Raw genomic sequence first — 115,343 nt, 5'->3', positions numbered from 1 at the left:
CTGGACAGCAAGTAGCGGCCGTCCTCTCGTCTTTGCCCAATCCGATCCGGATAGGCAAAGGCAAGCAGCAAGCCGCAGCTGTATTCGCCCAGCCCCCGCCCATCATCCGGCTTCTGCCGGTGATCTGGGAGGGAGGCCAGCAGCTGCCGGCTCTCCTGCAAGATGCGATGCTTCGCCGCATCTTGCGCCCCTGGTGCCCGCATTAGCGCCAGCTGCGGGCGAACGTCCCATCCCGCGGCACCTGCCATGCGGGATGAGCCCTCTGCAAGCAGCGCAGCGAGCAGGCTGGCCTCCTCGGCCAGCCCAAGCTCTGCCGCTTGCAGCAGCATGCTGCCGAGCCGCGGGTGGGTTCCCATACCCGCGATCTCACGACCTCGGCTCGTCATCGTGCCGAGGTCATTCAGACAGCCAAGCCTGCGCAGCAGCTGCTTGGCTTCATCGTAAGATGCTGGCGGCGGTGCATCCAGCCAGCTTAGCTCGCCTGGGTCAGTCACGCCCCAGGCCGAGAGCTCCAGCGTCAGCTGAGTCATATCCGCTGACAGTATTTCCGGCCGAGATGACTCCGGCCGGGCGTCCTGCTCCAGCTGGCTCCACAGACGATAGCATACTCCCGGCTTTACTCGTCCTGCACGTCCTTTACGCTGATCGCTCGATGCTTTGGATATGGGCCGTGTGACGAGTCTATTCATTCCTGTACGGGATGAATACAAGGACTCTTTGCGCAGTCCGCTGTCCACAACAACGGTAATCCCTTCAATGGTAAGACTGGATTCAGCTATTGTCGTAGCCAGGACCACTTTGCGTTTCCCCGGCGGAGCTGGCCGGATGGCAGCATCCTGTTCTCCGGCCGTCATTGAACCATACAGAGGACAGATATGTATAGAGCTCCCCAGGTTCATCTGCTGCAGCAAACGCTCCGTCTTGTGAATCTCTCGTGCCCCCGGCAAAAAGGCCAGGATATCCCCATCGTGCTTGGCCAGGCTCTGCTGAATGATCCGAGCCATATGAATCGCAAGCTCCGTGTTCATGGGCACAGGCACGTAGCTTGTCTCCACCGGGAAGGTTCGGCCTTCACAGGTAATCACTGGAGCACCGCCGAGTAGTCCTGATACAGGTTCAGCCTCCAGAGTTGCACTCATGACAAGAATCCGCAGATCATCTCGAAGGAGCAGTTTGCTCTCCAGCGCCAGCGCCAGCGACAGATCTCCATGTATATTACGTTCATGAAATTCATCGAAGATCAGCAGAGCTGTATCCTCCAGCCCTTGATCCTGCTGAAGCATCCGGGTCAGTACACCTTCTGTTACAACTTCAATCCGTGTATGGCGGCTTACCTTCGTATCATGGCGAACACGATACCCCACCGTTTGACCCACAGGTTCATCTAATGCCTTCGCCATTCTAATTGCTGCATTTCTGGCAGCAAGCCGCCGGGGCTCAAGCATAATCATTTTCTTATTGCTGAGCCAAGGTTCTTTATATAATTCCAGAGGGACGACCGTAGTTTTGCCTGCGCCTGGCTCAGCAATGAGTACAGCAGACGTATGATCAGTTAGTGTCCGCTTCAATTCAGGTATGATCTGAACGATAGGTAATGGATGTTCTTGACGATGCTCCTTATGCATTTACATTCAACTCTCCAATGATATTCATCTCTAAATAATGCAGATATCAATTATTCATCCACCAGCTTACTCCGAATTTTCTCTTCATAAGCTTGGAGGGAGGGGTTATGACTTATCCCCCTTTTTTCGAACATGATTCTGAGCTTGATTTGTTTCTCGGTCAGCTTCTCGATCATTTGCTCCTTATCCTCGGCAGCCTGACATGATTGAATCATCTGTTCAAGGCTGACACATTCCTGCTGCAGTTCAAGCTCTGGCGGAAGATATCCTGAATTCTTCAGTATCTTATAGGAAGCGCGAAGGTCTTCAGGAATATGAGACAGATCTTCGATTACAAGCGGCTTACCTGCTCCTGGCAAATGATCCAATTCTCCTCTTTCAATCGCCTCAGCAATCTTCTGCTCAGCGATCCGTGAAAATATACTCACCCGTTATACCTCCCTCAGATCAAAACCTATAATGAAGTGACGGCTCACTAATGCATACTAGCTATCTTGTTCGCGTACATTCGTGTCTAATAAAAATAACGAAAAAAACCGCTTCCTGCAAGGGAAACGGTCGTCTACTCCATACCTATCTTTATCATGATCAGCTTAACAGGGACTCAGCTCCATCAATGACAATCTGTGCTCCTGTAATATGCTTGGATTCATCCGATGCCAGAAATGCGACCAAGTCCGCAACCTCCTCCGGCTTACCTGGTCCATGAGCCAGCGGCTGACGTCCATCCGGAAACTCCATCTTAATAGACACTTCATTCAGTTCTTCTGACTTTTCTGTACTCTGATCAATGTTTGTCGAGATGGCTCCTGGGCAAATGACGTTCACTCTAATATTAAATTTGGCCAGCTCCAGTGCCGCCATTTTGGCGAAGGCTACCTGACCCGCTTTGGAAGTACTATATGCACTCATCCCTATATTCGAGAACGTGTAATTACCATTGATCGAGCTCGTAATAATAATGCTTCCTCCATCATCCTTCTTCATATGGGGAACAGCATACTTTACAGTAAAAAATGTACCGCCGAGATTCGTCGTTATGGTGTTCTGCCAATCCTCTACATCAATATCCTCAATGGGCGCAACCACACCGTTAATTCCTGCATTGGCAAATATAATATCGATGCCGCCAAGCTCACTTACCGTCTTCTCTATCGCATCGGCAACACGTGCTGCATCGGAAATATCAACATCATAGGCACGAACCTTTCCCATGCCCATTGCTTGAATCTCTTGTTCTGCTTCATGGGTACGTTTATCTATTAGATCCAATAAAGCGACATTCGCACCTTCCTGTGCCAGCTTGATGGCAACTGCCTTCCCGATTCCGGAACCGGCTCCTGTTACTAATGCGGTTTTCCCTTGAAAACGCAAACGTTGATTTGAAGACATTCTTCTTGGTCACTCCTTAGGCGATGGTATGTACAAGCACATGAGGCTCATACATAAGGATGCCCAGTACAAGAGAGTTTTAATATTTCAATTGAATGAATCAATTTCATAATACCTTTAGCTGCTTCAATCAAGATCTCATCCATTACGAGGTAAAGCTGATCTCAATAAATGCAGCATCATCCTCAAGACCACCCGTATGATGCGCATCAAGAAGCACTTGAATCTGCTCGTCCGGCAGATGCAATCCGATAGGGTCGAGCTCACCCATACCATCCGTATATAACCTCAGGACAATTTGCTCACTTGATTTGAAGCTTTTCTCATAGACATGCGGAGTTCCACCAATCGGTCCTTGTAGTGTTGACCAACGCTCCGATGTTGCCCTCGTTACTTCAAAGGATTGTTCAAGCTCTGTTCCGTTTTGAAACAAACGTATTCTCGAATCACCCTGCCAGGCAAGCTGAAGAGTGCTGCCTTTTTTTCCAGAGCCAAGCTGAATCCTACCGCAAATATACATAGACTGACTGCCATGCTTCTTCTTCGTCTCCAGCACTTCTCGCAGCATGATTGGAACCTTCTCGTGGTGAACAGCCTGGTATGTACTCAGCTCTCTGGAAGCAGGAATCGTAATATTCGTCAAATACTGCTGCAGACGGGAAACTGACCACTCCTTCGTCTCCAGCATCCATCCATGCAGTGCTTTCCCTAAATATCTTGCAGCAAAATCACCATAATAACTCATAGAGACTCCGTCGCAGAGAACAAATGTACAGACATCGCCTTCCACATGAATGGCAGCAAAGTCTTGACCATTATCCCCATAGGTTGCCGATTCTGCTGCCAGCCCGTAACCATAACGACATGTTAGCCGTCCTTTATAGGAGGTTAGGGGATGATCTGCTTGCTGTGAACTGACAAAGTGAAAATTCTCTTCCGGATGTGCTTTTTCATGACCAGGCATAGACATTCGCAAAGATTTCACTTTCTAACTCCCCCTTACCTGACAGGTGTTGCCGCTGACATTTGAAATCCGATGGACACAAGCTCTGCGCAAGTCCCAGGGAGCATCATTAATGAACCAGGGGCAAGCAGATAGTCCGCCTCGATAAGCATTTCCCTATAGCTCTCCGGAAGAGGCGATGACATCTTCTTCAATTTTTCTCCATGCTCATCTTTCAGTTCTGTATCCTGTGAAATACCGGTCCATCTTCTCGGTTCTGGTATCGGCGCACTCAGCAAATGATCCGAGATAAAAATATTCTCGATCAGCACATTCCCGTCAGGAACACTCATATTCATAATTCGTCTGGCAATCGGCTCCGGGTCCTCTCCCGTCGCTACTCCGTCCGTCATATGACATATCAATGGGGCAGGACAATCCTGCATAAAGGGAAGCTCCGCCTGCAGGATTTTCTCTGCCTGAAGAAATGCTTTGGCCGAATCCGAGAATCGCATCGGTGTTAAATCCGGAATTGAACCAATCGCTGCAATTTCGTCTATTCCCTTAACGCCACCGAGCAGATCATACACATCGTCACTGTACGCAAGAATTGCAATTCGATACCTTGGTGTCAATCTGCTCCCTTTGGTAGAACGGAACACCATTTGACGTATGGCAAGTGACAATGCTTCGTACACGATGTCCATCCTTCTGCGATTTTCCATCATCATATTCATGGATGCACTAATGTCAATCAAATAAATGATGAGGGCCGGCGTTCTCTGAGATGCTTGTATCGTATAGTTCATGACCGTTCATTCACCCCTAGTTTAAATATCAGGCAATTTATAGCTTCTATTTCTAATAAATTTATAGATATGTGACTTACGCTGTCCCACTTTCCCTACTCCAGCAAAATACTCAGCATCCTGGTTGTACAGATCCATAAAGTTATTTGCGTGTTCTCTCGCAGGTTCAATCTTGCGTCCTTGCTGTGCATTATAGGCAAGATTGTAATAGGCGATGAGCTGCTTGACGTTCTGAGCACGCTTCTGCTTGAGTGCCGCCTTCTCCTTCGCCGCTTTTTCTGCCGCTGCTTTTTGTGCTGCTTTTTCTGCAGCTGCTGCAGCTGCGGCCTTAGCTTGAGCCTGTTTGGTCGCTTCTGCCTTCGCGGCAGCCTCTTTCGCAGCTGCTGTATCCGCTTCAGCCTGGCGGGCTTTCTTCTCTTCAAGCTGGGCTAGATAAGCCTCATATTTGGCCTGCTTATCATACTTCGCCTGGAGCGCAGCCTTTTCCTTCGCCTTTTGCTTCGCTTCTACCTGAGCTAGATATGCCTCATACTTCGCCTGCTTCTCATATTTGGCCTGCAGTACAGCACGCTCTTTCTCTGCAGCTATACGGGCTTTCTCTTCCTCAGCTTGCTTCAAAGCGAGCTCAGCCTCTTGTTTTTTCTTATTTTCTTCAGCAAGCTTTGCCGCTTCCTCTGCTTTCTTGGCCTGCTCCTGCTTCTCAAGCTCTGCCTGACGCTGAGCCTCGAGCTGCTTCGTCTCCGCCTGTTCAGCCAGTGTATGCATTCCAGGAATTGCAATGATGCCGATTAAAAGTACTGCTGCACCAGCCATAACCGCTTTACGGCTTCGGAGTTTAGAGAAGCGTGAACTCTTCTTGGGCTCCTCCGTCCCTGTAGACAGAGCATCTTCAATCTGGTGAATCGCTGCTGCAATCTCAACATACAGAGCCGTTCCAGACTTCTCCAATCGCAGTGCTGTTTTATATAAGTCGAGAGCAGCATCCAGCTCTCCCTTGCTTTCTTTAACAGATGCATCCTGAAGCAATCGGTCCAGCTGCTCCTTGTCGGTCCTTGAATTTGCTGAATTAATGAGGGGTGGTTCGTCTGCAGGAGATAACTCGGCGCCGCTCCCATCCTCAGGCATTATGGTTGCGGCTGCAGCACCTATAGAGCTCGTATCTTCAATACCAGCGGATTGAACTTCATTACTGCTGTTTTGTACGGGTACTGCATTCAGGTCAATTGTAGATATGGCTACCAGCCATTCACCAAATGTAGGGCAGCTGCTTAAATCTTGGCTATGCCATGCTCTGCCGAACAGCTCTGCTACTTTGGGTCCAAATCTGGAGTCAAGTGATTGCTGGAGCCTGCGATACCGCTCACAGCTCGTTTGAAGCTCTCTTTGATCGAAGTAGCTCTCTCCATAAGTTCGGTTGACAATTTCCGGGTCACTGAAACCTAGCATTTCTGCTAAGATTACCGCTCCTGCAAACCTGTCAGCATAGCTGCTCCACAAGCCGCTATTCACGATCCGGTGAGCTGCATAGCCGGCTGAACCCGCGAGAAGTGCATCCGGCCGATCCATTTTTGGACTATACAACTGCTCTACGTCGACTAATTCAACTGCAGCAGCTCCTTCAGGCCGTTCTACTTCGGAAAAAAACGGAACCAAGACATTCGGTGCCGAGAGATCACAGTGTGCGATACCTCTCTGCTCCATCGCCGAACCTATACTTGCAAGCGACGAAGCTAGAATAACGCTCTCTTCTGTCGTCAGCTGCTTCTTATCACAGATGATATCAAACCAGCTGATGCCATCGACCCAAGGCATGAGCACTGAATAGAGCAGATCTCCATGCTCACTTATTAATCTTCCGTTTCTTTCAGGAGTGAGCACGTCTCGTTTACATACCTGCAGGCCTGATATTTCACTGTATTTCTCCATCTGCTCCGATTGGTATACCATAGCCGGAACACGGAATTTAGGAAAGAATACCTTCAGGGCTTTTGCCTCATATTCGTGTCCATTCTGCGGCACTAGTTTATACACCGTGCCCTGCCTTCCTGTTTGTGCGTATGCAATTCCTGGAGCTGCCGGATGTTGTCCTACCACATATTTCTCACCATGAATAAGGATCTCATCACCGGGTTTAGGTTGAAAAGACATGAACATCCCTCTCTTTTAACGTTGTGATGCAAGAAAACCGGAAGTTCGTGAAAACTCCCGGTTTCCTTAAGTAATATTAAGTACAGATAATTGCTATTAACGAGATTGGTCAACCTGACGGAATTTCGCAGCGATTGCTGTCAGTTCCTGGCTGATGCTATTCAAAGTTTGAACAAAGCTTTGCATTTGCTTGCTAGCCTCTTGGAATTCTTGGAAGAAACGTTGTTTCGTCATACCTTCCCATTGTCCTTCCATTCCATTGATGGATTGAGTCAAGCTGGAAACGATCTGTTGACTTTGTTCACCACTTTGTTTGAATTGGTTTGCTACTTGGTCTACCTGTTCTGGGGATATTAAAATACGTCCTGACATAGTAGGGCCTTCCTCCTTTTTCATCTGCAAATATTTAGGTAAAACACATGAAAATTGTACCAAACGACACAGGATGTGTCTAAAGTCATTGGTCCTATTTGTAATTCACCTAAAAATAAGCCTATGAAACTGCATTTAACATCAAGTTGACAAAAATTTTAACCAACCTTTGCTCCTAGAGAAGGGTCAGTAAACTTCCACCCTGCCGGGTTCAGCTCGGTAGCTAACCGCAGGGTCCCCATATCATTCAGCTGATCCTCCGGACTCCAGGATTGCTGAATGGCCATGACAGCAGACCTAGGATTAGACACCGAAAATACCAAAGGCTTGTCGCTCTTAACGGATTCCAGGTGCTGAGATTGCAGCATACGCATCGGTGAAACGTTGGTGTAATCAACATGAGCTAAAAACGAATGATAATCTTCGTCAGCTTGCTTGAAATGATTTGCCTTGCGAAGCAGTTCGGAGCTAAATCTCTCAAGTTCCAATTCAATATGTCCGGCGAGCTGCTTCGACCTCATCCATTCATACACAATTCCCTCATGAACGGCGGTATCGCCTTCTATTCTACCAAGGGCTTGTTCTAGACCAACAACAATTTGCTGAATTTGCTCCGCCGCATGCTGAAGCTGCCCGCTAAGCGTCCGAAGCACATCCGGTTCCACACGAATGCGCATATACATCACCTTTCTTCATGATCTGCTGGCTGTATCAGCCACTCTAGAAGCATATCTTTAAAGTCTCCTTGACCCATCGGCGTAGCGATAAGCCAATCGCCTTTACCTACTGTGCTCATACGAAAAAGCCAGTTCATAGAGCTGCTGGAGATAAAAGCAGCAGACTGTGAGTCCCACTTCTCTCCAGTCCATACAAGCAGCTGAAGCTCCCCTTCAGTCTCTTGATGGATAATTGCTCGAGCCAAAGCTGCTGCTCCCTGGGCATCGTAACATGCCTCGGACAAACGGCCGGTCAATGTTTCTTCATCAAGAAGAGAATCATTCACGATCTCAAAAAAACGCTTCTTCGAGAACATCAAAGCCGGAATATCGTTCTTTGTGTGCTCTGTGCCCCATTTAATCTTGCTCATAACCGATTTACAGGCCTGTTCAACATCGCCCAGGTCTGATAACTGGTAGGTATAAGGCTCCTCTTGTGTCGGGATCAATTCCACTACGCGTTCATTTGTACAGTGCAGATAACCCTTGTAATTCGCTCCTCGCTTCTTCTTTATTTCAAAACGACAAGCTCTGGAGGATAAGCCTGCAATAGCCACTCTTGAGAACACGGTTGGTGTCATGATGAGTTCACTGGAGTCTTGATCTCGGGTTAAATACCCTTTCGTTAATAACTCTTCTTTGGTATTCTCCCATTCCATTACGATATCCTCTGTCAGATATCCTATAAAGGGGTCCTCAATGCCAAGCAATCGATCAGAACCTATGATCCCTGCCAGAAAGAACAGTTCCTTCTGTTCCAGTGTTACTACTTTCTGTTTGGAATGATGAACCGTCAACATTATGAGCCACCTCCCTTCAAACTACAACATGCCATCGGTCGCGAATTTTTTCGATCCAATCGGCACGTTCCATATTGTTATTCCATGGCAGCGCTGCTTTAATCCTGGAAAATCTCCGTTTTATATAGTACCCCTGTCCTGCCGGCAGGACTTTCAGACCATTAGAACCTGTATTCGACTCTGAGAAAGGAATCCGGAAGAACGACAAATCGTTAGGGTCCAACGTCCCGAACAACAGTCCGCTTTGGGTCGCTTTAATATCCGTTACCCAGTCGGCTCCGAATGTCGGGAAATCAGCGGCAACTCCCGCGATAATTACATGCACGCCGCGATCTCTGCCTTGACGTACAATAGCAGCCAGTTGATCTTTCATCGTAAAATCATTCATCTGTTTCGCAAGTGTATCTGCATCATCTATAAACAATACAATCTCAGGACCACAGCGATCTGTTGTAAGCCTCATGACCATATCATATACTTCCTGTATTAACGGACCAAGCTCTTCATCCCTAGAAGCATTCTTACGTATATGAGGCAGATTGGACAGCCGGCTTAAGCCTTCTTCCCCATACCTCGTATCTATCGAATACATATGAAGTTCCTCAGGACTATAATGGTATGCTAAGGACAGCATCCATGTCAGCATAAAGCTGGTCTTCCCACTCTCAAGTGGACTTGCAACCATAAAATGCGGACCTTCACGAAGACTGATATTAAACACTTCCAGGTCATCTGTCATGAGTCCAACGGGCACATTATATATCTCTCTCTGTTCCTGACTCCGTGTATGCTGTGTATTCTCCAGCACTTCTGCAAGTGTAATGACTTCAGGAAGTGGATCTATCTTCTGAGGTATCGAGCCCGTGTACGTCTGATTAACGTTACCAATCATAGCTCTTAGCTGGTCCGCTCGCTCTGCCTCATCTGTACCTGTTACAGGCAGAACCGTTTGAAACTCAAGTGGAGGTACATGCCCTTTAACAAGACCACGACCCGGAGGATATCCGTTAGGGACACGTGCCGGTCTTCCAACCGCATAATAATAGTCGCTGGGATCTGCCATTTCAAAAGAAACCGCATTAGTTATGTTGCTTCTGATCTTCTCGAAAATGTCAGTTATACGATTGGCCGTGACTACAAAAGTAATGCCGAGGCTTACGCCTTCTCTCAAGAATAGCTCCAGCTGCTCATTCTCATCCGGGTATGAATTTCGGAAGGATAAGTATCCGTCAATCCATACGATAATTTGCGGTAAGGTTTGTCCTGTGCTTCGGCGATAGGAGGTAACCGTCTTGACCCCTGCTTCAGCAATTAATTCTCTTCTTTGCATGAAGACTTTGGCTAAATAACGAAACAGCCGCTTAATTCGATCATCATCCTCAGCAGACATCACACCTCCAATTTGCGGAAGCTGTCTAAAGTCACGCATCATTCTGCCCATATCAATAACATATCCATGCCAATTGCTGCAGCTTCTGGCAAGCGACATGATCATCGTCTGCACAAAGGTTGTTTTGCCAAGGCCAGGCATTCCGTATACAGCCAGATGACCTTGTCCTAAGTTAATGGACATGGGCACCTGCTTCTGGTTCGTCAGATCATCTACAATACCGACAACCGGTTCCAGCTCGTCGGTAAGAGCGGAGCCTGAGCTCTCTGAAACTGCCCCATCCATAACCAGCTCTTCCCATTGAATTAATTCTGGCAATGGAGGGAGCCACGGACCTTGTAATCTCTCAATACCCGCTTGCTCGGCTACCTCTGAGATGTGATCAATAAAGACTTGAAGCTGCTTAGAGGAGCCTTCCGACTGCATCATGGATACTCTCTCGCCCGTTAACAGAGGCTCTCGCTTACCATTTAATCTAACTTCCATAAGTGGAAGTGAAGAAGCACTGTCATCCGTATGTGAGGTATAAGGAGCTCCACTCCATGCAAATTGCATTTCTTCAAATACTTCGTCACTGCCGACCTGGAAATAACCACGGCCCGGCTTCGTGATCCAGGCAGCATTCGGAATCTTGATCATATCCCGGCTGTCTCCCTCGCTTTGAACACGTAAACATATTCTAAATCTGGAGTTACTCCAAATTTTATCGTCAACGACACCAGCAGGTTTTTGCGTGGCCAGAATCAAATGCACACCCAGCGTTCTGCCGATGGCAGCTATACTGATCAGTTCATCCATGAACTCCGGCTGCTCCCGTTTCAGCTGTGCGAACTCATCAATAATAATGACAAGATGCGGCAGCGGCTCGGCCTGGTGTGAACCCAGCCATTTATAATACTCATCAATATGCTGCAAATTTCCAGCATCATTCAGAATTTTCTGTCGACGTACCAGCTCAGCACGAAGTGATATTTTTGCTCTTTCCATTAGTGATTGGTCAAGGTTTGTAATCGTCCCGACGACATGAGGCAGCTTCTCAAATGTGTTGGACATCCCACCGCCCTTATAGTCGATCAACATAAATGCCAAGTCATGAGGGTGAAATTCGGAGGCTAGAGATGCAACGATCGATTGGATTACCTCACTCTTACCCGATCCTGTTGTTCCGGCAATCAGACCGTGCGGACCGTGCCCCTGACGCTCAATCTTGTCATGAAGATTAAGATACACTCTCTTGCCGCCAGCTCTGACTCCCATGGGTACCGGCAATGTGTTAGGAAATCTGTTCCGGGACCATCTGTCAGCTACATCAAGCTGTTCCACTCTGGATACTTCCATCATATCGAATAAAGGCAGCAGAGGAGGTATTTCGGAAGCAGAGGAGCGCTTCAATCGAAGCGGAGCCATATTTCGCGCACAAATTTCCGCCTCGGACCGTGTCATTCGATCGGGTACAAAAGTCTGATGAATGACATCCGCCTGTTCGGTCTTCTTGGAGTAGCTTCCTTCGTTCTTTCCAGCCTCCACAACGAGCTGACAATGCATCGGCAAATGCTCTTTGCGAGAAGCCAGTATAATCGTACAAGTTGTGATCGCTTCAGGATCTTCCAGGATTAGGGGCAGCAAAGGCTCTTCTTCAATAATGTCCCGCTCTGACATCAGAACAACATACACCGGAATGTCCGGCCCTTTCTTACCTCGCTCTTTCCTGGAATTTTTACGGCGGTTCAGTGTCGTGTATAGACTATCTGCCAGCTGATGCGCACCGCTGTGTCTGTCCGCCATAAACCGCTGTCCACGTTCATCATCCCAAATGTGAGGGATCCAGCGCATCCATTCAAATTCATCTGCTTCTTTTTCTTCATAGAAAGCAGCCAGCTTGACCTCATCCGGCGAATGTCTTGTCGTAATCTGTGTAATAATTACTCGCAGCATAGACAAGACGTCCTCACGATCGCCTACAACGCCTACAATTTTAGATTCGTAGATGGGCAGTGCAATGGATGCACCTTCAACATTAACAAAATCCTCAGCCAATTGATGTGCAGCCTCAATCAGAGGTTCCCGCTCATAACCATCGAATCTTGGAGGAGCAATTGTAATTCGAAAAGGTTCAGCACCGATACCGGCGCGTACAGCCAGAAAATCATCATCATCCGGTGAACGCTCCCACAAAGAGCTGTGTCTGTTCTTAACGATCTGACTGCACACTTCTGGATCGCCATGAATTTCATGGGTGATCTGCACCTGTCTTTCGGCTTCTTTCTCAAGCTCTTCACGATGCTTCGCAAGCTGAGACGTGTACATCTCTTCTCTCTCAGCGAGCCGCTTATGATATTCTTTCTTATTACTGAGGTATACAAAGAAAGGAATCGTATACGTTGCAAGCATTACCGTCATCATGACCATTTGAATGGTCATGTAACTACTGTTGCCCAATCGGCCGGTACGGCTCAAATAGAAATAAACTCCCACTGTAGCTAATGTCATGACGAGTGGTATGATTAATGAAATGATCGAGAAAGAAGGCTTACTTGGCTCCATCGGAGGACGCAGAATCTCTAATGTTTCCTTCTTGAGCACTTCCTTCATTCTTGGAGAACGCTGATATAACACGTTCAAGAAATTTCCTCCCTTCAAAAAGGCATAAACGCGCTTCACATTTGAATCTCGACTTATTACCCTAAATTTTTATTTTGAAACAGCAATCTTCTTCCATGTACGGGAGCTTCACTTTCCGTTGTCGAAAAAGCCTTTTGCAAACGAACGAAGTTCCCTTCCCTCAGTCCTGTTTCTGTTAATTGTTTTGCATCAGGCAGCGTAAACCAGTTGCCTTCCGGGAATTTAGCTTCCAATATATATTGAACGTTCTCTTGAGGAGGCTCGTTAAATATGCGCACAGAGAGTACAGATTTGAGATACTGGACAGTGCTCTCATCTGGAACTTCAATATCAATCCATTCTCCCTCTCGTCTTGACTGAACGACTGTTAGAATCATCCCATCACACCCTTTTTAGCTATGTCCATCGTCCTAAACCCTTTTATACACATTTTGGCGAATTGTTTTACTATTAATCTACCATATTTTCTTACAGAAGACCCTTTATTGCAATCTCAACAGTGCATTTTTAAAGCGAAATACCTATATAATCCAACAAACTCTATTACCATAGTCGCATCTAATCGTCACCTTATCATTTCAATAATATGAAAATTCGACAATTTTGCTGTCATCCCTCCATAATCTGATATATTACTGCTATCTATTTTGTTCAGGCTTTTGTATAAACGGATGTAATTGCAATTGTGAACAATTTTCAAACACTAATCATCTTTATGTTTCCATAAGCTAATTTTAAGGTAATTTTAAGCAACGATATTTAGAATTAGCAACATGAAACAACTCTAGTAATCTAGTTGAGGTGATTTCTAATGAAAACATTGATCTTTTTCCAAAACAAAAAAATTCCGGTTTATTTTAATGCTGAGAACAAGCAACCTGTACAAAAAACATTAAAGCTGCTAAGCAGCGCATTAGAAAATAAGATTAATAATGGTAAACGCGCTCTACAAAAATGTTTGCATACATTAATCAGTATTGAAATTATCGGAAGCGAGGCGATTCTCCACAGTATCAGAGAAGACGACACGCTGGCACTATCCCTTTACTAAAAGGGATAGTGTTTTTTTATATCCAGGTATGCCAAAGCCACAATACGCGAGAATCGTATTGTGGCTTGCTGGCACCCATATCATAAGTTAGGTCTGAATATTGCACATCATTTACTTGCGTTAATCAGCTCATTAACTTCCTTTGTAATTTCATCGCCGCCGAGCTTCTTCCAGTTGGCAACGAAATTATCAAATTCATCGATTGGCAGATTACCATATATAATTTTGAGGAAGGTTTCTGCTCTGAGCTTATCAAGTGTTGCTGATTTGGTGTTCATCGTTTTGGTTGGTGCATAGATGAACTCATTCATGACAATCAGATCGTTATCTCGATAGTACTTAATGACACCTTGCGAGCTCTCAGGTCCGAAGATCCGTTCCATATGCCATTTATCCAGGTTACCGGAACGATAATCCATAATATCATCATAGAACAGCTTCGCCTCAAGACCAAGTCCTGATGTATCCCCTGACTCCAGTGCCTTTTCAACCTCATCCTGAGCTTGCACGTTCTTGTTGGCAGGAAGATTTGATACGGTTGCATTCTGGAAGCCGAGTCCTGTCATACCATTTAGATAGTCCGCACGCTCTGTCTCCGCCGCTTCTCCAAACATTTTTTCGGCTTGGAAGTTCAGCAGCTTAATCAGTGCTTCTGGATGCTCATAGCCTTTACGTACAGCGAATATACCGCCGAGCGTCAGATGGTTCTGAGTCTTGGCCGGCTGATCATCAATGGATTGGACCGGATATGGAAGCCAATCCACATTAGGATCATTCTTAATCATCCCGCTGACTTGGAATGGCGCCCATTGCGGCAGGAAGAACATGCCTGACTTCCCTGCATTGACGTCCTCCATCATTTTCGCGAAATCCTTCACACCAAATTCGGGATCAATGACGCCATCCTTATACAACCTTTGGAGCTCTTGAAGACCTTCTTTGACTTCAGGCTGGATTGTACCATTCACAACTTGTCCGGATTCATCCTTAATCCATGTTTCAAGATATCCATGGTATCCAAGCAAGAATCCATTGATCGGCAGATCCTTGTTGAGTGCAATACCGAAAGTATCTTGTTTGCCGTTTCCATCAGGATCTTTAAAGGTGAAGGCCTCTGCAATTTCGATCACGTCCTGCATGGATTGTGGTGCATCAAGGCCTACATTCTTAAGCCAATCTTGACGAATCCAGATCATATCCGAGGAATCCAGGGAGCCTGGAAAGCTCACCATCGCATAGATCTTTCCATCCTTTGTTACAGGCTTCAGGCCTGCTCCGTCCTCCGCTGACAGAAACTCTTTAACGAGATCGGAAGCATATTTGTCATAGACCTCAGTTAAATCTTCCAGCATGCCCGCTTCATGCAATTGTTCAAATTGCACTGCGCTCACTTTCAGGACATCCGGCAAATCACCGCTGGCAAGCGTAACATTCATCTTGTCATTATAATTGGCATCCGCTACCACCCAGTCATAAGTAACCTCAATGCCGAGCTCATCCTTATATCCTCTAAGCCAAATATTATCCGTGTGACTGTCGCCTTCAGCTAATGTTTCTTTGCCTGTCTCGTTCATCGTGGATCTCAGCTTAATTGGCGGGTCATATTTAGTAAGCGGACCTCCTGCATCCTGCTGCGGTGTCGTTGGTGTTGATTCTGCTTCTGTACTTCCTGATCCGGATGAACAAGCAGCCAGCGCTGCTGAAAGTACGACAGACATTGATAACATCGTTATTCTCTTAAATGATATTCCCATGCTAATCCCCCTTTATTTCCTCCCCTGAGGTATATACACATCGTACTAAGAAAGCGCTGACATGAGCGAGTGGTACCTCTTTACATACGGTATCTTTTATTTACCATTTAGGGTTGGATCAGTTTTTTTGATCTCGATATTCTTGTGGGGTGCAGCCGATCGCCTTCTTGAAGAATCGATAAAAATAATGCTGGTCGCTAAATCCCACCTTGGCTGATATCTCGTGCATTTTATATGTTGACCCTAGAAGCAGCTCCTTGCTGCGCTCGACTCTTTTTTCATAGATATAGTCTGATATGCCTTTCCCCGTAATTCGCTTATACCACCTCGATAAGTATGAAGGGTTTAACGACACTTCCTGGGCAATCCGAGTAAGCGAGAGATCATCCTCCAGATGATTTTTAATATAAGCGTGGACAGCAATCAATATTTGAGATTGGTCTGTAATACGACTGTCACTTCTCTTGGAAACGATCCACTCGAATGCGGACTGGTAAAATCTCACGATATCCGGCCAGCGGGTCTGTATATTAAAATGGAGCATTTGAGACAGATCAATCTCTGTCAGGGCCACTTCATACAAGCCGAGCTCCTGCAGAACTTCCAGCAAGCAGCTTCCTGCAGCAGTGTATATTCTCAATCGAACAAACGGATCTTCAAGTCCCTCAGATGCTGTCTCTGTCCATTTGCGAAAGGATTCACTCCAATCCTTATCTCTCGTCGTCACCCTCTGTTTAATCTGCTCTAAATGAAGGGAGGCGACAGCCAGCTTGTTCATCAGCAGCGGCGTGTGATTGACTTCATTATGAATGTCAACACGAAGCAGCTTCTCCATGCCTTGACCCGGTCCCTCCATAGCGGATAATCGAAGCCGGGCGATGACCTGACTAAGCTTTACCCAGTTCACAGGCTGCTCACTGACCATGACCGATACAGAAATGTTAAGACAATTCGCAATAGACTGCTGTACGGTTTCGAGCGTTCCATGCACAAATCGCAGCGTTCGCATCCACTTTTCGTCCGGCATCGGCTTTAGCACGCTATCTTTCATTTGTACAAAACAGGCGATGACCTGATGATCCAGGTCAATGGCTCTCACACGGGTCTTGTCCTGTAAATATTCCTCAGCAATATTCGCCGCTGCATATCGAATCAAACTTCGATCTGAGCTTGTTTCATAGTTGTTCCATTCCTCCACACGAATAATAATGGGCAGCACCCATTCTGTAGAATCAAAAGGAAGCTGAATCGCATCAAACTCATCCTGTAAACTGCTGGAATCCAGATTCTCATCTCGCTGTATAATGTCAATTAATAATTGCCTATGGAGCTGGGGCAAAGCCCGCGGAAGCTTGTTACGAAACCAGCTGGTCTGGTAACGAAAGTCGTTCTCCTCCTCAATTTGCTGAATAGCCCGGTCTACTGCCTTGCGAATCTGACTCATTCCTTCTGTCTTTAGCAGGTAATCGACAACGCAAGGGTTGCGAATCGCTTGGTGAGCATATTCAAACTCATTGTGACCTGTCAGCAATATGATCTTACAGCGCGGCCAGCGCTCCATAATCTCTTGGATGAGAGCCATTCCATCCATTTCAGGCATACAAATATCGCTGAGCACAATATCAATCTTGACCATGTTCAGCCAGTCCATTGCTTCAACAGCAGAATATGCCTTAATGATCTCTAATTCGCTGATTTCTGCCTTCTGAAAATAGGTATACAACCCGTCCAAAATAAGAGGTTCATCATCTACAATAAGCATTCGCTGCATCATCTATCTTCTCCCTTGAATGGTAAGTTGAACGTAACTCGCAGACCTCCCATAGGGCTGCGGCTCACGCTAAGTCCGTAATCATTGCCGAATTGAATGCGTAATCTTTCGTGGACATTGATGAGTCCCGTTATTTCTTCACCATCATGCCGATGTGCTGCATGGGATAATTTCCCAGATAATGTGCTCAAGGTCTCATCTGTCAGAGCCTCTCCATTATCCTCAACGCAAATTTGTAGCTGGTTCTCATCATTCATATATGATATTTTCAGCACCCCTCCCTGGATCCGTTTAGACAAGGCGTGCTCGTATGCATTCTCGATTACAGGCTGGATTATGACTCTCGGGACCGTCACACTTCTAAATTGATGTTCGATATCAGAGATAATGGCCGTAACTCTCGAACCGAATCGGATATTTTGAATGGCCAGGTATACAAGCGCATGATCAATCTCTTCCCCCAGCGATACCTCCGGCTTGGAATCTCGCGTCATATAGCGGAAATACTGTCCCAAATAATCTGTAAATTCCTGAATCAGCTCAACGTTCTCGACCTCTGCCATTTGCTTGATATTAAAGAAGCTGTTATACAAAAAATGCGGCTTAATCTGCGACTGGAGGTGCTTGAGTTCCGCTTCACTCGTCCGAATTCGGGCAACATAGTTTTCTTCAATCAGAATATGTAAGCGTTTTAGCATATCATTAAATCGAGAATACAAATATCCAAATTCATCTCGCCTGGAATGTGGAATGTGAATACCCGTCTGCCCCTGCTCTGCCGTCTTAAATCCGCCGATCAGTACCGACAACGGCTTATGAATGGATTTATACACGGAGAAGGAGAAGATAAATATGATGACAATGGACAGTATCGTTAGAACCCACAGCCACAGCGTATATTTTTCCATAGGTGCTCTAAGAACTTGATGTGGAATGCTAGCTGTTAGAGTAAAGTAATGTTCACGATCAAACAGGGAGTAATGAAATGATTCCTCTGTATCATATCGTGTAACGTTCTGGGCAGGCTGTGATGCATCCAGGGTGTGTAAGCTCTGTTTAAGAGCAACCGGCTGATTCGAGGATGAGATGATCACCTGATTGCGCTGTCCGAAGGACAGTGTGATCTCACTTCCTCCAGTTTCGGAAAACTCTTGAAGCCGGCGTTTCAGTTCAGGGCTGGAGAGCCGAATGCCGAGTAAGAAATTGGGAGCTTCCTCACGATTCATGTTATAAGGATTGCTGCGAAGGAGGTATAGCTCCTCCCCAACATGAGATAAAGCGCCATGTAGATTCCCCATAGAATCGATGAGGTTCTTCCACTCCGCGTCCTCCACATTTCGAATGCCGTCGACTGCGCTGACTCTCTTATGCAGAGCCGGCACATAATAGACAACATCGCTGATATAAGGACTTGTTTCTTTGATTTGACTCAGCTTGTTATGGATATTATTCAGATTCGAGGTAACTTCATAACTGTTCATGATCGGTATACGTGTACTCAGGGTGGACATCGAGTCGTCAAAGGTATATTCGTTCACCAGCCCGGTCATCCGCTGCAGCTCAAACTCAAGATGACTATGGTAGAAATGGAGCTTGGACTCGTGTGCCCGCTCCACTTCAGCTTGCATTTGTGCAGAACTGGACATGGTAATCATGATGCTGATGAAATATAACGGTAAAAAAACGAGTACAAACGCACCCATCAGCTTCACCACGATTGATTTTGATTTCCACATTGCGAAAAACCTTCTCAAGGTAACATCTACTCCTCTCCTAACGCAAAAAAGAGCCGGAAAACGGCCCCTTTACTGCTAACTGCTGCTCCCTGATGGAATCTTACCCTTTTACGCTTCCTACAACAAGACCATGTACAAAATAACGCTGCAGGAACGGATAAATAAGCAGTATCGGAATGACGGACAAGAAGATTTGAGATGCTTGTGTTGTGCGGTCTGATATCTGATTCAGTAGTGCTGCATCTTCAAAGGTCATACTGTCTGTGGAGATCGTCTGTACTTGCTGAAGCATGGACTGAAGATATGTTGCAAGCGGATAATGATCCGGACTCTTCATATAGATCATACCGTCAAACCACGCATTCCAGTGACCAACCAGTGCAAACAGTGTTACTGTGGCGATGCTTGGCAAGGAGATCGGCAGATATACACTCCAGAGTGTCCGCAGATGACCCGCACCGTCCCTCCATGATGCTTCTTCCAACTCTTTGGGCAGTCCCCGGAAGAAATTCAGCATCAGCAATACGTTAAAGATCGGCACTGCTCCCGGGAGAATTAGAGCCCATATGGAATCCAGCAGACCCGCTTCTTTGACAATAAGGTATCCAGGAATTAATCCGCCGCTAAACAGCATGGTAAAAACGAATATCCAGGCGTATACCGTTCTTGAACGAAATTTATCTGCTTCCTTGGACAAGGGATAAGCTACAAGAATCGTACAGACGAGATTCACCAGAACCCCCAGCACGACTCGCAGCAGGCTTGTGCCGAAGGAGTTAAGAAACTGCTTGTGCTCCAATATATATTGATAGGAGGACAGTGTGAAATCAACAGGCCAGAAGGTCACGCTCCCTGCTTTTACCGCTTCGCTTGAGCTGAAGGAGATCGCCAGGATGTTTACAATCGGAAATAAACAGAGAAGAGCAAGAATGGTTAAGATGACGTAATTAAATATGATGAAACATCGATAGGCTTTGGTCGTATGATGCATGTTGTAAGCCTCCTTCCTAAAAAATCCGATAATTCGCAAACCGATAAGCCAAATAATATCCGAGTCCGATAAAGACGAACGAAACGACTGATTTGATAAGACCCAGTGCAGTAGATACTGAATACTGTGCGTCCTGAAGACCGATCCGGTAGATCATCGTATCCAGAATGTCTCCTGATTCATATACAAGTGGATTATACAAGTTGAAGACCTGATCAAAACCTCCGTTAAGAACATTTCCGAGGCTCAGTGTCACCATCAGAATGACAATCGGGCGAATCCCCGGAAGTGTAATGTGCCAGGTCTGCTTCCATCGTCCGGCACCGTCAATAACAGAAGCCTCGTATAAGGAATGATCTATGCTTGTTAATGCGGCCAAATAGATGATCGTTCCAAACCCGAATTCCTTCCATTGATCCGTAATAACTAATATGTATGGAAACCACTCATTACTAGCAAGAAATTGAATCGGGTCAATGCCGACGGCTTTAAGAGCCATGTTGACGATTCCGCTGCTGGGTGACAATACATCGACGATAATACTGGCCAGTATTACCCATGAGAAGAAATGCGGCATGTAGATGATGGTTTGAATGGTTCGTTTGAATCCAGTTCTTCTCACCTCATTTAGAAGCAAAGCTACAAGGACAGGGACAACAAGTCCTGCAACTATTTTCATGACCGAGATAAACACCGTATTCCATACCACTTGACCGAAGCCTGGCAAATCAAACAAATACCTGAAATTATCGAGACCCACCCAGTTCATATTTTTGAAGCCTGCGATTGGAGAGAAATTTTGAAATGCAATAACAAGCCCTGCCATCGGGATATAGCTAAAAACAAAGACAAGAATAAGTCCCGGCAGGATCATAAGATGAAGCGGGATGTTTCGAATAAATTGCTTGATGTTCATACGCATATGCCGTCTCCTCCTTCAAGTTGATTATAGGAGTATGCACTAGCGCTTTTATAGTGGAGGGTGTTGACATCAGGTATCTTTTGTTGACTTCCTACTATCTGAAGCACAAAAAAAAAGAACCCTCACTGAAGAAGGGTCCTTCGGATGACCAATCTAATCTAACTGATAAAAACAGACTTCCTGCGCTTCATTACTTCCTCAGTTCTGGCCGCCATTTCGATGCGTATCATGAATAACTCAAGCAAATGCTCTCTTGTGTTCTCTTCCTTACAGCTGTTTAATTTATGAAGGATAAAACGATCAATGGACGTTGACATAGGTAACAGCCTCCTATTCTTTATTCCTCAGTCCGGCTTGACTGTATCTCCCGCTATTGATCCGGTACACCAGAATTAACCATAAATTGTCATTTCAAAACAGCTGTAATCCCCTTTTTCACAAAATATTTTACTCATCCCCGTGTAGTTTACGAATGAGAACAAAGGCTGACAAATCCCGCCATTTTATTCATTTAAAACGCAGTAACTCATCGAGGTTATCCCATCCATATGCAATTTCGGTATAGTCTTCTCCTCCAATTTGAACGAGTTTATCTCCAGAAGGAATCCCGTGCCATTTCTCATAAAATGCTCGATATCGATTATCCTCAAGTGCCCATAGAAACATAGAACTATGCCCTTGTTCCCGCAAAAATAACGCGATAGATTGCAATAATAGCAATCCAATTCCCTGGCTGCGATGGCTGTCTAATATGTATATCGCGTATAATTCACCTTCATAGGGGAAACTAAGGGTTCGGCTCGGTCCCCCACTCGCAAATCCAACGATGTCCCCTTCCTTCGTCTCAGCTACATACACTGCTGTTTGATCAAGTGCGGGACCCAGCTGTCTCTGCCAATTCATCGTCCTCTGTTCCACGGATAACCCGGCTAGGACCTCTTCCTTGATAATTCCCTTATATGCTGTTCGCCAGCTGTCCACATGTACCCTAGCAATGGCCGCTGCGTCTTCGAATACAGCTTGTCTAATGATCATTTTTCATTCCTCCTGAACGAATTTCATGCTCAGGGTAGTCGCCATAGAGCGAATACCCTCTGTCACATCACCCTACGGTCTTATGGTCACTCTTGTGCCAACAGGAACTTTGCTCTCCAGATCAAGCACATCCTGATTGTACATTCTAATACATCCATGGGACACATTCTGTCCAATTGAGGAAGGGTTATTGGTCCCATGAATTCCATAATGAGCTTTGGACAAACCCATCCAAAAAGCCCCGAATGGCCCTCCCGGATTGGGCTGCTTGTTGACAATTGTAAATTCTCCAACCGGTGTCTGTGTAACCATTGCACCAATCGCAACGGGATAAGCTCGAACGACAACATCATGATCAAGCAGATACAGCTGATGATCAGACAGATCAACAATAATTCGATAATTTGGCATGTGCATTCCTCCTATTTCATCCTATGCACTGCCGAATGGATAAGCGCAGCCTTAATCTTCTATTTCTTTACTCCAGCCGCCTTTTTTGTCACGAGTCGTACTATGCTTCGCATTTCTAGTGCTCTTTTTTGCAGCTACAGCCTCTTTTTTGACTTGAAATTGAATTTCTCGCAGCATCTTGTGATAATTTTCCAGCCGCTTCGTCTCCAGCTCTCCGGTTTGAATTGCAACCCTCACGGCACAGCCGACCTCCTTTAGATGCTGACAATCAGTGAATCGACATTGCTGTGCGAGCTGTTCAATATCCTCAAAGGTACGGGAGATGCCCTCGCCATCATCCCAGATCGACAAGGCCCTCATACCCGGAGTATCAATCAGAATACCTCCTTGCGGGAGTCTAAACATTTCCCTGTGCGTCGTTGTGTGTCTTCCTCTGCTATCTTCCTCCCGGACCTCTTGAGTCATCTGATGACTTTCACCTGTAAGCCAGTTAATCATGGTTGATTTTCCACTGCCTGAGGAGCCGACCAGCGCAACCGTCTTACCGGAGCCTGTGTAGACTTCCAAGGCTTCTTTCCCTAATTCATAATGAGCGGATACAGGAATGACGGGTACGCCGGGAGCAATGGCTTCCGTTTCTGTCAGATAGGAAGAGAGATCCTCGCATAGATCACTTTTGCTCAGTACAATGACAGGATTAACCCCACTATTCCAAGCCATAATCAGATACCGCTCCAGCCTTCTTGAATTGTAATCTCCGTTAAGAGCACACACGATAAATAAGGTATCGACGTTGGCAGCAATAATTTGTTCTTTGGTTTCAAAGCCCGCGGCCTGTCTGGAGATCACGCTGTTTCGTTCAAGCACACCATGAATCAGAGCATCGTCATCATCACCATATGTTTTTACGATGACCCAATCACCCACACCTGGCTTACTCCCCTCGCTAAATAGGGCTCTAGCCTTTCCTGACAAGCTTCCGAACTTATTCCCTTCCGCTGTTAAGATGCCGTACTTCTGTCCGTAGTCTGTTGTAATTCGAGCAGGCCGGAGTGTTTCTTTCTCAGCATGATTGAATGTGCTCATCACGTCTTCCCACTTCTGGTCCCATGATGCAGTCCAGCCAAATTCAATTAACTCTGTTCTCTGGATCTTATTCTTCAAATGTTCTACCTCCATTAATTGGGTGTTCTATACCTCATACAGGTCTCCCGAAGCAAACAAAAAAACCGCAGGATATATCCCTGCGGCATGATCCTCCAAATTCAAGCTGAACATCTCTCAACATAAGAATCAGGAGTAACACATAAAAAATCCGCACAGGATATACTCCCATACGGATCTTCATCATCTGATGAATTGACAGCTCTTCCATAGAAGACAGCTGAAACAATTAAATCTAAGATGATTGTTGTCCGATCGGGAGACGATAGTTACAAGCAACAACATTTACATTCATCAATAGGTTACTCATAGATATCGCCTCCTTCATCATTTTTCCATATATTACAGGATGGTACATTGTTATGTCAAACCTATTATTTGACGTTCTCCCATTTCGTCCACATCTCTGTCGGATTAACCTCGTATATTTCTTCCTCCCTATACATGAAATCATGCATAATAAATTCTCTGCGGATCGTGGCATAATCTTCATGATATTGTTTGATAAATTCATTAATTTCTTTCTCCTGATACTTTCTTCCCTTATCCAGCTGCTCTACAAGATGCTGAAGTACAATAAGCTTCTTTTTGTATTGAGCCGGAATGGATCTGAGCTTGCCTTCCTTCGTAAAGAAATTTTTCATAACTGAATCCTTCAATTTCTGCTTACTGTCTGTTTCCACCATCTGGCTCTCTCCCTTAAATATGAAATGTAGTGATGCTTCTGCGTGCTCCTTAATGAGATAAGGATACAGCGTAAAATAGATCGTATTCTTATCTCTTCGCTCCTTAATAAGTCCTGCTTCTCTCAGCTTTGCTGCATGATGCGTTACTGTAGGCTGGGATAGATTTAATTTATCTGCGAGCATTTGTCCATTCATTTCTCCTTGAGATAATAACAGCATCATTCGCATCCGATTGGGATCGGCGAGTGCCTTGTGGTAATTCACAATCTTATCGAGCTGCATAAATGTCCTCCATCTCACTTCTTAGTCCGAATCCATTTAACTTAATTTGATAATTATAACATTTGATATTCATCTAATTAGATAATATTCTTATAATTTTCGATTGTCAACCCGAACAAAGAACGGTTTCGAATTACTGGTATTCATCGGCAGAATACGATACGATAATAAATACTTGAAAAACATGATTGGGCAGAAAAGGGAGATGAAATGTAGCATGTTGAAAGACGTCATCATCATCGGAGGAGGACCTTGCGGTTTATCTGCAGCCATCGAATGCGGTAAACAGGGACTATCCTCTGTCATTATTGAAAAATACAATGTGGTGCAGTCGATCTACTTGTATCCAACGAATATGCAGTTTTTCAGTACGGCTGCATTGCTAGAAATCGGAGATATTCCGTTCAGTACACCAAATGATAAGCCATATCGATATGAAGCTCTAGCTTATTACCGCAAAGTAGCAGCACACTATAACCTGGAAATTTCACTGTATGAAGAAGCTTATGAGATCCGTCCTCTGGAAGAGGAAGGGTTCCGTGTAAGCTCCAAAAATAGAACTGGCGAGACGGTCTATTACGAAGGGAAAAATGTGGTTGTCGCCACAGGATATTTCGACCATCCTAATTATCTTGGCATACCTGGAGAACATTTAGACAAAGTCACCCATTACTTTCGTGAGGCCCATCCTTATACTAAGACCAAGGTCACCATTATTGGAGGAAGTAATTCTGCCGTAGATGCGGCGATGGAGCTGGCTCGTGTAGATGCAGAGATCGATATGGTATACCGTGGACATAGCATTTCCGAACACATCAAGCCATGGGTTCGTCCTTTATTTGAAGGCTTGGTCTCCAAAGGCAGAATTAAACTGCATCTCGGATCAAGGGTCACTGAGATTCTTGAAGATCGTGTCATTGTCACTCCTAATGAAGGGGTGGATTTTGAGCTGCCTAACGATTTCGTATTAGCGATGACAGGATTCAGACCGGATCGAAAGCTCCTCACCTCAGTAGGCGTATCCATGTCCGATGATCTGGATAAACCACTGTATAATTCGGAAACAATGGAAAGTAGTGTTCCTGGAATTTATGTAGCAGGCGTCATTGCTTCCGGCCGAAATGCGAATGAAGTGTTTATTGAATCAGGCAGATGGCATGGAAGATTAATCGCCGAGCATATTAAAGGGAAAATGGGATCTTAACGGTGTAGGGAGATGAACAAAATGGATATGACATCCCTATTATTACTTGGATTTGCCGCTCTTGGCATCATTAGTAACAACACGCCAATTACGATTGCCGTTGTCGTGCTGCTGCTGATTCGGATTACGGGAGCTCAGCAGGCTTTTCCATGGCTTGAGAAATACGGGTTAACTGTCGGGATTATTATACTGACAATCGGAGTCATGGCTCCACTGGCAAGTGGTAAGATTAGCATCGATACCCTTCTATCCTCATTCATGCATTGGAAATCACTTGCCGCCATTGCTGTTGGGATGCTCGTAGCTTATCTTGGAGGTCGAGGTGCCACCTTAATGAGTGGTCAGCCCACTGTCGTGGCCGGACTGCTGATTGGGACTGTTCTCGGTGTAGCCCTATTTAAAGGAGTTCCCGTTGGCCCCTTGATTGCAGCAGGCATCCTCTCTCTACTCATTGGTAAGTCATAACCAAGCAAGGGCCATCCTGCTTCTGTATGAAGTTGACCGCCCTTGCTTTTTTTCGTGTTATAATAGCTGTTTATGGACCCCGATAAACTGTGATATACTCTTATCAATTGTCAAAAAGCAAAATACATAGTTGCAGCAGGAGGATAAGCTATGCCAAGACAACTGGTTACTGAAGCCGTGATGGTCGCAATATATGGTCAGTTGCTGGCGCCTTCAGCGCCTGTAGAATACCTCATCCCTTATACCACGGTCTTGGAATTGTATGAATTGCAATCCAGTACAGAGCCTTTAATGGAGTCTCCCCAGGAAGATCAGCATGTGAAACAGAAAATCGGCGAACTTATTTCTTATTATGAGGAACCTTTTAATAGAAAAAAAATAAGCAAGGCACTTCAAGTACCCTGGGCAAAAAGCGCTTCAATCCCGTTAGATGATCATGTCTCGATCATCATTGTTGGAGCTATGGACACTGCTCAGTACGGAGAGTTTTTTGACCCGATTGAAACAGAGCTGCTACTCACCGCCCAGCGGTTTCAACAGCCACTCCTCACAGATCAGGTTGAATGGATTGGCCGTATCATTGAAGCTGGAGTACCTGTACAAGTGTATGATATCGAGGATTTTGAATTCGCCCTGGAAAATAATGATTTTACAACAGGCCCAGCGTAGTATGTGGAACGACGCAGATCAATTAGAGCCGCATGTAGCGGCTCTTTTCTATGTCAGCTTATCCTTATTAAATTTGCACAAAAAAACAGCCCCTCCCTGGGAGAAGCTGTTCTTTAGTTCAATTCAGTTAGATCTAAATAATCGGATAGTACACGGGCGGTCACAGGAGAAAGCTCAGGTATTTCATTTAATGCAAAAAATCGCATGGGTCCTTCTTGCATTGAACTATAGTTTAATTCCGAATACAGAATTCCTTGAGCTCTAAAGAGGCCGATCACATAATACTCCTCGTCCCCGGAAGGATATTCTCGCTTGAAATCAGGTCCAGAGAGAAGCCTTTCAAATATCATGACTTCGGCAGTCAGCCCCGTCTCCTCCCATAGCTCACGATATGCCGTATCCTCCAGCATTTCACCAGGCTTCATTACACCTAAGGGCATATACCATAGACCATCATCTGCGCGCTCTTGGAGCAAAATATGGCCTTGATCATTTACTACGGCTATTGCCGCCTTCACCGTAATCATCGATTTGTTCGCAACATATTGGGCCATATCTTTTTTGGCAGAAGTCACCTCATCGTCCCCTCCCTTAAAGGCATAAACGCTGTAAACCATCCAATTTACTTCATAATGCGTTATTCAGTTTCATAACGGTATATAATATCGTCTTCTGCTTCAATATATCCCACATCCAGACGATGTCCTTTCAGATACCAATGATCGTGCTCTTCCATAAAGAATAAAATACCGGACACCTCTGTACTCTCCACCGGATACTCTGGCTGTTCGACTGAAATACCGAGTGAGAAGCCCGGATGAAGCCCGCCGCCCGAACTATAACGGGCATAGAAGCGAATGGCTTCGCCATCTTTGACACCCAGCTCTTTTTTGTACCAGTTAGCGGCTGATTCCGTCACATGAATGCTCATTTAAAAGGTCAACTCCTCATCGTTTTGTGTCTATATTATCATATCGTCCTTGGGCTCAGATTACAAATGACAGATCTGTAGTTAGGAGCTGTCAGACTTTATCTGAAACACCCAAATTGTGAAAAAAGTTTGACAGATATTTAGTCCAGTGGTAATATCCTCTCATACGATTCCTAACGAATTCAATTCCAAATGAAAGGGTGACTCTAATGATTAATCTGAATGATTACGCACTACAGCTCAGACAACTTCATATAGAGCAGCCAGGTAGATGGAAGATAATTCACACGTTTTAAAATGTTTATTTGAATACACTTCTACATGAATTCACCCGCAGTTCTGCTCACGCACGTGACTTTGCTGCGTATGAACCTGATAAATAATGAGGCATACCGTTTGCGAAAGCGGTGTGCCTTTTTTGTCGCTTCAATCGGTATTTTCACTGCTAGAAGAAGAATCGTGTCACATTCTCAGATAGGAAAGGAAGGGATTTACTTGTTCGCTGTATTAAAAAATTTAGGCTGGTATTTCAAGCAAGAACGAAGGCGATATGCAGTCGGTATGCTTCTGCTTATTCTCGTTGGTGTCTTAGAACTCGTTCCTCCAAGAGTACTCGGCATTGCCGTCGACGACATCGTTACTGGCTCAATTACTTGGTCTTCTCTCCTCACTTATATTTTCTTTATTCTCGGCATGCTGTTGATCATCTACCTCATTACATATGTATGGATGCACAAGTTGTTTGGCGGGGCCAATCTTGTGGAGAAGCTCCTGCGTTCAAAATATATGGGGCACCTGCTTCGAATGACGCCGCCATTCTTCGAGCGGAATCGTACGGGTGACTTGATGGCGAAGGCGACGAATGATCTTCGTTCTGTCGCCATGACCGCAGGCTTCGGGATGCTGACACTGACAGACTCCACTGCATATCTCGCCACAGTACTATTAGCGATGGGATTCCTTGTGAGCTGGAAATTGACATTAGCTGCAGTTCTGCCTCTGCCTTTTATCGCCATTGCCATGATGATATACGGTAAGAAAGTGCATGAACGATATACGCTAGCACAGGATGCATTTGGAGATATGAATGACCAGGTTCTTGAATCCGTGGCTGGCGTTCGAGTTATTCGCGCTTATGTACAGGAACGTCACGATGAAGAACGTTTTAACGATATTACTGATGACGTTTACCGCAAGAATCTCGCGGTCGCCAAGCTCGATGCTTTCTTTGAGCCGACCATTCGCTTGTTTGTTGGACTCAGTTATATTATCGGTCTTGGATATGGTACTTATCTTGTATTTCAGAATGAGATTACGCTTGGGGATCTCGTATCCTTCAATATGTATTTAGGGATGATGATCTGGCCAATGTTTGCCATTGGTGAACTCATCAATATTATGCAGCGAGGCAACGCCTCTCTTGACCGGGTAAACGAGACACTGTATGTAAAACCTGACGTCGAGGATGCAGAACAGCCTGTTCAAGTGAATAAGCCTGATCGCATCGAAATGAAGCAGTTAACTTTCCGCTATCCTACTTCAACGGTAGACAATTTGACCAATATCAATATTAAGATCAAACAAGGACAGACCCTCGGGGTTGTCGGGCGTACAGGAAGCGGCAAATCGACCCTGCTAAAGCAAATTTTGCATGAGTATCCTTCTGGATCAGGGGAGCTGCTCATCGGCGGGGCTTCCATTGATGACATAACCAAAGATCAGCTGCACAGCTGGATCGGCTACGTTCCCCAAGAGCAAATTCTGTTCTCCAAAACGGTAAGAGAGAACATACAGTTCGGTAAACCGGGAGCAGCAGATAATGTCATTATGGAGGCCATTCGAACTGCTGCATTTGATGGTGACCTTGGCACATTATCAGATGGGCTGGATACATTAGTTGGTGAAAAAGGTATCGCTCTATCCGGCGGACAGAAGCAGCGTGTATCTCTCGCCAGAGCTTTTATATCTGACCCGGATATTCTAATTCTCGATGATGCCTTATCTGCGGTCGATGCCAGAACAGAAGCTCGAATTATTGAGAATATCCGCGATAAACGCGAGAGCAAAACAACATTAATCTCAACCCACCGCCTATCTGCGATAGAGCATGCGGACTATATCATTGTTCTAGATCAAGGCATCATTACTGAACAAGGTACACATGATGAATTGATTCAGCAGAACGGCTGGTACCGCGAGCAATATGAACGACAGCAAGTCGAATCCAATTTAGAAGGTTAAGGAGGTGTGCCAATCCAATGAAAAAAAGCACCGCTAAACGATTATATGAATATGCACTAAAATCAAAAGGGACATTTATCGCGGCTCTAATCATGCTCGCTATTGGTGTTGCAGCTGATCTGGCCGGCCCATTCATCGCCAAGAACATGATTGACAATCACGTTCTCGCCATTGAAAAGCCTTATTATGAAGCGGCTCCCGGCGACGAATCTGTCTTGTATAATGATCAATATTTTAAACGCGGTGATCGATTTGAAGCGGGTGAGGCCCGTGGGGACGAAATTCGTGTGCTCCAGAGCGGACGCACCTTCTACCTGATCGATGAACCTGTCACCATTGAAGGAGGAGAGCGTTCTTACTCCAACGGTGAGATGACTATAACAAGAGGCGATCAGACGGCAACATACCAGGCCACTCCGCTTCGTGCCAGTGAGCTGTTCGCTTTTTACAAACCCGAGCTGCCTGGAATCTACAAACTGATTGGACTGTACTTTGTATTCCTGATCGTTGCCATCGTCATGGAATTCGGGAAGACCTACTGGCTGCAATCCTCAGCGAACAAGGTCATACAAGCTCTGCGCAGGGATGTTTATGCACATATACAAAGGCTTCCGGTTCATTTTTTTGATAATCTGCCGGCAGGTAAAGTCGTTTCTCGAATAACGAACGATACAGAAGCCGTCAAAGATTTATTTGTCGCTGTTCTCTCCAACTTCTTCTCAGGGATTATCAACATGATTGGAGTTTACATTGCCCTGTTTATCCTGGATGTAAGGCTCGGTCTTATTTCTTTGTTTGTTGTTCCGCTCCTTATTGCCTGGATTGTGCTATACCGGAAATTTGCTACAAAATACAATACGGTGATCCGCTCCCGCTTGAGTGAGATCAATGCGATGATCAACGAATCCATCCAAGGCATGTCCATCATCCGTGTGTTCCGTCGCCAGAAGAAAACATATGAGGAATTTGAAGCATTAAACGAAGACTATATGAAGCATCAGAACAAAATGCTGAATCTGAACGCCTTCACTTCCCACAACCTGGTTAACGTTCTTCGTAATCTGGCCTTTGCCATCATTCTGCTCTATTTCGGTGCAGGCTCCATTGACGGCACAAGCATTATTTCACTGGGTGTTTTATATGCATTTGTCGATGTTCTCGGACGTCTCTTCCAGCCGATTACAGGTATGGTCAATCAACTCGCAAACCTCGATTCCTCCATGGTATCCGCAGGCCGTGTATTTGAGCTCATGGATGAAAAAGGCGAGGATGTCACCGACGGTTCAATGCCGAGATATCTTGGAAATGTAGAATTCAAGGACGTATCCTTTGCTTACAAGCGAGACTATGTGCTTAAAAATATTTCCTTCGAAGCAAAGCAAGGGCAAACCGTTGCCCTGGTCGGTCACACTGGCTCCGGCAAGAGCTCAATCATTAACCTGCTGTTCCGGTTCTATGATCCGCAGAAAGGCACAATCACCATAGACGGCAAGAATGTACAAGAGCTTCCCAAACAATGGCTGCGTGAGCACATGGGGATCGTACTTCAGGACCCTTATCTCTTTACAGGCACGATTGCCTCCAACGTCAGTCTTGGGGATAAAAAAATAGCAAGGGAAACCGTCGTCAAAGCCCTCCGGGATGTAGGCGCAGAGCAGCTGCTCGCTCATTTGCCTCAAGGGTTTGATGAACCGGTTGTTGAGAAAGGAAGCACCCTGTCTGCGGGGCAGCGTCAGTTGATATCTTTTGCCAGGGCGCTTGCCTATGATCCGGCGATCCTAATTCTCGATGAAGCAACAGCGAATATTGATACTGAAACCGAAGCCATTATTCAAGAGGCACTTGAGGTATTGAAAAAAGGAAGAACAACCTTCATCATTGCGCACCGTCTATCAACGATCCGCAATGCAGATCAGATTCTGGTTCTGCATAAAGGAGAAATTGTGGAAAGCGGCTCACATGACGAGCTCATGGAGAAGGGCGGCCGGTACTATCAAATGTATCAGCTGCAGCATGGCACTGGAGCATCTGAAACGACTGCGAATACACACAGTATCGCAGGAGTATTGGGTAATGCTTAAGAAGCCGATGCTTTCGGTTCAGAAAAATCGTAAATAACACAACAAAAATAACTCTCTTGCGAAATATCGCAAGAGAGTTATTTTATCCACTGAATGACTCGATATCCCATCAGCAAAAACGTTTCTCTCATTAAGAAAGGAACCTTTGTACGAAGACTCTGATATCTTGAATTCGGCGTTGGAGAGGATATCACATCCATCCCAAGCTGTTCAGCAATGACCACGGCACGCTTCATATGCAGTGGATCACTTACCAGCGTGTAGGTACTGATGAGCTGAGCATCTCCCAGCTTTTTTGCTTGAATCAAATTTGTTTCTGTAATGCGTGAGACATCCTCTATGTAGATATCCTCAGGTGCTACTCCATGTTGAATTGCGTATCTTCGACCTACTTCAGATTCCGCAGGGGCGTCCTTCTCACTTCTACCACCTGTAAATATCATCGTATCCGCATCGCCGGTTTGATATAAATGAATGGCATGATCAATTCGGGATTGAAACACAGGTGAAGGTGAATGGCCATAAACCGCTGCACCGAGTACAACCGCTGTATCGCCGTGACGCCGATGGTCCTCATGACTGTAAGAGACAATCTCCCACATTGTCATGCACATCCAGACAAATAAGATTCCTGTTATTAGGACACAAGCGTATCGTATGGTTCTCCATTTGTTACTCCTGTGTGTTCGAATCTTCATCGCTCGGATCTTGATCGATCTCCTCTTCCTCCAGCTCAAGGGAATTTAGCAATTCCCTCGTGTAATATAACAGCTTCTGCTCCAGATTCTGAGCCTGATCCTTAAATTCTATCAGCTCTTCAATCATCTGGCTGCGGCCTTCACTGCTGAATGTCTCCAGAATGCGTTCCTTGAAATAATCATGCACAATGTAATTCCGTTTCTTCCAAATATTATTAAGAAGGGCGCTTTCCTCTTCTGTAAAAGCGAAATTGTGCTGTATTTCATTAACCAGCTGTCCGAGGGAGTTCCCTAATTTCTTATAGTATAAAGAAGTTAACTCTTCCTCGGGGCTGACCTTTCCTTGCGTGAGCTTCATAAGCACCAGCAAATTGACGAGTTGTTGTTCTAAAGCCTGTGAGTAATATACCGCCAAACCGTAATAAGAGAACAATTCTTTAGAATGCTCACTATCCAGCAGCCGATGCTCCTGCATACCTTGTCTCTCCTTTTTGCTTTCTTACATTTATGTTACTCGGAAAGCTGTGGAAAGATCAACCAAAATCTATCATACTTGGTCAAATAACGTTCTTTTCTTGGATTGGAATGGTAATTGAGATGTTCGTTCCTATGCCGGGACGGCTGTAGATGGATACGCCATACTCATCTCCGAAGGACAACTGAATTCGCCTGTGCACATTAAGAATGCCATAGCCCTTCTGTCGTTCATCCCGCGATTGCAGCAGCTGGGCAGCGTATGTCTCCTTCATGCCGACGCCATCATCGATAATCTGAAGCAGAATATGCTCATCCTTTAATTCGCCAATGACTCGAATATAGATTCGATCGCCAACCCACGCATGCTCCAGTGCATTTTCGATGAACGGCTGGATGATCAGCTTAATTGTATTAAACTTTAAAATTTCGGGATCAATACAATAGTCCACATCAAGTCGATCTCCATACTTCACTTTTTGAATATCCAGGTATGCCTTCACCTGATCAAGCTCATCATGAATCGTGATAATCGTTCTTCCATCATTTAAGGTCAATCTGTAGAATTTGGCCAGATTCATAATCATCTGATGCTGCTGCTCTACACGGCCAAACTTCGCTAAACGGCTAATCGACGACAATGTATTATACAAAAAATGAGGGTTAATCTGAGCCTGTAACGATTCCAATTCTGCTTGCTTTTTCTTAAGATTGGTCTCGTATACTTCTTCAATTAAACGTTCAGTTTGCTCCCCCATTCGATTCAGTGCATCTGCAATAATGGCAAATTCATCATTACCTTTGTATGCTATCCTCTTGTGAAAATCACCTTGCTGGAACATCGTAAGTACAGAGATGACTTTGGCAAACCTTCTGGAGAAAAAGCGGGAAATATATCCGGCTACCGCACTGATAAGAACAACGAATAACAGGCTGATAAACAAAGTCATTTGATTGACCTTTTGCACACCAATCTCAAGCAAATCCTGCGGAACATAAGCATTAATCGTCCATCCCAGCTCCGGCAGCTGTTCCGTAATAAGCAGGTGACCCGATCTGCTCTCAATGGGCTGTCTGCTGTGCTTCTCTGTTTGGATCTCCCCGGAGGAATACATCGTGCTGCCTCCTTGGTCAACCACTTGGAGCAGACTTCCCGGTCCAATTTTTTGGTAATCAAGACTTGCAAACAGCTCGGAGAGATAGACACTGCCGCGTACAAAACCGATCTCCTTCAGATCAAGAGGGTTCATCGTGTTCACAAGACGCCGAAGAAGTGAGATTCTTCCGAATTTACTATCATCGTCTACCTGTGTCCAAGTCTGCGTCTTACCGTATTGTTCTTTGGGAAAATCCTTATACCATTCTTCATTCTGTATGCGGCTGATATGATATACATCAAAATACTGCTGTTTAACCCGCAGCAAATCGATATCACCAGAGTCATAATAAATTTCTGGAAGATTATCATCTTTTAAATATATAGACAACCATAATTTCTGATTGGTGGATTCGACCGCTTGTCTGAATTTGGGCAGAAGAATCGTCGATGTCGTCTCATAGCTGATCCACCCTTCTTCATAACGCATTAAATTTAGGGCCAGTGTTTCGTCATAATAGAGCATATCTGCAATTCTTCCTGTATCTTCGAGCTTATACCTTACATTATCCCTCATCTGGGACAAGGTGCCTTGCAGGTTATTTCTCGTTTGAGTCAGCATGGATTCTACTAATATTGCATTCGCAGTGTAACCGAGGATTGCGACAGGAAGGATGATAAGTATTAAATATGAAATGAGCAGCTTCCAACCAAATGGAAGAAATTTCGGCTTATGATTGTACATATATAAAGCCCCGTTCTATATTATGCTTTTCTGCGATACTCTACTGGGGTCATTCCATAGGTTTCTTTAAACTGCTTGCTGAAATAAGGCATATACCTGTAGCCTACTCGATCTGCTACTTCATAGACCTTGATCTTTGGATCTTTGAGGAGATGACATGCCTTTTCCATCCTTAAATTCACGATGTACTCGTTATAGCTCTTTCCGGTCTCTTCCTTAAATATGGCTCCCAGGTAATTAGGCGAGAAGCTTAACTCATCTGCAACCTCACGCAGGGTAACATTTAAATGAAGATGTGCTTCTACATATTCAATAATCTGGCCGACAATCTTGGTATGTTTTTTTTGCTTCAGCCTCGGATGATTGCTGATGTCAAACAGATCCATGAGATGCTTCGACAGCCAGCTTACTAATTCAGCTAGTGAACCTTTGCTCTTAATTGTCTCCACGTCACGTTCTCCCAGCGGAATAAACCCCTCCGGATAACCAAGCCTCGTCCTTACGTAATGATCGATTTTAATTAATAAAGAAATCACTATAAAATGAAGCTGCGACAGCAGATTAAGTCTGTGTACCGGCTCCAGAAGGCTGCTAATTTGCGTTTGAACCATGTCTTTATCTTGAGCAAGCAGATAGGTAACCAGCAGGTCAAGGGGCTTATCAAAAAACAGCTCCTCACTGTCCACATTAATATGTGAAATGGCAGGATGCTGCTCTGTTACGTTAATACGTCCACCCATAATATGATATTCAATCGTTTGTATCGCGGCCTCACTGAACTTATGGTCGAGCTCGGACCGAAGATATTGCTCATCCAGTTCGCTCGTAATTTGCTTAAGCACGGATACAAGCTCCATATCGTCCATTGGCTTCAGGACGTAACTGTATGCATGAAGTGTCAGCGCTTCCTTCACATACCGAAAATCTTGATAGCCGCTGACAAAAATAAGCTTCAAATCTTTGTTCAACGTTAACGCCGTTCGTGCAAGCTCAATTCCTGACATGCCAGGCATATGTACGTCAGTGACCAGAATGTCGATTGCCTGATTTCTAATGACTTCCAGGGCATCGAAGCCATTGTTCACGGCATCGACAATTTGAATCCCTAAATTATCCCATGGGATAAACCTTAACATCCCCTCAAGATCTAAAATTTCATCGTCAGCTATAAGCACTTGATACATAAGATCACTCCCTGACTTAGAAAATAGAGAAAAAATGATAAACGTGAGCACCGCTCGAATTAGAAACGGTGCACGTTTATCATTATTATACTAGGATGAGCCAGCTTATCGTGAAGAAATTATTGACCACTGATTTGTGCTTTGTTTTCCTGCCACTTTGTCGTCTTGAAGGCCAGGAGCTTGTCATAACCGACAACCATTGCATCCTCCTGAGCCTTATCCAGAATACTCAGCACTTCCTCATCATTTTGTGCGTACAAGGCTTTGGCTCTGGCTTCATTAAATATTTCATTGACTTGCTGCTGGATGATCCCTTCTTCGGATTCTGGAAGCGGAGCTAAGTTAATAAATTCAGTTGCATTGAATTGTGTCTTCCAGGTAATCTCCGATTGATATCTAGTTTCCCAGTTCTGATCTTCGGGTGCAAGAGTTTGCTCAAACTTCATTTTGGAGTTATCGACGAAGACTGTATTTCCGTTCCACTGAAGGTTAACGGTTGCATCCATCATCTTCGATCGACCCTCGACATCCGTTACGAACGCATCCGTGAACAGTGGAGATCCTTCCTCATCAGTTCCATCCCAATAGATTCCTTCTGGTCCCCACATAATAACCCGTTGACCTTCAGGGCCTGTGTACCAATCCAGGAAGGCAAAGATTTTCTCAGGGTCTTTTGCGCCTTTGGTAATTACGCTAACGTTCCAGCCTAGACTGTTATACGTACCCGTCCAAATTTTGTTCTTATCAAGTCCTTCTTTGTGCACTGGCCAGATCATGAAGTAGCCATCATTCGGGTCCTTCTTCTTCAGCTCCGTGTCACCTACCGAACCGTATTCCGTAGGACTTGCCCCTGCGGCAACAGCTACACGTCCTGTATATACTTTTTCCTTCACCTGATCTTTGGTTTGAGTAAGCGCATCCTGTGCCATCAATTTCTCGCGGAAGAGCTTGCTCGCATATTGAGTCGCTTCTCTGAATACAGGGTCCGTGAAGATTGATGTCAATTGATCCCCATCTGGAACCGCTCTATTGCTTACAAATGCGGGTGGGTGATCCTCACCGAATGCACCGTAGAGGACATCCAGACCTTGACCATCGACTGCAAGATCCGGCTCAAAAGGAATAACATTCGGATATTTCTCTTTCACTTGTGCCAGATAATTGTAGAGATCATCCGTTGTCTCAAGCTTAGGCTCACCCAGTTCTGTGTAAATTTTCTGATTCACAATATAACCTGCATTTCCGTTAGGCTGGGAAGTATACCAGTTCGGGAACTGATACAGCTTGCCGTCACTGGAACGAAGCATATTGAGTGTTTCTTCGCCTGCCCATTCTTTCAAATTAGGGTATTTATCAAGATATTCATCAAAAGGAACGAGTGCACCAGCTGCCCGAAGACGCTCTACATCTGCGCCGCGATCAGTCCATATGACATCTGGAAGCTCAGAAGAAGCAATCATCGTATTCAGTTTTTGAGCCGCATTTCCGCCTGAGTTGATAGCCGTGATATCCACTTTTTTGTTTTCCTTAATCCACTTACTGGCCTCGTCACCGCCCCATTGAGGCATCGTATACCAGTCATAGTTACCATAGAAGGAGAAATTCAGCGGTTCTGCACCAAGCTCAAAATTGGTGGAGGTGGTCTCCTCATTCGTTGTTTCAGGCGCTGGCTCTGCTTCCGGCGTATCCGTCGTTCCCCCGTTTCCTCCACCTGAACAGCCCGCAATCCCAATGACAGAAGCAAGGAGTAAAGTCAGTGCACTACTCGTTCGATTCTTTTTGCTATTCCACATCTTCCATAACCCTCCCTTATTTATACGGAAAATTAATCTATGGTCCAAAGTCTGATGACTTTAAACACCTACTCTTTGAGTGAGCCGACCAATACACCCTTAACAAAATACTTTTGTACGAATGGATAAACCATAATGATTGGCAGTGTGGCAACCATCATGGTGGCCATCGATAAGGATTTGGAGGTTACTTCTCTCATTTGAGACATTCTGGATTGAGCTGCCGAGTCCAGCTGTGACATCTGTTCTGTCATAATGTTCGAATTTAATATTTGCTGAAGCATGGATTGAATGGGCAGTAAATTCTCATTATTGATGTAGATGCTCGGCAGGAACCATTCGTTCCAGTGTCCAATTGCGGTAAAGAGCGACAAAGTCGCAATAACAGGCCCCGATAAAGGAAGGACGATCTGAAAGAACGTTCTGAACTGACCGCAGCCATCAATCTGTGCCGATTCCATCAGACCATCCGGAAGTCCCTTGAAAAAAGTCCGGAAGATAATCATGTTCCATACACTGATTAACGATGGAATGATAAACACCCAGAAATTATCCATGAGTCCAAGTGAGCGTACAACCATGAAGGTTGGAATCAGGCCGCCGCTGAAATACATGGTGACTATGAAGAAGACCATATAAAATTTTCTGCCGATCAGCTCACTCTTCGACATCGCAAACGCCAGCAAGGCAGTTAGCAACACCGACAATATTGTCCCAATTACTGTTCTCATGATGGATATGTAGAAGCCATTAAGGATACGGCTGTCCTGAAATACAATGGCATAATTCTCAAGTGTCCATACCCGTGGCCAGAAAGTCACACCCCCTAGAGCTGTATCCAGTCCCTGATTAAAGGAAATGACAAGCGCATTCCAGAATGGATAGAAGGTGGTGAACCCCAGGAGGATCAGAAATGTGTATATAAAGAGCATTAACATTCGATCTCCAAAGCTCCTATATTTCATCTAAATACCTCCTTATTGCGGCAACCGTGCTTGATTTCTACCATAGACTATTCCCCGACTTTCTAGCTGCATAGTTAGCAAGTGTTAATAGCAAGACGCTGACAACTGCTTTGAACATACCTGCTGCTGTAGCGTAGGAGAACCGCTGATTCTCAATCCCTGTCCTGTATACATAGGTATCCAGCACATCGGATACATCACGCAGCACCGGATTACCACCGAGCAGTAATATGTCTTCGAATCCTGCATTCAGCAAATTGCCGATTGCTAGAATGAAGAAGATGATGACTACAGGCATTATGGATGGAATCGTAATATATCGGATTTGCTTCAATCTGCTTGCTCCGTCCATTTGTGCAGCCTCGTACAGATTGGGATTAATTCCGGCAATCGCTGCCAAATATACGATCGAGTTAAACCCGATCTCCTTCCACACATTGACGCTGACGAGAATTCCCCAGAAATATTCTGCGATTCCCAGGAAGCCAATCGGCTCATCAATCAAGTGAAGCTTCTCAAGCAGAATATTCAAGCTCCCGTTATCTGTGGACAGGATCGACATCGCAAAACCAGCAACGATAACCCAGGACAAGAAATGAGGCAGGTAACTAACCGTTTGGATGACTCGTTTAAAAGCCATCTGCCGCACTTCATTCAGCATCAGAGCTAGAATGATCGGTGCTGGAAAACCGATAAACAGCTTAAGCGCACTAATAATGAGCGTGTTTCTCATAATCGTCCAGAAATCAGGTGAAGAAAAAAACATTTCAAAATGCTTGAAGCCAACCCATGGACTCGCCCAGAACCCGTCAAAAATGCTATAGTCCTGAAAAGCCATTAGTACTCCGTACATCGGAATATAGCTGAATATGAATACGAGAATGAGCGCAGGGATGACCATAATCTGTAACTCCCATTGCTTCTTCAATCGAACAGCAAGACCTCTGGATCTTTTGTGCTGTGCCAGTTTTGTATTCGTAGAGATCTCTGACATTGCTCCCCCTCCTCTTGTACTCCATTGTAAAATCTGAGGGATACAGATTCTATATCTGTAATTAACGAAAAATTATAAAAATCAATGATAGTGTAAGAAATAATAACACATTTCTGTCTTAAAATAATAAAAAAGATCTATACTGCCGATATTCATCGACAAATATAGATCTACGTCATAATGTAAGCGTTACAACATAACATCCTTTCTTTTCACAGAAACATAAACATAACATGATAACAAAATGATAACGTATACAATAACATGTAATGTAGAAGCTGACACGGTAATAGCATCATCTAGCCTTAACATGGCTTTAATAAATGGTAGAGCTAGAGGCAATAAATAGGTTAAAAAGTACAAATAATCGGGGAGCCATCTCTCCAGGCGATTACTTCCCCGATCGATGGAAAAAGAAGCGCTGCTAATATTCTTAGCAGCGTTCTTTTACCCGATCCGTTATGACTTGTGAGGACAACACCTTCACCAGCACCTGATGCAGGCAGATGGTTGGCATAATCTCCTCCATCGAACAATGTAGTAAATACTAGTAAATACATACGAGCAATCTAGTTTACATCCGTTCCGGCGTTTGCACGCCAAGCAGACCAAGTATGCCTTTAATTCGATTAGAAGTGATCTCGGAGAGCTTCAGCTTGTAGGCCCGCTCACGCTCGCTGCTCCCCAGAATTTTTTCTTGGTGATAGAAGCGATTATACAGCTGTGCTAAATCAATGACGTATCTTGCCAGCACAGAAGGCTCCTTTAAACGAACCCCTCTTTCGAGCTGTTCAGGGTAACGGGATAAATGCTTCATGAGTGCCCAGGCCGCATCACTGATCTGTACCCCTTCCAAGTATTCGTCGGCTGCGGATATCGATGTCTCCTCCGTGCTAGCATTTGCTTTGGACAGCAGGCTTTGAATTCTGGCGTGAGTGTACTGAACATAAGGTCCCGTCTCTCCTTCAAAGCTGAGCGCTTCCTCTAGTGAGAAATCGACCTCGTTTAATCGGTGATTCTTCAAATCACCAAAAACGATTGCCCCAAGTCCGACCTGCTCAGCTACCTCAGCAGCGTTCTGGAGATTTGGATTTTTCTCGTTAATAATTTGTGCTGCCCGCTCTACGGCTTCATCCAGCACGTCCTCAAGAAATACAACCTTACCGCGTCTCGTAGACATTTTGCGCCCTTCAAACTTCATTAGACCAAAGGGCACATGGATGAAATGCTCAGACCACTTCTCTCCCATCTTGGCGAGTACAGCAAACACCTGCTGAAAATGTAGCCTTTGCTCGGCACCCACGACATAGAGCACTTCATCTGCCTTCATGACCTCATGACGATAATATGCGGTGGTTAGATCCCGAGTTGGATAGATGGTTGTTCCATCCTTCTTAATAATCAAACAAGGCGGCATCCCTTCCTCATCCAATCTGACGACCATGGCTTCGTCACTTTCCGTAAGCAGACCGGATTGTTTTAGCTTGGTCACTGTATTGTCCGTTTGATCAATATAATAGCTCTCTCCGAGCACATGATCGAATTTAACGCCAAGACGGTCATACATCCGGTTAAATTCCTGCATGCTGATATCGACAAAATACTTCCACAGGGATACAGCTTCCTCATCCCCTTGCTCAAGCTTCTTAAACCATTCTCTAGCTTCCGTTCCCAGGCTTGGGTCGTTCTCTTCTTCATCATGGAATTTTACATACAATCGCAGCGATTCCTTTATGGGCTCTTTCGCAAGTCGTTCATCTTCACCCCATCTTTTGTAAGCCGCGATCTGTTTACCAAACTGAGTCCCCCAGTCACCCAGGTGATTCACGCTTTCTGCTGTGTATCCTGCCTCTTCATACATTCGATACAGCGCTGCCCCGATGACTGTGGAACGCAGATGACCGATACCAAAGGGCTTCGCAATATTAGGAGATGACATATCAATCACCATTTTTTTGCCTGCACCGATCTGTAATTTTCCAAACTGCGGATCAGCAAGCCCTGTAAGCATGGTCGAAGCTATATTGGTGCGTTTAAAATAAAAATTGATATACGGACCTGCAGCCTCAGCCCGAAGTTCGGGACTTGTCAGGCTGGCAGCCAGTTCTGCTGAAATAACAGCCGGGGCCTTTCTCATTGTCTTGGCGAGCGTAAAGCAAGGAAAAGCCAAATCCCCCATCTCTGGACGCGGAGGCACCTCCACCATCGCTTCAATCTCCACTCTCGATAAATCCAACAACGGTTCTAACAAACTGACAACCTTATCCATCAACATATACATACACCCCTATTCCAATATATACAAAAAAGCTCCCGCCTCTGTAAATTACAGAGACGAGAGCTATGGATTAACATATTCCCGCGGTACCACTCTATGTGAATACGAACAACTTACCTGCAATGCTATCTGAAACCGGTAACCTGTTCGATTCCTCTCTAAGCGGATAACGCCCGCTGATGACGAGTACACCTACTGTTGTTTCAATGTACCTTCTCACGGGTGCGCTTCCTGTCAGATCCTTCATACCGGCTTGCACCATCCCGGCTCGCTGAAACATGAGGTGTTCTGTCATTACTCTCCCGATCACTGAATTTATAATTTTGTAACATTATATCTTGATCATCCACTTATTTGCAAGACTAATTCATTCGGGAGTATTGTAATTTTGTGATTATACCGTAAGGCCTGCTGGACTGCATACTTCTGCACATTTGCGACAGCTGTCCACGCAGGCTTTGCAGTGCAGATGCTCATGCTTCTCGCATTCCGCCACACATGCTCTGCAGGCCTTAACGACAAGAGCCAGAATGTCGTCCTTGTAATCTGTACCCCGGCTGAGCGCAGAAGCCGCAAAGCTGCAAATTTCGGCAGCTTCTCTGTTCAGCCTGATACTTTCTCTTAAAATGCCTAGATCATATTCCTTCAAACTTGAGACATAACATTTGTTACATGCATTCATTGCTTCCAAACAAGCTGCAATCTGTGTCTGTGTCTCCATCTCTATGTTTGTCATTGCCATTGTTATATCCCTCCGCGTAATCTCATTTTCATTCTATTACCCGTAAGATCGGTATGATAATCAATATGCAATAACTTTCCTCTGAATTCGACTTTTTATGATTTAATCTTCGAACTTTCTTCCTCAAGCTGCTGCAGCAGCTGGATCAGCTCCGTCTTCGAAAAGTGTTCACCTATAAATACACCTACATCCTTCAGCTCTTCTCCTGGGCCCAGCTTTGTAAAATCCGGCTCACGATAAGCATACTGAAATAAGAAGCGGCTTCCTGTATCAGAAAAATCCACAATCCCTTTGGCTCTGTAAATATCACGCGGCAGCTCCCTCAGCCATTGCTCAAACAATACGCTGTTAATCTGGCTGCTAAAATAATGCGTATACACCATTACATGATTATGGGAGTGATGAAGCTGATGCTTCTCCTGTGCTCGGGAGTCTGAAGCAGTATTATTTTCGGAATTCATCAAATAACTGGCCTCCTCCGTCAAGAGGGCCGGATCGATATTGCAATGCTCTGTAAAATGTATAGCTGCATGCTCATTCCAACCCTGAACCAGGCTGAGTAACTCAGGCCGGTCCTTTTCTTCAATCCGATCTGTTTTATTGAGAAGTAGGATGGAGGCAGCACGGATCTGCTCTTGCATAAGCCGGAATGTTTTGCCTTTCTGCAAGCGGTACGTTTCCAGCAAATGAATGCTGTCAACCACGGAGATGAGGCCTTTCACCTCCAGCGCTATGTAGAGGGAAGTATCAGCAATCCCGTCCAAAATTTCAATAGGATTCGCAGCGCCCGTTGCTTCAATCACAATGACATCAGGTGATGTATTCTGCACCAGCTGGACAAGCTCGATACCGAGATTATCTCGGACAGAGCAGCAGATACAACCGCCGAGCAGCTCAGCCATGGGTACATGTTGATCAATGAGCTTGCCGTCCAGATTGACCTCCCCCAGCTCGTTCATGACAACAGCGGGAGTGAGGTTTTGACTTTTCCAATATTCAAGCAGCTTCACAAGCAGTGTTGTCTTACCGCTTCCTAAAAATCCAGACAGGATATATACGGGAATCGGAGCTGAAGATGTCTGTTTTAGTTTCATAATATCATATCCTTTCTGGATGTATGTTGATCTTGAATCGATGATTGCTTACTTCTCTTATATCGTCTATTGTTATGAATAGAACATTCTGGAGGGCTGATAGAAAAATGAATTCTGTCCAAGAGCACCGCAATGAAGCACCTGAGACAGTCCAGTGCATGGTTATTACGGTATCGGATACCCGCACGAAGGATACGGATAAGGGCGGTCAGCTCATGCAGGAGCTGCTGCGTGATGCCGGCTACACTGTCGTCGATTATATCATTATCCCTGACGATACATCCACTATTCAATCCGTAATTCATCAATCGGTTATTCGAGATGATATCGAAGCCATTCTACTGACTGGGGGCACAGGGATCTCACCTAGAGACAATACATATGAAGCTGTACATTCTTTGCTAGACAAAGAGCTTCCTGGCTTTGGCGAAATCTTCAGATATCTCAGCTTTGCAGAGGATATTGGTACTGCAGCGATACTAAGCCGTGCTGTGGGAGGTGTCATTGGCTCCAAAGCAATATTCTCGATGCCGGGTTCCACTGGAGCCGTCAAGCTGGCCATAACTCGTATTATTGCACCTGAGCTTGGTCACGTCATGCGCGAAATTTACAAGACCAAGTAACAGCAGACAGACTCGTAATCTATGTAGATTCACAGCAAACAGGATCGCTGATCATATACAATGAGCGATCCTGTTTTTTTAACGTTATAGTTTTATTATCAGCTACTTAGCTTCATTCAGTCTCACAACAGATCTGCCTACAGCTCTGCCTTCGAGAATCCGTGACAAAGTTTGTGGCAGCTCTTCAAGGAAAATTTCGTTTACGCCTTGGACAAGTGCAGTCTCCGGCTTCCATTCCTTACCCAGCAGTCTCCACAGCTTCAGTCTTCTATCCCGGAGACAGTATACGGAATCAATTCCAACCAGTGATACACCTCTCAAGATAAACGGAAATACCGTTGATTCAAACGCGTTCCCTCCGGTCATGCCTGATATGGCCACAGCGCCTCCATATTTAACTGATGCGAGTACAGCATTCAGGGCAGATCCCCCAACCGGATCGATGACGCCGGCGAATCGCTCAGGGGACAATGCACCTTTACCTTTTTGATAAGCGTCCTCTCTTGTAATCACTTCCTGTGCACCAAGTTGTTGAAGAAGCTGTTCTTCGGCATCCTTCTTCCCTGTACTTGCAATAACATCAAATCCAAGCTGAGCCAAGATGGAGATTGCCATCGAACCTACACCACCGCTCGCACCCGCAACGAGAATAGGGCCCATTTCTGTTGTAACCCCCGCTTGCAGCAGTGCCTCCACAGACATGGCCGCCGTAAATCCTGCCGTACCTATAGACATGGCTTCCTTCGTTGTCAGTCCATCCGGAAGCGGAATTAACCAGTCTGCCGGCAGCTTCGCATAAGGACTATAACCACCGTCCTGCTGTACACCCAGCCCATATCCGGTCGCTAATACTTTATCTCCCTGCTTGAAGCGATCATCAGCAGATGATATAACAGTACCTGCAAGATCTATCCCAGGAATAATCGGATAAGATCTCACCACTTTTCCATTCTCTGTACTTGCCAAACCATCTTTATAGTTCACACTGGAATACTCCACCTGTATTGTTACTGCTTCATCCGGCAGCTCTGAAAGAGTCAGCTCCTCAATTCCTGCTCTGAAGCCTTTCTCATCATTGCGCACCATGTAAGCTTTAAACGGAGTGTGGTTATCTATATTGTTCATTGCCAGGTCCCCTTCCTAAATTGTCATCCATTAAAAATAGATCAATTTAATCTACTACCCTATATTAGCCGAACGAATCAAAACACCTTCCCATACCCTAATATAATCTAGGCTGAGAAGGCGTTCTATTAAAATAGATATAGCATTACGACTGTATATATTCCGCCAGCATTTTTTGCTTCAAATTCCATGCTGCAGGGCTGATATGAACCCGATAAATTTCTGGATTTAATTTTCTTAAATATTCCGGCCAGAACATTTCCTTCTGCTCCTGATGATAAGCTCTGATCTCCTCCAAGGTTGGGAGCTCGTACACTCGCCGTCCATTTATGAATATAGGTTCAAGCATATTAACCGCATTATACTTTTTCACCTTTTTCTTAATGTACGGGTGAACCGGATTAAACAGCTCCAGCGCTTGCTGGTCTTTCGGCTGATCATCATCAGGATAGGAAATATAATCTGCGATCGCTTTATTCGTCTCCGGATCAATTAAACGGTAAACCTCTTTCTTCCCTGGTGTTGTCACCTTTTCGGGATTGGCCGAGATTTTAATGGTTGGCTCCATCTTTCCGTTCATTTCGCGTTCGACAAGCTTATACACCCCACCTAGGGAAGGCTGATCAGCAGCAGTAATTAATTGAGTCCCCACACCCCACGTATCAATTCTGGCACCCTGTGCCTTCAAATTGAAGATCGTATGCTCATCCAGGTCATTGGAAGCGACGATTCTAACGTATGGCAGACCTGCATCGTCCAGCATCTTGCGTGCCTGAATGGACAGATAAGCCAAATCTCCGCTGTCGAGTCTGATCGCATTCATCTTCTTACCTTGGGCTTCCAGCATTTTGGCCGTAGCGATGGCATGCGGAACACCGCTTCCCAAGGTATCAAATGTATCAACCAGCAGAGTGACCTGATCAGGCATCACTTTGGCATAGGCGTCAAAAGCCTCCTGCTCTGTCTCAAAGCTCTGCACCCAGGAGTGTGCATGTGTGCCTGCCGTCGGAATACCGAACTGTTCCCCTGCCAGCATATTGGAGGTCGCATCAAATCCAGCAACATAAGCCGCACGTGCTCCCCATATCGCTGCGTCGGCCTCCTGAGCACGCCTCGTCCCAAATTCGAGCAGCGCATCATTTCCAGATACTTGCTTGATTCTCGATGCTTTGGTTGCAATCAGAGTCTGATAATTCATAAAATTCAAAATGGCAGTCTCTACCAGCTGTGTTTCCATAATGTTTCCTTCGACGCGAATCAGCGGCTCATCCGGAAATACCATGGCTCCTTCTTTCATGGAATAGATCGTACCCTGGAATGAAAATTGAAGCAGCTCCTCCAAGAAAGCAGGGTCATAATTCTCTTCCTGGCTGGACAAATATTTAATATCCTCCATCGTAAAGCGAAGATTGCTAATATAATGCACTATCCGCTCCAGGCCGGCAAACACGGCATACCCGTTCTTAAACGGAAGCTTGCGAAAATAGGCTTCGAATACCGCTTTGCGCTTGTGTGTCCCATTCACCCAATGAGCGTACATCATATTAATTTGATATTTGTCCGTATGTAAAGCCAGGCTAATCGTTTGCATCTAACTCATCCTCTCAAGGCCGATAAAAAAAAGCCAAAACAAATTCATATGGTTAGAGGTTTGTGTCCTCTTTATTGTTAAATGTGAATACATCAGCCCCGAGGCTGCCTTTGAAATGACCCAGCGCCCAAACATGTCCTGCCTCATTAAAGCTAGCTACTGCATCATCGTATATCGTAATCGAAAAGCCTTTGTTGTAGGCGTCTACTGCTGTATGAAGCACACAAATATCGGTGCACACCCCAATCAAGTGAACCTCTGTAATACCACGCTCGCGCAGCTTCAGTTCAAGATCGGTACCGACAAATGCACTGTATCTTGTCTTGTCCATCCAATAGATCGAGCTCTTGTTCGCTTCATAGACCGCCGCAAGCTCTCCATAGAGTTGTCTTCCTTCTGTATCCCGCAAGTTATGAGGGGGAAACAGCTTCGTCTCCGGATGGTAAGGATCATTCTCTTCATGCAGATCAACAGCCATTACAACCAGGTCTTGATTCTGTATAAATTGTTTCGTTATTTGCACAACAGCTTGTTCAATCGCAATCCCGGGTTCTCCAACAGGAAGCTTCCCATCCACAAAATCCTTCGTATAATCAATAACGATCAGAGCTCTCACATTCTTCACTCCTTAGATAATCAAGTATAAATAGATAATCTCGGCACAAGTTCTGTGAAGCGGTACAGCTGTGCTGGGCGCTGAGAATATTGATTAGAACTGACCGGGTTTCCTTCTTCATCCCTGACATCTTCAATTATCCCCTGACGGCTTCGAGTTGATGTAATTTTACGAATAAAATTAGGCTCTTCAAAATCGGGTACTACGCTTTGGATAACCTGATATAGTTCGCTTAATGTGAAGTGCTGGGGCAGAAACTGTCTGGCGATCGTCGTTTGCAGCATTTGCTGCTGAATTCTTTTGTAGGCATCTTCAATAATCGTTCTATGATCAAATCCGAGCTCCAATTCATTTAACGCTTCCCGAATCGTAAATAAGCCAACATCCTCTGCATCATCTGCCGCTTGTCTATGCTCCAGCATCCATTCCTCAACAAGCGCAAAAAAAGCATGGGAGATGATCCACCCACGCGGATCCCGGCCCGGCTGGCTGTATACACCCAAATACTCGAGGTGACCGCCATCGACCCCGGTTTCTTCCATCAGCTCTCGCTTGGCAGCATCATAAATTGATTCGTTCTCCTGGCAAAAACCACCCGGCAAAGCCCACTTACCTGCGAAAGGCCAAGATTTACGCTTAATCAGCATTACTTTCAATTCACGGATGGGTAATGTCTTGGTTACAGTCTTGCGTTCTCGCTTCGTAAGGGTAAACATCACAATATCTGCTGGTACACCATCCGGTGTGCGATATTTCTTCTTCTGACCAGCGGGTACGGATCGATCTTCGTCATGTTCTATCTGATATCGTTCTTCATTCATGGATTATCACCGCTATGATTTCATTTTGATATTTTCATTATGACATCATGATACTGTTTGTCAACCTTACCCAGAAGCTATTGCGATATAGATTTACATGCTGATCATTCTATTTCTTAGGGATAACTAAACGGAAAGAGGCGGTTGCCATACACCCGATCACTCCATCGGCATTTCTCACTTCTGCAGTAGTGGTCAGACTCCTACCTGCTTCATGAATAACTTTAGCTGTCACGATTAATTCCCCTTCTCGCATTGGAGCAAGATAGTGAACATTTAGGTTGGTTGTGACACAGTGATCCAGCTGCTTGGCATGAACGGCAGCCATTCCCATCGCTTGATCCATTAATGAGGATAATACTCCGCCGTGGATGATTCCCATTGAATTCGTATGCTTCTTTCCTGCCGTTACCGCTATTGTAATTTCATCCTCTGTTACACCGATGAGCCTGCACCCGAGTAGTCCCCAAAAGCGTTCATCAGCATCCTTGATCATTTCTTCTACCATATTCATAGATGTCCCCCCTAGATGTAAAATTATAATTCCCTGAATTCATTTCATAATACTACTATTTAATGATGGATTGGTTCCCTGTGGTACTTGTGATCACACTAAAAAGAGCGCGGAAATGTTTAAATTCCGCACTCTTGTCTTTAGTCACATCTTGACGGAGGAGCCTCCGCACCCGTCTCGACATTTACTTTCTCCGACACGGTATCATGTATTACTGAAATGACAAGCTGCAGCAAATAATTGATATCACTCTGACTTTGCTGAAATTCCGTTACCAGAGGAATATTGTCAATTTGGTCCTGAAGCTCCTCGATTTCTCGTTCAATTTTTTCAACCATTTCTTTATTTTGAAACGATTCGAACGCGACGATTTCCTTTTGCTTTTTCTTCATCTTCTGAATCAGACCTTGAACCCGTTCATGCTCACGAATCTTAAGTTCCGCCTGTTTAAAGTGCTGTACTTCTTCGCTAGTGCCGATCAAATCGGCCAGTTCTTTTGCCTTTACCATAATATCATCGCGTATAATGAGATCTCGCGCATTAAATGAAGGCATACCATATTGATTGACTTTTACACTATCCTCTGCCATGAATGATCGCTCCATTCTTGATTTGAATTTCTCACCCTGCAATGTCATGCTGTCTGTTGGTGTGTGGTTACTGGTTCGCTGCTTGAGGCAGAGACACGAGTTCACCTTTAATATACCATGATTTAGCGTCTGTAATTTCAACCTGTACGAAGGTACCGATCAAATCCTTGGATCCTTCGAAGTGAACCAGCTTGTTGCCTCGTGTACGCCCTGAGAGCACGGCTTCATTGTTCTTACTCTCACCCTCAACCAGAACCTCGACGACTTGTCCCTTCATCCGCTCGTGGGCCTCATAGCTGTACTCCTGAACCGCTTTGTTCAGACGCTGCAGCCGTTCCTTCTTAACCTCCATCGGAACATTGTCTTCCATGACTGCCGCAGGTGTTCCCTCACGTGGAGAATAAATGAAGGTATAGGCAAAATCATATCCAACTTCACGAACGAGTGACAGCGTTTCTTCGAATTGCTCATCCGTCTCGCCCGGGAAGCCCACAATAATATCCGTAGTAAGCACGGCGTTAGGAATCGTTTGTTTAATTTTGCTTGCGAGCTCCAAATAACGCTCTCTTGTATACTTGCGGCTCATTTTCTTCAGAACTGCCGTACTGCCGGACTGAACCGGCAAATGGATATGTTCTACCAAGTTACCGCCCTTAGCCAGTACCTCGATCAGATGATCGTCGAAATCACGTGGATGTGAAGTCGTGAATCTGACCCGTGGAATATCAATCTTGCGAATCTCATCCATGAGATCACCGAAGCCGTACTTGATATCCGTGAAGTCTTTACCGTAAGCGTTCACGTTTTGACCGAGCAGTGTTATCTCCTTGAAGCCTTGACGAGCAAGATCCCGAACTTCAGCTATAACATCCTCCGGACGGCGGCTCCGCTCCTTACCACGCGTAAATGGTACGATACAGTATGTACAGAATTTGTCACAGCCGTACATAATGTTGACCCATGCCCGCATCCCTTGACGTTTCTTCGGCATGTTCTCAATAATATCGCCTTCTTTGGACCAGACTTCTACCACCATCTCTTTACTGAAGAAGGCTTCATTAATAAGGTGAGGCAGTCTGTGAATATTATGAGTACCAAAGATCATGTCTACGAAACCATGCTTTTGGAGAATTCGATTGACTACAGTTTCCTCCTGAGACATACAGCCGCAAACGCCGAGCAGAAGGTCCGGTTTCTCCGTCTTCAAATGCTTCAAATGACCAAGCTCTCCGAACACTTTATCTTCTGCATTCTCACGAATGGCACAGGTATTGAGCAGAATAATATCCGCCTCTTTGCGATCCTCTGTTGGCTGGTAGCCCATTTCCTCCAGAATACCCTTGATCGTTTCTGAGTCGTGCTCATTCATTTGACAGCCATAGGTATATACAAGATAATGCTTCCCTTTGCCGATCGTTCTCATCTCTTCGGGAACTGCGCTCTCATAAATGACCTGAATGTCTTCCTTACCCCGTTGCTTCTCACGTCTATGGTCAGGCTCCGAAATGATATTGATCTCCCGTCCACGAATCCGGATTTTCTTGCCAAACTCATCTTCCGAAATGACTTTCGCATCCGAAAAATCAAAATATTTGGAGTAATCTTTCTTCTCTTTCGCCATGGTCACACGGTCACTCCTTACGCTGAATCTATTCACAATGATAAGCATCAATGATTGAAACACAAGTGCCTCCGCTAACAAAAAAGGCATTACACCAAATTATAACATGCTTTATTCTGCATATCCACAATCCTTCTCTTAAGGTGTTGTATAATCGGTTCAATCTTATAAGAAAATGAGGGTTGTCCCTTTGGTAAAAAGCGCCAAAGTGAACAACCCTCATAGGACCATCGTTTAATTAACTATTAGTCGATAATTTCAGCTACGTCGCCAGTTTTAGCTCCAGAGGCATTCGCCTCATCGGTATCAATGTGCATATCCAGTGCGAAGGAATCAGATACACGGGCGATGACATTTTCAAGTACCAAACCGCGTTCGCCACCGAGACGAACCTTCAGCATTTCTTTGTCTCTAATATTCCATTTCTCTGCATCGGAAGTATGGAAATGAATGTGTCTGGCCGCAACAATTACGCCCTCTTCAAGGGTAACCTCGCCTGCCGGTCCTTTCAATGTCACTCCAGGTGTTCCATCAATGGAGCCTGATTCACGAACAGGTGCTTTAATACCGATCGCAAAGGAATCTGTGCGGGAAATCTCAAGCTGGCTCGCAGGACGAGCCGGTCCAAGAATACGCACTTTATCGAATTGACCTTTTGTGCCGATTACGGCAACAGTCTCATTTGCAGCAAATTGTCCAGGTTGGGACAACGGTTTAAATTCAGTCAATTGGTATCCAGCGCCAAACAGCACCTCAACGTGCTCTTGCGTCAAATGGATGTGGCGTGCTGATACGCCTACAGGTACAGTTTTACTCATGTTTACTAACACTCCTTGTCTCTCTATCTGTAATACTCCATCCATTATTATACCCATATTAAGAACAAAATGAAAAGCCATCCCGACATTTCGGATGACTTTAATCGCTTCAACGCTCCTTGGACTTCAAGTTTTCCTCCATAAATGACAAAATATTGTCATACATGAAGCCTCGAACGACGGATTCGGGATAGTGCTTCAGAAGCGTGTTTACGAGTTCAGGATATGTTCCTGGATGCTCCAGTCCCTGTATCCACTCATGAATTCCATCAAAATCCGATCCAAACATCAAATGCTTCTCTCCTCCAAGCTCACAGACTCGTTCAATATGCTTCAATAGATCTGAGATCTTCACAGGTCCCTTCTCCTTGACGAACCATGGAACGAACGTCATTCCAATTCTTCCATTCAAAGCGACGACAGCCCGAATCTGATCGTTGGTCAAATTTCTCGGATGCGGGCAAACACTTCGTGCATTGGAATGTGACGCGATAAAAGGCTGGGCGGATGTATCAGCTAGCTCCCAAAATCCAGCTTCGGACAAATGGGATACATCCATCAGCATGCCAATCTCATTACATCTGTGAAGGAGGGATCTGCCTTTGTTCGTAAAACCTCCATTTCTCGCTTCGAGGATGCCGTCTGCTGCCCAATTGGCATGATTCCATGTAATACCGACAAACCGAACACCTAGCCGGTAGCACAGCTCCAAATAATAAAGATTGCCTTCCAGCCCATCGACACCTTCAAGCGATAGAAGCCCCCATTGTCCGCCTCTCATGTTGTTGAGATGTTTCCGAAGAAATGAAATGTCTTCTTTGGACTGCACCAGCTTCAAGCCGAGCTGATTGTAAATCTCGATCTGCTTCATAATATGCTCAAATCGAAGACTCCCCAGCTTCTCAGATAGATATATAGCAAAGGTTTGAAGCATGACATTGCCTTCTTCGAGTCGCTGCTGAGTTACATCAAGGCCGGGACCTTTTAAGAACTGAAGCTCTGCATTCATTTGGATTTTGCTGAGCACGTCGCAATGCATGTCAACCACAGGTATTGTATTCACCATGACCGTCTCTCCTTGATCGGGATTAAACACTTCCTATCTATATATGCAATTTAGAAGTGTAACCAACCTATATATTTCTTCTTGAGCTATCCATCGTGCTGCAAGCAATGCAAAAAAGCCTGTTTGCAACGATGGCAAACAGGCTTTAAGACGAGTAAGGAATCAGCATGCTATCTCGGCTCAACAATTAGTTTGATGGCTGTTCGATCCTCCCCATCAATGACGATGTCCGTGAAGGCAGGAATACAGATCAGATCAACTCCGCTCGGTGCCACGAATCCCCGGGCAATGGCAACTGCTTTTATCGCTTGATTAAGAGCTCCCGCTCCAATCGCCTGTAACTCAGCATTTCCTCTTTCTCTGAGAACACCGGCTAATGCACCTGCGACTGAATTCGGATTGGACTTGGCTGAAACTTTTAATACTTCCATGATAAGTACCTCCCCTGGGAATAGGATGATGGAATGTTTTCAAATGCATGGTCCAACAAACATGTGACAAATGCAGCAACTTGAACAGCTTGATCCACGTTCCTTTTTGTTAGCACGGAAGTCCGTTTCGATACATCGGTGAGATCTTTTTCTTGAACAGACTCTAATAAATGTTATTCGCGAGATACAAAAAAATTCCTTCTTTTTTACAGCCTCATCTGTGCTTGCAATGGATGGTGAATACGAAGGCCCACCTTGCTATGAGCAGCCTTTATTCCATGCGCCACTCATCTTCCATAAGTCTGATCTTCTCGATCTTCACTGCTCTGCCAGTGGACTCCTCCATCTCAACGACTACCGCGTGGAAATGCCACTTCCCTTCATCCACATTGAACCGAACCGGCAAGCCTGTCAGGAATTTCTGTAATACAGCATCCCGCTTCATGCCAAGTATGCCGTCTCTTGGGCCTACCATGCCAACGTCTGTAATAACCGCTGTTCCTTCTGGCAAGATTCGCTCATCATTGCTTTGGACGTGTGTATGCGTCCCCACGACCATCGATGCTCTTCCGTCGAGATACCAGCCCATGGCAATCTTCTCCGAAGTGGCTTCAGCATGGAAGTCGACTAGAATGCACTTGTGCTTCTTCTTAAGCTCATCCACCAACTCATCTGCTTTGCGGAAGGGACAATCCAGCGGCGGCAAAAAGGTACGGCCTTGAAGATTAACAATGGCTAGCTCTTTACCGTTAGCCTTGATGACGGCATGACCGTTGCCTGGAGTGGTGTTATCCGGAAAATTGGCAGGCCGAATCAAACGCGGCTCATCCTCGATGAACTCGAAAATATCCCGATTATCCCATGTGTGATTCCCCATGGTGATGCCGTGAATTCCCCAATCGAAAAATTGTCTGGCGATCGCTTGAGTGATACCGCGGCCAGACGCTGCATTCTCACCATTGGCAATAATGATGTGAGGATTGTATTTCGATTTGAGATAAGGTAAATTCTCTTTCACTGCTGTACGACCAACGCTGCCTACAATGTCACCTATGAATAAAACTTTAATGTGCGTTGCCTCCTTATTAACCCAATTAATAAATCAAGAATCATCTATGAATGAGAAAAGTGGCCGTTATCCGGCCACTTTCTGACGTTCATTCTTATTCAAGGATTATGCATAATCCTTATTTCGCATATTCCACTGCACGTGTCTCTCTAAGGACCGTAACCTTGATGTGTCCAGGGTAATCCAGCTCATTCTCGATCATTTTGGAAATATCTCGAGCTAAGCGGAATGACTCTGCATCATCAATCTTGTCCGGCTGAACCATAACACGAATCTCACGTCCAGCTTGAATCGCATATGATTTCTCAACACCTTCAAACGATTCTGAGATCGCTTCGAGCTTCTCCAGACGCTTGATGTAGGTTTCGAGCGTTTCACGACGTGCCCCTGGTCTTGCTGCTGACAGAGCGTCCGCTGCACCCACCAGCATCGCAATCACTGAAGTTGCTTCCGCATCTCCATGGTGAGAGGCAATACTGTTGATTACAACCGGATGTTCTTTGTATTTCTTCGCCAGCTCCACACCAATCTCCACGTGTGAGCCTTCCACTTCGTGATCCAGTGCTTTACCGATATCATGAAGGAGCCCGGCACGTTTAGCAAGCACGATATCCTCGCCAAGCTCTCCAGCCATAAGCCCTGTTAAATATGCGACTTCCATCGAATGCTTCAGTACGTTCTGTCCATAACTTGTACGGAATTTCAAACGGCCCAAAATTTTGATCAAATCCGGATGAAGACCATGTACTCCCACTTCGAAAGTAGCTTGTTCTCCATATTCACGAATACGTTCATCCACCTCTTTGCGAGACTTCTCAACCATCTCTTCAATTCGAGCTGGATGAATACGTCCATCAGCCACCAATTTCTCCAAGGCGGTGCGGGCAATCTCACGGCGAATCGGATCAAATCCGGACAATATAACCGCTTCCGGTGTATCATCGATAATGAGGTCAATCCCAGTAAGGGTTTCAAGAGCACGAATGTTACGGCCTTCACGACCGATAATACGGCCCTTCATTTCTTCGTTAGGCAGTGTTACAACAGATACGGTTGTTTCCGCAACATGGTCTGCTGCACAACGCTGAATCGCCAAGGTAATAATTTCACGAGATTTCTTGTCAGCTTCTTCCTTCGCCTGCTGTTCAATCTCTTTAATCATCTGAGCTGTTTCCAGTCGAACCTCTTGCTCTACGTTAGATAAGATGATGCTTCTCGCATCCTCCATCGTCAGATTAGAGATTCGCTCAAGCTCAGTGACCTGACTCTTGTAGATCATTTCAATTTGTTGCTGTGTTTCATCAATACGTTTCTCTTTGTTGGCCACTTGTTCTTCTTTGCGTTCCAAGGACTCCATTTTTTTATCCAGCGACTCTTCCTTTTGCAACAATCGTCTTTCTTGTCGTTGAACTTCATTTCGACGCTCACGAATGTCTTTTTCAGCTTCGGTACGTACACGATGGACTTCGTCCTTTGCTTCCAGTACCGTTTCTTTCTTCAGCGCCTCTGCATCCTTTCTCGCATTCTCTACGATTTGGACAGCAGCTTCTTCCGCGCTAGAAATTTTAGCCTCAGCTAAAGATTTGCGAATAAAATATCCGGCAAGGAACCCAATAACCCCAGTAGCTAAAGCGGCAACAACGAGAATCAGGATGTCTACACCCATTATGTTCACCTCCTCGTTGATTCCTCCAAGGGATTTCTCCTTGGGATATTTGCAATTGTTGTGTTCAAATCTTACACATTTTACAAAAATAAAAATGGAAACGGTCGCAATCACCGTCTTCTTGTTGTACACGCAGGGCATGTACATATTACCATCGACAAAAGCAATGGTCTTACATCATTAAACGAGTGGACCATACGAAGGTCGAACAAAGGATTTTTTTGGAAGGAAAAAATACTTATTCGCATATGGGACTCATGTACATTTTAGTATTCGTGTTAAGAAATTGTCAAGAGAATGCGCTTTTTATGCTATGGACCTTCTTAGTCCAATATATCCTCTTCATCGACTTCCCCTGTATACTCATCCGTATACTGTGATTGAAGCTGCCCTATTACCTTCCTTGTTACCTCTCCAGAATATCCACGGCGCATTAAGAAGGGGTAGGTTTTACGCTTCTTCTCGAGCACATCCCCTTTAATCTGATCCCACTTCTTCCGTCCAGCAGTCATCGCGCTGTCCCATTCTTCCTCAACACTGACTTCTCCAAGAGCAAGCTGAATATGTTCTTTGGCTATTCCTTTCTGCCGAAGCTCCTGCCCTACCCACAGTTTCCCCTTTCGGTGGTTGGAAATACGCTGTATGGCCCATTCTTTTGCGTAGAATGCGTCATCAATCAGCCTCTCTCGCTCCAACCTTGATAATACCTCTTCAATTATTGAGTCCACATATTCCTTTTGCTTCAGCTTCTGTGCCATCTCGTGCCTTGTCCGCGGCTTCCGTTCAAGGAATTTTAGACTTTGTACATAAGCTCGCTGCTTCTCATCAGCTATAACAATTTCTTCAAGCTCCGTCTTGTGAAATGAATTCCCCTTGATCATTCGGTATTTGATCATTACGTCTTCTAATACAGACAACTCATACGGACCAAACGATATCATATACCTCGCTTCACGCCCTCGCAGCTTCTCCACTCGAGTGATCTCTAGTGATTCATTAGGAAAATGGGAGACACCCTGCTCTATGTCCTGGTTCATATCCTGCTCGTAATTGTCATTCATCCTGTGTCTCTCACTTCCCTCATTACTAAATTTGTGGTGTATCTGTATAACTAGACAAAAAACCGCAGATCAAAGTGAGCTGCGGTTTACAGAAAATCAAAAGAATACTTTTATTCTATTTCGAACAATTCCTGTTCTTCTTCAGCTTCCTTCGCTTTCTCAGCATCAGACTGAGCTGGAACCGTCGTTGTTAAGTTGCTTGCTTCACGCACTTTCAGCTCAATAGTTTGTGTAAGCTCAGGATTCTCCTTCAAGAACTGCTTCGAATTCTCACGTCCTTGGCCTAAACGGTCACCGTTATAGGAATACCACGCACCACTCTTATCCACGATGTTGTATTCTGTGGCGATGTCGAGCAAACTTCCTTCTCTGGAAATTCCTTCACCATACATAATATCAACTTCTGCTTGCTTAAATGGAGGAGCAACCTTATTCTTCACGACCTTAATCCGAGTCCGGTTCCCGACAACATCGTTCCCCATCTTGATGCTCTCTACACGGCGTACGTCAAGACGTACAGTGGAGTAGAACTTAAGAGCACGACCACCAGGAGTCGTCTCTGGGTTACCAAACATGATGCCGACTTTCTCACGAAGCTGATTAATAAAGATCGCGATCGTCTTGGATTTGCTGATCGCACCAGACAGCTTACGAAGAGCTTGAGACATCAGACGTGCTTGAAGACCAACGTGGGAATCGCCCATATCGCCTTCAATCTCTGCCTTCGGCACGAGTGCAGCTACAGAGTCAATAATAACGATATCAACCGCGCCACTTCTTACGAGCGCCTCTGCAATCTCTAGACCTTGCTCACCTGTGTCCGGCTGGGACAACAGCAATTCATCAATGTTAACGCCAAGCTTTCTAGCGTATTGCGGATCAAGAGCATGCTCTGCATCGATAAATGCAGCTTGTCCACCTTGCTTCTGTACTTCAGCAATAGCATGAAGTGCAACGGTTGTTTTACCAGAAGATTCAGGTCCATATATTTCAATAATCCGGCCTCTAGGGAAACCGCCGGTTCCTAGTGCAATATCCAAAGCAATTGATCCACTGGGTACAATTTCGACTTGCATGTGAGTTGATTCACCCAGTTTCATAATTGAACCTTTACCAAATTGCTTCTCTATTTGACGGAGCGCCATATCCAGCGCAGCACGACGATCTGACAATAAACTCACATCCTTCTTTGTTTATAAGTATATGATACTCTCTTTATGGTCGTTTGCCAAGCATTTTTTGAGAACATACATTCGTTTTTTTTGGAGGAGCGGGCGCCCACCTGTCTCTCTCTGACTTTCATATTTGAATAATGAAATAAAAAAGGAAGAACCACCGCAAAACGAGTTCGCTTCGGTTCTTCCGATATATACAGTATACTGCTTCCCTCGCTGATCGTCAAACGGTTAGAACACCAGTCTACCGTAGTGTCAATCCAGCTTCTCGTTCTCAACAAGCTTACGCCATAAACGGTACAGCAGCGTTTTGGCTGAACGAATACGAATGGTTTCCCGGTTGCCGCTCAAGTTAAGCTCGTGGATCTCAGTTTCTCCCCCACGCTCCGCTATGCCGATATATACAAGGCCAACTTTCTTGCGCTCTGAATAACCAGGGCCAGCTACTCCCGTAACCGCCAATCCATAATCAGCATCGGTTATCATCCGGACCTGCTCTGCAAGCACTTTAGCCACTTCGGGGCTAACCGCGCCAGGAGCATCCTCCCCTTCTAAATATGCATGGGGAACATTCAGCAGCTTCTCCTTCATTTCATTTGTATAGCACACGATCCCGCCACGAAGCATGGTCCCGCTCCCCGGTATGGATGTCAGCAGCTCCATGAGCAGGCCGCCTGTACAGCTCTCTGCAGCCCCCAGGGTCAGTTCACGGTCCGCCATCATCTCTACAATGACATGTTCAATAGGAATATCATGGCTTGCATACAAATGCTCTGGCAGACGCTGTTGAATCTGCACTTCAAGCTCATTCAACTTGACCATGGCTTCACTTTCGCTTCCGGCTTTGGTAGAGATACGAACCGTCACTTCACCTTCTCCAGCATAAGGAGCAATCGTCGGATCGGTCTGTGCCGAAATAAGATCCTTCAGCTTATCCTCCAGCATAGATTCACCGATCCCCGCAAACTTCAGCATTTTGGAGTAGATTGGCATCTCGCCGGTAAGCGCATGCTGCTGAAGCCATGGTACAGCATGATTTGAGAACATAGGTTTCAACTCTTTAGGAGGTCCCGGCAAAATAATATAATAGTGATCATCTTGAAATATCGCATTTCCGAGAGCAAGCCCTGTCTCGTTCGTAAGGGGAGTTGCCCCTTCTATTAATGTCGCTTGACGCTTATTGTTCTCGGTCATCAGCGTTCCGCGGCTCGTAAACATTTGCTCAATCTTATCCAGAGACCGCTGTTCAATATGAAGCTCTCTGCCCAGAAGCTCAGCTACAACATCTTTTGTAATATCATCCTGTGTCGGACCAATTCCGCCCGAGAAAATAATGATATCGGCTCGGCTTTGTGCTGTCTCAATCGACTGCTTCATCCGCAGCGCATTATCACCAACCACTGTTTGAAAATAGACATCAATACCGATCGCGGCCAGCTCTTTAGATAAAAATTGCGCGTTCGTATTTACAATTTGCCCAAGCAACAGCTCAGTGCCTACTGCAATAATTTCTGCTTTCATGACGATGCCCCCATTTCCACTGTGTTAAATAGCTTCTATATTAGAAGCTATTTCTCGGATACATAATTATAACTTTGAATAAAACTTTCAAAAAAAGCAATAGGATCACCTATTGCTTTTGTCAGAGAGCCCTTATTTTACGCTTTGGTTTGGGTCAGCAGATGCTTGTTCTTCACGAAATAATCAATGCCTGAGTATATCGTAATCAAGGTTGCCAGCCATATTAATATGGTATCCATCGGTATTCCGATAAAGGCAAACGGGAAATTGTTCAGAAGCAGCAGCGAGATGGCCACGATCTGAACAATCGTTTTGATCTTTCCCCAGGCACTTGCAGCAACGACAGAGCCGTCAAGCAGTGCAATCTGCCGAAGACCTGTAACGGCAAACTCTCTGCTCACAATAATAACTGCAATCCACGAAGGAATGCTTCCCATCTCAACCAGAGATACGAGCACAGCAGTAATAAGGAGCTTGTCTGCGAGTGGATCTAGAAGCTTGCCCAGGTTAGTAACTAGATTATGCTTTCGGGCTATATATCCATCAATACCATCCGTGCTTGCCGCAATAATGAATATTATTGCTCCAATAAGCTGGTTGTACGGCAATGTATAGTCCCCAATCTGAATCGGCGAAGGATACATATCAAAATCAACAAGCAAGAACACCATCATGACCGGAATCATAAAAATTCTTGCCAGTGTAATCCGGTTAGGTAAATTCAAAAAAAAGCGCCTCCCCTTTACATCGTACTATTAGGAACAAGCATCAGGTTGCTCCAAGTCTTTTCTGCCTGAGATATGTAATAGTAATAACAAACATTCATGTCTGTATAGAAGTCCCCACCGAGTATATTATACCCCAATTTACATGTCAAAAAAGACATACGTTAAGAGGAACGCAATGAACAGCATCATTTGCATCATTTACATAGGCGATAGAGTAAGAACAGCAGTTTACTTCATATTCGTAAATTGCAGATCCAGTGGAAGATCACTTGATCGCAGCAATTGAATAATCGCTTGAAGATCATTTTTACTCTTTCCAGTCACACGGATTTGATCTCCTTGAATCTGGCTCTTCACCTTCAGTTTGGAATCCCGAATCAGAATATTAATCTTCTTCGCATTGTCCTGATCAATTCCCTGTTTGAAGCCAAGACGCTGCCTTACGGTTCCCATAGAAGCAGGTTCAATCTTGCCGTAATCCAAGTTTTTTAGAGGCAGACCTCTCTTCACCATCTTGGATTGCAGTACATCAATTACTGCATTCAGCTTGTATTCATCATCCGAAACAATGATGAGTGCATCCTTCTCAATCTTCAGGCTGCTTTTGCTTCCCTTAAAATCATACCGACTCCCTATTTCCTTCTCTGCTTGTGTAACTGCGTTCGTTAATTCTGCCAAATCGAGTTTGGATACAATATCAAATGAACTTTCTGAACTCATGTTAATAACACTTCCCTTCGATGTAATTTGACCTTGTGTACCATTATATTAAAACCATACATGTGAAGTCTAATCATGCGTTTAAGGTATGTCCTACACGATAACTCGTAAAAACATGTACAGCGAATGCGCTGTACATGTTCGATGAAACCTATTTTATTGACCGTCTTCAGAGCCCGATTCACTATCGCTGTTCGTACCATCTTGTGCAGAACCATTATTTTCGCCTTCAGCCAGCTGAAGTAAAATACGATTCGTTGTCTTGCCATCCGTCACCACTTGACCATTTACAGTGATTTCCGTCGCTGGGGCATAGCCTGACTTAATGTACATTCCTTCCGACGTCAACTCAAAGCTATGATTGTCTCCAGCAGCCGTTAAGCCAGAAACTAGCTGCTCACCGCTTGAATTCTCACCATTGTACATCTCAAGCCAGCTTTCGCCAGAAGCTTTAACTTCAACAGTAATTGGTTCTTCCGCACTTCCGCCGCTCACATCAAATATTGTAATGTTACCTGATTTGCCGCTTTCTGTAACGGAAACCGGAACATCTTCTACAGTTTCTTCGTCGGCAGGTTCTTCTTCCTGGCCTGTCCCCTCTTCAGGTGCTGTTGCATCTGGATTGTCCTCACCGTTCGGATCACCGCCACCTACTTCAGATCCAGGATCTTCAGCATCTTCACCTGTATCAGGCTCAGGTGTGTTCGTTACAGGCTGATTATCCGTTTGTTCTGTAGATGGCTCGTTCGGATCTTCTGCCTGATTTAAGGTAGGCACCCAATAGAAATAAATAAGTACCAATATTAATGCTAAAAAAGTCCATGGCAGAACTATAGACAGCCATTTATTGTTCCGCTCTGCTTGCGGACGGCTGGAACGCTTCTGCATGACAGGTTCCATCGTAGCTTCCTGCTCAGGAGCAGGAACATCCTTCTTGTGACCCTCCAGCAGCACTTCAGGATTCAAGCCCACCGTCTCTGCATAGGTTTTAATAAAAGCCCGCACATAGAAGCTGCCTGGCAGCACTTTGTAGTCACCCGATTCAATCGCTTCGAGATACCTTTTTCTAATCTTTGTCATCTCTTGAACATCATCAAGACTCAATCCTTTTTGCAGCCGGGCCTCCTTCAACTGCTGACCCAGTTCAGACATGCCAATTCCTCCTCATTCTTTCGTATTCGCTAAGATGCTTGTATATATAAACACATTTCTTTAAATTGTCATTTAATCTTATAGATCGTCTGTATAATTTGCAGTAAATGTATCATATAAAATTTCTTCATCCGGATTATTGCGAAGCTCAATAATAATATCAAAATTATTGTAGTCGTATTCAGACTCCTGAACAAAAATATCCGGATGCTCAATAACCTTGGTGCTCGGCATATTCATAATTTCCTGGAGCAGATTATAATGTTTTTCATTGGATCTAATTGTGCTCACAATACCATCAATGATAAATACATTGTTCGGATTCATCTCGTCCTCCGACATTTGACTCCTGATCGTTTGACGAAGGAGCGTAGAAGAAACAAAAGTCCATCGCTTCATAGCACAGACACTGCCTGCAATAATGGATTCCGTCTTGCCCACTCGCGGCATCCCGCGAAGACCAATGACATGATTACCTTCTCTCTTGAATACTTCACCCAAAAAGTCCACAAGGAGACCCAGTTCGTCACGGGTAAAGCGGAACGTCTTACGGTCATCCGAATCCCGATCAATATATCTGCCGTGACGCACGGCCAATATATCAACAAGCCTCGGCGCACGAAGCGCAGTCACCGTAATATTGTTAACCTTCTTGAGCATTTCTCCAAGAAGCTTTATTTTCTCATCGTCGTCAGATTCAAGAAGCATACCTCTTGTCTTGCCCTCGACTCCGTTTATTGTCAAAATGTTCACTTCGAGCATACCCAGCATTGAAGCAATATCACCTAATAGGCCGGGTCTGTTCTTATGTATTTTATATTCCATATACCACTGTTTGTACTCCATTTAAACACCTCTGAAGCCTTATTCCTCATCATTCGACATAATCAGCACATTTTTATAAGAAAAATGTTGCATCTGACATCCATCAAACACGGGTCTTACTTATGATATATAAAATAAAAATGAATTACAAGAACACGAATGTAACAATTAGAGAAAAGCCCCCTTACGGGAGCTCTCCTATGCATGAGTTATGCATTTTTCTTGGCCAATTTGACCATAAGTTTTGCGATGGTGCGACGTTCTTCATCATCGCCCACATCCCACAGTTCTTTTAATGCGCGGTTGGATTGGTTAGCAGGATCGACTTTCTCATCAAGGAAATCACCAATCTCATAAGCCAATTTGTTAATTACATCCTGGCTCATCCCCAATTTTTCGGCTTGCACGACACGCTCACCTAGAAACTTCTTCCATGCATCATAGTTACTCACTACTGTTGACATTATTAAATCCTCCTTTGCACAAAGCATGAGATTTAAAAGTGGGCAGTAGTTAATATGAGCAGATGAAGTTCCTTATATACTGGTTAGTTTATACAACAGTGCAACCGTGTTATGTCAGCCAGCCGCCATTCGGCGATATGATCTGACCATTAATGTAGCCCGACTCCGGCAGTGCCAGGAAGTAAACCAGCGAAGAGATTTCATCCGGTTTTGCCAGTCTGCCTGCTGGAATCTCCTCTTCGATCGATTTGATCTCATCCGCATCAAACGACTGCATCATTTCAGTCTCCACAGCACCTGGGGCAACAGCATTAACGGTAACGCCTGAAGGAGCAAGCTCCTTGGCAAGTGCTTTGGTGAAGGCATTGATGCCGCCCTTGGTTGTTGAATAGAGCACCTCACAGGAGGCACCCGAGATTCCCCATATCGAAGAAACATTGATAATGCGTCCATAACGCTGCGATATCATGTGCGGCATAAACATTTGGGTACACAAAAACACACCCTTTAAATTCAGCGCCATAACCGCGTCCCATTCTTCTTCAGACACATCGCTCAGCAAGCCATAATGACTCACTCCCGCATTGTTCACTAGAATATCGGGCAGCATGCTATGTGCTTTAAGCTTCTCATACATTCTTTCGATCTGTTCCTTGCTCCGCAAATCAGCAGATACAGTCATGATTCTGCCGCCGTGATCCATGCAGCGTCTCGCCACTTCATTCGCGGCCTCGTGTGAGTTCATGTAGTGAATGACCACGTTCATACCAATGCTTGCAAATCGTTCTGCTATGGATGCTCCAATTCCCCTGCTTGCTCCTGTAACCAGAACCGTAGTCTCCAGAATAGGCTTCATGAAGGATCCGGCTTCTCTCTCCATTAAGGACTCACCACCAATGATACGGCTAACTGTTCCCAATTCACATGCTCTTTAAGACGTCTGTTGACATCCTCCAGTGTAATCGACTCATATATCGGCAGCACGTTGAATAAGTCTCCGCCTCTAAACTGATAACGGGTAAATTCATGTGCAATACTCTCGGGTGAATTCAGCATTCGAAGGTAACCGCCCATTTTCTTTTTGCGTGTGCGTTCAAAATGAGCTGCATCAAAGCCGCTCTTCTGGATCTCCTCGACTTCCGCACGCACTCGGGAGAGCAGCAGATCCGGATCCTTGGTGTCACCGCCGATGGCAGAGAATCGATACTGCGGTGAGCTGTTATACTCATGACCAAAGCCGTCAGATATTAAATCTTCATCGTACAGCTTCTGATACAGCTCTGTACTTGAGCCAAACAACAAATCCATCATCAATCTCGTTGTTAGATCTTCACGCAGAAGCTCTTCTCCTTGCAGCCCCTTTGTATCCTCCTTGAAGCCGAATAAACACTTAGGAAGTGAAACCGCCAGTCTTGCTTCACGCCGCTTCTCTCCCACTTCAGTTGGTTCTTGTTCAAACAGGCGCTCAATTCTTCCTTGCTTGTCATAATTTTTGCCTGCTTGATTATTTCTCACAAGGTCCATCACTTCACCTGCATCCACACCGCCTACCACAAATAACAGCATGTTGCTCGGATGATAAAATGCATTGTAGCAATCGTACAACGTTTCCTTAGTAATGGTGCTGATGGATTCAACCGTTCCCGCAATGTCGATCCGAACCGGGTGCTTCTGGAACATAGCCTCAATTAATCCAAAATAAACTCGCCAGTCTGGATTATCCTGATACATGTTAATTTCCTGACCAATAATCCCTTTTTCCTTGTTTACATTCTGATCTGTGAAGTACGGATTTTGCACAAAATTAATCAACGTTTCGATATTTTTAGTGACATTCTCCGTAGCCGAGAACAGGTATACGGTTTGATCAAAGCTCGTAAAGGCATTGGCGGAAGCTCCATTCGAAGCAAAAGTAGCAAAAATATCGCCTTCCGGCTCTTCAAACATTTTATGCTCCAAAAAATGGGCAATCCCATCTGGAACGCGCTGCTCCTGTTTACCCTCTACTTTAAAGTGATTATCTACGGACCCAAACTTTGTCGCAAACGTAGCATAGGTCTTCTCGAAGCCCGGCTTCGGCAGTACATATACGGAGAGTCCGTTGTCCATCACTTCATAATACAAAGTTTCCTGCAGGTGTTCATACCGTATGCTCTCCAACGGTCATTCCCCCTTTTGATCTCTCAAGAAATAAATCGTATCCAGCTCAAACGTATCCGCTGCCTTCTGGATATCTGATTTGGATAACGCTTCGATCTGTTCCAGCAGCTCCTGCGTCGTACGCTCCTTACCGGATAACACCCGATTGAAATCATACGAGATCATCTCAAACGCAGAATCCTGAATCTCCTTCAGCAAATTACGAATCATTGCCTTGGTCTGATTCAGCTCCAGATCACTGATGACGCCTGCCTTCAGATCAGCAAGCTGCTGATGAATGATCTCGACTGCTTTTTCATAATTCGGAATTTCAATCCCTGACTGAATAGTTGCAATCCCCTTGTGACCGTCATATCTAGAGGATGCATAATACGCCAAGCTGTGCTTCTCACGAACATTTACGAAGAGCTTGGAATGTGGATAACCACCCAATATTCCGTTATAAGTTAATGCTGAAGCGTATTGGTCATCCCCATATGTGATCGAGGTTCGCAGGCCCATATTCAGCTTGCCCTGGCTTACATTCAATTTTTCCACCACGGTCTGAACATCACGGCGATCATGATGACCTGCTTCCGTCTTGTACTCCAATGAATGATCCCGATTCAAATGGAAGTATTTCTGAACAAGGCCCTCTACCTCTTCGAGCGTGGTATCCCCGACAACGTACAAGTCCATTCCAGCATTATTAATCCATTCTTCGTATGAAGAATATAGCGTAGCCGCATTAATCTGATCCAGCTCTGAGCGTTCACCCAGTGGATGCAGCCGGTAAGGTTCATTCTTGCACATCTCTTCAATACAGCGTTCAGCTGCATATCTCATCTTGTCATTCACGATGGATTCGAGTCGCTTGCGGACCGTTTCTCGTTCGGCTTGAACATAAGAAGAGCGAAACTTTCCATTTTCTTTGGCTGGACTTGTCACAACCTCACCCAAGAAGGAGAACGAACGATCCAGCAAGCTTTCGCTGCTCTGCACAAAGGAGTCATTAATGGTATCCATTCGGAATTGGATAATTTGATGATCCCCTCGTTTATATACATCAAAACCAAAACCTGCCCCATACAGCTCCTCAAGCTGCTCACGGAACTGAATTGTCTCCGGATAGGATTCGGTGCCTCTGCGAAGCACAAAGGGAATAAGCGCTGTGCTGGTAACTGTATTTTCTTTAAGAGGTGTCCCTACGTAGAGGGATATGGCAAACGTCTTAAAACGCTTGGTAGGCAGCACGTGTATGCGAATATGCTGATTACTGCCACGTTCAAATCCTGCTTTAGTCAAGTTCCAAAACCCCTTTTTCGTTTGTCATAATTTACTTATATCTCATCATTCTAACCTATCTAAAAGCACAGAAGCAACCGGAGGACGTGCCGCCGATTGCCAGAGTGAGCATGTAAGTTAGTTGGCATGAAGGTAGGCTTATATGCTATTCGCCCCAGTCATCCCCATTCTATAACTTACAAACAGAATATATGCTGACCAATTGTTTTCACTTGCTCACGTGTCCATATCCAAGGTGAGGTCGCTGTTCTAGGATTGAAGTAATATAAGCAGCCTCCAGTTGGATCCCAGCCGTCAATGGCTTGTAATACTGCTTTTCTAGCTTGTTCATTTGGTTCAAGCCAAATTTGTCCGTCAGCAACAGCAGTAAAAGCTCTCGGCTCGAAGATGACGCCTGATGGTGTATCTGGAAATTGAGGAGCCTTCACCCGGTTCAATATAACCGCAGCCACCGCGACTTGTCCTTCAAAAGGCTCACCGCGAGCCTCTCCGTATACGGCATTCGCCATCAGCTTGATCTCATTCTCGGTTAAGCCGAGTGAGTTGTTGCTGCCCATGCTGTCATCATTGTCACCTGTTTTATTTCCTTGACCTGTGTTTTTTCCTCCGCCTTGACCTCCACCCCCAGAGTATGCTAACCCTGGGCCTGGTTCAGTTGGACGCCAATCCTTCGTTGCGTTATACAGCTTCAGCTTCGTACTGGCTCCAACGATTCCATCCGCCTTCATTCCGAATTCGGATTGGAACCATTTCACCGAGCCCAACGTTTTTGCACCGAAATCGCTGTCTACTTTACCATAGTAATAACCTAAATATTTGAGGCGGCCCTGAAGTTCATATACATCCTTTCCGGACGAGCCATATCTGACTTCATTCTGACTAAACGTAGGAATAGCCTCGGCTTCCTGCGGTTGTTGCTCGATACTGGATTCAGCTTGCGACACTTCATAATGATCTGTCTTTAGCAGAACACGATATGAAGTCGCTGAGATCAAGATGATGCCGGCAAGAATCCATAGATTGATTTTTCGCATGAGTAGGATCTACCTTTCTTTAATGTTCTCTTGAGAAATCAATTTCATTTTACCTTTTCATGATTTATGAAATTGATTCGATGGCTACAATTATTATGTTTAGCAGTTATTGTTCCTATGCACTAACCATAGATATCGAGAACTTGTAAAAGGCTGGTAATCGTAATCTCCTCATTTTCGTTCTATATAACAAAAGACCTCTTAACCCTAGTTAAAGAGTAAGAGGTCCTGCACTAATCCAAACATTGCTGAGTAGGCATCATCTGATTCATTTATGAGCTGATTTTGTTAGCTTGGTATTGCTCTAGCGATACAAGGACTTCCCTCGGCTTGCTGCCTTCGTAAGGTCCGATAATCCCTCTGGCCTCCATCGAGTCGATTAGTCTGGCAGCACGCGTGTAGCCTACCCTCATTCGACGCTGCAGTAAGGAAACCGATGCTTGCTTAGCTTCTAGAATGATTTGGACAGCCTGCTCATATAATTCATCCTGTACTTCATCTGCCTGTTGAACCGAATCATCGATCTCTGGTACAAGCGATTCGTCGTATTCTGCGTCAGCCTGATTGCTGACATAGCTTACGATGTTCTCCACCTCATGATCGCTCATAAATGCACCCTGAACTCGAACCGGCTTAGAAGAGCCCATAGGCATAAACAGCATATCTCCTCGTCCAAGCAGCTTCTCGGCTCCGCCCATATCAAGAATGGTTCTTGAGTCGACTTGAGAGGATACACCGAAAGCGATGCGCGAAGGAATATTGGCCTTGATCACACCCGTGATGACATCAACAGATGGCCTTTGCGTAGCTATAATCAGGTGTATACCTGCTGCACGAGCCATCTGTGCAAGTCGTGCAATGGCATCCTCTACATCATTAGCGGCAACCATCATGAGATCTGCAAGCTCATCGACAATCACGACGATGTAAGGCAGCACAGCATCAGGGTTGTCCTTCATCAGATTGTTATACCCTTCGACATTACGTGTACCCGACTTTGAGAAGAGTTCATAACGTTTCTCCATCTCGACAACAATCTTCTTCAGTGCGAGAGAAGCGCGTTTAGGATCGGTGACGACAGGTGCAAGCAAATGGGGAATGCCATTGTACACATTTAGCTCCACCATCTTCGGATCGACCATGAGAAACTTCACTTCCGTAGGCTTGGCCTTATACAAAATACTCGTAATGATTCCGTTAATACATACCGATTTACCTGAACCGGTTGCACCAGCGACAAGCAAGTGGGGCATTCGGGCCAGGTTTCCAACAATCGTCTGTCCTGAGATGTCTCTGCCAAAAGCAATCGACAATTTCGATTCAGCATCCTGGAAAGTAGACGTCTCCATGACTTCCCGCATCGTGACTACAGATACTTCACTGTTAGGCACTTCAATACCTATTGCCGATTTACCCGGGATCGGTGCCTCCATCCGAATGTCCTTGGCTGCGAGTGCGAGCGCGATATCATCTGTCAAGCTGACGATCCGGCTGACTTTAACACCGATATCCGGCTGAATCTCATATCTTGTCACAGCCGGACCTCGAACAACCTCAAGCACTTTGGCTCTGACACCAAAGCTCTCCAGCGTCGCTTCCAGCTTCCTCGCTGTCTGCTTGTAATCGTTCTGATCTCCGCCCTTACCGCTGCCATTTGGTTTAGCAAGCAGTCGAAAAGGGGGCAGCTTGTATGGCTTCGGCGGCTTAGCAGGAGGTTTCTGTGCGCCCGCTTCTCCTGCTGCTGACGGAATAGAATTCAAGTGTTCATTCCCACTATCACTTATCGATTCCGCATGGCCTTCAGCTGCATCCGTCATCAATTCCTCACTAAATGGGATCTCTCCATGCCCAGAGTCCTTCGCCTCATAAGCATCATCCAGGTCCTCCTCTAATACAGAACCTTCACTGCGCACATTTTCGAAGAAATCTCGAATGATAGGCGATTGAGGGCTTGTTCGATCTAACTGAGGAGTCAGATCTTGATCATTGTCCGACGCATCCTCATGCCACACTTGCTGAGAGCGGCTGGCAGGAGCTGTAGATTCACCGTATATAATTGCCCCTTCTCCATCAAGCTCCTCCTCATCATCATGAGCTGACAAGGGAGCATTGGCATTGTTCTTCGTGCCGGTTCCTTGTCCAAACAATTGGAATAACAAAGGAACCTTTTTTCGGGAAGGAGATATGAACTCCTCCTCTTCATCCTCCACTTCCTCATGAGCTGGAACAGCCCTCGTCTTCTGTTTCGTTTGCTTCGTTTTGTGACGTACCGCTGTCTTCTTGGACGAGCTCCAGCTCTGAATCAGTGATTTCCCTGCACGGAGAACCCGCGTTCTGAATATACGAATCAGATCGACATAGGATAGGTTCGTTATCAGCATGAAGCTGATGATGAACATGACAATCATCATGAGATTCGCACCCATGCTTCCGAACAGCCATAGCAGTGCTGCATATTCCACTGCACCTGTGTATCCGCCGCTGATGTCTTTACCAAGCATCGAAGTATTGCTCGCTTCAGCAGGCCTTAACAGCTCTGTCTGCAAATCGATATGTATTTGAGACATCACACCGCCAGGATTCAATTCACCTATAGGACTCAGCTTCTGCTCCATGGCCGATATTGTGCTCATTAACGTCAATGCAAGAACTAACAATAGAACTCCACTTTTACGATGATTCCACCCTGATGGCCATTTACGATGAATCATCACCATTAATCCGTAATAGATACCAATTAAGGGGATGATGAAGTAAAACTTGCCGAGCAGAAGTCCAAACATTTTGGACAAGGATCGTCCTACAGTGGCTTCACCCGATAGAGCGATAACCGACAGGGTAATCAATATGATCCCATAAATCTCATATTTAAGAACCCCGCCAAGGGCTGCTCTCTTTTTCTTTTTCTTTCTTCTGGCCAAAAAGGTCACCTCCAGAAGAATATTATACCATAAGTCTACATCCGCACATATGTTCTTTTTCGTCGAATCTCGACCACTAGGACGTATGTTTAACTTTGAGCAGAGTTAAGCGAAATTTCACGCCCTGGCGCATAAGCGGAATCCAGATAATCATACAAGCTGCCATTGATCAGCCTTACGATGATCCCCGACCTTTCGTTAACAGGCATGATCTGCAACAATCGGCCTTCGATCTGCATTTCTAATAATGGAGGCTGTTCTTTCCACATTCCTTCAAAAATCTGCTCACCAGACATGATCGTATAAAGGGTCATTGTGTCATCCCTCCAGGAGAAGCGGCAGCCCTCATATCCTTTCTCGACAGGATCAGCTTATTCAGCTCAGCAATGGCCTCACCTATTCCACCTACTGCATCCATCAGACCATATTGAACCGCATCATTTCCTCCTACCGCTGTACCGATATCCCTGTTTAATTCCCCTTGTTTAAACATCAGTTCTTTGAAATGCTCCTCTGAAATACGGGAGTGAGAAGTGACAAATCGCACAACCCGCTCCTGCATCTTCTCAATGTACTCGAAGGTTTGTGGCACTCCAATAAACAAACCGTTCATGCGCACCGGGTGAATGGTCATTGTGGCGCTCTCCGCAATAATGGAATAGGTACTGCTGACAGCTATAGGCACCCCGATACTATGGCCACCGCCGATAACAACAGTAACCGTTGGCTTGGACATGGAAGCAATCATTTCTGCGATTGCAAGTCCTGCTTCCACATCACCGCCGACCGTATTCAATATAATTAGAATGCCTTCAATTCGTGGATTTTGCTCTGCCGCAACCAGCTGTGGAATGAGATGCTCATATTTTGTTGTTTTATTTTGGGGAGGCAAGATAAGATGCCCTTCGATTTGACCGATAATTGTCATGCAGAAGATATTAGATTCCCCGGAAGGAACTGTAGTCTGTCCCAGCTCTTGAATCGTATTTACAACAGGATTAGGCTTGGACTGCTGCTCTGGTGGCAACATAGGCGTTTCGTTCTTTGCGTCTTCGTCTTTATCTTTGCCGATTAACGGATTTGTCACATCAACACTTCCTTTGAAAGTTTTGTCTTCAATATCTGGGTTAGTATGACAATTCCACAATGAATCTTATACACATGAAAAGACACGAAAAAGCCTCTTCCTTGCTAACAGGGAACCGTCCAATATTACCTGTCAGCTTAGAAGAGGCGACTGTGTGCCTTCGTTTGAAGTTATTGGTTTACTATACTTCCATAATGATTGGCAAGATCATAGGGCGACGGCGCGTTTGCTCATACAAGAAACGTCCGAGCGCGTCTTTGACATTGGTTTTGAGTGATGCCCATTCATTGACATTCTCACTCATAAGCTTCTGAAGTGTACTTGTTACAATTCGATTCGCTTCATCCAACAAGCCCTCGGATTCACGAACATACACGAATCCTCTGGAAATGATGTCAGGACCGGAAACGATCTTACCATCCTGCTTGCTAAGCGTAACGACGACAACAAGAATTCCGTCTTGTGAGAGCAGCTTGCGATCGCGCAGTACGATATTTCCTACATCGCCTACTCCGAGTCCATCGATTAATACATTACCGGAAGATACCTTGCCCGCTCTGCGAGCAGCTCCACCTTGAATCTCAACCACTTCACCAACATCGGTAATGAAGATGTTGTCTGAATCAATGCCTACAGACTCTGCCAGCAATGCATGACGACGCTGCATTCTGAACTCACCGTGAATCGGAATGAAATATTTCGGTTTCATTAGATTCAGCATGAGCTTCAATTCCTCTTGGCTGCCGTGACCGGAAACGTGTACGCCAGAGTTAGCTCCGCTGTAGTGAACCTCAGCTCCAAGTCTAAACAACTCGTCAATTGTGCGCCCTACGTATTTCTCGTTACCTGGAACCGGCGTTGCCGCAATGATAACAGTGTCTCCTGGCAGGATATCCACTTTGCGGTGAGTTGAGCGAGCCATGCGAGTAAGCGCAGACATCGGTTCTCCTTGGGAGCCTGTGCACAAGATCACAACACGATCTGCTGCCATCTTGCCTACTTCTTCCGGCTCAATAATCATGCCGTCAGGAATATCGAGATAACCAAGATCGGATGCAATACTCACTACATTTACCATGCTTCTGCCGATTACGGTTACTTTGCGTCCTGTGGTTTCAGCAGCGTTAATGACTTGCTGGATCCGGTGCACGTTGGATGCGAATGTCGCAACAACGACACGCTGGCTTGCCTTACGGAAAATATCCTCCATAACGACACCCACATTTTTCTCGGAAGGGGTAAATCCTGGCTTCTCTGCATTTGTGCTGTCTGATAACAATGCCAGTACACCTTTGGAACCGATTTCTGCCATACGCTGAAGATCTGCATACTGACCATTGACTGGAGTATGATCAAATTTGAAGTCTCCCGTATGAACGACGACACCTTCTGGAGTCTCGACGCACACACCTACAGAATCAGGAATACTGTGGTTTGTCTTGAAGAAATTAACCTTAAGGCTGTTGCCAAGCTGTATTTCAGAATCCTCGTTAATGAGAATGCGCTTCGTTTCGCCAAGCAAATTAGCTTCCTTCAGCTTATTTTCTACAAGTCCGAGTGTTAGTTTGGTTCCATATACTGGTACATTTAGATGTTTGAGTACATAAGGCAATCCGCCAATATGGTCTTCATGGCCGTGTGTCAGTACAATCCCTTTTACTTTATCTCGATTTTCAGTTAGATAGGAAATATCTGGAATGACGATATCAATGCCAAGCATATCCTCTTCTGGGAATTTTAAACCCGCATCTACGACTACAATGTCATTACCGTACTGAACAACATACATGTTCTTACCGATTTCACCGACGCCGCCCAATGCGAAAATCATCAATTTATCGTTGTTATTTTTTTTTGACAAAAGAATCTGAACCTCCTATGGTAGTTGGACGTCGTACCTTAATGATATTATTATTATTTTATTCAAAGAAACCTATAGCTTCTCAGCCGAAGTTCCCACACACTTTGCTGTTAAACAATCTATTTCAAAAATATACCGCACCCAGTCACTTGACATCATTATACATGATTAAAAACTGAAAAAACAAGTCAGTCACGTTTTGTAAGGTTTAGTTTCTCCATTTCATATAAAAACAAACTAGCTCCTCTTCCTTAAACAGCGCATCTTAAGTATATTGAGCCCCTTGGTTACCGCTCAAAGAACATGTCTGTTCCATACAAAAAACCCTCGTACTCAATCTTTGAGCACGAGGGTTTGACAATACATAATCCAAATTAGTTCGAAGTTAAATGAACTAAGAAATGGTGCCGATTAATTGACGGATAAATTCTTTCTCCTGCTCCGTCGGAGGTACCAGAGGCAGTCTAACGGTGCCTACTGAATAACCTCTCAGTGTAAGCGCATATTTGACTGCGACCGGATTAGGGACCGGATGAGGCGCTTCAAATAAGCCCTTGAAGACAGGTAATAATCTATGATTGATCGAAGCTGCCTTCGAAACATCACCATTAACATAGGCATGAATCATTTCCTTCATTGACGCACCTACGATATGACCGGCTACACTAACAATACCGTATCCACCCACAGCTAGTGCCGGAAGCACTGATGAATCATCACCTGAATAGACTTTGAAGCCTTCAGGTGCAACTCCTGAAATCTGTGCCACCTGTTCAATGGATGCACATTCCTTAGTTGCCACAATATTATCGATCGCTGCAAGCCGAAGTGTTGTCTCCACAGACAAGCAGGCTCCTGTTCGTCCAGGTACGTTATACAGCATTACAGGAAGGGAGGTCGCCTTTGCGATTGCAGAAAAATGCTGGTACATCCCTTCTTGGTTCGGTTTGTTGTAATAAGGAACAACCAAGAGCACTCCATCTACACCGGCTTTCTCCGCCTCACGGGTAAGCTGGATCGAATGGTGCGTGCTGTTGCTGCCTGTACCGGCGATTATCTTGGCCCGCCCTGCCGCATGCTTAACAACAAATTCAAACAGCTGCACTTTTTCAGCGTCGGTTAATGTTGGTGATTCACCTGTTGTGCCTGCAATAACCAGTGTATCGGTTTGTTGAACATCAATTAAGTAATCGATTAGTCTGGAGGTTTCTTCCCAATGGATACTGCCTTCATCGTTAAAAGGGGTAACCATTGCTGTTATAAGTCTTCCGAATTCCACGATTGTATCCTCCTTGCACTCTCGTCTCTAGCGATGAAGTTCAAATTTGGAATGAAGTGCACGAAGCGCTCCCACCATATCTTCCTTCTTGACAAGTACCCAAATCGTTGTATTGGAGTCCGCTGACTGCAATATCTCGATATCTGCCTCTGCGAGTGATTCTACAATTCTAGCCATAATTCCAGGAACCCCATTAATTCCTCCACCAATGACAGAGACCTTAGCGCAGCCTGACAAGCTTCTTGGCTTAAGATCCATATCTTGAAGAATACGAATTGCCTTCTCCGAGTCATGATCAAACACAGTATAAACAGCTCCAGAAGGTGATACATTAATAAAATCAACACTGATTCCATTCTCAGCCATCGCTTTGAATACCTTCAGCTGAAGTTTACCAACTTCTTTGTCTGCCTCTACCATAATTTGCGTGACATTATTCACATAGGCAATTCCAGTGACGAATCGGTCTACAATTCCTGACTGTACATCTTTAATCCCTTCAGGATGCGTAATCAACGTCCCTTCCCCATCACCGAATGTCGATCTAACACGCACAGGAATCTGTGCCTGCATCGCGATCTCCACTGCACGAGGATGGATGACCTTCGCACCTTGGTGAGCCATATTGCTGATCTCTGCATAGCCAACATAGAGAAGCGGCTTCGCGTCTTCAACAATTCTCGGGTCTGCGGTAAGAATCCCATCCACATCCGTATAGATATCAACCATATCAGCGCGCAGTGCGGCACCAAGTGCTGTAGCTGAAGTATCACTGCCTCCACGGCCAAGCGTTGTTATGTCACCTTTTTCGTCAGCGCCCTGGAATCCAGCCACAATGACTACTTGATGTGTCTTCAGTTCTTCCAGAATGCGTTCCGGCTTCACAGCAAGAATCCGCGCATTGCCAAACTGATCGTCAGTTAAAATGCCAGCCTGACCACCTGTCAGTACGGTTGCTGTTATTCCTTCATGCTCAACCAGGCTAGTGAGCGTAGCTGCTGAAATCAGCTCACCACAGGACAGCAGAATATCTTTTTCACGCGCCGGCAGCGCATTTCCATTCTGAACAACCCAGTCCAGAAGTGTATCCGTAGCATATGGCTCGCCTCTGCGACCCATCGCAGAGACGACCACTACAAGCGAATGTCCGGCAGCAATTTCACGTTTCATATGACCGATAACACGTTCACGTGCCGCCGGTGTTGACAGGGATGTTCCCCCGAATTTTTGCACTAAAATACCCATGCATGTATTCCTCCATTTGTATATCAAGAAGACTTAAGCTGAAAGAAAGTACGCAAAACAAATGGAATGTAAACTTAGGCGTTGCTTAAGCGTTCAGATGCGATAATTTCGGCGATTTGCACAGCGTTCCATGCAGCGCCTTTTTGAAGATTATCCGATACAATCCACATATTCAGTCCTTTTTCATTCCCCAAGTCGCGACGCAGACGGCCTACAAACACATCTGGTTTGCCAGCTGCATCTGTCGCAAGCGGATACTGCTGATTCGCCGGGTCATCTACTAGAGTGACTCCAGGAGCTTCGGCCAGCAGTGCTTTTACTTCTTCTAGATCATAATTTTCTTTAAGCTCTACATATACGGATTCGGAGTGACCATAAATAACGGGGATACGTACACATGTTGCTGTAACCCCAAGTGTATCATCCGACAAGATTTTTTTGGTTTCACGAACCATTTTCATTTCCTCTAATGTGTAGCCGTTATCTTGGAACTTATCAATTTGTGGAATCGCGTTAAAAGCAATTTGATGCTTCACTGGGAGCGATCCTACCGGAAGAATGTCAGGATTAACCTCTTCACCGGATAATACAGCCTTCGATTGACGAAGCATCTCATCAATGGCACGGCTGCCGGCACCCGATACAGCTTGGTAAGTGGATACAATAATCTTAGAAATACCATAGCGGTCATACAGCGGCTTAAGCGCGGCTACCATTTGAATTGTGGAGCAGTTCGGATTTGCAATAATGCCGTTATGCTCGCTGATCTTCTCTTGGTTAACTTCAGGTACAACCAGCGGTGTATTCTCATCCATACGGAAAGCATTGGTGTTATCGATACAAACTGCACCATGACGAACAGCATGAGGAGCAAGCTCCTTACTTACATCACCGCCCGCACTAAAGAGTGCAATTTCGATTCCTTCAAAACTTTCAGGGGTTGCTTCTTCTACTGTAATGTCTTGGCCTCTAAAGTTAATCGTGGAGCCAGCAGAGCGCTTGGAAGACAACAGCTTAAGCTTATTAATCGGAAAATCTCTCTTCTCGAGTAGACCGATAATTTGTTCTCCTACTGCTCCCGTCGCACCCACAACAGCCACATTAAACTTCTGATTGCTCATTATAGTGTATCTCCCCTTTGATTACTGACAAACGAAAGTGATATATTATGACTCTTTCTTCATCAGCCGGATTTCCCGGTATATTTACACCCCGAAAAAGGCATCTTGCGATACCTCTCGTTCGTGAAGTGAATTAACATAACGCTAGTCGCTTCACATAAGAATTGGCTGCATTTGTCTTCCTTCAAGTGCTGCATAAGCTGCTTCAGGGATCAAATGCATCTTAGCGACGAGCGAATTTGGTTTCGCTTGTGGATTATCCTGGCCAAATGGCACAAAATAAATATATTTGGCAACAAGTAATTTAGCAATATTCGCTGCATTCAAACCAAGTCCATCATTTGTTGAGATTGCAAGAACGACCGGGCGCTGATTGCGCATTTGAGATTTGGCAGCCATCAGCACTGGGCTATCCGTCATCGCGTTAGCAAGCTTGCTGGTCGTATTTCCTGTACATGGAGCAATGACCAATACATCAAGCCTTTTGGACGGTCCCAGAGGCTCGGCTTCAACAATTGAAGAAATGATATCATTACCTGTTATATCTTTCAACTGTTTTCGCCAACTTTCGGACGTTCCGAACCGGGTATCCGTTGTCAGCACCGAATTTGATATAATAGGCACGACATCGGCACCTTCGTCTTTAAACCGCTTAATGACCGGCATGACCTCTTCAAAAGTACAATGTGAACCTGTAATCGCATAACCAACCGTTTTTCCCTGCCAATTCATAACCTGATTCCTCCGTTCATTATTGATCACAAAGCAGCAAACTGACGATCGAATTTGCGATAATCTCACCAGCTGTTTTGGGAGCAACAATGCCAGGGAGCCCGGGAGCGAGCATCGCTTTGATTCCGCGCTTCTCCGCATAACGGAAATCGGTCCCTCCAGGCGCTGAGGCCAGATCAATAATAAACGATTTAGGTTTCATTTTGGACAGGATTTGTGCTGTGATAATCATAGACGGTATCGTATTAAAAATCAAGTCGGCCTCCCCGGCATAATTCGCTAAATCCCTTGTCAGGAAAGGCTTTAGGCCCATCACCGACGCTTTGGCTGCATCTTCCTCACGTCTTACGCTCACCCTTACATCGGCACCGAGTCCCTGCAATGTTTTAGCCATGGTAAATCCCGTACGTCCCATACCCAGCACCAGAGCTACCGAATTGTGAATCGTAAAATCTGTATTCTGAATCGCAATCATGATCGCGCCTTCTGCTGTTGGAATTGAATTATGAATGGCGACATCATCCCGTTCTAGCAGTTCTACCAGACGTAGATTATGATTACTGCACAGCTCCTTCAAATACGGCTTCGCTATTCCTGTATAGACCGAACTATGTACAGGAAGTGCTCCTGCCAGTTCAGGTGTTAATTGAAGAACGGTTCCCTCTGTCGCATATTTTGCTTGGATATACCCCTCATCATCACAGCCAACTACGGGCAGTATGACAACATCTGCTGAAGTGAGGAGATGCTCACTCAGTTCTTCCTTTACCGCTCCATCAGGGATCTGCTGGAGAGTATCAAAACCAACAATACTAACTGACGCATCAAGCTCAGCGCAGCGACGAATGACCTCTAACTGACGTGCATCTCCGCCTAGAACGACGATCCGTAATCCGGTCAACATCAGGATGTCACTCCTTTCCACGACTTTACGCTGTCATCTTATGCCGTGAAGTTTGCCCTGGTGATTCGAAAGCCAGGATTTTGTAAAATCCTCAAATATAAAAAAGCCGCTCTCAGAAAGAGCGGCTGCGCAATTTACTTTATTTTATTTACCTGTATGACCAAATCCGCCTGCACCGCGCACCGTTTCAGACAGCTCGGAAACCTCTGCAATGATAACTTGAGGCACGGCCTGAATGACCATTTGAGCTACTCTTTCTCCACGCGCAATCACGAAGGGCTCATTACCAAGATTGATAAGAAGAACCTTCACTTCTCCCCGATAATCAGCATCAATTGTTCCAGGTGTGTTAAGACAAGTTATCCCGTGCTTGAAGGCCAGCCCGCTTCTAGGACGAATCTGTGCTTCGTAGCCTGCAGGAATCGCCATCGCAAATCCCGTAGGAATTAATGCTCTTTCTCCCGGCTTCAGCACCGTCTCCGCATCAACTGCGGCATATAAATCAAACCCGGCAGCCAGCTCAGACATTTGCATCGGAAGCGGAATGTCCTCGGTTCCAGGCATTTTTTTAATTTGTACGTGTATTGACAAAATCGTCCCTCCTAAGTGATGCAATCGCACGATCTGAGGCTCCTACCATAGCAAGCGCATACGGCTGTGCGAACATTCGATCAAGTACAGCATTCACATCATCCATTGTAACCCGTTCAATTTTGGCGATAATCTCATCAAGTGTTTGATGCTTACCTACCATCAGTTCATTCTTACCGTTTCGATTCATACGGCTTCCGGTACCTTCCAGACTTAAAATAAGACTGCCTTTCAGCTGTTCCTTCCCTTTGCGCAGCTCATCCTCAGTAAGTCCATTCTCAGCCAGATCCTGCAAAATTCCACTTGTCAGGTCCATGACTTCCTTCGTTTGCTTAGGTGCTGTACCCGCATAGATCGTGAATAGCCCACTATCTGCATGAGCACTATGATACGAATATACGGAGTAAGCAAGCCCGCGCTTCTCCCGAATCTCTTGAAACAGCCGCGAACTCATTCCGCCGCCGATGGCATTGTTAATGAGCACCATGGCGTACTGCTTGTCATCATGGATCGAACATCCGGGAAAGGCCAGACAAATATGATTCTGCTCTGTTTTCTTTTTGTGAAACAGCAGATTACCTTTGAAATCAGGAGCCTTAATACCAGACCGATTTGCCGGACTATGTACATTAAATGAACCAAAGTACTTCTCAAGCAGCTCGATCGTGCTGTCTTCGTCAATGTTTCCAGCTAAACTAATGACGGTGTTCTCGATCGTGTACTGCTCGTTCATATAGGAGCGCAGGCTGAACTCGTTCATCGTGCTCAGCTTCTCTTCCGTACCTAATATCGGATAAGCTAAAGGATGCTCTCCATAAGCAGCCAGGGAGATCAGATCATGCACCATATCATCCGGTGTATCCTCATACATGGAAATCTCTTCAAGGATCACATTCTTCTCCTTAACGAGCTCTTCACTATCAAATTTGGAGTGGAAGAACATATCTGACAATACATCAACAGCGATAGGTAAATGCTCATCCAATACTTTAGCATAATAGCAAGTGTACTCCTTGGATGTGAACGCATTGACATTGCCGCCGATGGCATCAAACTGCTCTGCTATGTCCTTCGCATCAAAGCGATCTGTTCCTTTAAACAGCATATGCTCGATAAAGTGTGACACTCCATTTATTGAATCATCCTCATTGCGAGAACCTGTCTTCACCCAAATACCGAAGGATACCGATCGGCTGGTCGGAATCTGCTCCATGACCACTCTTAGGCCATTACTAAGTATCATTTTTTTCACGATTGGCCCTCCATTGCTTTGTCTTGAATATGATTAACGATCGACAGCATTAATCCTACCAAAAAAACCGGCTGCACTCAACTTTCAGGCACATCGAGTCTCTCAGAGGACAAGGTATCGCTAACCGTACCCAGCTTGATTCCTTTCTGTGTTATCCCTTCGATCATCCCTCGCATCGCCCCGGCTGAGGATGCGGTCGGATGCATCAGTATGAGAGAGCCTGGCTCTACTCCTTTGGTAATCTTGGCCACCACACTATCTGGACTCGGCTTCTTCCAGTCGACAGTATCTATCGTCCACAAGACAGTCTTCAAGCCCTGCTGTCTTGCGAGCTCCACCGTCTCCTGATCATAATCTCCGGACGGAGGAGCAAACCATTTGTTCTCCACACCAAGCATTTCCTTTAATAGTGACTTCGTCTTCGAAATTTCAAGCGTAGCCCTCTCTGTCGTAAGCTGACTCATGTTCGGGTGAGAATAGGCATGATTCTCCAGTTCATGACCTCTCTTCTGTATCTCCTTGGCCATTTGCTCGTTCTTCTTCAGCCAGCTTCCATCGAGAAAAAAAGTCGCCTTTACTTTATACTCATCAAGGATATCCAGTATTGGAACGATATACTCGTTCCCCCATGCGACGTTTATCATGAAGGAAGCCATTTTCTTCTCGGGATTTCCACGATAAATCGGCTGAGCTCCAAGGTCATCCAGTGTCACTTTCGGTGGTATTTGCTTATAGACTAGTGGGATAGACGCTGCGTTGGGATTTGAACGTGCCTGAAGGTAAGTCGCCTGAACATCCACTTCGATTCCGTTATATCCAGGAATGGCCTTCCAAACCCGATCAACCTTGGCGTCAATCGGCAGTACCTTAAGCTCTGCCGCCTTTTCCTCGATTTGCTGCTTCAGCTCATCCTCAGGGACCGCATTGACGTACATATCAAAAGCATCCTCTGTATTTACATTCCGCTCCAGTGGAAAATGATTTGTAATGCCCGTGGCTTGTCCAATCGTAACTACAGCCAGCGTACTAGCGATGATGACAGCCCATTTTTTATGTTGCGTCTTCACACGTCTAACCTCCCGCCCCTCGTTTGTCCCATTTTATGACGGCGGCGGTTCCAATATGTACAAAAAAACGCCGGAAAGGCGTTCGATTAAAAATCTATTTTCATATGTGGAGTCCCATGCATCAAAAAAAGAGCCAGAATTCGAGTTCTGTCTCTCTTTAAGAGCAATAATATGTTAGGCTTTCGTTTCAGCTGTAAGTACTGCTTTGCGCGAAAGATTAATACGTCCTTGCTGATCGATCTCCGTTACTTTGACAGTGATAGAATCACCCACTGCAACGACGTCTTCCACCTTAGCAACACGCTCAGTAGATAGCTGGGAAATGTGAACGAGTCCCTCTTTGTTAGGGAGTACTTCAACAAATGCACCAAACTTCTCTACACGTTTGACTTTACCAACATAGATCTCGCCTACGACGACTTCACGAACAATTCCCTCAATAATGGCGCGGGCTTTATCGTTCATCTCTTGATCGGCAGAAGAAATAAAGACACGACCGTCTTGCTCGATGTCAATCTTAACACCGGTCTCTTCAATAATCTTGTTGATTACTTTACCGCCTGCACCGATCACATCACGGATCTTGTCCGGATTAATGTACATCGTCAGAATTTTAGGTGCATATTGAGACAGTGTCTCTCTAGGTGCTTGGATGGCCTCCATCATTTTACCCAGAATATGCATCCGTCCTTCTCTAGCTTGCGTAAGCGCGTCAGACAAAATGCTGCGGTCGATACCATCAATCTTAATATCCATCTGAATCGCAGTTACACCTTCAGCTGTACCTGCAACCTTAAAGTCCATATCACCCAGGTGATCTTCCATGCCTTGAATATCGGTAAGAATGGATACATGCTCCCCATCCTTGATCAGACCCATAGCTACACCAGCAACTGGTGCTTTGATCGGCACACCTGCATCCATCATAGCCAGCGTAGATGCACAAATACTTGCTTGGGAAGTCGAACCGTTAGATTCAATAACTTCGGATACAAGACGGATCGTGTATGGGAATTCCGATTCTGGCGGAATCACTTTGGAGAGAGCTCGCTCACCAAGTGCACCATGACCAATCTCACGACGACCTGGAGGACGAAGCGGTCTTGCTTCTCCTACGCTGAACGGAGGGAAGTTGTAATGGTGCATAAAGCGTTTAGTCTCTTCCGGATCAATACCATCCAGAATTTGAACATCTCCAAGCGCTCCAAGCGTACACACACTAAGTGCTTGAGTCTGCCCACGAGTAAACAGTCCAGATCCATGTGTACGAGGCAAGAGACTTGTATCGCAGTCGATCGGACGGATCTCAGCCAGTGCTCGTCCATCTGGGCGAACCTTGTCATGCGTAATCAGACGACGAACTTCTTCCTTAACGATGTCGTGAAGAATTTCTTTCACGTCTTTCAGCAGCTCCGGAGTTTCTATGTACTTCTCTTCAAAGAAAGCAACCGTTTCATCGTTAATGGCATCAATCGCATCCTGTCTTGCATGCTTCTCTTCGATACGAACTGCTTCAACCAGACGGCTTGCAGCGTAGTCGCGTACTTCTTTATTTACCGTTTCATCAACAGAATGCAGTTTAACCTGCATTTTTTCTTTGCCCGCCATCGCAGCAAGCTGCTCAATGACAGCAACAATATTTTTGATCTCTTCATGACCGAACATGATCGCTTCGAGCATAACCTCTTCAGGCACTTCGTTCGCTTCAGCTTCAACCATCATAATAGCATCCTTCGTACCGGATACGACTACATAGATGTCACTGGCTTCCTGCTGCTGAATGTCAGGGTTGATGACGAACTCGCCGTTCACACGACCTACAGCAACGCCTCCAATTGGACCGTTAAACGGAACATCGGAAATACTAAGCGCGGCAGAAGTACCGATCATCGCTGTAATTTCAGGTTCACAATCCTGATCCACACTCATGACGAGATTCAGAACTTGAACATCATTACGGAACCCTTCCGGAAATAGCGGACGAATTGGACGGTCCGTCAGACGGCTTGCAAGAATTGCTTTCTCGCTAGGTCTGCCTTCTCTCTTAATAAATCCACCCGGAATTTTACCTACAGCATACAATCTCTCTTCATAGTTGACTGTCAGTGGGAAAAAATCCAAATCCTTCGGTTCACTAGAAGCAGTCACAGTACATAAAATGACAGTGTCACCATAGCGTGCAGTCACAGCAGCGTTTGCCTGCTTAGCAAGTCTTCCAGTTTCTAAGACGAGCTTGCGGCCGCCAAGCATCATTTCAACACGTTGTTCCATGAAATCCCTCCTTATCTTCTCCATTAATATCGTTATATCCAGTATTACCTGCTTAAAGCTAATTCATAAACAACGCATCAGACTATCTAATATGAATAAAAAAGAAGCCCAATCTACAAAACAACCCGGCTGCGAGCCCGTACTCTTCATAGAGGACGGGGACAACCAGGCTGTCGTTGTTAGGATATACGATGATTAACGGCGCAATCCAAGCTTCTCGATCAAAGCGCTGTAACGTTTAACGTCTTTTTTCTTCACGTAAGCAAGAAGCTTACGGCGTTGACCTACCATTTTCAAAAGCCCGCGACGGGAATGGTGGTCTTTCTTGTGCGTACGCAAGTGATCAGTCAAGTTCTTGATGTTTTCCGAAAGGATAGCAACTTGCACCTCTGGAGATCCAGTATCGGACTCGTGAGTTTTGTGCTCTTCGATCAATTGTTGTTTACGTTCTTGAGTTAATGCCATCCTGTTCACCTCCTTCAGTATAATCGCCTTTAGCCTCGTTGCGGCCGGTGAGAGCCCTTCAACCAAAGCTAAGGTTATGTTGTTTAATTAACAACGTCTTTCAGTATAACATACTTGCCTATTTCATGTAAATCTAAACTTCCTAATCTGTTACTAGTTTTGAGAATCACCGGTCAGAAGCTGACTTGCCGTCACTGAATCCTGCTTGATCTGGGCGATGAGCGCATCGATTGAAGAAAATTTCTGCTCTGTTCTAAGGAAATGGATAAGCTCCACCTTCAGCTCTTCCCCGTACAAGTCGCCGCTGAAATCGAGCAAATGTACTTCAAAGGATGGCTTGGTACGGTTGTCATGAAACGTGGGCTTAACCCCAATATTCATCACTCCGGGATGTCTCCTGTTGTCATGTGTCACCCACACGGCGTATACCCCTTTTAGAGGGACCACATAATTCTCGGAAGGCTCGACATTGGCTGTCGGGAAGCCAATCGTACGACCGCGCTTCTCTCCATCCATGACAATTCCCGTAAAAGAGTAAGGTCTGCCCAGCATTCGAGTAACTTCGTTGATGTCGCCTTCATGAAGAGCTTTTCGAATAAACGAGCTGCTGATCTTCTCACCATCCAGCCTGAGCGGCGGAACCGTAATCACATTCATAGATGGCGCACCTAGTTCTCTTAGTGAATTCTCATCACCTGCGCCCTTGTGGCCAAATCGAAAATCAAAGCCGACAACGGCGGTTTGGACACCAAGCTTGATTAGAAATTGATTCACGAATTGTTCAGGAGACAGATTCGACAACGACTCGTTGAACTCCAGAACGTACATGACATCGACGTCCATCTCTTCTAGAATAGCCTCTTTCTCTTTCAGCGGGGTTAGATATCCTTGGTAGTCCCCTTTCCGCATGACTTCTTTCGGATGAGGATGGAATGTCAGCACAGCAGACTGTATTCCCTGCTCCCGGGACAGATTCACTGCGGTTTGTATGACACTGGCATGACCGTGATGGAGTCCGTCAAATTGTCCAATCGCAAGCACCTGCGGCTTCGACAGTTCATCCAGTATACCTTCTGCCAGCGGGAAAGATAGCATCTTTCTTATCACAATTATTCACCTGCAATTCCCACGATTTTACGATAAGCCTATATTAAGATTAAGTATTAAGAAGGCTCTGGCAAAAACACTTTGACAGGTGTAATTATACCCGATTCTGCTGTCCAATCAAAAATCCCTAAAAATTGTTCATTGGCAGAATATAGCCTTAACAATCCTTCTTCATTAATTTTCTGATTCAAGAGTGTATCAGAAAGCTTTTTTCCCTGAAACACGGATTTTTCATAACCTTCTTCCAAGCGGTAAGCAGGCATGTTCCATATGGATTGGTCGGTTGGAATGAGATAACTGGACAGAGTCCCCTCATTAACACATTGCTCTATCTCCTCAATCTTAAGACAACGACCCACAGGAATTCCCGCCGACATCGTTCTTGTAAGCTCCACCATCGTGGAAGGATAACCCAATGTCTTGCCAATATCCACACATAGCGTACGTATATAAGTACCTTTGGAGCACAGCACACGAAATGATATTTCGGGGTAGCCGTCTTTAATCGTAAGTCCTGTCAGCTCCAGCTCATGGATGGTTACCTCACGGCTCTTGCGCTCAACCGTCTTTCCTTGACGAGCCAGCTCATACAGCCTCTTTCCATCCACCTTAACCGCTGAATACATGGGAGGAACCTGAGAAATCTTCCCTCTAAATTGCTCCAGGACTTGTTTAACTTCTTCTGGAGTAACCTCGACCAGATCCACTTGTTCAATGATCTCCCCGGTAATATCTTCGGTATCTGTTGCAATGCCCAATCGAAGCGTGGCCTCATATTCCTTCGGAAGCTCCTGTAAATATTCAACCACTCTTGTCGCTCTACCGAGACACAATGGAAGCACCCCTGTGACCTGAGGGTCAAGTGTACCTGTATGTCCGATCCTCTTCATCTTCAGAATGCCCCGCATCTTCGCTACGACATCATGGGATGTAAAGCCTGCTGGCTTGTATACCGGAAGCACACCTTCATATCCGTTCATAATTGTGATTTCACCCGTTCTACAACTTCATTCACTGTGTCCTGCCATGGACCTTCCACTCTAGCTCCTGCTGCTCGAACATGTCCGCCGCCCCCAAAGCCTTGGGCGAGAGCCGCTACGTCCACCTTACCCGCTGATCTGAAGCTGACTTTAGCGACCTCATCACTAATAACTTTAAAAAGAATACCAACCTCGACCCCTTGAATATTCCGCGGGTAGTTAACGATTCCTTCGAGATCATCATTTTGAGCACCGCATTCTGTCATGTCTTCCGGAGTAACAACGACCCAGGCAATTTGCCCATCTTCAGAAATAGATAATGTATTAAGAGCTCTTGTCAGTACTTTTAGCTGTGGCAATGTAATCTCTTCAAGAAGTCGTTCAGCCAGCTCAGGACCATTGACACCAAGCGCAAGCAGATCAGAGGCGATCTTCATCACCTTCGGACTTGTGCTTGAATATCGAAACCCTCCGGTGTCAGTCAATAGACCCGTGTATGCAGCTGTAGCTGCTTCCTTATCCCAAGCCACACCACAAGCTTCAACAAGATCATATAAAATTTCTGCAGTTGCTGCTGCATCGTCCTTAATGATGTTCACTTTGCCATAACCGTTGTTCGTCGGATGATGATCAATATTCAAAATATTGGCCTCATCTGCAAACCAGTGCGTTACTTTGCCTACACGCTCATAATCCGCACAATCCACGCAGATAACCTGTTGAAACTGCTTCGGAGGGGATTGCAATGACGCATTAAGTATTTGGTCCGCATTCCACAGATACTGCATGCGCTGTGGTATTGGTCCTTCGTTGATCATCGTGAATTTCTTCCCCAGACATGAGAGAAGCCAGCCCACCATTACGGTGGAGCTGACTGCATCTCCGTCCGGCTGTACATGCGACACGATCAGGTAATCATCATGCAAGAGAAGAAATTCTTTTCCTTGCTCAAGCGCCTGTTCATAAGTCTGCATTGCCGTCTCCTCTATTCATTTTCATTTAGAATCCGGTTTATCGATCTCGGTAAGCAGCTTCTCAATGCGGCTTCCGTAAGCAATGGATTCATCAATCTTGAATATTAACTCGGGAACATGACGAAGTCTAACCCGTTTGCCCAATTCACTGCGAAGAAAACCACTCGCTTTGTCCAGAGCCTTCAGGGAATTTTGCTTCTGTTCCTCTTCACCGAGAACACTCAAATATACTTTGGCTTGGGACAGGTCATTCGTCACTTCGACACCCGTAATGGTCACAAAACCGATACGTGGATCTTTCAGCTCGGATTGAATCAGCAAGCTAAGTTCCTTCTTTACCTGCTCATTAACACGTCCTGTTCTAATTTTAGCCATAGGTGTTCACCTCTCTAGCAAAGGACATTATTATTTACGTTCTACCGTTTCCATTACGAACGCTTCAATAATGTCGCCCTCTTTAATATCGTTGAAATTCTCAATGGTAATACCGCACTCATAACCTTGCGCCACTTCTTTAGCATCATCCTTGAAACGTTTCAGTGTATCTAGTTTGCCCTCAAAGACAACAATTCCATCCCGAATGACGCGAGTTTGAGCTGAACGGGAGATTTTACCGGAAGTAACCATACATCCTGCAATAGTTCCCACTTTACTAATCTTAAAGATGTTACGTACTTCGGCATGACCGATGACGCTCTCTTTAAATTCAGGATCCAGCATACCCTTCATAGCCTGCTCGATCTCTTCAATAATGTTATAAATAACGTTGTACAAACGCACATCGACTTTTTCAGCGTCGGCTGTGGATTTTGCTTGAACGTCAGGACGAACATTAAATCCGATAACAATGGCATTGGATGCAGCTGCCAGAATGATATCCGACTCGGTGATTGCACCAGCGCCACTGTGAATAATCTTCACGCGTACACCTTCAACTTCAATCTTCGCCAGAGACCCCTTAAGCGCCTCAACCGAACCTTGAACGTCTCCCTTGATAATCACGTTAAGATCTTTGATCTCTCCGTCCTTAATATGCTTGAACAAGTCGTCCAGTGTTACACGTGTTTGTGTTCCTAGATCGGATTCACGCTGTGTAATTGCACGCTTGTCAGCAATGGAGCGAGCCTTGCGCTCATCTTCAAATACCATAAACGGATCACCCGCAAGAGGTACTTCCTGCAGACCTGTAATTTCAACCGGAGTTGACGGGCCTGCTTCTTTGAGCTTACGGCCTTTATCGTTGACCATCGCACGAACACGTCCGAAGCAGTTACCTGCTACAAACGCATCTCCGACTTTGAGCGTACCGTGTTGAACTAGAAGGCGCATAACAGGTCCGCGACCTTTATCAAGCTCAGCCTCGATTACCGTACCACGTGCACGTTTGTTCGGGTTCGCTTTGTACTCATTCACTTCTGCTACGAGCAGAATCATTTCGAGTAAGTCTTCAATACCCATCTTTTGCTTCGCCGAAACGTTAACAAAGATCGTATCTCCGCCCCACTCTTCTGGAACGAGCTCATAGTTAGTAAGTTCTTGCTTAACACGATCCGGATCTGCACCCGGCTTATCGATCTTGTTGACCGCAACGATAATCGGCAGATTTGCTGCCTTCGCATGGTTGATTGCTTCTACGGTCTGAGGCATAACACCGTCATCCGCTGCAACTACAATGATCGTCATATCCGTAACTTCTGCACCACGAGCACGCATTGCTGTAAACGCTTCGTGACCCGGAGTATCGAGGAAGGTAATCTTCTTATTGTTAATTTCAACTTGGTATGCACCGATGTGCTGTGTGATACCGCCTGCCTCACCAGCAGTGACACTTGTGGAACGGATCGTATCCAGAAGTGTTGTTTTACCATGGTCAACGTGACCCATAATTGTAACAACTGGAGGACGAGCTTTCAGATCAGCCGGATCATCGTTTTCTTCAACTGTTTCGAAGCGATCATCTTCAACCGGGATCTTCACTTCAACTTCAACACCGAACTCGCCGGCAAGAAGCAGAATCGTGTCGATATCCAGTTCTTGGTTGATTGTTGCCATAACACCCATCGAGATGAGTTTCTTGATGACTTCAGATGCATCCTTATGAAGCAGTTTTGCCGATTCACCTACTGTCATGTTACCGCGTACGATAATTTTCTTCGGTGTGTTATCAATCTTCTCACGTGGAGGCTGATTGGATTGGTTTCTTCCACGGTTGTTCTTTCCGCCGCGGTTGTTGCCACGGTAGTTGCCTCTTCCGTTACCATCTTCAAATCGACGTCCGCCGCCACCGCCACCGCGGTTACTATTATTGTTGCTGTTGTTACGGTTCTGTCCACCGCGGTTGTTGCCGCCCGCTGAGCTGTTATTGCTTCTGCCTTGGCTGCTGCCTTGGCCACTGCCTTGCTGGGAAGAAGGACGGTTTGCATTTCCGCCTTGAGAAGGACGGCCTGCGTTTCCACCTTGTGAAGGACGGCTTGTGTTTCCGCCTTGTGAAGGACGGTTTGCGTTTCCGCCTTGTGAAGGACGGTTTGCGTTTCCACCTTGTGAAGGACGGGTTCCTTGACCTCCAGCTTGGCCTACACTGCCGTTTGATCTGCGGTTATCTTGACCGCTTTGCCGTTGGGATCCACTGTTACTGTTTTGATTTGGTCTATTATTCATACCTACCTGCTTTTCCTGTTGTTTTTTTGGTCTTGAGTTACTGCTCTCAGAAGCATTCCGTGTATTGTTAGACTCGTTGTTTTTCACATCGTTTTGCAAATTCTGTGTGGCACCTCCTTGGAAAGACGGATTAGGACGCTCGGTCGCTCCTTGATCTTCACGAACCGCCGATGTCGCCACCGTCTGAGCGGATGAGCTCTGCTCACGTTTCACTGCAGCTCCCGCTTTTATATTGTTAAAAAATTGTTCTACCTTCGCAACGGAGCCATTCTCCATTACACTCATATGATTGTTAACGGGAATATCCAGCTTCTTAAGAATGGTAATGATTTCTTTGCTGCTCATGTTGAGTGATTTTGCATATTCATAAACTCGCAGTTTGCTATCTTGTTTACTCAATATACTCCACCTCCGACATTGTCAAGGCCTGCTTCGCGATCATTTTGACAAATCCCGGATCCGTTACAGCGAGTACAACACGTTCTGGTTTACCCATGGCGCTGCCAAGTGTTTCTCGATCGAAGCCGATAAGAAGAGGAACGTTGTACGATTTGCACTTGTCACGGAATTTTTTGAGTGTATTAGCTGATGCATCGGCCGCAACAATAACCATTTTCGCTTCGGAAGACCGGATAGCCTTTAGCACAATTTCATCGCCAGAAACTAATTTGCCTGCTCGTGTCGCAAGACCTACATAGGACAGCGCCTTATTCATATTCAGCCCTATCCCTTGCGGCCAAAAATTCATCTTCGGCCTTAATAAAGTCTTGTGCAAGCTGCTCATAGATCTCAGACTTCACTTGCGACTTGAGCGCCCGATCGAGTGATCTGTTCTTCTGAGCAAGACGGAAGCAAGCTTCCTTACCGCAAAGATAAGCACCACGGCCAGATTTCTTGCCCGTAAGGTCAATCAGCACTTCATCTTCCGGTGTTTTAACAACCCTGATTAACTGTTTCTTCGGCATCATTTCTTGACAAGCCACGCATTTGCGAAGCGGTACTTTGCGTTGTTTCATTCTCTAGACCCCCAATCACTTCAGTACAGCTTAATCGACGGTGATGGAATCCTGATGCATTTCACCAGAAGAGTCTTTTTCTCTGCCAAATTCCTGCTCTGCCTGGCTCTCGCTCTTAATATCAATCTTCCAGCCCGTAAGCTTGGCAGCAAGACGCGCATTCTGACCTTTGATACCAATGGCTAGAGACAGCTGATAGTCCGGAACAATCACTCGAGCCATCTTCTCATTCTCGAACACCTGAACTTCCAGAACCTTAGATGGGCTCAGTGCGTTAGCAACATATTCCTCAACCGATTCCGAGAATTTCACGATATCAATCTTCTCTCCGCGCAGCTCGTTAACGATGGTCTGAACACGAGTTCCTCTCGGACCTACGCAGGAGCCCACCGGATCGACCTCTTCATTACGAGAATGAACGGCGATCTTCGAACGGAAGCCTGCTTCGCGTGCAACGGAACGGATCTCAACTACACCATCGAAGATTTCAGGCACTTCAAGTTCAAACAGACGCTTAAGAAGACCAGGGTGTGTGCGTGAGAGCACAATTTGCGGGCCTTTTGTCGTGTTCTCAACCTTAGTAATATAGGCCTTAATCCGATCCCCGTGAACAAATTTCTCGTTCGGCATCAGCTCAGTAAGAGGAAGAACCGCCTCTACCTTGCCGAGGTCGATATAAATGCTGCGCAAATCCTGGCGCTGCACGACACCTGTAACAATGTCCTCTTCTTTGTCAACAAAAGCATTATAGATAAGCCCGCGTTCCGCTTCACGAATACGTTGTGTTACCACCTGCTTAGCCGTTTGAGCTGCAATACGACCGAAATCTCTTGGAGTCACTTCGATCTCTGCTACATCCTCAAGCTGAAAATGCGGGTTAATCTCTCTAGCGGCAGGCAAAGAAATTTCAGTCCGCGGATCGAGCACCTCTTCTACAACCATCTTACGAGCATATACACGGATAACACCGGAATTCCGGTTCATGTCAACACGAACATTTTGCGCAGTATTAAAATTACGCTTGTAGCTCGAAATTAGCGCAGCTTCAATCGCTTCGAACAAAATGTCCTTGCTAATCCCCTTATCCCTTTCCAGTTCATTCATCGCTTCAATAAAATCCATACTCATGAATGTAAATCCCCCTTTCAAACATGTCATCCATAGCGTAAAACGGCGAAGTTCTCTTTATACAGAAACATAAAAGAGAACCTTGCCGTTGCACGCGGGACGAATCTGATCATATCGTGTGTAAACTTAACACTTATAAAACAATGGCCAAACGTGCACTCGCCACTTTTGAATAAGGAACGGCATGCTCTTTTTTACCGGAGGCAATAACCAATTCTTCGTTCTCAAAAGATAACAATTCGCCTTCAAATTCCTTCAGACCGCCTATCGGCTCATATGTAGTGACGTACACATTCTTTCCTACCGCCTTGGCCACGTCGGCAGACTTCTTCAGGGGGCGTTCAGCACCGGGAGAAGAGACTTCTAGAAAATATGCATCAGGGATCGGATCCTTCTTATCCAGCTCAGCGCTTAAAAATTCACTGATCAATCCGCAATCATCCAGATCGATACCACCCTCTTTATCCACGTAAACACGCAGGAAGTAGTTGCTTCCTTCTTTCACGTATTCTACATCTACGAGCTCAAATTCATGCTCATCCAGAAAAGGCTTAATCATTTCTTCCACGGTAGTTTTAATCTTTGTGCTCAAATAAGGTAACCTCCAAGTCAGGTTCGTTCCGGTAAACCGGCAAATTAAAGTGTATACCAAAGAGTAAAGAGTGGGTTTCCCCACTCTTTAAGCAACGGTTTTATCCTCATGATTACCATAAAAATTATAACATAGTCAGACATTAGTGACAAGTATAGTCACTTGACTCGCTGTCTCGCCTGCGAGCAGTCCATTCTACTCACTAAAAGAGTGACAACTGATTGCTCTCAGGCAAACCGCGGAAACACCCCATCTGTGTGAGCAGCTCCACCGCCGTCTTACTCGCCTTCGATTTCTGCTGGAAATCTTCAATAGACAGGAACTCTCCGTATTCACGTGCTGCTGCAATATTGCGTGCCGCATTGTCACCAATCCCTGCAAGCGCAGAGAAAGGAGGAATCAAGGAATCCCCATCAATCGTAAAGCGTGTCGCATCGGATCGATACAGATCAATCATTTTGAAGCTGAATCCCCGTGCTGTCATCTCCAGCGCCATCTCCAGCACGGACAGCATCGATTTCTCCTTGGTCGAAGCCTGGAACCCAAGCTGCTCGATCTCAACAATCTTCCGAGATATGGCTTCATAGCCCTGACATGCGAGCTCAATATCAAAATCCTCAGCACGTACTGAGAAATAGGTTGCGTAATATTCGATCGGATAATACAGCTTATAGTATGCTGTACGAACTGCCGATATAACGTAAGCTGAAGCATGGGCTTTCGGGAACATGTACTGAATTTTCAGACAGGAATCAATGTACCACTGCGGAACCTTACAGTTCTTCATTTCATCAATCCATTCCTGGCTGAGGCCTTTACCTTTACGTACACTCTCGGTAATTTTGAAGGCTAGTGCAGCATCCATGCCATGCTTATATATTAAGAACAGCATAATATCATCCCGGCAGCCAATTACGGTCTTAATGTTGCAGGTCCCGTTCTTGATCAGCTCCTGTGCATTCCCCAGCCATACGCCTGTTCCGTGGGACAACCCTGAAATTTGCAGAAGGTCAGCAAAGGTGCTCGGCTGGGATTCCTGCAGCATCTGTCTAACAAATTTGGTCCCCATCTCCGGCACGCCGTAGGTGGCGACTGGAGTACGAATCTGTTCCGGAGTCACACCAAGCGCATCCGTAGAGTTGAACATGCTCATGACCTTAGGATCGTTCATTGGGATAGTGGTTGGATCAACCCCCGTCAGATCCTGAAGCATCCGCATCATCGTCGGGTCATCATGACCCAGTATATCCAGCTTGAGCAAGTTATCCTCGAAGGCGTGATAGTCGAAGTGCGTTGTTTTCCATTCTGCACTCGTGTCATCTGCCGGATACTGCACAGGTGTCACATCTTCCACTTCGATATAGTCTGGGACAACGACAATTCCGCCTGGATGCTGTCCGGTGCTCCGCTTCACACCCGTACAGCCGGATGCAAGCCGGTTCAGCTCCGCGCCTCTCCAGGATTTATGATGGGCTTCCTCATATTTCTTCGCAAATCCGAACGCCGTCTTCTCGGCTACTGTACCGATGGTGCCTGCACGGTATACACTCTTCTCACCGAACATGACCTTTGTAAAATGGTGAGCCTTCGGCTGATATTCCCCGGAGAAGTTAAGGTCAATATCGGGAACCTTGTCTCCCTTAAAGCCCAGGAACGTTTCAAATGGAATATCCTGACCTTCGCCTTTATATGGGGTACCGCATTCAGGACAATCCTTCGACGGCAAATCAAATCCACTCTTCACACTACCGTCAAGGAACCATTCGCTATGCCTGCATTCCGGGTTAACACAAATATAATGCGGCGGCAGCGGATTAACCTCGGATATACCAAGGAAGGTGGCTACGACGGAAGAACCTACGGACCCCCGTGAGCCTACGAGATATCCATCCTCGTTCGATTTCTTAACCAGCTTCTCTGAAATGAGATAGTTGGCAGAGAATCCAAATTTGATAATAGGCTCCAGCTCTTTTTCCAGTCGTTTGACGACAACGTCTGGAACTTCCTCACCATAAATGGATTTGGCGGTTTCGTAGCATTTGCTGCGAATCTCTTCTTCAGCCCCCTCAATGATTGGAGTGAAGAGCTCTTTGGGGAAGAGCTGTATCTCTTCAAAGCGGTCCGCGAGCTCACTCGTATTTGTGACGACCACTTCATAAGCTTTGTCTTTACCAAGAAATTCGAATTCCTCCAGCATTTCGTCCGTTGTACGGAAGTGAGCATCGGGCTTGCGCATATCCTTGAGCGGACTAAACCCGGTTATGCCGTGAATCGTAATATCTCTATAAATTTTGTCTCTCGGATCAAGGTAGTGCACATTTCCTGTAGCGACGACCGGTTTACCCAGCTTTTCCCCAATCTCCACGACTTTACGAATCGCAATTTTGATCTCATCCGGTGTTGCTACTAGCCCCTTGTCTACAAGATGCATATACATCGTAACCGGCTGAATCTCTAAAATGTCATAGAACTGGGCTACTTCCTCCGCTTCTTCAACGGATTTATTCAGTACTGCTTCAAAAAACTCACCCTTCTCACAGCCGGACATGATCAGCAGTCCATCTCGATGGGCCACCAGCTTCGACTTCGGAATCGTCGCAACCCGCTTAAAATGCTCCGTATGGGACAGACTAACCAGCTTGTACAGATTCTTCTTGCCTGTACCATTGAGTGCATATATTCCACTGTGGAACGGCCTAGCATTCGACAAGTCCATTCCAACATAATCATTCAGCCGATCCAGCATGGTGATCCCCTTCAGCTGGGCAGCATCATTTAGCAGCCCTGTCAGAATGCCGGCAAGTGCAATTGTATCGTCAATCGCCCGGTGATGATTCTCAAGCGAAACCTTATATTTATCCGCGAGTGTATTCAAGCGGTGATTTTTCATCGTTGGGTGCAGCAATCTTGCGAGCTCCAGTGTATCCAGTACAGGATTCTCCAGCGGCTCCATTCCGATTGTTTTGAGATTGGCTTGAATAAAGCCGATGTCAAATCTCGCGTTGTGCGCCACTAATATACTATCTCCCACAAACTTGACGAAGTCATGCAATACGGGCTCAAGCTCTGGCGCATCCTTGACCATCTCATCATTAATGTTGGTAAGCTGCTGAATGTTATATGGAATTCGCTCATGAGGATTCACAAAGGTCGCAAATCGGTCGACTTCCTTGTCATCCTGCATTTTTACCGCTGCAATTTCTATGATCTTGTTCTGTGTTACCGATAAGCCTGTTGTCTCTATATCAAATACAATATATTCGGCTGTCTTCAGCTCCAAAGGCTGTGGCTTCATAACGACCTCGACTGCATCGTTAACGATATTGGCTTCGAGTCCGTATATCATTTTGACGCCGTGCTTCTTGGCTGCCTTAGCTGCCTCCGGATATACCTGAACGCCTCCGTGATCGGTCACAGCAATCGCTTTGTGTCCCCATTTGGCTGCTGTTTTGACATACGTATCGATTGAAGTCACCGCATCCATCGTACTCATCTTCGTATGAAGGTGAAATTCGACTCGCTTCTCTGCTGCATTATCCTTACGTGTCGGTGGTGCCTGCACCTCAACTAGATCTGACGGAATCATGGCGAGCTCAGGAACTTGCATAAACCGGTCGTATTCAACTCGACCGCGCACCTTCACCCATTTGCCATTCGCCAGCAGATTCATAATTTTGACATCTTCTTTGGACTTCGCAAACACTTTCATCTGCATCGAATCCGTAAAGTCGGTCAGATAGAACATGTAGAGTGTATTACCGTTGCGGAGTTCCTTTTTGTCCAGACCGAATACGGTTCCTTGAAGCGTAATCTTCTTCTCTTCATCCTGCACTTCCTGGATAGGGACAGCAGGCTCCTTGATCTCATAGCCCATTTGCAGCCTAACGTCGCCCTCTTCTTCCTCTATAGGGGCCATCTCGGCTTCAATCATGCTCATCATGTTCTCAATGACAACACGTTCTTCTTCCCGTTTCTTCTGTTCAAACTTCTCCAGCTCTTCCCGGTTACTCTCGCCGACCACCATCTTCACCTTAAGCGGGAGCTTGAAGTAACGATCATAATACGTGGTTATTGCCTGATCAATCTGCTTCTTCCGAGCCAGCTCCAGCGCCATGCCATCACTCATCGTCAGCGTAAGCAGACCCGACTCGACATCTTGAGTCGCCCGATTCATCCAGCCATTAACAGATGGAATCTGCTGGTGGACCCATTCCAGGAACAGATTCCAATACTCTGCCACAATATCTGCTTCGGATACAGCAGAATTGTAGTTGAAAGTAAATGAAATCTTGGCAATATGACTCATTTTATCTCGAATATGCAGACAGAATGCTTTAAAGACAGGAGCGGGAACCAGTGTATCCTTTGTAATGGTAATATGCCATTCACGATTCATGCGGCTGATTTCCACCTGGTCGATAAACCCGTCAATAAAATGAGGCTCCACGATGCCCGCCGGCAAATCAACCTGTTTCATCAACAGCTCAAACCGTTTTCTTTTCTCATCCGTTCCGTTCAATCTTTCTCCCCCCGTTTCAAACCATAGAACATGAAAAGCTCCTGCACGCAAAAATGGGAACCGATCCGCTAAAAGGCACCGTCTCATTTCGGACAGAAGCTTGTCATTCTCTTACACATGTATCCTCAAAATATACTCAAATAAATTAATATGCTCTAGCAAATACTACCGTATGTTCGGCCTTCTGTCCACATACCAGACAGGTATGTTTTTCCTCAGCAGGTTCAAACGGAATATTACGGCTCGTCGCCCCTGTCACTTCTTTGACCTTGTCTTCACAAGCGTCAGAACCACACCAGCCGGCAAGTGAGAAGCCGCGTTTTTCTTCCATCAGTTCCTTCATCTCGTCAATCGTGTTAACGGAGTAGAAGTTGTCCTTCATGAAGTTCTGGGCACGCTCGAACATTTCGTTCTGCACTTGCTCCAGCATAGCCTTGATCTCTTCTACCAAATCTGCCTGCTGGACAACCTTCTTCTCACCGGAGATTCTGGATACAAGCACACATACTCCATTCTCCATGTCACGAGGACCGATCTCCAGGCGTACAGGTACACCGCGCATTTCGTATTCATTAAATTTCCAGCCAGGACGTACATCACTGCGATCGTCCATTTTCACACGAATACCGGCCTTCTTCAATTCAGCATACAGCTCATCAGCCCGGCCAACGACTTGATCTCGAGTCTTCGGAGGTCCAATTGGAATCATAATCACTTGTGTAGGCGCAACCTTAGGTGGCAGTGCCAGTCCACGATCATCACCATGCACCATAATCATCGCTCCGATGAGACGCGTGCTTGTCCCCCATGAAGTCGTATGTGCATACTCCAGCGTATTTTCACGATTCAAATACTGTATTTCAAAAGCCTTGGCGAAATTTGTGCCCATGTAGTGAGAGGTTCCCGCTTGAACCGCACGTCCGTCCTTCATCATGGCCTCAATGGAGAAGGTGTCCACTGCACCGGCAAATTTCTCGGATTTGGTCTTTTGCCCCTTGATGACCGGAATTGCGAGTACGTTCTCCACAACCTCACGGTACACCTCTAGCATTTGCATCGTTTCCTGACGAGCTTCCTCTTCCGTTTCATGAGCAGTATGGCCTTCTTGCCATAAGAACTCGCTTGTGCGCAAGAAAGGCATCGTACGTTTCTCCCAGCGTACCACGTTGGCCCACTGATTGATCATCACTGGCAGATCACGATAGGATTGAATCCATTTGGAATACATATGTCCAAAGATCGTCTCCGAGGTAGGACGAATAGCAAGTCTCTCTTCGAGCTTCTCTCCACCCGCTTCTGTAACCCATGGCAGCTCAGGATTGAAGCCCTCAACGTGCTCCTTCTCCTTCTGGAAGAAGCTCTCCGGGATAAACATTGGGAAGTATGCATTACGATGGCCTGTTTCTTTGAAACGTCTATCCATCTCTTCCTGAATATGTTCCCAGATTTCATAGCCATCCGGTTTGAAAACGATACATCCCCGAACGGGAGAGTAATCCATCAGATCTGCTTTCTTAATGGTGTCTATATACCAGCGAGAGAAATCCTCTGACTGGGGTGTAATTTCCGTAACAAACTGTTTATCGTTCGACATAAGACTCGTTTCCGTCCTCCCATAGTTCACACATCATCCATTGATCCATACAGCTCATGGATGATATGCGAGTAACAATTATCCATTAATCAATCTTAAAATATCGTTATAGGTTACCGCGATCATGAGCAAGAACAGCATCGCGAACCCAATGAAGTGCACCATGCCTTCTCGATTCGGATCAATCGGTTTGCCGCGAAGCCCTTCAATCCCCAAGAAGATAAGTCGGCTTCCATCCAAGGCTGGAATCGGCAACAGATTAAATATCCCTAAATACAGGCTAAGGATTGCAGTCCATTGTGTCAACTGTAAAATGCCCTGCTTCGCAATTTGACCCGTCACTTCAAAGGTACGAACCGGTCCGCCCAGATCATCAATGTTGAACTGAGCAATCAGCATCCGGAAGCCTTCAAATATACTCTTTGTTGTTGTGACCATATTATTTCCTGCCACCGCAAAGGATTCGAAGAATCCGACATCCTCAGTAGGTATTTCAGAGGTGATTCCGACCTTTCCACCTTCCTGACCTTCCATTGCTCTCGGGGTAATGCTCAGATCGAATACTTCGTCTCCCCTCCGCACTGTCCAATCCATAGGTTTGTCCATCGATTCAGCAATCATCGTCACCATTTTGTTGTAATCTCCACCAATAGCCTCACCATTAATGGTTTCAATGATATCCCCTTTACGAAGGTCGGCTTCTGCAGCAGGCATCCCCTCAGTAACATTACCAATCTTCACATAAGTTGGATTCTCAACCGGAGTGCCGGCGATCATGGCATGGATCGCAAACAGGACAAAGGCCAGCAAGAAGTTCATAAACGGTCCGGCAAAAATGGCCAACGCTCTTTGACCGACCGTCTTGCTGTTAAACTGGCGATCCTTAGGAGCAATCTGTGTCTCCTGTCCTCTTGCAATGAGCATCGCCTGTGGATGGACAGGGAATTGCTGCTTCTCTCCATCAACATCCATCTCAATCATAAGTCTGCGCTCCAGATCGATGGAGAGGATCTCTCCGCGCACCACATTTTTACGGTTATCCAGCTGATCCAGATAGATCGATTTCACCAGCCCGTCCGCTGACTTAATCGCAATCGTCTGACCAGGCTGAATCTCAATGAGCTCCGGATCTTCCCCTGCCATCCGTGCATATCCTCCAAACGGAAGCAAACGCAGGGTGAACACCGTCTCCTGATGCTTATAAGAAAACAGCTTTGGACCAAAACCGATGGCAAATTCTCTGACAAGAATTCCCGCACGCTTGGCAAAATAGTAATGGCCCCATTCATGCACCGTCACAATGACGAAAAACATGAGTACTGTTAGTACTACAATCTGCAAGGTTTCCAAGTTACTTCCATCCTCCTTTTACTTAAGAAGAGCTAGTCATGTCCTACTTACATTATCATTATTCAGATAGAGGATACAAGAGAATCAAATCTTTTATGCAGCATCTCCTTATAGAATCAAGTAAGCAGGATGAAACCTTATTTACATTTGTCCCGCCAGCTTCCTGACATATCGATCCACTCTGTCAATTTCAGAAAGGTCAGGATTCAGCACATTGCTGTGAGTTTCAATGACTCGCTCAATAATCTCCTCAATTTTGAGGAAGGAAATTTCACCTGTTAGGAACCGCGCGACAGCGACTTCATTAGCCGCATTAAATGCCGTTGTTGCTGTACCACCCATTTTGCCGCATTCAAAAGCTAGCCGGAGACAAGGGAACCGTTCCATATCCATCTCTTTAAAATGCAGGGATCCAATCTCTGCGAGCGACAAGGATGTTGCAGGTGAAGGCAGCCTGTTCGGATAAGTTAATGCATATTGAATCGGCACCCGCATATCAGGATTCCCCATCTGCGCAATCATGCTCGTATCCTGAAACTCGATAAAGGAATGAATAATACTCTCTGGATGCAGCAAGACATTGATCTGCTCATAAGGCAGACCGAACAGCCATCTGGCCTCAATGACTTCAAGTCCTTTGTTCACCATTGTAGCCGAATCAATCGTAATCTTGGATCCCATCGACCAGTTTGGATGCTTGAGTGCATCCTCTACCGTCACATGCTGCAGCTGATCCCGGGTTAAATGTCTGAAAGATCCGCCGGAGGCCGTCAGTGTTATATTCTTCACTTCACGAATCTCTTCGCCGTTCAGACATTGGAATATGGCTGAATGTTCACTGTCCACGGGTATAATCTGCACATCGTTGTCCTTGGCTAGTGATGTAACCAGATGACCTGCAGTTACAAGAGTTTCCTTGTTCGCAAGTCCAATTTGCTTCCGTTCCTTAATCGCCGCAAGAGTAGATTTGAGGCCTACACTACCCATGACCGCTGTAATTACGATCTCGGCGTCCGTACCGGCAGCCACTTCTATTAATCCTTCTTCACCGAAGTATACTTCGGTGCCCGCAGGAACATTAGATTTGACCCTATCCACATCTTCCTTACGGCTTACAGAGACTTTCTTAGGGTGATACATGTTCGCCTGCTCGATCAGCAGCTCCACATTTGATCCGGCAGACAAGCCTTCTACTTGAAATTTATCCGGATGCATTGAAATGACATCCAATGTCTGAGTTCCAATAGAGCCTGTGGAACCAAGAACTGATATTTTCTTCATATGGTACACCTCATGTCATTACTTTGATCGCACAATTGTGTCTATACATTCACCTGCTAGTAAGGTATCAGTGCGAGCATATGTACAAACGGAAACACAAATATCCAGCTGTCACAGCGATCAAGTATACCGCCATGTCCAGGCAGCAGACTGCCCGAATCCTTAATTCCATACACACGTTTGTATGCAGACTGTACCAAATCACCCATTTGTCCAATGATTGCAGAGGACAGTCCGATCAGCACTGCATTTCCAACACCGACAATTCCATCGGATAACAGCGCAAAGCCTATTGAAATGATAACTGCAATGACAATGCCGCCGACAGCCCCTTCGATCGTTTTGTTCGGACTGATCACAGGCCAGAGCTTATGCTTACCGATCGTTTTACCGACAAAATAGGCCCCGGCATCACTGCCCCATATACTGACTAGAATCATAAAGGTCCAGAACAAACCATCCTGTAACTGACGAGTTGTTGCAATATAATAAAAACCGATCCCAACATATACGACACCAATAAACATCAGTGCCGCTGTTTGAACGGTCAGTTTGTTCTTGGTTGTTACTGTAGCAGTGAGGAACAGCAGCATTAAGAGCCATATGATCTGAATATGCGACAATGATATATCTAAGCTTGCGAGTACTGATGGAAATACGAGTATCAGAACACTTATATAGCCTATAAATGCAGTTCCCCCAAATGGTGAGACCCCGATCATACGAATAAATTCATATAAACCGATCAGAGACATCAAGAGGATTAGAAGGTTATACCAAGTTCCTCCCAATATGGCAAATCCCAGAAAAAAAACTCCGGCAACAATTCCCGTTATGACTCGCTGTTTCAACTTGGTCCATCCTCCATTACTTCAAACCGCCATATCTTCTCGTTCTTTGCTGATATTCAGCTACAGCCTCGTACAAATGCTGCTTCTCGAATTCAGGCCAATAAATATCAGTAAACCACATCTCACTATAAGCAAGCTGCCACAACATGAAGTTACTTAAACGAAGCTCACCGCTCGTACGTATAAGCAGATCAGGATCAGGCAAGCTGCTTGTTAACAAATGTTCCCCGATGAGCTCAGACGTAATCTCACTTGCTTGAAGTTCCCCGGCTTCAATTTTAAGACCAAGTAATCTTACTGCCTCCGTGATCTCCTTACGGCTGCCATAATTCAGAGCAAAATTCAATACCATCCCGGTATTGTGTTTTGTCTTTTCAATCGCCTCTTTGACCGCCTTAATGGTATGTTCCGGAAGCTGCTCTTCATGCCCCATCATTTTAACGCGCACATTTTTTTCAATGAGCTCATCCAATTCCTGTGACAAGAAATCAACAGGCAGTCTCATCAAAAAATCAACTTCGTCTCTTGGCCTGGTCCAATTTTCGGTGGAAAAGGCATACATGGTCAAATATTCCACACCTAAATCATTTGCAGCTATCGTAGCACGTTTAACAGCCTTCATGCCACTCTGATGACCCATAATACGGGGCAAGCCCTGCCGTTTAGCCCATCTTCCGTTACCATCCATAATAATCGCAACATGCTTCGGGATGTTATCCTTGGACAGCTGTGGCAGCTCTTTCTTGTCATCACCGTTCAACCATGACCGAAAGCGTTTCATCATTCGACTTCCTCCAAAATTCCCATGAAGTTTCTTTTCACTCTTGTGAAAAGAGCAAACCCCACCGAAGGCGGAGGGGCCGTATGCTATGCTTAATTAAACTTCCATAATTTCTTTTTCTTTTGCAGCAAGAACTTTATCTACTTCGGCAACAAACTTGTCTGTTGCTTTTTGAATATCTTCTTGATGTCTGCGGGACTCATCTTCCGAAATTTCGGATTTTTCGAGCTTCTTAATATCATCGTTCGCATCGCGGCGAATATTACGGATTGCAACCTTGGCTTCTTCGCCGAATTTCTTCGTGAATTTCACCAATTCTGTTCTGCGCTCTTCCGTAAGCGGAGGAATCGACAAACGAATCATTGCTCCGTCATTCGCAGGAGTCAGTCCCAGATCAGACTTCATAATCGCACGCTCGATATCAGCGAGAGAGGATTTGTCCCAAGGCTGAATCATCAGCGTACGGGAATCCGGTGTGTTAATATTTGCAAGCTGGTTCAGAGGCGTAGGTGCACCATAATATTCAACTTGAATACGATCAAGCAGAGCAGGTGTTGCACGACCTGCACGAAGTGTTGAAAGATCACGTTTCAGTGCTAGAATCGCTTTGTCCATACGCTCTTCAGCATTCTTTTTAATTGATTGTGGCATTAGTCTACACTCCCTTTAACGATGGTTCCAATTTTTTCGCCAAGCAGAACACGTTTGATATTACCTTGTTCCGTAATCGCGAATACAATGAGTGGAATGTTGTTATCCATACACAGTGAGGAAGCAGTGGAGTCCATAACTCCCAGGTTCTTGTTCAATACATCGAGATATGTTAATTGCTCATATTTCACAGCTGTGCTGTCTTTAAATGGATCAGCAGAATAAACTCCATCCACTTTATTTTTGGCCATCAGGATTACTTCAGCTTCAATCTCTGCTGCACGAAGTGCTGCTGTCGTATCTGTGGAGAAAAATGGGTTACCTGTTCCTGCCGCAAAAATGACGACGCGTCCTTTTTCGAGATGACGAATCGCTCTGCGGCGAATATAAGGCTCTGCAATTTGCTGCATTGCAATTGAAGTTTGCACACGAGTCGGCACTTCAATCTGTTCAAGCGCATCCTGCAGCGCCAAGGAGTTCATCACTGTCGCGAGCATACCCATGTAATCTGCAGTAGCTCGGTCGATGCCGTTCTCACTGCCCGCGATGCCGCGCCAGATGTTACCTCCACCGCATACAATGGCAACTTCTACACCCAATTCCACAACTTCTTTGACCTGCTTAGCAATAGATGAGATCGTTTCTGCATCGATGCCGTATCCATTTTGTCCTGCCAGCGATTCACCGCTGACCTTAAGTACTACCCTTTTAAATACAGGCTGTTTCAAATGTTCACCCTCCACTTCAAAATGACGCTTCCCCACGTCAAATAAGCACTTGTAAACCTCATATTAGTTAAAAAGAAAGGAACACGGATTGTGTTCCACTCTTAGTTAAAGAAAACTTTCTGAGCCGAATCTCGGACTATCCAGTTCTTCTTCCAATATAAAGGTGTCTTGTAAAATCTCATGAAGCTAATCTAATTATATCTTCAGAAGACATGGGCAAGTCCGATTTCTGTTCATACATGTTTCAATAATTAGTTTTTCACTTGTGCCATAACTTCTTCTACGAAGTTATCTTGTTTTTTCTCAAGACCTTCACCCAGTTCGTAACGAACAAAGCGACGGATGGAAATATTCTCACCAATTGTGCTGATTTTTTCGTTCAGCAATTGTTGGATAGTTACATCAGGGTTCTTAACGAAAGATTGCTCAAGCAAGCAGTATTCTTCGTAGTATTTACCGATGCGGCCTTCAACCATTTTTTCAACGATTTTTTCTGGTTTTCCTTCATTAAGAGCTTGAGCTTTCAAAATTTCTTTTTCTTTCTCAATCTCTTCTTGAGGAACTTCCTCGCGAGTTACATAAAGCGGGTTCGAAGCAGCAATGTGCATAGCAATGTCGCGTGCAAACTCTTTGAATTGGTCAGTCATTGCTACGAAGTCAGTTTCGCAGTTAACTTCAACCAATACGCCGATCCGTCCGCCAGCGTGGATGTAAGATTGAACCACACCTTCAGTTGCTACACGGCCAGCTTTGTTTGCTGCTGCAGCCAGACCTTTTTCACGAAGAATTTCAGTTGCTTTTGTTACATCATTGTTCGCTTCTTCCAGTGCTTTTTTGCAATCCAGCATACCAGCGCCAGTTTTTTCGCGAAGCTCTTTAACCAATTTCGCATCTACTGCCATTTGATTTCCCTCCAGAGGATAATTTTGCGTATGACCCTAAAAAAAGGGCAGTGAAAGGTTATCCACCTACCAACCACCCTTTTCATTTAATTCATATACATGAGACCCTTACAAAGCCATGCTTAAGCGGATGTTTCTTCGCCTTGATGAGCTTCGATAACAGCATCAGCCATTTTACCAGTAAGCAATTTAACCGCGCGAATCGCGTCATCGTTACCAGGAATGACATAATCGATTTCGTCCGGATCGCAGTTTGTATCAACGATACCTACGATTGGGATACCCAATTTGCGAGCTTCCGCAACTGCGATACGCTCTTTACGTGGGTCGATTACGAACAGGGCGCTTGGAAGACCCTTCATGTTCTTGATACCGCCGAGGAATTTCTCGAGACGGTCTTTCTCTTTACGGAGAATGATAACTTCTTTTTTAGGCAGCACTTGGAAAGTGCCGTCCTCTTCCCAAGCTTCCAACTGCTTCAAACGATCGATACGTTTTTGAATAGTTTGGAAGTTAGTCAGAGTACCGCCGAGCCAACGTTGGTTAATAAAGAACTGACCAGCGCGCTCTGCTTCTTCTTTTACGGAATCTTGAGCTTGTTTCTTAGTACCTACGAACAGAATTGTTCCATTCTCTCCTGCGATACTCTTAACAAAGTTGTAAGCTTCCTCAACCTTTTTCACTGTCTTTTGCAAGTCAATGATGTAAATACCGTTTCTTTCAGTGAAGATATAACGATCCATCTTTGGATTCCAACGGCGAGTTTGGTGACCGAAGTGAACCCCAGCTTCGAGAAGCTGTTTCATGGAGATAACTGCCATCTCCACACACCTCCTAATTATTGGTTTTTGTGTCCTCCGCCGGCATCATTTCCCGTCAAGACTTACCATAAGGCAAGCACCCTCGACAGAATTAGCACAGCGTGTGTTTTAACACCGTCAATTAATATATCACAACTGCATCCCCGATGCAACAAAGTTGGCATCAATCTCTATTAATTTCACAATACCTTCAAAAAACTTGTCTCTGATCAGGGTCCTGATATAAGCTTTGATATTACAGAATCTATGGATTCTCCCTCTGTGAACTCGTAGGTGCCTATCTGAATCTTCTTGTTGATCTTTTGTTTTTTGGCCTCTTCAATGAAAGCATTACGATTCTCTAATACACGAAGAGACGACAAATGATCTGCAACATCATTGAGGGTAGCCCCGTTGATTACTCGATAAGAAATTGTACCTGATGCTGGCTTGTCTGCCGGCTTCGGAGCCTGGGAATTCTCCGGTGCTGCCGGCTGCTCCGGCTGTTCAGGGGTACTCGCCTCAGGATCTTCACTGCTGGCCGTATTGCCAGAGTTAGTGCTGGAAGATGTGCTGTTGCCCTGCGCCTGCTCCTCTGCCTTTGCCTCGGTCCATTCCTCTTCTGTCATGACCTCGGCAGATGCATCGTATACCTTCAGCTCCAATTCTTCCGCTGCCTCTTGAAGCTCTTCTCTCGTCAGTGCACTGAGATCCTGCGTCTCATGTCCTCCAGCTTGTCCTTGCCCAATCAAGGCCAGCTGCAGTATCAAAGCACCTGCTGCAATTCCGGTTCCAAGCCCGAGAAGAAAGGAACGATTTTTGATCATCGTCTCTCCTCCTTATTCCCAAGCTGTAATATAACCTGGACCTCTCCTTTGGGCATGTTCAGCTTGCTCGAAATATAATCTACTGACTTTCCTTCCCCATCGAGCTTGAACAGCTCTGGAAACCGTGACTGAATCGAATTCATTTCGGAAGGAACTTCCTTGCTTTCTAAGATCGGATTGGCTTCTACTGCAGCAGCAAGCTCTCTCTCCTGGGTAGATATTGGTACGGACACTGTTCCCTTGTAAGCTGATTGTTCCGCTACTTGAGAGTGTAATGAGCTGAGCTGCTGGCGCAAGTCTCGAATTTCCTGTTCTCTGCGCTTGTCTGTCTCTGACCATTCCTGCTGATACTGCTTGAGCTTGTGAATAACCTTCTCATTCTCAAGCTCAATTTCCGCCAGGTAACGATCCAGTGTAGACTCTACGTCCTTTACTACCTTCTGTCCTGAGTCTGTCCTTGATTTGGGCATAAACCAAGCGAATACAATGACACATAGGCCAAGTACGACGATAGTACTCCATGGTTGCATGAGCCTGTTCTCCTTTATTTACGTGCACTTGCATTTAGAATTCATTAAGTATTTATTGCAATACAAAACTTCGACTTTATTCTATGTGATTACAAGCTCACATCAAAGTTTTTCCCCTTAAACGGGTGCTCAGCGGGGACAGCAGATATTTCGTCTGCAAGCTCATTACTCTGATTCAACGGTTCTCCCTGTGTATGTGAAGTATTACGCTGATCCCTAATGCTTGCCTGCTCCGATTCGTTTGTCTTTGGACTCTGCTTCGACTTCTTCTTGATCTGCTTCAATTGATTGTCCGCGAGCAGCGACTGCTCTGATGATCTTCTGTGGTCGTATTCGCTTTGATAACGTCCCGCCTCACTCGTGCGCGGTATAGCAATTTGAAGTTCAACCGCTTTTAGACTCATCTGATAAAGTCACTCCTTTGGGTGGTGTAATATAATTTACATTCCTTTTAAGGGTACCATGGAAATATCGCCATTATGATAAAAAAACGATATTCTTGTCGCTGAATCTTTAACAAATCTAGTGTATCTGCCGATAACTATTTTAGAGCCGCCGTAGATGGTCTTCATGACATCGACACTTGCATTGGATGTATCCTCGAGCATTTTCTCAATATCAAGGATCCGTTCCTTAATCTCAGCAAGTTCTCGCATACTTGACTGATGGGTGACCTGAAGCTTCATTCTCATGCTTAGCTTATCAGGGGCTAGCTGCCCGGATGCAGCCATTTGATCAAGCAAATGTAATGCCTTTGCCGTCTTGTCGATGCTTTCAGTTTGAGCTTTAAGCTCTGTCCTTAGCTGTGCAAGCTCATTGCGCAGCTCTGGAACGACACCCACTTCAATCGTTGTCACGGTTGACATGGTATTCCCGATGGTCCGTGCTGCCACTTTTTCACCAGCCTGAATGACACCGCCGACGATAAGGCCCTTGGTACCTTCACATATGCATTGCTTGCCTGCCCTGATATTAGAATGCATGATGCTCTGAGTGACGTAAACACTCCCTCCAGCCTGAACGCTGGCATCCTGAATGAAGGAGCTCTTTACATCGACGCCTGCTTGGATGAGTCCTTTATTATAGCCGATGATTCCGCCTGTAACTTGAATAGATCCCCCTGCATAGAGTTCAGCACCCTCGACGCCGCCAACCACACGGATATCTCCTGCGGCTTTGACTTTAAAGCCTGTCAGCACGTTTCCTCTTATAACGACCGTACCTACAAAATCAATATTACCCGTATTGTAATCAATGTCCCCGTTCACTTCGTATACAGGGAATACATTGATTCGATCCTTGTCCGTAGGAGTGACAAGTCCATCTAGTGCAGCATACATGGCATCGCCTTCGGCATTAACGACCACATTCTTGCCTGGCTTAAATCTGGCTTCCTTGCCAGGACGGTAGGGTATCGCTTCACCTTTGACACTCTTTCCAGGTATGCCTGGCTCGGGCGGCTTCCGCCTAGCAATAACCTGCCCTTTTTTTACATTGCTGAGCTGGGTAATTTCTTTGTAATCGACTCTCCCGCCCTCTGTTTCGAGCGGCTTGCGCTCTCCGGTTTCGACTAGATTCGTTATTAATTCAATGAATCCATCGGTCCCCGGGACCGGATCATCACCAGAAGCCACGGTTGGCTTTAATCCATAATATGCTGATGGACGTTTAGCGATATCCTGTAGAATCTCCTCGTGAACTCCATAGACGATTCCTTGCTGAGCAAGATAGGCCTTTAATTCCCCAGCTGTAATTTCAAATTCTTCTTGTCTAATCATATCAAGTACTGCGCTGCTGTGATCAGCTGAAAACAGCACCTTCATGTACTGCGCTGGGTCTAATTTCTGCGTCATCTGCAACCTTCCTTCTTTCTCCATAGACAGCTTATTTTAAAATTACTCTTATTCTAATCCCTGTTCATTAAGAGTTCACGCTGTTTCTCAAGAGTACCTCTCAGCCTCAGAATTGCCTTGGAGTGAAGCTGGGAAATACGCGATGGTGACAATGACATCACTTCTGCAATTTCACTCAATGATAAATCCTCATAATATAGTAAGGAAACCACAATTCTTTCTTTTTCCGTCAGCTTATCAATGCCCTGCATCAAAGCCTGCTTCAAATGAATATCTCTTACCGTCTGCTCAGGGGCATAAGCCTTCTCATCGATCAATAGTGACATCCGTGTCTCCGCATCCTCCTCGCGCAGTGGATCCTCAAGTGAATACAGCGACATTACCGCGACTTCCTGCAGCATGTTCCTGAAATCTCCAGCAGAAACGTCGAGATATTGGCCCATCTCTTCATCAGTGACACTTCTTGAATACCTCTGTTCCAAATGCTGATAAGCCTCTTCAATCTTCTTCGCCTTCTCTCTGACAGATCTCGGCACCCAGTCACCCTGGCGCAAGCCATCGAGAATCGCACCTCTCACTCTCCATGAAGCATAAGTCTCAAATTGAAGTCCGCGCTTATAATCAAATTTGTCCAGAGCATCCATCAGTCCCAGAGCACCATTGCTCTCCAAATCATCCTTTGATACATTCTTGGGCAATCCGACGGCGAGTCGACTTGAGACATACTGAACGATATGAAGATGTTTTTCAATCAGCTGGTTCCTTGCATCCAGGTCCCCTTGTTCCTTCCATCTTTCCCACAGGTCCATATCTGCCAAATGGGACGAATTTCGGTCTGTCATATCGCGTCACCCCCTTTAATTGTCTGACAAGTGTCGAACGGCTTTTGCCAATTCTTCAGCATCCTTTGTCCGAACAAGCTTCGGAGGATTAAGTGGTTCAAATCCAGCTTCAGCTGCTGATTTTTTCGGTTCACTCTTACTCTCTTCCTGCGGTGAATAATTTAATAGATTCCTTAGCTCCTCATCATCATCTGGAGCGGTTATATCCAGCTGTGTTCCCTTATGCTCTGTACCTTCCTCCTGCTGACTTTGATCTTCAGCGCTTTGCGACGGTGCCAGGACGTATCCCAGCACCCATCTGCAAATAAAAGCAATGACAAACCAGATCACAAAGGCTGTGCCCGCACGGTACAAACTAGTAGATAATAAGTTACTGCTGTAGGAAACAAAAAATGTATAGACCAAACCGATAAGTCCAAACACAAAATTTATGCGAATCGTACCAAACAACGTAGTCATAACTCTTTCACACCCATCTGTACGCTTCGAATTGTCAGCACCCCTGTATCCCGATCCAGATCAATGGTTCTGCCATGATGTCCACCACAATCCTCTGCGATCAGCGGAATATCTGCTAGATTCAAAGCTTCTTTGCACGCTTCCGTATTTCGAGGGCCAATACGTAACGTATCCCCAGATCCGGCAAATTGAAACATCTGAGATCCACCTGCCATTTTGGCAACAATATGCGACTGAGATGCTCCCTGCGCCTTCATTCTATCTAACAGTAGTACGATTGCGGTATCCGCATACTTTGCCCGATTTAAATCCACACTTTCTCTAGCAATCGAAGAAGATGGAAGCATCACATGCGCCATACCGCAAATCCTGCTCACAGGATCGTACAATGTGACACCGACACAGGATCCAAGCCCGGTCGTTCTAATGACTCCCGGCTCAGCCAGAATATTTAAATCAGCCATTCCTACCTTGATCAGCTTCTTCTGCTCAATCATCAGCCATGTACTCCAAGCGCCTCAAATATTGCGCCAAAAGAATCAGGATCAGGTATTAGGAAAAATTGTCCCTGCACCCGATTTGATCCCTCCAGAAAATTAGTATCAATGAGCAGAGCTTCATTTCCCATATGACTCATATGAAGCAGCCCGTAGCTGAGGATGGCTCCAGCCATATCAACAGCAAAGCCCGGCACGGTAGGCATCATGGCTAATCGAGTAAAATCTGCCAGCGAAGACAGATAGGACCCGGCAAGTATATTCCCGATCTCAGACAGGATGGATCGTTCCATATCGGAGAATTCAAGCACCTCATTAGTCACCGATCCACTGAAGTGATGCAGCAGCTGTTTGGCGGCCTCCGGCGTCATCATAAAAAACAAATTCCCCGGCGCATCCCCTTCTACTCTAAAGTAGACGGCAGTAACAATACTCTCGTCACCACCAACGCTCTCTGCAATCAATTCAAAGGGTACGCGCTGAACCGTGGGGACCCCCATATCAATCGGCCTGTTCAGCAGTGTCGATAGCGCAGTAGCCGCATGACCGGCTCCTATATTGCCTATTTCTTTCAGAACATCCATTTCTATATCATGAAATTGATCAAAAGAGCGTGTCATTATCCTTCCATACCTTCGAGCATAACAATTTCGCTCTTATTCAACACTTCCACCAGATTAAGCATAATAAGCAAGCGATCTTCACCCAGCTTGGCAACGCCTCTCAAGTACTTGGCTTTTACGCCGCCAATAACCTCTGGCGGATTCTCGATATCTCCTGAATGGATGTCCAGCACATCGTTGGCCGAATCGACAATGAATCCAACCTGCATCTCTTGTACAGTTACCATAATGATTCGGGTATGATCGGTGTATTCCGTCTCTGGAAGAGAAAAGCGTCCTCGCAAATCGATGATGGGAATAACTACACCGCGAAGATTGACGACGCCTTTTACAAAGGAATACGTTTTGGGAACTCTCGTAATCGGCATCATTCTCTCAATCGTTTGAACCTGATCGACCTCAATGCCATACTCTTCTTCACCCAGTTTAAATACAATTACTTTAATATCTTCTGCCATGTCCTAATACCTCCTTAAGTAATGAACAACCTCAGATGCGGGAACCCAGCACCGATAAATCTCTCATTTATGAATAATGAAATACCTAATCTATTTAATGAAGCCATTCGGATCAATAATGAGCGCGACCTGACCGTCACCAAGAATCGTGGCTCCTGAGATGCCTTGTATGGAAGGCAGGTATTTACCTAAGCTCTTAATTACAATTTCGTTCTGTCCGATAAAATCGTCTACCGCAAGCGCAGCAAGCTGTTCTCCCTTGCGAATGACTACAATTTCAACTTCATCCTCTTCTTCATCGGTATATCCGCTGACATCGAACACTTTCGACAGCGACACATAAGGAATCATAGAGTCTCTGAAGCTGATCATTTTTGAACCATGGACATAGCGGATCTTTTCTTTCTTGATAATGGCGGTTTCCACGATGGAAGACAACGGAATAGCATACTTCTCTTCGCCAAGCCTAATCAGCATCGCTGCGATAATGGATAGCGTAAGCGGCAGCTGTACAGAGAAATTCGTTCCTTGTCCCGGTGTAGAATGGATGGTTACATTTCCGCCGAGAGCAGTAATTTTTGCCTTCACGACATCCAGCCCTACGCCTCTTCCGGAAATATCCGATATCGTCTCGGCTGTACTGAATCCAGGAGCGAACAATAGCTGATACACTTGCTCGTCTGTCATCAATTCCCCTTCAGCTTCTGTAACAACGCCACGGGAAATGGCGGTCTTCAGCAGCTTGTCGCGGTATATTCCTGCTCCATCATCTTCGATTTCGATGAATACATGATTGCCGCTGTGGAAGGCTCTTAGTTGAATCGTTCCCGTCTCAGGTTTGCCTGCCTCAATCCTCTTGGAGATCGACTCAACCCCATGGTCTACGGCGTTTCGAAGCAAGTGGACAAGCGGGTCGCCAATTTCGTCAATTACCGTACGGTCAAGCTCCGTTTCAGCACCGGTGATGACCAAATCCACTTTTTTATCCAGCGATTTTGCCAGATCCCTTACCATTCTTGGAAAACGGTTGAATACAGTATCGACCGGTACCATTCTCAGCTTGAGAACAATATTTTGCAGATCAGAGCTCACTCTGCTCATATGAGAGACTGTTTCTATTAGATCGGAATGATCCAGCTCACTTGCCAGCTGTTCCAGTCTGGACCTGTCAATCAGCAGCTCACTGAACAAATTCATCAGCACATCAAGCCGTTCAATATCCACTCTGATCGTTCGGTTTCCAACGGCAGCGCCTGCAGGCTTCGCATTGCTCTTCCCTGCTGCGGGCTTGGTCGGTTTAGCTGTTCCTTTATCCTTGCTAATAACTTCTGCTTTCTTCTCTTCGATTAGGGGCATCTCTACAGAAGCTGCTGCTTCCTTGCTTGAGATCTGTCCCAGCATTTCTATTGTTAATGGTACGACTTCTACCTTCTCAATCTCGGAAATGTTCATAATCGCCTGCTGCAGCTCTTCCGGTTGCATTTGAGTTATGTAGTATAGTGAAAAATCGTAATCGAATTGGTCCTGCTCAATTTCTTGTACTGAAGGCTCTGTCTTAATAACCTCTCCGGAGCGCTCCAACAAATCAAATACCATG

General features: G+C 45.5%; 108 protein-coding genes and 1 other annotated feature (2 of these 109 cut by a window edge). Of the genes, 7 read left to right on the top strand and 101 right to left on the bottom strand.

Annotated features, from left to right (window positions below; genetic code table 11):
* The 11 genes from hrpB to PUW25_RS10140 form a co-directional block, all read right to left on the bottom strand.
* Positions 1–1,625, bottom strand: partial view of an ATP-dependent helicase HrpB gene (gene hrpB / locus PUW25_RS10190; protein WP_047909607.1) — the 5' portion only. The gene continues 883 nt to the left of window position 1, outside the view; 1,625 of the gene's 2,508 nt are visible here — the first part of the coding sequence; its start codon is at positions 1,623–1,625; its stop codon lies off the left edge, out of view.
* Positions 1,626–1,675: 50 nt separating this feature from the next.
* Entirely contained in the window at positions 1,676–2,053 is a 378-nt protein-coding gene (locus PUW25_RS10185) for a DnaJ family domain-containing protein (protein ID WP_047909608.1), read from the bottom strand.
* A gap of 160 nt (positions 2,054–2,213) precedes the next feature.
* Positions 2,214–3,017, bottom strand: coding sequence for an SDR family oxidoreductase (locus PUW25_RS10180; protein ID WP_047909609.1), 804 nt, complete (start codon positions 3,015–3,017; stop codon positions 2,214–2,216).
* A gap of 145 nt (positions 3,018–3,162) precedes the next feature.
* Positions 3,163–4,002 (bottom strand): hypothetical protein, encoded by an 840-nt coding sequence (locus PUW25_RS10175; protein ID WP_052511637.1) that lies wholly within the window; start codon positions 4,000–4,002, stop codon positions 3,163–3,165.
* A 14-nt stretch (positions 4,003–4,016) separates the two neighbouring features.
* Complete coding sequence (locus tag PUW25_RS10170) at positions 4,017–4,769, bottom strand: vWA domain-containing protein (RefSeq protein WP_047909610.1); 753 nt, start codon at positions 4,767–4,769, stop codon at positions 4,017–4,019.
* Positions 4,770–4,790: 21 nt separating this feature from the next.
* Positions 4,791–6,917: a membrane protein gene (locus PUW25_RS10165; RefSeq protein WP_047909611.1), complete on the bottom strand. Its 2,127-nt coding sequence runs from the start codon at positions 6,915–6,917 to the stop codon at positions 4,791–4,793.
* Between the two features lie 96 nt (positions 6,918–7,013).
* Positions 7,014–7,289, bottom strand: a complete 276-nt coding sequence (locus tag PUW25_RS10160; protein WP_047909612.1) for a WXG100 family type VII secretion target — start codon at positions 7,287–7,289, stop codon at positions 7,014–7,016.
* Positions 7,290–7,447: 158 nt separating this feature from the next.
* Complete coding sequence (locus PUW25_RS10155; protein WP_047910191.1) at positions 7,448–7,966, bottom strand: WXG100 family type VII secretion target; 519 nt, start codon at positions 7,964–7,966, stop codon at positions 7,448–7,450.
* A 5-nt stretch (positions 7,967–7,971) separates the two neighbouring features.
* On the bottom strand, positions 7,972–8,805 hold the full coding sequence (locus PUW25_RS10150) for a hypothetical protein (RefSeq protein WP_047909613.1): 834 nt from the start codon (positions 8,803–8,805) through the stop codon (positions 7,972–7,974).
* A 16-nt stretch (positions 8,806–8,821) separates the two neighbouring features.
* Positions 8,822–12,817, bottom strand: a complete 3,996-nt coding sequence (gene essC / locus PUW25_RS10145; protein ID WP_047909614.1) for a type VII secretion protein EssC — start codon at positions 12,815–12,817, stop codon at positions 8,822–8,824.
* Positions 12,818–12,873: 56 nt separating this feature from the next.
* Complete coding sequence (locus PUW25_RS10140; protein WP_047909615.1) at positions 12,874–13,194, bottom strand: hypothetical protein; 321 nt, start codon at positions 13,192–13,194, stop codon at positions 12,874–12,876.
* Positions 13,195–13,628: 434 nt separating this feature from the next.
* Here PUW25_RS10140 and PUW25_RS10135 point away from each other — a divergent pair, with 434 nt between their 5' ends.
* Positions 13,629–13,868 (top strand): hypothetical protein, encoded by a 240-nt coding sequence (locus PUW25_RS10135; RefSeq protein WP_047909616.1) that lies wholly within the window; start codon positions 13,629–13,631, stop codon positions 13,866–13,868.
* A 107-nt stretch (positions 13,869–13,975) separates the two neighbouring features.
* On the opposite strand, the gene PUW25_RS10130 is transcribed toward PUW25_RS10135, so the two are convergent.
* The 10 genes from PUW25_RS10130 to PUW25_RS10085 all read right to left on the bottom strand — a co-directional run bounded on the left by PUW25_RS10130 (position 13,976) and on the right by PUW25_RS10085 (position 24,620).
* On the bottom strand, positions 13,976–15,622 hold the full coding sequence (locus PUW25_RS10130) for an extracellular solute-binding protein (protein WP_047909617.1): 1,647 nt from the start codon (positions 15,620–15,622) through the stop codon (positions 13,976–13,978).
* A 118-nt stretch (positions 15,623–15,740) separates the two neighbouring features.
* The gene (locus tag PUW25_RS10125; RefSeq protein WP_274336972.1) at positions 15,741–17,396 is read right to left on the bottom strand and encodes a response regulator transcription factor; all 1,656 of its coding nucleotides are present in this window, start codon (positions 17,394–17,396) and stop codon (positions 15,741–15,743) included.
* Positions 17,393–19,129, bottom strand: coding sequence for a sensor histidine kinase (locus PUW25_RS10120; RefSeq protein ID WP_047909619.1), 1,737 nt, complete (start codon positions 19,127–19,129; stop codon positions 17,393–17,395). Before PUW25_RS10120 ends, PUW25_RS10125 begins: the two co-directional genes overlap by 4 nt.
* Before the next feature lie 100 nt (positions 19,130–19,229).
* A complete protein-coding gene (locus PUW25_RS10115; protein ID WP_047909620.1) occupies positions 19,230–20,120 on the bottom strand; it encodes a carbohydrate ABC transporter permease in 891 nt (296 codons plus the stop codon).
* Between the two features lie 16 nt (positions 20,121–20,136).
* Complete coding sequence (locus PUW25_RS10110; protein ID WP_047909621.1) at positions 20,137–21,042, bottom strand: ABC transporter permease; 906 nt, start codon at positions 21,040–21,042, stop codon at positions 20,137–20,139.
* A gap of 158 nt (positions 21,043–21,200) precedes the next feature.
* A complete protein-coding gene (locus PUW25_RS10105; RefSeq protein ID WP_193745964.1) occupies positions 21,201–21,359 on the bottom strand; it encodes a hypothetical protein in 159 nt (52 codons plus the stop codon).
* A gap of 190 nt (positions 21,360–21,549) precedes the next feature.
* Positions 21,550–22,077, bottom strand: a complete 528-nt coding sequence (locus PUW25_RS10100; RefSeq protein ID WP_047909622.1) for a GNAT family N-acetyltransferase — start codon at positions 22,075–22,077, stop codon at positions 21,550–21,552.
* A gap of 72 nt (positions 22,078–22,149) precedes the next feature.
* Complete coding sequence (locus tag PUW25_RS10095; RefSeq protein ID WP_047909623.1) at positions 22,150–22,488, bottom strand: L,D-transpeptidase; 339 nt, start codon at positions 22,486–22,488, stop codon at positions 22,150–22,152.
* Positions 22,489–22,539: 51 nt separating this feature from the next.
* A complete protein-coding gene (gene rsgA, locus PUW25_RS10090; RefSeq protein WP_047910192.1) occupies positions 22,540–23,574 on the bottom strand; it encodes a ribosome small subunit-dependent GTPase A in 1,035 nt (344 codons plus the stop codon).
* 452 nt (positions 23,575–24,026) lie between these two features.
* The gene (locus tag PUW25_RS10085; protein WP_047909624.1) at positions 24,027–24,620 is read right to left on the bottom strand and encodes a DUF2087 domain-containing protein; all 594 of its coding nucleotides are present in this window, start codon (positions 24,618–24,620) and stop codon (positions 24,027–24,029) included.
* A 220-nt stretch (positions 24,621–24,840) separates the two neighbouring features.
* Between PUW25_RS10085 and PUW25_RS10080 the strand changes: the two genes are divergently transcribed.
* From PUW25_RS10080 to PUW25_RS10070, 3 genes are all read left to right on the top strand, one after another.
* On the top strand, positions 24,841–25,824 hold the full coding sequence (locus tag PUW25_RS10080) for a YpdA family putative bacillithiol disulfide reductase (protein WP_047910193.1): 984 nt from the start codon (positions 24,841–24,843) through the stop codon (positions 25,822–25,824).
* 21 nt (positions 25,825–25,845) lie between these two features.
* Positions 25,846–26,289 carry a DUF441 domain-containing protein gene (locus PUW25_RS10075; protein WP_047909625.1) on the top strand — a complete coding sequence of 148 codons (444 nt, stop codon included), beginning with the start codon at positions 25,846–25,848 and terminating at the stop codon, positions 26,287–26,289.
* Positions 26,290–26,439: 150 nt separating this feature from the next.
* Positions 26,440–26,958 carry a hypothetical protein gene (locus tag PUW25_RS10070; protein ID WP_047909626.1) on the top strand — a complete coding sequence of 173 codons (519 nt, stop codon included), beginning with the start codon at positions 26,440–26,442 and terminating at the stop codon, positions 26,956–26,958.
* Between the two features lie 113 nt (positions 26,959–27,071).
* Here PUW25_RS10070 and PUW25_RS10065 read toward each other — a convergent pair whose 3' ends face one another.
* Both PUW25_RS10065 and PUW25_RS10060 read right to left on the bottom strand, forming a co-directional pair.
* Positions 27,072–27,533 carry an NUDIX domain-containing protein gene (locus tag PUW25_RS10065; protein WP_047909627.1) on the bottom strand — a complete coding sequence of 154 codons (462 nt, stop codon included), beginning with the start codon at positions 27,531–27,533 and terminating at the stop codon, positions 27,072–27,074.
* Positions 27,534–27,595: 62 nt separating this feature from the next.
* Positions 27,596–27,889, bottom strand: coding sequence for a HesB/YadR/YfhF family protein (locus tag PUW25_RS10060; protein WP_047909628.1), 294 nt, complete (start codon positions 27,887–27,889; stop codon positions 27,596–27,598).
* 495 nt (positions 27,890–28,384) lie between these two features.
* On the opposite strand from PUW25_RS10060, the gene PUW25_RS10055 reads away from it, so the two are divergent.
* Positions 28,385–30,130, top strand: coding sequence for an ABC transporter ATP-binding protein (locus PUW25_RS10055; RefSeq protein WP_047909629.1), 1,746 nt, complete (start codon positions 28,385–28,387; stop codon positions 30,128–30,130).
* Positions 30,131–30,147: 17 nt separating this feature from the next.
* Entirely contained in the window at positions 30,148–32,211 is a 2,064-nt protein-coding gene (locus tag PUW25_RS10050) for an ABC transporter ATP-binding protein (RefSeq protein ID WP_274336971.1), read from the top strand.
* A gap of 77 nt (positions 32,212–32,288) precedes the next feature.
* On the opposite strand, the gene PUW25_RS10045 is transcribed toward PUW25_RS10050, so the two are convergent.
* The 11 genes from PUW25_RS10045 to PUW25_RS09995 form a co-directional block, all read right to left on the bottom strand.
* Entirely contained in the window at positions 32,289–32,813 is a 525-nt protein-coding gene (locus PUW25_RS10045) for a YdcF family protein (RefSeq protein ID WP_052511644.1), read from the bottom strand.
* Between the two features lie 70 nt (positions 32,814–32,883).
* Positions 32,884–33,384 carry a hypothetical protein gene (locus PUW25_RS10040; RefSeq protein WP_047909631.1) on the bottom strand — a complete coding sequence of 167 codons (501 nt, stop codon included), beginning with the start codon at positions 33,382–33,384 and terminating at the stop codon, positions 32,884–32,886.
* Positions 33,385–33,466: 82 nt separating this feature from the next.
* Positions 33,467–35,224, bottom strand: a complete 1,758-nt coding sequence (locus tag PUW25_RS10035) for a sensor histidine kinase (RefSeq protein ID WP_047909632.1) — start codon at positions 35,222–35,224, stop codon at positions 33,467–33,469.
* A 20-nt stretch (positions 35,225–35,244) separates the two neighbouring features.
* Complete coding sequence (locus PUW25_RS10030; RefSeq protein ID WP_052511646.1) at positions 35,245–36,408, bottom strand: response regulator transcription factor; 1,164 nt, start codon at positions 36,406–36,408, stop codon at positions 35,245–35,247.
* A 119-nt stretch (positions 36,409–36,527) separates the two neighbouring features.
* Positions 36,528–38,201: an extracellular solute-binding protein gene (locus PUW25_RS10025; RefSeq protein WP_047909633.1), complete on the bottom strand. Its 1,674-nt coding sequence runs from the start codon at positions 38,199–38,201 to the stop codon at positions 36,528–36,530.
* A gap of 68 nt (positions 38,202–38,269) precedes the next feature.
* The gene (locus tag PUW25_RS10020; protein ID WP_047909634.1) at positions 38,270–39,166 is read right to left on the bottom strand and encodes a carbohydrate ABC transporter permease; all 897 of its coding nucleotides are present in this window, start codon (positions 39,164–39,166) and stop codon (positions 38,270–38,272) included.
* A 37-nt stretch (positions 39,167–39,203) separates the two neighbouring features.
* Complete coding sequence (locus PUW25_RS10015) at positions 39,204–40,067, bottom strand: ABC transporter permease (protein ID WP_370510309.1); 864 nt, start codon at positions 40,065–40,067, stop codon at positions 39,204–39,206.
* Between the two features lie 443 nt (positions 40,068–40,510).
* Positions 40,511–40,720 (bottom strand): hypothetical protein, encoded by a 210-nt coding sequence (locus tag PUW25_RS10010; RefSeq protein ID WP_152557578.1) that lies wholly within the window; start codon positions 40,718–40,720, stop codon positions 40,511–40,513.
* A 14-nt stretch (positions 40,721–40,734) separates the two neighbouring features.
* The gene (gene argS / locus PUW25_RS10005) at positions 40,735–42,435 is read right to left on the bottom strand and encodes an arginine--tRNA ligase (protein ID WP_047909636.1); all 1,701 of its coding nucleotides are present in this window, start codon (positions 42,433–42,435) and stop codon (positions 40,735–40,737) included.
* 52 nt (positions 42,436–42,487) lie between these two features.
* Positions 42,488–42,757: a binding site (T-box leader), on the bottom strand.
* A 75-nt stretch (positions 42,758–42,832) separates the two neighbouring features.
* Complete coding sequence (locus PUW25_RS10000; protein WP_370510303.1) at positions 42,833–43,180, bottom strand: four-helix bundle copper-binding protein; 348 nt, start codon at positions 43,178–43,180, stop codon at positions 42,833–42,835.
* A gap of 95 nt (positions 43,181–43,275) precedes the next feature.
* Positions 43,276–44,274: a CobW family GTP-binding protein gene (locus PUW25_RS09995; protein WP_047909638.1), complete on the bottom strand. Its 999-nt coding sequence runs from the start codon at positions 44,272–44,274 to the stop codon at positions 43,276–43,278.
* Positions 44,275–44,381: 107 nt separating this feature from the next.
* Between PUW25_RS09995 and PUW25_RS09990 the strand changes: the two genes are divergently transcribed.
* A complete protein-coding gene (locus PUW25_RS09990; RefSeq protein ID WP_047909639.1) occupies positions 44,382–44,897 on the top strand; it encodes a MogA/MoaB family molybdenum cofactor biosynthesis protein in 516 nt (171 codons plus the stop codon).
* 102 nt (positions 44,898–44,999) lie between these two features.
* Here PUW25_RS09990 and PUW25_RS09985 read toward each other — a convergent pair whose 3' ends face one another.
* From PUW25_RS09985 to PUW25_RS09655, 67 genes are all read right to left on the bottom strand, one after another.
* Positions 45,000–46,022, bottom strand: coding sequence for an acrylyl-CoA reductase family protein (locus PUW25_RS09985; RefSeq protein WP_338000049.1), 1,023 nt, complete (start codon positions 46,020–46,022; stop codon positions 45,000–45,002).
* 145 nt (positions 46,023–46,167) lie between these two features.
* Complete coding sequence (locus PUW25_RS09980; protein WP_047909640.1) at positions 46,168–47,613, bottom strand: nicotinate phosphoribosyltransferase; 1,446 nt, start codon at positions 47,611–47,613, stop codon at positions 46,168–46,170.
* Positions 47,614–47,665: 52 nt separating this feature from the next.
* Positions 47,666–48,229: a cysteine hydrolase family protein gene (locus tag PUW25_RS09975; RefSeq protein WP_047909641.1), complete on the bottom strand. Its 564-nt coding sequence runs from the start codon at positions 48,227–48,229 to the stop codon at positions 47,666–47,668.
* Between the two features lie 20 nt (positions 48,230–48,249).
* Complete coding sequence (locus PUW25_RS09970; protein ID WP_047909642.1) at positions 48,250–49,050, bottom strand: NUDIX hydrolase; 801 nt, start codon at positions 49,048–49,050, stop codon at positions 48,250–48,252.
* A gap of 109 nt (positions 49,051–49,159) precedes the next feature.
* Positions 49,160–49,564 (bottom strand): PaaI family thioesterase, encoded by a 405-nt coding sequence (locus tag PUW25_RS09965; RefSeq protein WP_047909643.1) that lies wholly within the window; start codon positions 49,562–49,564, stop codon positions 49,160–49,162.
* Between the two features lie 140 nt (positions 49,565–49,704).
* Entirely contained in the window at positions 49,705–50,154 is a 450-nt protein-coding gene (locus PUW25_RS09960; RefSeq protein WP_047909644.1) for a YlbF/YmcA family competence regulator, read from the bottom strand.
* A gap of 67 nt (positions 50,155–50,221) precedes the next feature.
* On the bottom strand, positions 50,222–51,775 hold the full coding sequence (gene miaB / locus PUW25_RS09955) for a tRNA (N6-isopentenyl adenosine(37)-C2)-methylthiotransferase MiaB (protein ID WP_047909645.1): 1,554 nt from the start codon (positions 51,773–51,775) through the stop codon (positions 50,222–50,224).
* 245 nt (positions 51,776–52,020) lie between these two features.
* Entirely contained in the window at positions 52,021–52,593 is a 573-nt protein-coding gene (pduL, locus tag PUW25_RS09950; protein ID WP_047909646.1) for a phosphate propanoyltransferase, read from the bottom strand.
* Positions 52,594–52,702: 109 nt separating this feature from the next.
* The gene (locus PUW25_RS09945) at positions 52,703–53,659 is read right to left on the bottom strand and encodes a dipeptidase (RefSeq protein ID WP_047909647.1); all 957 of its coding nucleotides are present in this window, start codon (positions 53,657–53,659) and stop codon (positions 52,703–52,705) included.
* A 170-nt stretch (positions 53,660–53,829) separates the two neighbouring features.
* A complete protein-coding gene (locus PUW25_RS09940) occupies positions 53,830–54,090 on the bottom strand; it encodes a stage V sporulation protein S (protein ID WP_019005392.1) in 261 nt (86 codons plus the stop codon).
* 271 nt (positions 54,091–54,361) lie between these two features.
* Positions 54,362–55,159: a TIGR00282 family metallophosphoesterase gene (locus PUW25_RS09935; RefSeq protein ID WP_047909648.1), complete on the bottom strand. Its 798-nt coding sequence runs from the start codon at positions 55,157–55,159 to the stop codon at positions 54,362–54,364.
* 118 nt (positions 55,160–55,277) lie between these two features.
* A complete protein-coding gene (gene rny / locus PUW25_RS09930; RefSeq protein WP_047909649.1) occupies positions 55,278–56,825 on the bottom strand; it encodes a ribonuclease Y in 1,548 nt (515 codons plus the stop codon).
* A 323-nt stretch (positions 56,826–57,148) separates the two neighbouring features.
* Complete coding sequence (locus tag PUW25_RS09925) at positions 57,149–57,886, bottom strand: regulatory protein RecX (protein ID WP_047909650.1); 738 nt, start codon at positions 57,884–57,886, stop codon at positions 57,149–57,151.
* A gap of 110 nt (positions 57,887–57,996) precedes the next feature.
* Complete coding sequence (gene recA, locus PUW25_RS09920; protein ID WP_047909651.1) at positions 57,997–59,058, bottom strand: recombinase RecA; 1,062 nt, start codon at positions 59,056–59,058, stop codon at positions 57,997–57,999.
* Between the two features lie 258 nt (positions 59,059–59,316).
* Positions 59,317–60,582 (bottom strand): competence/damage-inducible protein A, encoded by a 1,266-nt coding sequence (locus PUW25_RS09915; protein WP_274336970.1) that lies wholly within the window; start codon positions 60,580–60,582, stop codon positions 59,317–59,319.
* A gap of 137 nt (positions 60,583–60,719) precedes the next feature.
* The gene (gene pgsA / locus PUW25_RS09910; RefSeq protein ID WP_274336969.1) at positions 60,720–61,307 is read right to left on the bottom strand and encodes a CDP-diacylglycerol--glycerol-3-phosphate 3-phosphatidyltransferase; all 588 of its coding nucleotides are present in this window, start codon (positions 61,305–61,307) and stop codon (positions 60,720–60,722) included.
* 231 nt (positions 61,308–61,538) lie between these two features.
* Positions 61,539–62,030 (bottom strand): YajQ family cyclic di-GMP-binding protein, encoded by a 492-nt coding sequence (locus PUW25_RS09905; RefSeq protein WP_047909654.1) that lies wholly within the window; start codon positions 62,028–62,030, stop codon positions 61,539–61,541.
* Positions 62,031–62,186: 156 nt separating this feature from the next.
* Positions 62,187–63,182 carry a helix-turn-helix domain-containing protein gene (locus PUW25_RS09900; protein ID WP_274336968.1) on the bottom strand — a complete coding sequence of 332 codons (996 nt, stop codon included), beginning with the start codon at positions 63,180–63,182 and terminating at the stop codon, positions 62,187–62,189.
* 78 nt (positions 63,183–63,260) lie between these two features.
* Positions 63,261–64,028 carry a DUF3388 domain-containing protein gene (locus tag PUW25_RS09895; protein WP_076311090.1) on the bottom strand — a complete coding sequence of 256 codons (768 nt, stop codon included), beginning with the start codon at positions 64,026–64,028 and terminating at the stop codon, positions 63,261–63,263.
* A 188-nt stretch (positions 64,029–64,216) separates the two neighbouring features.
* Positions 64,217–64,471, bottom strand: coding sequence for a DUF3243 domain-containing protein (locus tag PUW25_RS09890; protein WP_047909657.1), 255 nt, complete (start codon positions 64,469–64,471; stop codon positions 64,217–64,219).
* A 109-nt stretch (positions 64,472–64,580) separates the two neighbouring features.
* The gene (gene ymfI / locus PUW25_RS09885; protein ID WP_274338284.1) at positions 64,581–65,351 is read right to left on the bottom strand and encodes an elongation factor P 5-aminopentanone reductase; all 771 of its coding nucleotides are present in this window, start codon (positions 65,349–65,351) and stop codon (positions 64,581–64,583) included.
* Positions 65,351–66,631 (bottom strand): EF-P 5-aminopentanol modification-associated protein YfmH, encoded by a 1,281-nt coding sequence (gene yfmH / locus PUW25_RS09880; protein WP_274336967.1) that lies wholly within the window; start codon positions 66,629–66,631, stop codon positions 65,351–65,353. The genes ymfI and yfmH overlap by 1 nt, the downstream gene beginning before the upstream one ends.
* Before the next feature lie 3 nt (positions 66,632–66,634).
* A complete protein-coding gene (gene yfmF, locus PUW25_RS09875) occupies positions 66,635–67,915 on the bottom strand; it encodes an EF-P 5-aminopentanol modification-associated protein YfmF (protein ID WP_274336966.1) in 1,281 nt (426 codons plus the stop codon).
* 176 nt (positions 67,916–68,091) lie between these two features.
* On the bottom strand, positions 68,092–68,949 hold the full coding sequence (gene sleB / locus PUW25_RS09870) for a spore cortex-lytic enzyme (RefSeq protein WP_274336965.1): 858 nt from the start codon (positions 68,947–68,949) through the stop codon (positions 68,092–68,094).
* A 272-nt stretch (positions 68,950–69,221) separates the two neighbouring features.
* Positions 69,222–71,870 (bottom strand): FtsK/SpoIIIE family DNA translocase, encoded by a 2,649-nt coding sequence (locus PUW25_RS09865; protein ID WP_274338603.1) that lies wholly within the window; start codon positions 71,868–71,870, stop codon positions 69,222–69,224.
* Positions 71,871–71,959: 89 nt separating this feature from the next.
* On the bottom strand, positions 71,960–72,184 hold the full coding sequence (locus PUW25_RS09860) for a YlzJ-like family protein (RefSeq protein WP_274336964.1): 225 nt from the start codon (positions 72,182–72,184) through the stop codon (positions 71,960–71,962).
* Entirely contained in the window at positions 72,181–72,900 is a 720-nt protein-coding gene (locus PUW25_RS09855) for a ClpP family protease (RefSeq protein WP_274338283.1), read from the bottom strand. The genes PUW25_RS09860 and PUW25_RS09855 overlap by 4 nt, the downstream gene beginning before the upstream one ends.
* A gap of 238 nt (positions 72,901–73,138) precedes the next feature.
* Complete coding sequence (locus PUW25_RS09850) at positions 73,139–74,818, bottom strand: ribonuclease J (RefSeq protein WP_274336963.1); 1,680 nt, start codon at positions 74,816–74,818, stop codon at positions 73,139–73,141.
* Positions 74,819–75,212: 394 nt separating this feature from the next.
* A complete protein-coding gene (dapA, locus tag PUW25_RS09845; RefSeq protein WP_338000052.1) occupies positions 75,213–76,100 on the bottom strand; it encodes a 4-hydroxy-tetrahydrodipicolinate synthase in 888 nt (295 codons plus the stop codon).
* Between the two features lie 24 nt (positions 76,101–76,124).
* A complete protein-coding gene (dapG, locus tag PUW25_RS09840) occupies positions 76,125–77,342 on the bottom strand; it encodes an aspartate kinase (protein WP_274336961.1) in 1,218 nt (405 codons plus the stop codon).
* Positions 77,343–77,416: 74 nt separating this feature from the next.
* On the bottom strand, positions 77,417–78,463 hold the full coding sequence (locus PUW25_RS09835) for an aspartate-semialdehyde dehydrogenase (RefSeq protein ID WP_047909667.1): 1,047 nt from the start codon (positions 78,461–78,463) through the stop codon (positions 77,417–77,419).
* Positions 78,464–78,616: 153 nt separating this feature from the next.
* Entirely contained in the window at positions 78,617–79,195 is a 579-nt protein-coding gene (locus tag PUW25_RS09830; protein ID WP_274336960.1) for a dipicolinate synthase subunit B, read from the bottom strand.
* Positions 79,196–79,214: 19 nt separating this feature from the next.
* Complete coding sequence (dpsA, locus tag PUW25_RS09825; RefSeq protein WP_274336959.1) at positions 79,215–80,099, bottom strand: dipicolinate synthase subunit DpsA; 885 nt, start codon at positions 80,097–80,099, stop codon at positions 79,215–79,217.
* A 144-nt stretch (positions 80,100–80,243) separates the two neighbouring features.
* Positions 80,244–80,663, bottom strand: coding sequence for a dUTP diphosphatase (gene dut, locus PUW25_RS09820; RefSeq protein ID WP_420799982.1), 420 nt, complete (start codon positions 80,661–80,663; stop codon positions 80,244–80,246).
* A gap of 4 nt (positions 80,664–80,667) precedes the next feature.
* Positions 80,668–81,933 carry a M16 family metallopeptidase gene (locus tag PUW25_RS09815; RefSeq protein WP_379262899.1) on the bottom strand — a complete coding sequence of 422 codons (1,266 nt, stop codon included), beginning with the start codon at positions 81,931–81,933 and terminating at the stop codon, positions 80,668–80,670.
* An 86-nt stretch (positions 81,934–82,019) separates the two neighbouring features.
* A complete protein-coding gene (locus PUW25_RS09810; protein ID WP_047909672.1) occupies positions 82,020–83,009 on the bottom strand; it encodes a polysaccharide deacetylase family protein in 990 nt (329 codons plus the stop codon).
* Between the two features lie 174 nt (positions 83,010–83,183).
* On the bottom strand, positions 83,184–85,280 hold the full coding sequence (gene pnp / locus PUW25_RS09805) for a polyribonucleotide nucleotidyltransferase (protein ID WP_047909673.1): 2,097 nt from the start codon (positions 85,278–85,280) through the stop codon (positions 83,184–83,186).
* A 195-nt stretch (positions 85,281–85,475) separates the two neighbouring features.
* Complete coding sequence (gene rpsO / locus PUW25_RS09800; RefSeq protein WP_047909674.1) at positions 85,476–85,745, bottom strand: 30S ribosomal protein S15; 270 nt, start codon at positions 85,743–85,745, stop codon at positions 85,476–85,478.
* 153 nt (positions 85,746–85,898) lie between these two features.
* On the bottom strand, positions 85,899–86,852 hold the full coding sequence (locus PUW25_RS09795; protein WP_047909675.1) for a bifunctional riboflavin kinase/FAD synthetase: 954 nt from the start codon (positions 86,850–86,852) through the stop codon (positions 85,899–85,901).
* A 56-nt stretch (positions 86,853–86,908) separates the two neighbouring features.
* Positions 86,909–87,832 (bottom strand): tRNA pseudouridine(55) synthase TruB, encoded by a 924-nt coding sequence (gene truB / locus PUW25_RS09790; protein WP_047909676.1) that lies wholly within the window; start codon positions 87,830–87,832, stop codon positions 86,909–86,911.
* Positions 87,829–88,806, bottom strand: a complete 978-nt coding sequence (locus PUW25_RS09785) for a DHH family phosphoesterase (RefSeq protein ID WP_047909677.1) — start codon at positions 88,804–88,806, stop codon at positions 87,829–87,831. The genes truB and PUW25_RS09785 overlap by 4 nt, the downstream gene beginning before the upstream one ends.
* 21 nt (positions 88,807–88,827) lie before the next feature.
* Positions 88,828–89,181, bottom strand: coding sequence for a 30S ribosome-binding factor RbfA (gene rbfA, locus PUW25_RS09780; RefSeq protein ID WP_047909678.1), 354 nt, complete (start codon positions 89,179–89,181; stop codon positions 88,828–88,830).
* Between the two features lie 30 nt (positions 89,182–89,211).
* A complete protein-coding gene (infB, locus tag PUW25_RS09775) occupies positions 89,212–91,863 on the bottom strand; it encodes a translation initiation factor IF-2 (RefSeq protein WP_047909679.1) in 2,652 nt (883 codons plus the stop codon).
* Positions 91,856–92,179 carry a L7Ae/L30e/S12e/Gadd45 family ribosomal protein gene (locus PUW25_RS09770; protein WP_152557580.1) on the bottom strand — a complete coding sequence of 108 codons (324 nt, stop codon included), beginning with the start codon at positions 92,177–92,179 and terminating at the stop codon, positions 91,856–91,858. The genes infB and PUW25_RS09770 overlap by 8 nt, the downstream gene beginning before the upstream one ends.
* Positions 92,172–92,480, bottom strand: a complete 309-nt coding sequence (gene rnpM / locus PUW25_RS09765; RefSeq protein ID WP_047909681.1) for an RNase P modulator RnpM — start codon at positions 92,478–92,480, stop codon at positions 92,172–92,174. The genes PUW25_RS09770 and rnpM overlap by 8 nt, the downstream gene beginning before the upstream one ends.
* 30 nt (positions 92,481–92,510) lie before the next feature.
* Entirely contained in the window at positions 92,511–93,608 is a 1,098-nt protein-coding gene (gene nusA / locus PUW25_RS09760; RefSeq protein WP_047909682.1) for a transcription termination factor NusA, read from the bottom strand.
* A gap of 133 nt (positions 93,609–93,741) precedes the next feature.
* Positions 93,742–94,200 (bottom strand): ribosome maturation factor RimP, encoded by a 459-nt coding sequence (gene rimP / locus PUW25_RS09755; protein WP_047909683.1) that lies wholly within the window; start codon positions 94,198–94,200, stop codon positions 93,742–93,744.
* Between the two features lie 202 nt (positions 94,201–94,402).
* Positions 94,403–98,719 (bottom strand): PolC-type DNA polymerase III, encoded by a 4,317-nt coding sequence (locus tag PUW25_RS09750; RefSeq protein WP_152557582.1) that lies wholly within the window; start codon positions 98,717–98,719, stop codon positions 94,403–94,405.
* A gap of 145 nt (positions 98,720–98,864) precedes the next feature.
* On the bottom strand, positions 98,865–100,313 hold the full coding sequence (proS, locus tag PUW25_RS09745) for a proline--tRNA ligase (protein WP_047909684.1): 1,449 nt from the start codon (positions 100,311–100,313) through the stop codon (positions 98,865–98,867).
* A 78-nt stretch (positions 100,314–100,391) separates the two neighbouring features.
* Entirely contained in the window at positions 100,392–101,663 is a 1,272-nt protein-coding gene (gene rseP, locus PUW25_RS09740) for an RIP metalloprotease RseP (RefSeq protein WP_047909685.1), read from the bottom strand.
* A 141-nt stretch (positions 101,664–101,804) separates the two neighbouring features.
* Positions 101,805–102,944 carry a 1-deoxy-D-xylulose-5-phosphate reductoisomerase gene (locus PUW25_RS09735; protein ID WP_047909686.1) on the bottom strand — a complete coding sequence of 380 codons (1,140 nt, stop codon included), beginning with the start codon at positions 102,942–102,944 and terminating at the stop codon, positions 101,805–101,807.
* Positions 102,945–103,000: 56 nt separating this feature from the next.
* Entirely contained in the window at positions 103,001–103,795 is a 795-nt protein-coding gene (locus tag PUW25_RS09730; protein ID WP_047909687.1) for a phosphatidate cytidylyltransferase, read from the bottom strand.
* Between the two features lie 16 nt (positions 103,796–103,811).
* Positions 103,812–104,579 (bottom strand): undecaprenyl pyrophosphate synthase, encoded by a 768-nt coding sequence (locus tag PUW25_RS09725; protein ID WP_047909688.1) that lies wholly within the window; start codon positions 104,577–104,579, stop codon positions 103,812–103,814.
* 93 nt (positions 104,580–104,672) lie between these two features.
* Positions 104,673–105,227 (bottom strand): ribosome recycling factor, encoded by a 555-nt coding sequence (gene frr, locus PUW25_RS09720; RefSeq protein WP_047909689.1) that lies wholly within the window; start codon positions 105,225–105,227, stop codon positions 104,673–104,675.
* Positions 105,227–105,955 carry a UMP kinase gene (gene pyrH / locus PUW25_RS09715; protein ID WP_047909690.1) on the bottom strand — a complete coding sequence of 243 codons (729 nt, stop codon included), beginning with the start codon at positions 105,953–105,955 and terminating at the stop codon, positions 105,227–105,229. The genes frr and pyrH overlap by 1 nt, the downstream gene beginning before the upstream one ends.
* A gap of 251 nt (positions 105,956–106,206) precedes the next feature.
* Positions 106,207–106,857, bottom strand: a complete 651-nt coding sequence (gene tsf / locus PUW25_RS09710) for a translation elongation factor Ts (protein WP_047909691.1) — start codon at positions 106,855–106,857, stop codon at positions 106,207–106,209.
* A 122-nt stretch (positions 106,858–106,979) separates the two neighbouring features.
* Complete coding sequence (rpsB, locus tag PUW25_RS09705; RefSeq protein ID WP_047909692.1) at positions 106,980–107,678, bottom strand: 30S ribosomal protein S2; 699 nt, start codon at positions 107,676–107,678, stop codon at positions 106,980–106,982.
* Positions 107,679–107,887: 209 nt separating this feature from the next.
* Positions 107,888–108,484: a hypothetical protein gene (locus PUW25_RS09700; RefSeq protein WP_047909693.1), complete on the bottom strand. Its 597-nt coding sequence runs from the start codon at positions 108,482–108,484 to the stop codon at positions 107,888–107,890.
* Positions 108,481–109,014, bottom strand: coding sequence for a hypothetical protein (locus PUW25_RS09695; RefSeq protein ID WP_274336956.1), 534 nt, complete (start codon positions 109,012–109,014; stop codon positions 108,481–108,483). The genes PUW25_RS09700 and PUW25_RS09695 overlap by 4 nt, the downstream gene beginning before the upstream one ends.
* 89 nt (positions 109,015–109,103) lie before the next feature.
* Complete coding sequence (locus tag PUW25_RS09690; RefSeq protein ID WP_047909695.1) at positions 109,104–109,418, bottom strand: hypothetical protein; 315 nt, start codon at positions 109,416–109,418, stop codon at positions 109,104–109,106.
* A 36-nt stretch (positions 109,419–109,454) separates the two neighbouring features.
* Entirely contained in the window at positions 109,455–110,867 is a 1,413-nt protein-coding gene (locus PUW25_RS09685; RefSeq protein ID WP_152557584.1) for a flagellar assembly protein A, read from the bottom strand.
* 53 nt (positions 110,868–110,920) lie between these two features.
* Positions 110,921–111,709: a FliA/WhiG family RNA polymerase sigma factor gene (locus PUW25_RS09680; protein ID WP_047909696.1), complete on the bottom strand. Its 789-nt coding sequence runs from the start codon at positions 111,707–111,709 to the stop codon at positions 110,921–110,923.
* Between the two features lie 15 nt (positions 111,710–111,724).
* Entirely contained in the window at positions 111,725–112,168 is a 444-nt protein-coding gene (locus PUW25_RS09675; protein WP_047909697.1) for a hypothetical protein, read from the bottom strand.
* Positions 112,165–112,665 (bottom strand): chemotaxis protein CheD, encoded by a 501-nt coding sequence (locus PUW25_RS09670; protein WP_274336955.1) that lies wholly within the window; start codon positions 112,663–112,665, stop codon positions 112,165–112,167. The genes PUW25_RS09675 and PUW25_RS09670 overlap by 4 nt, the downstream gene beginning before the upstream one ends.
* Positions 112,665–113,285, bottom strand: coding sequence for a chemotaxis protein CheC (locus tag PUW25_RS09665; protein ID WP_047909699.1), 621 nt, complete (start codon positions 113,283–113,285; stop codon positions 112,665–112,667). The genes PUW25_RS09670 and PUW25_RS09665 overlap by 1 nt, the downstream gene beginning before the upstream one ends.
* Positions 113,285–113,746: a chemotaxis protein CheW gene (locus PUW25_RS09660; protein ID WP_047909700.1), complete on the bottom strand. Its 462-nt coding sequence runs from the start codon at positions 113,744–113,746 to the stop codon at positions 113,285–113,287. The genes PUW25_RS09665 and PUW25_RS09660 overlap by 1 nt, the downstream gene beginning before the upstream one ends.
* Positions 113,747–113,836: 90 nt before the next feature.
* On the bottom strand, positions 113,837–115,343 hold the 3' portion of the coding sequence (locus PUW25_RS09655) for a chemotaxis protein CheA (protein ID WP_047909701.1). The gene runs 563 nt beyond the window's last position; 1,507 of the gene's 2,070 nt are visible here — the last part of the coding sequence; its start codon lies beyond the right edge, outside the window; it ends in the stop codon at positions 113,837–113,839.

It is taken from the genome of Paenibacillus urinalis, from assembly GCF_028747985.1.
Taxonomy (GTDB): Bacteria; Bacillota; Bacilli; order Paenibacillales; family Paenibacillaceae; genus Paenibacillus; species Paenibacillus urinalis.
The sequence above is the reverse complement of the archived record's forward strand: the minus strand, read 5'-3'. Positions and strand labels throughout refer to the sequence as shown.

Coding starts and splice junctions, on each gene's coding strand:
- PUW25_RS10180 (WP_047909609.1), bottom strand. CDS start 3,017: ATGTCTTCAAATCAACGTTTGCGTTTTCAAGGGAAAACCGCATTAGTA.
- PUW25_RS10170 (WP_047909610.1), bottom strand. CDS start 4,769: ATGAACTATACGATACAAGCATCTCAGAGAACGCCGGCCCTCATCATT.
- PUW25_RS10165 (WP_047909611.1), bottom strand. CDS start 6,917: ATGTCTTTTCAACCTAAACCCGGTGATGAGATCCTTATTCATGGTGAG.
- PUW25_RS10160 (WP_047909612.1), bottom strand. CDS start 7,289: ATGTCAGGACGTATTTTAATATCCCCAGAACAGGTAGACCAAGTAGCA.
- PUW25_RS10155 (WP_047910191.1), bottom strand. CDS start 7,966: ATGCGCATTCGTGTGGAACCGGATGTGCTTCGGACGCTTAGCGGGCAG.
- PUW25_RS10150 (WP_047909613.1), bottom strand. CDS start 8,805: ATGTTGACGGTTCATCATTCCAAACAGAAAGTAGTAACACTGGAACAG.
- PUW25_RS10140 (WP_047909615.1), bottom strand. CDS start 13,194: ATGATTCTAACAGTCGTTCAGTCAAGACGAGAGGGAGAATGGATTGAT.
- PUW25_RS10135 (WP_047909616.1), top strand. CDS start 13,629: ATGAAAACATTGATCTTTTTCCAAAACAAAAAAATTCCGGTTTATTTT.
- PUW25_RS10130 (WP_047909617.1), bottom strand. CDS start 15,622: ATGGGAATATCATTTAAGAGAATAACGATGTTATCAATGTCTGTCGTA.
- PUW25_RS10125 (WP_274336972.1), bottom strand. CDS start 17,396: ATGATGCAGCGAATGCTTATTGTAGATGATGAACCTCTTATTTTGGAC.
- PUW25_RS10120 (WP_047909619.1), bottom strand. CDS start 19,129: ATGTGGAAATCAAAATCAATCGTGGTGAAGCTGATGGGTGCGTTTGTA.
- PUW25_RS10115 (WP_047909620.1), bottom strand. CDS start 20,120: ATGCATCATACGACCAAAGCCTATCGATGTTTCATCATATTTAATTAC.
- PUW25_RS10110 (WP_047909621.1), bottom strand. CDS start 21,042: ATGCGTATGAACATCAAGCAATTTATTCGAAACATCCCGCTTCATCTT.
- PUW25_RS10105 (WP_193745964.1), bottom strand. CDS start 21,359: ATGTCAACGTCCATTGATCGTTTTATCCTTCATAAATTAAACAGCTGT.
- PUW25_RS10100 (WP_047909622.1), bottom strand. CDS start 22,077: ATGATCATTAGACAAGCTGTATTCGAAGACGCAGCGGCCATTGCTAGG.
- PUW25_RS10095 (WP_047909623.1), bottom strand. CDS start 22,488: ATGCCAAATTATCGAATTATTGTTGATCTGTCTGATCATCAGCTGTAT.
- rsgA (WP_047910192.1), bottom strand. CDS start 23,574: ATGAGCACATTCAATCATGCTGAGAAAGAAACACTCCGGCCTGCTCGA.
- PUW25_RS10085 (WP_047909624.1), bottom strand. CDS start 24,620: ATGCAGCTCGATAAGATTGTGAATTACCACAAGGCACTCGCCGATCCC.
- PUW25_RS10075 (WP_047909625.1), top strand. CDS start 25,846: ATGGATATGACATCCCTATTATTACTTGGATTTGCCGCTCTTGGCATC.
- PUW25_RS10070 (WP_047909626.1), top strand. CDS start 26,440: ATGCCAAGACAACTGGTTACTGAAGCCGTGATGGTCGCAATATATGGT.
- PUW25_RS10060 (WP_047909628.1), bottom strand. CDS start 27,889: ATGAGCATTCATGTGACGGAATCAGCCGCTAACTGGTACAAAAAAGAG.
- PUW25_RS10050 (WP_274336971.1), top strand. CDS start 30,148: ATGAAAAAAAGCACCGCTAAACGATTATATGAATATGCACTAAAATCA.
- PUW25_RS10045 (WP_052511644.1), bottom strand. CDS start 32,813: ATGTGGGAGATTGTCTCTTACAGTCATGAGGACCATCGGCGTCACGGC.
- PUW25_RS10040 (WP_047909631.1), bottom strand. CDS start 33,384: ATGCAGGAGCATCGGCTGCTGGATAGTGAGCATTCTAAAGAATTGTTC.
- PUW25_RS10035 (WP_047909632.1), bottom strand. CDS start 35,224: ATGTACAATCATAAGCCGAAATTTCTTCCATTTGGTTGGAAGCTGCTC.
- PUW25_RS10030 (WP_052511646.1), bottom strand. CDS start 36,408: ATGTATCAAGTGCTTATAGCTGACGATGAAATTTTAGATCTTGAGGGG.
- PUW25_RS10025 (WP_047909633.1), bottom strand. CDS start 38,201: ATGTGGAATAGCAAAAAGAATCGAACGAGTAGTGCACTGACTTTACTC.
- PUW25_RS10020 (WP_047909634.1), bottom strand. CDS start 39,166: ATGAAATATAGGAGCTTTGGAGATCGAATGTTAATGCTCTTTATATAC.
- PUW25_RS10015 (WP_370510309.1), bottom strand. CDS start 40,067: ATGGTCATCCCTGCGCTCATTCTCGTATTCATATTCAGCTATATTCCG.
- PUW25_RS10010 (WP_152557578.1), bottom strand. CDS start 40,720: ATGTATTTACTAGTATTTACTACATTGTTCGATGGAGGAGATTATGCC.
- argS (WP_047909636.1), bottom strand. CDS start 42,435: ATGTTGATGGATAAGGTTGTCAGTTTGTTAGAACCGTTGTTGGATTTA.
- PUW25_RS10000 (WP_370510303.1), bottom strand. CDS start 43,180: ATGGCAATGACAAACATAGAGATGGAGACACAGACACAGATTGCAGCT.
- PUW25_RS09995 (WP_047909638.1), bottom strand. CDS start 44,274: ATGAAACTAAAACAGACATCTTCAGCTCCGATTCCCGTATATATCCTG.
- PUW25_RS09990 (WP_047909639.1), top strand. CDS start 44,382: ATGAATTCTGTCCAAGAGCACCGCAATGAAGCACCTGAGACAGTCCAG.
- PUW25_RS09985 (WP_338000049.1), bottom strand. CDS start 46,022: ATGAACAATATAGATAACCACACTCCGTTTAAAGCTTACATGGTGCGC.
- PUW25_RS09980 (WP_047909640.1), bottom strand. CDS start 47,613: ATGCAAACGATTAGCCTGGCTTTACATACGGACAAATATCAAATTAAT.
- PUW25_RS09970 (WP_047909642.1), bottom strand. CDS start 49,050: ATGAATGAAGAACGATATCAGATAGAACATGACGAAGATCGATCCGTA.
- PUW25_RS09965 (WP_047909643.1), bottom strand. CDS start 49,564: ATGAATATGGTAGAAGAAATGATCAAGGATGCTGATGAACGCTTTTGG.
- PUW25_RS09960 (WP_047909644.1), bottom strand. CDS start 50,154: ATGGCAGAGGATAGTGTAAAAGTCAATCAATATGGTATGCCTTCATTT.
- miaB (WP_047909645.1), bottom strand. CDS start 51,775: ATGGCGAAAGAGAAGAAAGATTACTCCAAATATTTTGATTTTTCGGAT.
- pduL (WP_047909646.1), bottom strand. CDS start 52,593: ATGAGTAAAACTGTACCTGTAGGCGTATCAGCACGCCACATCCATTTG.
- PUW25_RS09945 (WP_047909647.1), bottom strand. CDS start 53,659: ATGGTGAATACAATACCTGTGGTTGACATGCATTGCGACGTGCTCAGC.
- PUW25_RS09940 (WP_019005392.1), bottom strand. CDS start 54,090: ATGGAAGTATTAAAAGTTTCAGCCAAGTCCAATCCGAATTCAGTCGCA.
- rny (WP_047909649.1), bottom strand. CDS start 56,825: ATGGGTGTAGACATCCTGATTCTCGTTGTTGCCGCTTTAGCTACTGGG.
- PUW25_RS09925 (WP_047909650.1), bottom strand. CDS start 57,886: ATGAATGACAATTACGAGCAGGATATGAACCAGGACATAGAGCAGGGT.
- PUW25_RS09915 (WP_274336970.1), bottom strand. CDS start 60,582: ATGAAAGCAGAAATTATTGCAGTAGGCACTGAGCTGTTGCTTGGGCAA.
- PUW25_RS09905 (WP_047909654.1), bottom strand. CDS start 62,030: ATGAGTTCAGAAAGTTCATTTGATATTGTATCCAAACTCGATTTGGCA.
- PUW25_RS09900 (WP_274336968.1), bottom strand. CDS start 63,182: ATGTCTGAACTGGGTCAGCAGTTGAAGGAGGCCCGGCTGCAAAAAGGA.
- PUW25_RS09895 (WP_076311090.1), bottom strand. CDS start 64,028: ATGGAGTACAAACAGTGGTATATGGAATATAAAATACATAAGAACAGA.
- PUW25_RS09890 (WP_047909657.1), bottom strand. CDS start 64,471: ATGTCAACAGTAGTGAGTAACTATGATGCATGGAAGAAGTTTCTAGGT.
- ymfI (WP_274338284.1), bottom strand. CDS start 65,351: ATGGAGAGAGAAGCCGGATCCTTCATGAAGCCTATTCTGGAGACTACG.
- sleB (WP_274336965.1), bottom strand. CDS start 68,949: ATGCGAAAAATCAATCTATGGATTCTTGCCGGCATCATCTTGATCTCA.
- PUW25_RS09860 (WP_274336964.1), bottom strand. CDS start 72,184: ATGACCCTTTATACGATCATGTCTGGTGAGCAGATTTTTGAAGGAATG.
- PUW25_RS09855 (WP_274338283.1), bottom strand. CDS start 72,900: ATGTTGCCACCAGAGCAGCAGTCCAAGCCTAATCCTGTTGTAAATACG.
- dapG (WP_274336961.1), bottom strand. CDS start 77,342: ATGGGTATTTTAGTGCAAAAATTCGGGGGAACATCCCTGTCAACACCG.
- PUW25_RS09835 (WP_047909667.1), bottom strand. CDS start 78,463: ATGAGCAATCAGAAGTTTAATGTGGCTGTTGTGGGTGCGACGGGAGCA.
- PUW25_RS09830 (WP_274336960.1), bottom strand. CDS start 79,195: ATGAATTGGCAGGGAAAAACGGTTGGTTATGCGATTACAGGTTCACAT.
- dpsA (WP_274336959.1), bottom strand. CDS start 80,099: ATGTTGACCGGATTACGGATCGTCGTTCTAGGCGGAGATGCACGTCAG.
- dut (WP_420799982.1), bottom strand. CDS start 80,663: ATGCCTGGAACCGAGGACATTCCGCTTCCGATGCAAATGTCTGAGCTG.
- PUW25_RS09815 (WP_379262899.1), bottom strand. CDS start 81,933: ATGATACTTAGTAATGGCCTAAGAGTGGTCATGGAGCAGATTCCGACC.
- pnp (WP_047909673.1), bottom strand. CDS start 85,280: ATGGAACAACGTGTTGAAATGATGCTTGGCGGCCGCAAGCTCGTCTTA.
- rpsO (WP_047909674.1), bottom strand. CDS start 85,745: ATGGCATTAACTCAAGAACGTAAACAACAATTGATCGAAGAGCACAAA.
- truB (WP_047909676.1), bottom strand. CDS start 87,832: ATGAACGGATATGAAGGTGTGCTTCCGGTATACAAGCCAGCAGGCTTT.
- PUW25_RS09785 (WP_047909677.1), bottom strand. CDS start 88,806: ATGCAGACTTATGAACAGGCGCTTGAGCAAGGAAAAGAATTTCTTCTC.
- rbfA (WP_047909678.1), bottom strand. CDS start 89,181: ATGGCTAAAATTAGAACAGGACGTGTTAATGAGCAGGTAAAGAAGGAA.
- PUW25_RS09770 (WP_152557580.1), bottom strand. CDS start 92,179: ATGAATAAGGCGCTGTCCTATGTAGGTCTTGCGACACGAGCAGGCAAA.
- rnpM (WP_047909681.1), bottom strand. CDS start 92,480: ATGAAACAACGCAAAGTACCGCTTCGCAAATGCGTGGCTTGTCAAGAA.
- nusA (WP_047909682.1), bottom strand. CDS start 93,608: ATGAGTATGGATTTTATTGAAGCGATGAATGAACTGGAAAGGGATAAG.
- proS (WP_047909684.1), bottom strand. CDS start 100,313: ATGTCGAACGATAAACAGTTTGTTACGGAAATTACACCCCAGTCAGAG.
- PUW25_RS09735 (WP_047909686.1), bottom strand. CDS start 102,944: ATGAAGAAAATATCAGTTCTTGGTTCCACAGGCTCTATTGGAACTCAG.
- PUW25_RS09725 (WP_047909688.1), bottom strand. CDS start 104,579: ATGATGAAACGCTTTCGGTCATGGTTGAACGGTGATGACAAGAAAGAG.
- frr (WP_047909689.1), bottom strand. CDS start 105,227: ATGCCACAATCAATTAAAAAGAATGCTGAAGAGCGTATGGACAAAGCG.
- tsf (WP_047909691.1), bottom strand. CDS start 106,857: ATGGCAGTAGATGCGAAATTGGTTAAAGAGCTTCGCGAAAAAACTGGC.
- rpsB (WP_047909692.1), bottom strand. CDS start 107,678: ATGGCAGTTATCTCCATGAAACAGCTTCTCGAAGCTGGGGTTCACTTC.
- PUW25_RS09700 (WP_047909693.1), bottom strand. CDS start 108,484: ATGATCAAAAATCGTTCCTTTCTTCTCGGGCTTGGAACCGGAATTGCA.
- PUW25_RS09695 (WP_274336956.1), bottom strand. CDS start 109,014: ATGCAACCATGGAGTACTATCGTCGTACTTGGCCTATGTGTCATTGTA.
- PUW25_RS09690 (WP_047909695.1), bottom strand. CDS start 109,418: ATGAGTCTAAAAGCGGTTGAACTTCAAATTGCTATACCGCGCACGAGT.
- PUW25_RS09685 (WP_152557584.1), bottom strand. CDS start 110,867: ATGACGCAGAAATTAGACCCAGCGCAGTACATGAAGGTGCTGTTTTCA.
- PUW25_RS09680 (WP_047909696.1), bottom strand. CDS start 111,709: ATGACAGACCGAAATTCGTCCCATTTGGCAGATATGGACCTGTGGGAA.
- PUW25_RS09675 (WP_047909697.1), bottom strand. CDS start 112,168: ATGACTACGTTGTTTGGTACGATTCGCATAAATTTTGTGTTTGGACTT.
- PUW25_RS09670 (WP_274336955.1), bottom strand. CDS start 112,665: ATGATTGAGCAGAAGAAGCTGATCAAGGTAGGAATGGCTGATTTAAAT.
- PUW25_RS09665 (WP_047909699.1), bottom strand. CDS start 113,285: ATGACACGCTCTTTTGATCAATTTCATGATATAGAAATGGATGTTCTG.
- PUW25_RS09660 (WP_047909700.1), bottom strand. CDS start 113,746: ATGGCAGAAGATATTAAAGTAATTGTATTTAAACTGGGTGAAGAAGAG.